Below are 107,245 nucleotides of genomic sequence, written 5' to 3'. Positions count from 1 at the left end.
ACCAAGACCGACATGGTCGGCGAGTCCAAGGGTCAGTGGTATCTGCGGCAGATGCTGGGCAGCGCCAACTTCGAGAATGGTCCGGTGCTGCGGTTCATGAGCGGCAACCTGTGCCATCAGATCGAGCATCACATCTATCCCGATCTGCCGAGCAATCGCCTGCACGAGATCTCGGTGCGGGTGCGTCAGGTCTGCGACAAGTACGACCTGCCCTACACGACGGATTCGTTCCTGCTGCAGTACGGCAAGGCGTGGCGCACGATCGCCAAACTGTCACTGCCGGACCGGTTCCTGCGCGACACGGTCGACGACGCACCGGAGACCCACAGCGAGCGGATGTTCGCCGTACTCGGTCCCGAGTTCGATCCCGGCGCCGGCGGCACCGACCCGCTCACCGGCAAGCGCCGCGGCCTGAAGTCCGCGATGGCGGCGGTGCGTGCACTCGGCGCCAACCGCGCCCGGCAGCGGTAGGCTTCAGCAAAGCCGAACGAAAGTGGGCACCACGATGGCCATCGGATTGCGGGTCGCCGGTGCGTTAGCCATCGGCTGCTGCGCGGCGGCCATCGCGGCCGCCCCCATCGCCGCCGCCGGGCCTGCCGCCACCGACCCCACCGGCAACTACTCAGGCGGACCCGTTCCGAGTATGAACGGCATCCCGTGCGTCGGCGGGAGCCTCGGAGTGTGCATCTCCATGCGGCAGAGCGAGCCCGGCCCCCGGCCGGGATCGTCGTTCGGTCACAGCCCGACGATCGTCCGGTAGCCGCGAGAACAGCCTCGGGGCAGGCCCGAACGCCGATCCGGCCGTGCCGTCAGCCCCGGCGCTGCAGCTGTTCGAACCAGTCGCCGGGCACCCGTCCGCGCGGCCCGGGGACGGTTTCCTCCACCGGTCGCGATTCCGGCGGTGCGAGTGCGGGACCGTCGTAGTAGGCGTTGGACGCGTAGTCCCAGAACCAGTCCTCACCCGGTTCGAACGACCGGATGATCGGATGCCCCGACTCGTGCCAATGCGCTGACGCGTGGCGGGCCGGCGAATCGTCGCAGCACCCGATATGCCCGCAGGTTGCACAGCGGCGAAGGTGCACCCACCACCCGCCTGCCGCGTCGCATTCGACGCATCCGGTACCGCTCGGCGGAATCGTTGGGTCGATGACGGTGCCCATAGCGGCCGAGCATAGCCGCCGGACGCGGTGCATGTCCGCGGCCGGGCCAGCCGGTGATCGTGGACGTGAAGCCGTATTCGCTGTACTGCAACATCTTTCACGATGATGTGGCGCGCGACGGATCGGCGATCCCATCGGCGTCAACTTCGCCCGCCGGCGACGGCGCCGCAGTAGGTTGCAGCTCATGTTGCGTCCTGAAAGTTGGACTGGACTAGCGGGTGGAAGTCCCGTCCCGGTAGGTACCGGAGCGCCGGGTAGCAGGCCCCGGTTCGTCGTGGAGACGCGGCGGGCTGAGCGGGGTGTCAAGAGCCTCTTCGGAGGGAGCAAGTGTGCGGGCCGTAGCGTCAAGCGAACTCTGCAGCCTCGTCACAATCACAATGGGAGAGCCGAGCCGCTCATGTCACGGCGAAGGCCATGTCCGGCGGGCCCTGGTCCGGGGTTAGCTCGTCGGGTCTTCCCGGGGTACGGGTGGCGGCACGTGCACACAGTCTGGTTCGGAACAGGAGAGACCCGTCTGCCTGGCCTTGTCGGGCAAAGACCAGGGGTATAAGCCGATGGCGAAGTCCTTTGGAGGGCAGCGGGAGTCCGATGGGGTCGTAGTACCGCTGATCGGCGTGCAGCATAACGCGCCGGGAGGGAAGGGCCCCGACTTTGATCACGCGGGCAATGTGGGTAAGTGCGAGGGCATGACCGAGGTATCTTGGTCCAACTACCCCGATGGGCCATCGCCCGTCGTAGCCGATGAGGAGCCGTTGGGTTTCTCGCCGGTGAAAGTGCGAGAACTGCAACGCGCGCTATGGGCTGCGGCCAAGCAGTCTGAGGGTCGGCGTTTCCACGCCCTGTATGACCGTATCTACAGGGGTGACGTCCTGTGGGAGGCGTGGGAGCGGGTGCGGCAGAACAGGGGTGCGGCCGGGGTGGATCGTGTCACCTTGGGTGCGGTGGAGGACTACGGCGTGGACCGCATGCTGCGTGAGTTGCGTCGTGATCTCCGCGAGGGCGTGTACCGTCCGGCGCCGGCGCGTCGGGTGGACATCCCGAAACCACGGGGCGGTGTGCGGCCGTTGGGGATTCCGACGGTGCGGGACCGGGTGGCCCAGGCGGCGGCCAAGCTGGTGTTGGAACCCATCTTCGAGGCCGACTTCTTGTCGTGCTCGTATGGGTTCCGGCCGAAGCGGTCAGCCACACAGGCGATGGAGCGGTTGCGTACCGGTTTCATCGAGGGCTACCCGTTTGTGGTGGAGTTCGATATCGCCAATTTTTTCGGCGAGATCGACCACGAGCGGCTACTCACTGCGGTGGGTAGGCGGGTCTCGGATCGGCGGGTGCTCAAGCTGTTGCGATTGTGGCTGCAGGCGGGGGTGTTGGTCGACGGGGTGATCCAGCGGACGGTCGCGGGCACTCCACAGGGCGGGGTGATCTCGCCGTTGTTGGCCAACATCTATCTGCATGTGCTCGACACCGAACTCACCGCACGGAATGTGGGTGAGTTGGTGCGCTACGCCGATGACGGCGTGGTGTTGTGCCGCTCGGCGGCGCAGGCGAGTGCGGCTTTGGCGGCGGTGGGAGAGATTCTGGCGTCGTTGGGGTTGCGACTGCATCCGGATAAGACCAAGGTGGTCGACCTGCGCGATGGACGTGAGGGCCTGGATTTTCTGGGCTGTCATTTCCGGGCGCGCATGTCGGGGCGGCTGTGGGAGCAGAAGCGCATCGTGCGGTACTACCTGCACCGCTGGCCCAGCCATACGGCCATGTCCCGGTTACGCGAGAAGGTTCGTGACCGAACTGGTCGCAACAGGGTCGGAACCGACATCCGCATCGTCATCGCGCAGTTGACTCCGATCCTGCGGGGCTGGGGCAACTACTTTCGTACCGGCAACGCCGCTGAGAAGTTTCGCCAGATCGACAGCTACGTCGTTTGGCGGCTGTTCCGCTTGATGGTCAAGAAGCGGGGCCGCAATCTGCGTGCTGGACAAGCTGATCAGTGGACCGAACAGTGGTTCAACGGGCACGGCCTGCACCGCCTGCGCGGCACCATCCGCTACCCGAAGGCAGCGTAACCATGTCAAGAAGATCATCGGTAAGCCGTGTGCGGGAAAACCGCACGCACGGATTGAAAGGGGGATGGGGAAACGGATCCGCACTGCGGACACCGCGCCCCTGACTACCAATGGCAACCAGCGACAGCCGTGAGATCGACATCGAAGCGACCGCGGCGGAGATTCTCGACGTCATCGCCGACGTCGAGGCGACACCCGAGTGGTCGTCGGCGCAACAGAGCGTCGAGGTGATCGATCGCCACCCGGACGGCAGACCCAACCAGGTCAAGATGAGGATCAAAACGGTCGGCATCACCGACGATCAGGTCGTCAGCTACGCCTGGGGTGAGAACACGGTGAGCTGGTCGCTGGTGTCCGCGGACCAGCTGAAGTCGCAGGATGCCACCTACACCCTGACCCCGCGCGGCGAGACGACCCACGTGAAATTCGAACTGGCCGTGGACCCGCTGGTGCCGTTGCCCGGATTCCTGCTCAAGCGGGCCATCAAGGGTGCGATGGAGACCGCCACCGATGGACTGCGCACGCGGGTGCTCGCCCTCAAGAAGGGCGCCCACTAGTTACTGCTTGACCGAACTGCGTACGGCAGAAGGCTTTCCGGCGTTGGCGGCCGACGCCGACTGCGCCAGTTCGGCCAGCAGCGGCGGGATGTCCATGCGCGGAACCACCGCCTCGATGAGCACCATGCGGTCCTGGGCGGCCTCCGCCGCGGTCAGCGCGTCGTCGAGTTCCCCGTAGCTGGCGACCCGGAACACCAGCGCGTCCGGCACGCCGAGTGCCGAAAGCAGATCGGTCCACCGCCACCCGACGATGTCGTTGTAGTACGCGTTCTCCCCGTGGATCGCCCGTTCCACGGTGTACCCGTCGTTGTTGACCACCACGACCACCGGGGACAGTCCCTCGCGGCCGAAGCTCCCGAGTTCCTGGATGGTCAGCTGAGCCGCGCCGTCCCCGATCAGCAGCACGGTGCGGCGGTCCCGCTCGGCCAGCCCCGCCCCCAGCGCCGCCGGCAACGTGTAACCAATCGAGCCCCACAGCGGCTGGCCGATGAACGTCACACCGGATGCCAGCCGGTGCCCGGCCATGCCGTAGAACGACGTGCCCTGGTCGGCGAGCACCACGTTGCCGGGGGTCAATGCTTCGGAGAGCCTGTCCCACAACGCTTCCTGGGTCAGCGGGGCCTCGCGTGCCGGGGTGGGCGCGGGCTCGGGTGACGGGCCGGCGGGCAGCGGCGGGGAGGTCACGCCGCGCTCGGTGAGGATTGCGGTGACCGCCTCGAGCGCGGCGACCATATCCAGCGGCGCGTAGACCTGTCCGGCGATCACGCTCTGGACCGGGCCGATGTCGATGGCGCGGGCCGGGTCGATGCGCTGGCTGAAGAAGCCGCTGACCATGTCGGTGAACAGCACACCGGCGGTCACCAGCACCGGTGCGTCCTCGATGGCCCCGCGCACCGACTCGGCGCTGGCCGCACCGGCGTAGATCCCCAGGAAGTTGGGCGAACTCTCGTCGACGAGGCTCTTCCCCCACATCAGCGTGGCGTGCGGCACGGTGTCGGCGGCCAGCAGTGCGTTGAGCGCGTCGACGCATCCCAGCCGGTGCACCAGGAAGTCGGCGAGCACGGTCAGCCGGTGGTCGCCGATGAGCTCGGCGGCGGCCTCGGTGAACAGCGCCAGCGCGCGGGGACTGGTGCCGCCGGTGTAGCGGGGCAGCGGGGCGCTCGGCGGCTCGACGGGGAAGCGGGCCACGTCCGTGGCGATCAGCAGGTAGCCGGGACGTTTTTGCTCGCGGACCTCGGAAAGCACCCGGTCGATCTCGCGTGTCGCCGTTGCGGGAGCCAGATTCGCCTGGGCGCAGGTGATTTCGCGGCTGATCCGAAGGAAGTGCTCGAAGTCGCCGTCGCCGAGCGTGTGGTGCACGATGCGGCGGGCGCCCTGCGCGTCCTTGGACGGCGCACCGACGATGTGGACGACGGGGACGTGCTCGGCGTAGCTGCCCGCCACCGCGTTGGCTGCCGACAGCTCACCCACCCCGAAGGTGGTGACCAGTGCCGCCATGCCCCGCAGCCTGCCGTAGGCGTCGGCGGCGTAGCCCGCGTTGAGTTCGTTGGCGCCGCCCACCCAGCGCACGCGGGGGTGCGCGAGGATGTGGTCGAGGAACTCCAGCTGATAGTCCCCCGGCACGCCGAAGACCTCGGTCACGCCGAGTTCGGCGAGCCGATCGAGCAGGTAGTCACCGACGGTGTAGCCGTTCTGCGCTGCGGACGTCTCACTGTTCACCCGTCCGACCGTACGCGTATCGCCCCGTGGTCGCCGTCAATCCCGGCGCAGAACCGCCAGCCGCCGGACTGCCTCGGCCATAGTGTCGTCACGTTTGCAGAAAGCAAAGCGCACCAGGTGATTCCATGCCCCTGCATGGCGGCCGTCGGGATCGCAGAACGCCGAGAGCGGGATGGCCGCGACACCCGCGCGCTCGGGCAGTTCGGCGCAGAAGGCGGTGCTGTCGTAATAGCCCAACGGCCGGGGATCGGCGCATAGGAAGTACGTGCCGGAGCTGTCGTGGACGTCGAAACCGATGTCGGCCAGGGCCGCGGCGAGCCTGTCCCGCTTCGCCTGCAGCGAATCCCGCAGTGCAGCCACCCAGGCGTCCTCGGTGTCGAGCGCACGGGCGACCGCCGGCTGGAAGGGCGCCCCGCCGACGTAGCTGAGGTACTGCTTGGCTGCGCGCACCCCCGCGATGAGATCGGCTGGCCCGCAAGCCCATCCGATCTTCCAGCCGGTGCAGTTGAACATCTTGGCGGCGCTGGAGATGGTGACCGTCCGCTCGGCCATCCCGGGATAGCCGGCCAGCGGCAGGTGTTTGGCGCCCGCCGGTGTCGAGAACACCAGATGTTCGTAGACCTCGTCGGTGATCACCAGCAGGTCGGCGTCGGCGGCGATCTCGGCGATGGCGGCCAGCTCGGCGTCGCGCAGCACCATGCCGGTCGGGTTGTGCGGGGAGTTCACGATCAGCGCCCTGGTCCGCGGCGTCACGGCGGTTCTGAGGGCGTCGAGGTCGAGGGCGAAGCCGCGCCCGTCGGGCACCAGCGGCGCGGTCACCCGCTCGCAACCCGACATGGCGACCACGGGGGAGTACGAGTCGTAGAACGGCTCGATCAGCACCACCTCCGAGCCGGGCTCGACGAGGCCGAGCACCGCGGCGGCGATCGCCTCCGTCGCCCCGACGGTGATCAGCACCTCGGTGTCGGGGTTGTAGTCGATACCGAAGTGACGTTTGCGCTGGGCCGCCACGGCCTCGCGCAGCGGGGCGATTCCCAGCCCTGGCGGGTATTGGTTGACGCCATCGGCGATGGCGTTCTCGGCGACTCTCAGCATGGCGGGCGGCCCGTCCTCGTCGGGGAAGCCCTGCCCGAGGTTGACCGCGCCGAGCTGCGCCGCCCGTGCGGACATCGCAGCGAACACCGTGACCGCGTACGGGCGCAGCCTCTCGACCGTCATGCGTGTCGACTCTAATCAGCCGTTGCGGCAGCGGATCCGCCCACCTGCGCGATGGGGTGGCACCGGTCCGATTGCGAACGATTGCAGGTAGCCTGGACGCCGTGGCGCGCCGAGTGACCATCGACGATGTGGCCCGCCTTGCCGAGGTGCACAAGGCGACGGTGTCGCGCGCGCTGAACGCCAGAACCCGCGATCAGGTCAACGCCGAGACGCTCAAACGGGTCACGCGGGCCGCCCGCCAGCTCGGCTACGTCCCCAACGCGATGGCGCGGGGCCTTCGCACCAGCAAGTCGATGACCATCGGGGTGATCATCCCCGATCTGATGAACCCGATCTTCCCGCCGATGGTGCGTGGCATCGAGGACGTTCTGCAGCCACAGGGGTACACGGTGCTGATCGCCAATACCGACCCGCATGACGATGTCGAGGTGTCGGTGTTCGAGTCGCTGTTAGCGCGCAGGGTCGACGGCTTCATCCTGGCCACCGGCCGGCTCGACGATCAGACGGTGATCGGGGAGGCGGCCGAGACCGGGGTGCCTGTCGTCCTGGTCAACCGCGGCTCCGGCGACGGCGGGTTTCCATTGGTCTCCGGCGACAACATCGGCGGAATCGAACTGGCGATCCGGCACCTCATCGAGCTCGGCCACCGCCACATCCTCCACGTCGCCGGCCCGTCGAACTTTTCCACCACCCGGTCGAGGGCTGAGGCGTTCGAGTCCGCGGCCACCCGCGCGGGCGTGCGACATGACACCGTCTACGCCGAATCACTGTCCACCGAAGCGGGTTACGGCGCGGCCGATGCGCTACTGGCCCGTCGCGGCGAGCTGCCCACCGCCGTGATCGCGGGCAACGACCTGGTGGCGCTCGGGCTGATCCGCCGGTTGCGTGTGGAGGGCCTGCGCTGCCCCGAGGACGTGTCGGTCGTCGGATTCAACGATATGCCGTTCGCCCAGGACTTCTGGCCCCCGCTCACCACCGTGCACATGCCGCTGCGGGAAATCGGTGCGGAGGCGGCCCGATTGTTGCTCCGCGGCATCGATGCCGGCGAGCAGGATGCGGTGACGCTGACCTTGCCGGTATCGCTGGTGGTGCGCGAATCCACCTGTCCCGCAAAGGCTTAGGGGATCTTCGGCACCCGGATCCGGCCGAAGCGGGCCGCGAATATGCTCCAAGCCAGCTGGAATCCGGCGTAAGGCCATCACGTCGATGGTCAGCGAGGTGTCGACGGCCCCGATCGGAGGCCTGGAGAACTCGCAACCGATTGCGAAGATTCTTAAAGCGAGATGAGGGACAGGCAATTTGTGAGCCGGGTGTCTCATCCGAGCAGCCACTCGCTTTTCCCGTATTTCCTTGTCAGCGCAGCAAGGGCGCTTCGTCCGGCGGGTACGACCGTTGACACGTTGGCTCAGCATGTGGCACGATTCACTGCAATCGATTGCAAGAGATCTACACAACGTGTGGATCCGGTGAGCAATCGGTCTGACAGGGAGGTTGGACATGCGGAAGATCACTGCCCTTCGCGCGATCGCGGCGGTTGCCGCGGTCGCGCTCGCCGCGACCGGCTGTTCGGCTGACCAGCCGACCAGCGGCGACACCATCACCATCGGTGCATCGCTGCCGCTCACCGGTGAATTCAGCCAGGGTGGGCTGGACACCCAGCACGGGTACGAGACGTGGGTCGAGATGACCAACGAGGCGGGCGGCCTGCTGGGCAAGCAGGTGAACATCATCGTCAAAGACGACGCGACCACCCAGGAGACGGCGGTCAGCAACTACAACAACCTGATCGCCAAGGACGGGGTCGACCTGCTGCTCGGCAGCCAGTCGTCGCTGCTGAACATCCCCGCCTCCGCGGTGGCGGAGAAGAACCGGATGCTGTTCGTGTGCCCGTCCTGCGCGTCGCCGGACATGTACAACCGCGGCTTCGACTACATCTTCTTCGCCCAGCAGGCGGTGGCCACCGACCAGGCCAAGGTGTTCGCAGAGTGGATCGCGAACCTGCCACCCGAACAGCGGCCCGCGACCGCTGCCTATCCCACCCTGGATGACCCGTTTGCCGGGCCGGTCGTCGAGGGTGCCGAGAAGATCCTGTCGGATGCCGGCATCCGCACCGTCTACAGGGACCAGTACCCGGCCACCACCAAGAACTTCGATTCCATCGTCAACGCCATGAAGGATGCCGGTGCCGAAATCGTCGTCCAGGGAGCCCAATTCGAGGACGGCGTCAACATGATCCGGTCGATGAACCGCGCCGGCTACAAGCCGTCGATCCTGTACCAGAGCAGCTCGCCGACCTACGGGCAGCAGTACCTCGACGCGGTGGGCGCGCAGAATGCCGAGGGCGTGTTCTTCTCGTCGAGCTACAGCCCGCTTGCCGACACCATGGACAACGCCGCCTTCGTCAAGCGCTTCGAGGAGAAGTTCGGGCAGAGCCCGCCCGAGGATGCCGCCGACGGTTTCGCCGCCGCTCAGGTCCTCGCTGCGGCGGCCAACGCGCTCGGATCCATCGACGATCAGGCCAAGCTCGCGGATTGGTTGCGCGAGAACAGCGTTGAGACCGTGCTCGGCCCGCTGAGCTGGAACGAGGACGGCAGCCCCAAGGGCGAATTCCTCGTCGGCCAGTGGCAGGCCGGCGTCTCCCAGGTTGTCCTTCCCACCGATGTAGCCACGTCCAAGACCATCCTGCGCTGGCAGGGCGGCGACATCTAGCCTCCGAAGAACAGGGAGCCACCCCCATGACGTCATTGATCCAAACGCTCATCCTGGGCCTGCTCGTCGGGGCGATGTATGCCCTGATGGCCTCCGGTCTGACCCTGATCTTCGGGGTCATGCGGGTGATCAACCTCGCCCACGGCGCCTTCGCCATCCTGGCCGCGTTCCTGACCTACACCCTCTGGCAGAACCTCGGCCTCGACCCGATCCTGTCCATCCCGATCGTGATGGCCGTGATGTTCGCCTTCGGCTGGCTGGTGTACGTGCTGGTGATCCGGCACGTCCGCAGTTCGCACATCACCATGACGGTGCTCGCCACGTTCGGCATCGCCCTGCTGCTGGAAGGCAGCATGGGCTTCATCTGGGGGAACACGTCCACCGCCGTGCGGGTTTCCTACACCGACGCGTCAATCTCCTTCGGCGCCTTCTATGTTCCGATGGCGATGGCGCTGGCGGCGGTGATCGCGGTTGCGGTGCTCGGCGGGCTCTACCTGATTCTCAACCACACCTGGACGGGCCGGGCCATCCGCGCGGCGTCGTCCAACGAGAACGGCGCCCTGCTGGTCGGGGTGAGCGTGTCCACGGTGGCCGCACTCACCTTTGCCATCGGCGTGTCGACCCTGGGTGCGGGTGGGGCGATGCTGTCGACGATCTACCCGTTCCTGCCCGGCACCCACTACCAGTGGATCGCCCGGCTGCTGGCCATCGTCGTGCTCGGCGGCCTGGGCAGCCTGCCCGGAGCCATCCTCGGCGCGCTGGTCATCGGTATCGGGGAGATGGCAGCCACCGCCTACCTGGGCGCGGCCTGGCCCGTCGCCGTGCCGTTCCTCGTCATCATCGCCGTTTTGATCACCAGGCCGCAGGGCATCCTCGGCACCCGCCTCAGAGAGGACGCCGTCGCATGACCGACGTGAAAACCCGGCTGCTCGACCCGCAGCTGCAGAAGTGGGTGTCCCGCGCTCTGGTGGCCGCGGCCGCCGCGGTGATCATCCTGTTCCCGTTGTCGCCCAGCATGTCCGCGCAGAACACGGTCATCCTGGCGCTGGTGCTCGCCATCGGTGCCAGCGGGCTGAATATCATCACCGGTTACACGGGGTATCTGTCGCTGAGTCAGGGTGCCTTCATCGGGATCGGCGCCTACGTGGGTGCGATCCTGGCGATCCGGTTCCCCGACGTCCCGCCGCTGCTCTGGGCGCCGCTGGCCGGCGTCGTCGCCGCGGTGATCGCCATGCTGCTCGGACTGGTGACCTACCGTTCGCGCGGACCGGCGTTCGTCATCATCACCATCGCCTTCCTGTTCCTGGTCCAGTTCCTGGCCATCGAATGGGTGCCCGTCACCAACGGCACGTCCGGTCTGACGCTGCCGCTGCCGGATTGGCCCGAGGCGTGGGGCAACTGGCCGTTCCACCTGGCGCTGGTGACGCTGCTCGGGCTCTCGCTGCTGATGAGTTGGTGGATTCGCCGTACGAAGTTCGGCATGGGGCTGATCGCCATCCGTGAGGACGAGGGCAAGGCGGGCACGATCGGTGTCAACGCCCCGTTCTACAAACTGCTCGCCTTCGGCGCCAGTGCCCTGTTCGTCGGGATGGCGGGCTCGGTGTACGGCTACTACCTGTCCTTCGTCGACCCCATCGGGATGTTCTCCATCATCACCAGCGCGCTGATCGTGCTGTCGGTGATCCTCGGCGGCCGCGGCACGCTGTTCGGCCCGGTGCTTGGCGCCTTCATCATCCAGCCGGTCAACAACCTGGCCAACGACACCTTCGGCGGCGGCAATGCCCGGCTGGTGATCTTCGGCGGGCTGCTCGTGCTCCTGGTGATCGTGCTGCCCAAGGGCATCCTCCCGACGGTGGCCGGTTTCCTCGAGAAGGCCAGAACCAAAGGCACGGTGGGACTTTCGGGTGCCAGGCTCAATCCGCTCGATCGCCCGCTCGTCCACGTCGAGTCCAGCCGTCCCGAACTGAGCGGACGCACGCTGCTCGAGGTGCGCGGGCTGCACAAGAGCTTCGGCGGCAACCACGCCGTCAACGACTGCAGCTTCACCGTTCCCGAGGGCTCCATCACCGCGCTGATCGGGCCCAACGGGTCGGGCAAAACGACGGTGTTCAACCTGATCTCGGGTGTGATGACCCCCGACCGCGGCGAGATCCTGCTCGGCGGCGAACGGATCGAACAGACGTCACCCTGGGTACGAGCGCACGAAGGCCTGGGCCGTACCTTCCAGATCACCCGGCTGTTCCGCGAGATGACCGTGCTGGAGAACGTCGTCGCTCCATTGCGCGACTTCAACATTCGCCAGCTCGGGCTGGGTGCGGTCAGCGGTTCGGAAGCGGCACGGGCCGGGGAACTGCTCGACTTCGTCGGCATGGCGGCCTACCGCGACGCGAAAGCCGGTGCGCTGTCCTACGGTCAGCAGAAACTGGTCGAACTCGCCCAGGTGCTCATGCTCGACCCGAAGCTGATCCTGCTCGACGAACCCGCGGGCGGCATCAACCCGACGCTGATCGAGCGGATGGGTGACCTGATCCGCGCGCTCAACGCACAGGGCAAGACCTTCCTGCTGGTCGAACACAACATGCCGTTCGTGGTGGGTCTGTGCGACCCGATCCGGGTGCTGGCCCGCGGCGCGGTGATCGCGCAGGGCAGCCCGGAACAGATCCAGAAGGACCCGGTTGTGCTCGACGCATACCTCGGCGACGACTACCTGCTGGAAGCGCCGTCCCGGACGCAGACTGTCACAGAAAACACTGTCGTCGAAAGGAATCCGGCATGATCAAGCTCCAAGGCGTGGTGGCCGGCTACGGCGGGGGCAACGTCCTGCAGGGCGTCGATCTCGAGGTCGCCGCGGGTGATCTCGGCTGCATCGTCGGCCCCAACGGCGCCGGCAAGTCGACCGTCCTGCGCGCCGTCAGCGGTCTGCTCAAACCCAGCGCGGGCCGGATCACCCTCGACGGTGTCGACATCACGGGGTTGCCGCCCGACGGGGTGCTGTCCGCCGGGGTCACCCAGGTGCCGCAGAGTAACGGGCTGTTCCCGACACTGACCGTCAAGGAGAACATCCTGATGGGCGCCTATGTGATCCGCAGGCAGCGGGCACTGGTCAAAGACCGCTACGACGAAGTGCTGTCGATGTTCCCGTTGGTGGCCGACAAGACCGGGGTGCGGTGCGGCAACCTGTCGGGCGGGCAGCGGCGGATGGTCGAGTTCGCCCGCTCGCTGATGCTCAATCCCAAACTCGTCCTGCTCGACGAACCCTCCCTCGGCCTGGATCCCAAGTCGCTCACCGTGATCGACGAAGCCGTCGCAGTCATGCGGGCCAACGGCAAGGCCATCCTGATGGTCGAACAGAACGTGCGGTTCGGGCTGCGGATGGCCACCAGCGGCATCGTGATGGAAAGCGGCCGGGTGCTCCTCACCGGCCCCGCCCAGTCGGTGCTGGCCAACCCGGAGATCGCCGACCTCTACTTCGGCGGAGCGGTCCACGCTCCCGCCTCCACCTCAGCCGCACACCCCACGGCCTGACCCAGAAAAGGAATCACGTCAATGACACCTCTGCCTTCCCCTCAGAACCTCAAGATCGGGTGGATCGGCGCGGGCCGAATGGGTGCCCAACTGGTCCTGCGGCTGCTCGACGCCGGCTATGACGTTGCCGTGTACAACCGGACCGCGTCGAAGGTCGGCCATCTGGGCGATCGCGGCGCGCACATTGTCAGCAAGCCGGTCGACCTCGCCGACCGTGATCTGGTGTTCTCGATGGTGTCGTCGTCGAAGGACCTCGAGCAGGTGATGCTCGGTGAGGGCGGATTGCTCACCGGGGATACGTCACCCCGGGTGATCGCCGACGTGTCAACGGTTTCCGCGGAGGTCAGCGCACTGATCCGCAGTGCCGCCAACTCGCGGGGGGCCGATTTCCTGGCCACCCCCGTGAGCGGCAACCCGAAGGTGATCGCGGCGGGCAAGCTCACCGTGGCGGTCTCCGGGCCGCGTGCGGTGTTCGACGCGATCGAATCCGTGCTCGGTGTCTTCGGCCGCAGCGTCACCTACGTCGGCGAGGGTGAGGTGGCGCGACTGGTGAAGATCGCCCACAACCTGATGCTCGGCGTTGTGACCCAGTGCCTCGCGGAGATCACGGTGCTGGTCGAGAAGGGCGGCGTCACCCGCGCCGACTTCCTGGCCTTCCTCAACGATTCGGTGATGGGATCGGTGTTCACCCAGTACAAGTCGCCTGCGTTCGTCAACCTTGACTTCGCGCCGACATTTACGATGCAGCTGCTGCAGAAGGACTTCGACCTCGGGCTGGAAGCGGCCTACGGGCTCAAGTCGCCGATGCCGATCTGCTCGGCCACCCGCCAGATCGTCGCGCAGGCCGCGGGTGCGGGCCGGGGCGACGACGAGGACTTCGCGACGTTGCTGCTGGAGGTCGCCCGCGGGGCGGGCATCACCCTGGAGCCGGAGAACGTCGCGGTGGACGACGGACTCACCCCGGTGCGGTCATGACGGCCCTCGTGCCTCCGAATTCGAGAAGCGCGGTTGCGCCCCCTGTCGCTCGGCGGCCGCTGGGCGCGCCGGGCCACATGGGCGTGGACTACGAACAGCGCGTCGACTTCGACCGGTTGCGGGACTACCGGATCGGGCGGGCCAAGGAGGCGCTGAAGGCCAGCGGTTGCGGGGCCTTCCTGCTGTTCGACTTCTACAACATCCGGTACACCACGCAGACGTGGATTGGCGGGGCGTTGGGCGACAAGATGATTCGCTATTGTCTACTCACCCGAGACGCCGAGCCGATCCTGTGGGATTTCGGATCGGCGGTGCGCCACCACAAGCTGTACTCGCCGTGGCTGCCCGAGGAGAATTGGCGCCCGGGGTTCCTCGGGTTCCGCGGCGCGGTCGCGCCGGACGCCGGGCTGATGCGTGCCGCGGTCACCGAGATCAAGGGCATCCTGGCCGACGCCGGGGTGGCCGGTGAACCCGTCGGGCTGGATATCGTCGAGCCGCCGTTCCTGTTCGAGATGCAGCGTCAGGGACTGCGGGTCGCCGACGCCCAGCAGAGCATGCTCGACGCGCGGGTGATCAAGTCCGCCGACGAGATCATGCTGCTCAATCAGGCCGCGGCCATGGTGGACGGTGTGTACCAGGACATCGTGGATGTGCTCAAACCCGGTGTGCGGGAAAACGAGATCGTCGCGCTGGCCAACAAGCGGCTCTACGAGCTGGGGTCGGATCAGGTCGAGGCCGTCAACGCGATCTCCGGTGAGCGGTGCAACCCGCATCCGCACAACTTCACCGACCGCATCATCCGGCCGGGGGATCAGGCGTTCTTCGACATCATCCACTCCTACAACGGCTACCGGACCTGCTACTACCGCACGTTCGGGGTGGGCAGTGCCACCGAGAGCCAGCGTGACGCCTACAAGCGGGCCCGCGAGTGGATGGACACCTCGATCGCTGCCATCCGCCCCGGGGTGGGTTCCGACCAGATCGCCCGATTGCTGCCCAAGGCAACCGATTTCGGGTTCGAGAACGAGATGGCCGCCTTCGGGCTGCAGTTCGCCCACGGCCTGGGTCTCGGTTTGCACGAGCGGCCCATCATCTCCCGGCTGAACTCGCTGGAGAACCCGATCGAGCTGCAGGCGGGCATGGTGTTCGCGATGGAGACCTACGCCCCGGCATCCGACGGGTTTTCGGCCGCCCGCATCGAAGAGGAGGTCGTCGTCACCGACGACGGCCCGGTGATCCTGACGAAGTTCCCCGCGCAGGAGCTCTTCGTCGCCAACGAGTACTGAGCCGCCGCCAGCCCCGGTGTGCCGACTACCCCGCGAGTGAGAAGCCAGGGTCGTCAATCTCGCCGATTGACGACCCTGGCTTCTCACTCGCGGGAAATGCGGTGGTGGCGCGTGAACACGGATACGAAGCCCTGCTGGCGAGCACCGACAACGACGCGGATCGCGAGGCGACGTTCATCGCCACCTTGCAGACCAGGCACTGCGACGGCTTCGTCGTGGCCAGCGCATCGCGTGACGACCGCGCCGTGCGCGCCTCTGGTCGCGCGGACGGCCTGCGTGGTGGCCGTGGTCAGCAGTGATTCGTCGATACGTTCTGCGGTAAGTCATCTGCGCACGGGGGTACTGGTGGTGCTGGTCAACAGGCTTGTCGACGGCCTGCGCACGCCGGCCGTGGTCAGCGATGATTCGGTCGGGATACGTTCTGCGGTAAGTCATCTCGTCTCGCTGGGGCACCGGCTCATCGGCCATGTCGCCGGCCCGCCCGAGATCTCGGTCAGCGCGTCACGGCTGGCCGCATTGCTCGGTGCAATGGATTTGGCCGACGCCGACCCGCGGCCCACGCCCGTCGTCGTGCACGCCGACGGCTACACCGTGGAGGCGGGACGCGCGGCGCTGGTCGAACTGCTGCGCCGCCACGCCGTCACCGCGGTTCTGGCGGTAAACGACCTCGTGGCGGTCGGCTGCTATCAGGCGCTGACGCAGGCGGGACTGCGGTGCCCCCAGGATGTCTCTGTCGTCGGTTTCAACGACATGCCGCTGACCGCCCATCTCCATCCGCCGCTGTCGACGGTGGCGATGCCGCAATCCCAAATGGGCCGCGCCGCAGCCGAACTCATTCTGAAATGCCTCGCCGAACCCGACAGTGAGCACGCTGTCGTCGCACTGCCGACCCGATTCATCGAGCGCAGATCGGCGGCCGCGGTGCGCTGACTCCGGCGAGGCTTCGTTTTGGGGGCGGGCGGGTGGTTTCAGCAGCCCAGGCGGGCCGGGTGGGTTTCAGCAGCCCACGCGGGAGAAGAAGGCGAGCGAGATGAGGCCGATGGCCACGGCCAGCGGCGTCTGACCGCTCGTCGCCGCCACGACGACTGCGGTGACCGCGGTGAGGGCGATGAGGACGAGCAGAAAGGCCATGAACCACCGGGCGGCGCCCCAGTGCGGGGACGTCGAGTGCGGGCGTGTGCCAGCCATGGCGTGGCCCTTCTGTGTCGTGCATCACACAGTATCAGCGATGTGGGTGCACGGCACATGGAAATTGGTCCTGGTGGCGCCGGGGTCACGCCTTCCATACGGTTTTGAGGTTGCAGAACTCCCGGATGCCCGCCGCCGCCAGCTCACGGCCGTAGCCGGAGTCCTTGACACCGCCGAAGGGAAGTTCCGGGTAGGAGATGGTCATCCCGTTGAGGAAGACCGCACCGGCGTCGAGGTGGCCGATGAACCAATCCTGCTCGGCCGCATCGGTGCTCCATACCGCAGAGCTGAGCCCGAAGGTGGTCTGGTTGGCCACCCGGACCGCCTCTTCGCGGTCGGTGACCCGGTACACGGACGCCACCGGCCCGAACGTCTCCTCCATCACCACGCGCATGTCGTCGGTGAGCCCGGCAAGCACGGTGGGGGAGTAGAACCAGCCCGGTCCGTCGGGTGCCGAACCGCCGGTGAGCACCTGCGCGCCCTTGGCGACGGCGTCGTCGACGAGCTCGGCGACGTCGTCGCGTCCGGACTCGGTGGCCAGCGGACCGACGTCGGTCGCCTCGTCCATCGGATCACCGACCTTCAGTGCCCGCATCTTGGCGACGAACGCCTCGACGAATGCATCGTAGATGTCGGTGTGGACGATGAATCGCTTTCCGGCGATGCAGGATTGGCCGTTGTTGGAGATTCTGGCCTTCACCGCCACGGTCGCCGCGGCGTCCAGGTCGGCGCTCGGCATCACGATGAACGGATCCGACCCGCCGAGCTCGAGCACCGCCTTCTTGATCTCCTGTCCCGCGGTCGAGGCCACCGAACGCCCCGCCGGCTCTGAACCGGTGAGCGTGACCGCCTTGACCCTCGGGTCCTCGATGACCGCGGCGACGTCGGCCGAACCGATCAGCAGGGTGCGGAAGGATCCCGGTGGGAAACCGCCCTTCTCGAAGAGATCGTCGAGGTACAAGGCGGACTGCGGGACGTTCGAGGCATGCTTGAGAAGGCCGGTGTTCCCCGCCATCAGCGCGGGCGCGGCGAACCGGATGACCTGCCAGAGAGGGTAATTCCACGGCATCACCGCCAGCACCACACCCAGCGGCTGCCACACCGTCCCCGCCCGTGACGCACCTACCACCGACGGATCGGCCAGTGATTCGGGTGCAAGGAACGCCTCCGCCTGCTCGGCATAGAAGCGCATGTTCTTGGCGCACTTGAGTACTTCGGCGCGGGACTGCCCGATCGGCTTGCCCATTTCCAGGGTGATCATCCGCGCCGCACGCTCGACATCGGCTTCGAGCAGGTCGGCGGCGGCGTTCATCCACTCGGCGCGCTGCGCATAGGTGGTGTCGCGCAATGCCTCCACCGCCTCGGCGGCCTCGGAGATGCGGCGCTGTACCTCTGCGCTGTCGTGGGGCTGGAACGTCTCGATGGTCTCTCCGGTGGCCGGGTTGACGGTTGCGATTGCCATGTGTGGGATCCCTGCAGTTGATGGTGTAGGCGCGATTGGATCCGATCTAGGGTCCAAATCGTATAGATGACCTGCGTGATGCGAGATTATCGCAATGATTGGATTCAATCAATGCGTCTGGCGGCGTGTGCTATTCGAACACCTCGGGATGCCGCGCGAGTTGTCGCCGGGTGCGGCGGATGTGGCCCAACAGCACCCGCTCGGCCTCGTCGGCATCGCCCTCGCGGATCGCGGTGACGAGCATGTGGTGCTCGTCGTGGACGATGCGGTTGCTGTCGGTGTCGAGAAGCCTGGTGTAGGCACGGCGGTAGTGCTGCGTCGTATTCCAGAGCCGCTCGACGGTGGGGGCCAGGAATGTGGTTGTCGCCCCGGCGTAGCTGCCCAGGTGGAACCGCCGGTCCAGCGTGAGGAAGCGTTCGACGTCGCCGCAGCGGCGCATCTGCTCGACCAGCTCCGAGAGGTCGTCGATCTGCTCGGGTGTCAGGTTCGGCATGCTGTAGCGAAGCAGCAGCGGTTCGATGCGCTCGCGCACTTGATAGAGCTCGACACACTCGTCGAGGCTGAGCCGCGAGATCCACGCACCGGTGTTGGCGACCGTCGTGATCAGGCCTTCGGACTCCAGGATTCGCAGCGCCTCACGAACGGGCACACGGCTGGCGCCGTAGTGGGCGGCGAGTTCCTCCTGGCGCAACCGCGTCCCGGGGGGGTGGTCACCCTGCAGGATCGCGTCCCGCAACTGCTCGGCCACGCGGGCGCCCGTGACGCCATCGCGCACCTGGGGTTGCGGCATGCTGCCCTCCGATCGGTTTCGCGTTCAGTCTGCCGGGTGATTGGGGTTCCACAGCAGCACCGGAGCGTCCGATTCGTAGGCCTTTCCCTTGGGGAAGCTCACCAGCTCGAACTGCATGCCCCACGGGCTGAGAAAATACACCCACCGCTGGCCCTCACTGGCATTGCGGCTGGCAGTGGGTGCGCCCAAGACCCGGATTCCTTGGGTGCCAAGGTATTCGACCGCCGCATCGAGATCCTCGACGTACAAGGCGATGTGATGGCCGCCGATATCGCTGTTGCGCGGTATCGGCGCCTGCCCGTCGGCGGGCGTGTACTCGAAGACTTCGAAGTTCGCCCCGGTGGCGCAGCGGTAGAAGCGAAGTTCGCGCATCACCGTGCGGGGGTGGACATTGAGGTGTTCGCGCATCCAGTCGCCGTCGTGCCGGTAGGGCCCCAGCGTGTAGACGTGCGCACAGCCGAGGATGCGCACGAAGAAGTCGTGGGCCTCCTCGAGATCGGGCACGGTGAATCCGAAGTGGTCGGTCCCGACCAGGCCCGGTAGTGGCATCAAGTCTCCTCACTAATGGATCCAATATTGATCGACCATACGCCAACATCCGCGGATTTTGCACGAATATCCCGCAGAGGCTAGCCAAAGTGGATCCAATACCGCTATGTTGGCAGCCAGTCAGCGGTACCGGGCAGCCCACTCGGGGCGCCACCGATCGATGGAGATGAGGAACATGCCGCGCGAAAACACCCTGGAAACGGGCTCGGCTTGGGTCGAGCTGTCGACTACCGAGGACGACTGGAAGGAAGCCGACCCCGTGCTGTTGGGCACGATGCTGGCCGAACTGCACCTGGTCCGCGCCTTCGAGGAGACGGTGCTCGAGCTGGCGGGCGAGGGCCTGGTGCACGGGCCCGCCCATTCCAGCATCGGGCAGGAGGGGGGCGCGGTCGGATCCATTGTCGGACTGCGCTCCACCGATGCCGTCAACGGATCCCACCGAGGGCACCACCAGTTCCTGGCCAAAGCCCTGACCCACGTCTCCGGCGGCGTCATCGACCCGGCCGCGGTGGTCACCCCCAAGATCCAGCGAGTGCTTCAGCGCACCCTGGCCGAGATCCTCGGTCTGGCCCAGGGCTACTGCCGGGGCCGCGGCGGGTCGATGCACCTGCAGTGGTTCGAGGCTGGCGCCCTTGGCACCAATGCGATCGTCGGGGGCGGCGTCCCGATGGGTGCCGGCAATGCGTGGGCCCAGAAGCACAGCGGCACATCGGACCTGACGATCAGCTATTTCGGGGACGGCGCCAGCCAGATCGGGTCGGTGCTCGAGACCATGAACCTCGCCGCCGCCTGGAAACTGCCCTTCTGCTTCTTCATCGAGAACAACCTCTACGCCGTGTCCACTCGCGTCGACGAGGTCACCGCGGACCCGCGGCTCTCGGTGCGGGGTCAAGGCTTTGGCATTCCCGGCTGGCGTGTCGACGGAATGGACCCGCTGGCCGTGTATCTCGCCACGAGCCGGGCGGCCGAGCGGATGCGCCGTGGCGAGGGGCCCGCCGTCATCGAGGTCGAGGTGTACCGGTTCTTCCATCAGAACGGTCCGTATCCGGGCAGCGCGTTCGGTTACCGCGACAAGGCTGAAGAGGCACGGTGGCGCGCCCGCGACCCGCTGGAACGGGTCGCCCGCGAGATGATCGCGCTCGGTCTCATCGATGACGACGGCGTGGCGTCGGTGCGGGACCAGGCGCAGACGGCGATGGCCGAGGCGGCGTCCCAGCTGGTGGAGGCCAATCCGCAAGCGCAGGGCAAGCGCCGCATCCGCGCCGAGTTGTGGCCCGATCCGAGCTTTGTCAACGTTGGGGTGCGCGGTGACGGCAGCGAGCTCGGCCTGCTGACGGCGTTCGAGCCCGCACAGTACCAAGGATCTTGGCGTGCAACGAAATTCGTCGATGCGGTGGCGGAGGTGATGGAACGCCGAATGGCAACCGATGAACGCATCGTGGTGTTCGGCGAGGATGTGCACCGGCTCAACGGCGGAACCAACGGCGCTACCAAGGGATTGGGCAAGTACGGCGACAACCGATTGATCGGCACCCCGATCAGCGAGAACGCGTTCACCGGGATCGGCGGCGGCCTCGCGCTCGACGGCAGATTCCGTCCGGTGGTCGAGTTCATGTATCCCGACTTCATGTGGGTGGCTGCCGACCAGGTCTTCAACCAGATCGGCAAGGCGCGGCACATGTTCGGCGGGGAAAACCCGGTCCCGTTCGTGTTGCGGACCAAGGTCGCGATGGGATCCGGATACGGTTCGCAGCATTTGATGGATCCCGCCGGAATCTTCGCCACCAGTCCCGGCTGGCGGATCGTGGCGCCCTCGACCGCTGCGGACTACGTGGGTCTGATGAACGCCGCCCTGGCGCTGCAGGATCCGGTGCTGGTCATCGAACACGTCGACCTCTACGGCAAGGCCGACCGGGTGCCCGAGGGCGATCTCGACTACGTGATTCCGCCCGGGCGGGCCGCGGTGCGGCGGGCCGGATCCGACGTCACGGTGATCAGTTACCTATCCATGGTGGACCGCTGCCTGGAAGCGATCGAGCGCACCGACGTCGACGCCGAACTGATCGACCTGCGCTGGCTGGATCGGGCGTCGATCGACTGGGACACCATTGAAGCCAGCGTGCGCAAGACCAATGCCGTGCTCATCGTCGAGCAGGGTGCACGCGGTACCTCGTACGGAGGCTGGCTGGCCGACGAGATACAGAGACGGCTCTTCGACTGGCTGGACCAGCCGATCGAACGGGTATCCGGTGAAGAAGCGTCGCCGAGCATCTCGAAGGTGTTGGAGCGGGCCGCGATCGCGGGCACCGACGAAATTGTGGCGGGTCTGGAGAAGATTCGCGTGGGGATGGGACAGCACGGGGCGAGCGCAGCGACGGGACAGCACGGGGCGAGCGCAGCGACGGGACAGCACGGGGCGAGCGAAGCGACGGGAGACGTGCGCTGATGGCGACCGTGGTACGGATGCCAGAAGTCCTGGCCAACGCCACCGAGGCGACCATCCAGAACTGGCTCGTCGCCGTCGGGCAGGAGATCGCGGTCGGTGATCCGCTTGCCGAAATCGAGACCGAGAAGGCGGTCGTCGAATACGCCGCCGAAGTGGACGGAGTCCTCGCGCGCCTGATTGCGGAACCGGGAGCGGCGATCGCCGTGGGCGATCCGATCGCACTGGTACTGGCGCCCGGCGAGACCGACGCCGACATCGATACGGGAGACACGGCAGCGGCCGCTCAGCCGGCGCCGGCCGCTGCGCCGAACACGGCACCGGCGGCGGTCAGCACCAACGGCAGGCGATTGTTCGCCACACCATTGGTGCGAAAGATCGCCCAGGAGAAGGGTATTGACCTGCAGACCGTGAACGGCACGGGACCTGGCGGCCGGATCGTGCGTCGGGACCTGGAGAGGTTACCTGCGCGGGAGCAGGCCTCCGCGGTTCATCGGGAGCCCGCACCGACGGAGCCGTTGACCGCACCGCCGGACTCCGGGTTCGCCGATATTCCGCTGACGGGAATGCGCAAGGCCATCGCCCGCCGCCTCACCGAGAGCAAGTCGACGGTTCCGCACTTCTATCTCGCCGCCGACTGCCGTGTCGATGCCCTGCTCGAGCTGCGCCGAAGCGTGAATGCGGCGGCAGCCGCGAAGGTTTCGGTCAACGACTTCGTGATCAAGGCTGTGGCCGGCGCGCTGCGCGAGGTACCGGAGGCCAACGCGGTGTGGAACGGCGATTCGGTCCGGCGGTTCGACCACGCCGACATCGCGATTGCCGTCGCCGTCGACGGTGGCCTCCTCACACCGGTGCTGCACTGCGTGGACACCGTTGCGCTGTCGGCGTTGTCGGCAACTGTCGGCGACCTCGCCGAGCGGGCGCGCGCCGGGCGCATCCAGCAGACCGAACTCGAGGGCGGCAGCTTCACGGTGTCCAACCTCGGAATGTACGGGGTCGGCGAGTTCTCGGCCATTCTCAATCCCCCGCATTCGGGGATCCTCGCCGTCGGCGCCGCCTCCCAACGGCCGGTCGTGATCGAGGGCGAGCTGGCGGTGGCTACCGTCATGACGGTCACCCTGTCCGCCGACCACCGGGTCATCGACGGTGCGGTGGCCGCACGGTGGATGGCGGCGTTCGTGCGGCGCATCGAGAACCCGTTGACTATCCTGATCTGACCGTGTGCGCCGGACCGGGCGCCGCGGCTTCTGGTCCGGCGCGCTGAGGGGCGCGGAATGAAACTCGCACCGGGAATCGTTACCGCCGTCGTGACCTTCAGACTCGATGAGAACTCCGCACTGCTCAGGCCGGTGCAGGCCGGGCGGACCACCGCAGCCAACCGGATCTTCATGGCACCGTTGACCCGCTCACGGGCCCAGGCCGACGGCACCCCGTCCGACCTGGCGGCACGGTACTACGCGCAACGCGCCGCGGCGGGCATCATCATCACCGAGGCCACCGCCGTATCGCGGGCGGCCAACGGCGCCTATCTCAACACCCCGGGCGTCTACACCGACCGCCACCAACGGAAGTGGGCAGAGATCGTTGGGGCCGTGCACGCCGCGGGCGGCCGGATGTTCATGCAGCTGTGGCACGTCGGGCGGATGGCTCATCCGGAGATCAGCGGCATGCAATCCGTCGCGCCGTCGGCCGTGGGCGCCGAGATGGTGACGCATACCCCGTCGGGCAAGAAGCCGCTGCCGGTGCCCCGCGCCCTGGAATCCGGGGAGATCCCCGAGATCGTCGAGTCGTTCCGCGCCGCGGCGCGGCGTGCGGTCGATGCGGGCATGGACGGTGTCGAGATCCACGCCGCCAACGGCTACCTGCTGCATCAGTTCCAGTCCGATGTGGTCAATCAGCGTGTCGACGCCTACGGCGGATCCCCGGACAATCGCGCCCGACTCACCGCCGAGATCGTCGAGGCGGTGGCCGCCGAGGTGGGAGCCGACCGCGTCGGGCTTCGCATCTCACCGGGAAACACCGCCGGGGACATGCGCGAACTGGACCCGGTCGGCGTGTACGAGGCGCTGCTCGGCCGGATCGCGCCCCTGGGAATCGCCTACCTGCACGTCCTGATCGACCCGGCCCAACCGACCTTCGGCGCGATCCGGGCGTTGTGGGACGGCACGCTGGTGCTCAACACCGGTCGTGAGGCGGACACGCAGTTCTGCCAGCTCGAGACCTACGCGGAATGGGGCGTGGCCGACGCCATCGCGGTCGGCAGGGCGTTCCTGGCCAACCCCGATCTGATCGACCGACTGAGGTCGGGTGCCGAGTTGAACGAGCCGGATGTGGCCACGTTCTACGCGCCGGGCCCGGTCGGATACATCGACTACCCGACGTTGGCCGAGCTGGACGACCTGAAATCGGCCTAACCGGCCCAGTCTGACGCCGAGTGCGGCCATTCGGCCGTGCTCGGCGTCGTCGTGTGTCTAGGGTGCAGGCAAGTGCGTGGGAAACGCCGTCCAGCACCCCTCCCAACCAACGGGTTGGGAGATTCTGCTACGCTCGCGTGACAGAGGACTCCGCTCGCGCGCGTGCGCGGTCGTGAGAACCCGGATCCGCCCGGCCCCATGAGAAGCAGAGAGACACAGACATGTCCGAAGAAGCTTTCATCTATGAAGCCATCCGCACCCCCCGCGGAAAGCAGAAGAACGGTTCGCTCAACGAGGTCAAGCCGCTGAACCTGGTAGTGGGCCTGATCGACGAGATCCGATCCCGCCACCCCGACCTGGACGAGACCCTGATCAGCGACGTCATCCTCGGCGTCGTGTCGCCCGTCGGCGAGCAGGGCGGCGACATCGCCCGCACCGCGGTCCTGGCTGCCGGACTGCCTGAGACCACCGGCGGCGTGCAGCTCAACCGGTTCTGCGCCTCCGGCCTTGAGGCCGTCAACACCGCCGCGCAGAAGGTGCGCTCCGGCTGGGACGATCTCGTCCTCGCCGGTGGCGTCGAATCCATGAGCCGCGTCCCGATGGGCTCCGACGGCGGCGCCTGGGCGATGGACCCGGAAACCAACTACCGCATCGGATTCGTCCCTCAGGGCATCGGCGCCGACCTGATCGCGACCCTGGAGGGCTTCTCCCGCGACGACGTCGACGCCTACGCGCTGCGCAGCCAGGCGCGCGCGGCGGCGGCGTGGTCGGGCGGCTACTTCGCCAAGTCGGTCGTCCCGGTGAAGGATCAGAACGGCCTGATCATCCTCGACCACGACGAGCACATGCGGCCCGACACCACCGCCGAGGGCCTGGGCAAGCTCAAGCCCGCGTTCGAAGGGCTCGGCGCGATGGGCGGCTTCGACGATGTGGCACTGCAGAAGTACCACTGGGTCGAGAAGATCAACCACATCCACACCGGGGGGAACAGCTCGGGCATCGTCGACGGTGCGGCCCTGGTGCTCGTCGGCAGCGAAAGCGCCGGTAAGTCGCAGGGTCTGACCCCACGCGCACGCATTGTGGCCACCGCCACCAGCGGCGCCGATCCGGTCATCATGCTCACCGGCCCCACCCCGGCCACCCGCAAGGTGCTCGACCGGGCCGGGCTGACCGTCGACGACATCGACCTGTTCGAACTCAATGAGGCTTTCGCCTCGGTGGTGCTGAAATTCCAGAAGGATCTGGGCATCCCGGAGGAGAAGCTCAACGTCAACGGCGGCGCCATCGCGATGGGCCACCCGCTGGGCGCCACCGGCGCCATGATCACTGGAACCATGGTCGACGAGCTCGAAAGGCGCGGCGCGCGGCGGGCATTGATCACGCTGTGCATCGGCGGCGGTATGGGTGTCGCGACCATCATTGAACGAGTTTGAGTGCGGGTCTGAGGGAGAAAGTCATGGCAGAGAACACCATTGCGTGGGACAAGGATGCCGACGGCATCGTCACCCTGACGCTGGACGACCCGACCGGTTCGGCCAACGTGATGAACGAGCATTACATCGAGTCCATGGGCAAGGCCGTGGATCGTCTTGTCGCCGAGAAGGATTCGATCACCGGTGTGGTGATCGCCAGCGGGAAGAAGACGTTCTTCGCCGGCGGCGACCTCAAGGGCATGATCCAGCTCAGCCCGGAGAACGCTGGGGAGGCCTTCGATCTGGTCGAGCGCGTCAAGTCCGACCTGCGCAGGCTGGAAACCCTGGGCAAACCCGTCGTCGCCGCCATCAACGGCGCCGCGCTGGGCGGCGGGCTGGAGATCACCCTGGCGACGCATCACCGCATCGCCGCCGACGTCAAGGGCAGCCAGCTCGGCCTGCCCGAGGTCACCCTGGGCCTGCTGCCCGGCGGTGGCGGCGTGACCCGCACCGTGCGGATGTTCGGCATCCAGAAGGCGTTCATGGAGATCCTGTCGCAGGGCACGAGGTTCAAGCCCGCCAGGGCCAAGGATGTGGGCCTGGTCGATGAGCTGGTGTCCTCCGTCGACGAACTGATCCCGGCCGCCAAGGCTTGGATAAAGGCGAACCCCGAGGCGCACACCCAGCCGTGGGATGTCAAGGGTTACAAGATCCCCGGTGGCACCCCGTCCTCGCCCGCGCTGGCCGCCATCCTGCCGTCGTTCCCGGCCCTGCTGCGCAAACAGCTCAAAGGGGCGCCGATGCCGGCGCCGCGGGCCATCCTCGACGCGGCCGTCGAGGGCACCCAGGTCGACTTCGACACCGCCAGCCGCATCGAGAGCCGCTACTTCACCCAGCTGGTGACCGGCCAGGTCGCCAAGAACATGATCCAGGCGTTCTTCTTCGACCTGCAGCACATCAACGGCGGCGGTTCACGTCCCGAAGGCATCGGCAAGACCCCGATCACCAAGATCGGTGTGCTCGGCGCGGGCATGATGGGCGCCGGCATCGCCTACGTGTCGGCCAAGGCCGGCTTCGACGTGGTGCTCAAGGACGTCACCGCGGAGGCCGCGGAAAGGGGCAAGGGGTACGCGGAGAAGCTGGAAGCCAAGGCACTCGAGCGCGGCCGCACCACCGAGGAGAAGAGCAAGGAACTGCTGGCGCGCATCACGCCGACCGCCGACCCTGCCGACTTCAAGGGCGTCGACTTCGTCATCGAGGCGGTGTTCGAGAACCAGGAACTCAAGCACAAGGTGTTCGGCGAGATCGAGGACATCGTCGAACCGACCGCGCTGCTGGGCTCCAACACCTCCACGCTGCCGATCACCGGGCTGGCCACCGGGGTCAAGCGCCAGGAGGACTTCATCGGGATCCATTTCTTCTCGCCGGTGGACAAGATGCCGCTGGTCGAGATCATCAAGGGGGAGAAGACCTCCGACGAGGCGCTGGCCCGGGTGTTCGACTACACGCTGGCCATCGGCAAGACGCCGATCGTCGTCAACGACAGCCGCGGCTTCTACACCAGCCGGGTCATCGGCACATTCGTCAACGAGGCGCTGGCGATGCTCGGTGAGGGTGTCGAACCGGCGTCCATCGAGCAGGCGGGGTCGCAGGCCGGTTACCCGGCGGCGCCGCTGCAGCTCTCCGACGAGCTCAACCTCGAGCTGATGCACAAGATCGCCACCGCCACCCGTAAAGCGGTGGAGGATGCCGGCGGCACCTATGAGCCGCATCCCGCCGAAGCGGTCATCGAGAAGATGATCGAACTGGGCCGGCCGTCGCGGCTGAAGGGCGCCGGTTTCTATGAGTACGCCGACGGTAAGCGGACCGGCCTGTGGCCCGGCTTGCGCGAGACGTTCAACTCCGGCACGTCCACCCCGCCGCTGCAGGACATGATCGACCGGATGCTGTTCGCCGAGGCGCTGGAAACCCAGAAGTGTCTCGACGAGGGTGTACTGACGTCGACCGCCGACGCCAACATCGGTTCCATCTTCGGCATCGGCTTCCCGGCATGGACCGGCGGCACCGCGCAGTTCATCGTCGGCTACCAGGGCGCGACCGGCACCGGCAAGGACGCCTTCGTCGGCCGCGCGCGTGAGCTGGCGGCCAAGTACGGTGCCCGGTTCACCCCGCCGGAGTCACTGACCAGCTGACGGCGGACCACAGCGCCCCGGGGACAACGGCGTCTCCGGGGCCTGTTCGCGTTCGCGGTCAGGCCGCGTCGCTCACAGTGCGCCGAGGTCCGCGGAGAGCCAGTGCTGTGGACGCAGGTGAACGGTGACGCTGGGGCCGTGCTCGCGCCTGGCCATGTCCAGATACGGTTCGACCTTGTCGGGCGGCAGGTAGCGGCGGGTCATCTCGACGAGCTCCTCGTCGGTGGACGGCTCGATGCGGGTCACCGCTCCGTCGACCGCGACGTAACGCACCGTGGGCTGGAGCCGTTCCACCATCAGCGTGAAGTGGCCCGCGGCCTCGATGAGCCGGTGCTTGCGTGAGCCATCACCGGTGAGCACCCACGGATCGCCGCCCGGGGTGTACTGAAACCAGATCGGCACGGTCAGCGGGCCGCGCCCGTCGCCTGCGGCTACCGACAGCGCGGCGATCCGCGGCTCGGCCAGAAACTGTTCGCGTTCTTCCTTACTAAGGGCCATGGTGGCCAGGCTAGTCACCGTCGAGCGCCGGCCGGGCCGGGCTAGAGTCGGATCCATGCGCTTTGGACTGTTCATTCCGCAGGGCTGGCGACTCGATCTGGTGGGCATCCCCCCTGCCGAACACTGGCCGGTGATGCGCGGTCTGGCCGGCTACGCCGACGGCAGCGCCTGGGACTCGCTGTGGGTCTACGACCACTTCCACACGGTGCCGGTACCGACCGATGAGGCCACGCACGAGGCGTGGAGTCTGATGTCGGCGTACGCTGCCGTGACCTCGCGCATCAAACTCGGTCAGATGTGCACCGCGATGAGCTACCGCAGCCCTGCCTACCTGGCCAAGGTCGCCGCCACCGCCGACATCATCTCCGGTGGCCGGATCCAGATGGGCATCGGCGGTGGTTGGTACGAACACGAATGGCGTGCCTACGGCTACGGATTCCCTTCGGCCGGCGTGCGGCTGGGCCGGCTCGACGAGGGCGTGCAGATCATGCGCACCGCGTGGCGTGACGGCGTCGTCACTTTCGACGGCACTCACTATCGGGTCGACGGCGCGATCGTCGAGCCAAAGCCGTTGCAGGAAGGCGGAATTCCCCTCTGGATCGCCGGCGGCGGAGAGAAGGTGACGCTGCGCATCGCGGCGCAGTACGCGCAGTACACCAACTTCGCCGCCGATCCCGAGGTGTTCAAACACAAATCGCAGGTGCTCGCCGGGCATTGCCGCGAGGCCGGCACCGACTACCAGGCGATCGTGCGGTCCGCCAACTTCAACGCGGTGGTCGGTGAATCGGACGCCGATGTCAGGGACCGGCTCGAGCGCGTGCGCGACAGGCTGAGCACCCGCCTGGACGGCGACACCGTCGACGCGGCGATCGCCACCATAGCCGCACCCGAATCCGCAACGGGGACACCAGAACAACTCGTGGAGAAGCTGCAGCGCATGCGTGACCTCGGTTGCGAGTACGCGATCCTGTACTTCCCCGAGGCCGCCTACGACCGGTCCGGCATCGAGCTGTTCGAACGGGAGGTCATTCCCGCGCTTGCGTGATAGGGCGCCGACGGCAAATTGGCGCACGGAGTGGTCCGGCACCGCTGCTAACCTCATTCGCGAGGAAAGGTGAGGCAGCATGGGGCTGTTCGAGACCGTCGGCAACGTCACCGAGCTCGTCACCGACGCGACGAGCAAGGTCGTCGGTGTCGCAGGGGCAATCGAGTTCGTCGCCAAGCGGGCCGGCCTGGAGACGATCACCAGGTTCGCAAGGACCTTCGGGAAGTACGGCGGGCCGCTGGTCATCGCACCCACGCCGATCCTCAAGGGCGGGCAGAAGCTCATCGAGGGGATGCTGTGGACCACTGGGTCCGGCGATCCCGATGCGGGAGGGGGCTTCGCCAACGGATCACGGGCCTTCAAGCGCGAACTGGGGACCCTGGCCAGTGCGTACCCCGACGCCCGCTGGGACGGCGGACCTGCTCCGCGGGCGTATGAACGGCGTGTCCGCGACCAGGAGAATCGGGTCGCGACACTCTCCGAGGCCGACAGCCGGATCGCGACGATCGTGGGCCGCGAGGCGGGGGAGATCATCGAAACCCGCCGCATCCTCGACAATCTGCACAATTGGCTGGCCGAGTACGGCGGATACACACAGACCCTCGGCGTGATCCCCGTCGTCGGGAAGTACATCCAGATGGAAGCCGAAATGCTCGCTGTCGGAATGGCATTGAGTGACGCATCAAGGAAGTTGTGGGATATGCACAACTGTGCGAACGTCAACGCGGCAGCTGTCATCGAGGTCGTGGAGTCGTACACTACGGTGACTTCATCTGCGGTACAGCAGGATTCGATCGGTGATTTCGACCCGCGGCGATAGCGCCGGAGATCGAGGAGGGCACCTATGACCGATTCGGAAGACCGCAAGATCACCGCCGACGCGATCCGTGGCCTCGGGGCGCTGCAGGACGATGCCGCGCGCGGCATCGGCGCGGCGGTGCTCGCGGTCCAGGGGGTGGGCGACAACGTGTCCGACTCCCACGGTCCCATCTGCGCGGTGGCCAGCCGCGCCGTCATGGCGGCGGAGTCGGAGCGCAGCAAGGCGGGTAAAGGGACCGCGGGCGTGTGCGCCGAACTCGCGGGGAAGCTGCGGCACGCCGCGGACAAGTACAACGCGACTGATGAGGCCGGAAAGCGGCGAATCGACACGCAGGTGCCGCCGCGCTGAGCCGCGGGGCGCCGAACGACTGCGGGGCACGGAACGACGGGGTGGCGGGGGAGATGATGGGCGACGGGACGCGGGGCTGCTGGGACGGACCCACATCGGGCGTGGAGGCGCTGGACGAGTACGTGCCCGCAGCGGCGCGCGACGGCAGCGGCGCGCACTTCGCGCTACCCGAATCCGATGGGAACCCTGAGCCGGTGTACACCGTCGGCAACCCGTCGGAGACGGTGACCGTGACGGCCCATCTGAGCGGTCGCATCGAGCGGATCGAACTCGCCGCCGAGACCGTGCACATGCCCGAGCCGGAGCTGGCCGAGGAGATACGGGTCATCGCGGATCTGGCCAGGCAGAAAGCCCGTTCGGAGTTGCACGCGTTCATTGTCGAGGGCGTGCGGGTGCTGGGCTATGACCCGGCGATCATGCGCGACAGCCTGATCCGCGAACTGGATATGCCCACCCCGGAGCAGGCGGCTGCGGCGGCCGCTGCGGTGTTCGCCACCCGGTACGGCGCCGATCATGACTGATGGTCGCGATCCCGACGAACGCAAGGAGCAGATGAGCGGCATGCCGGCGGGGCGGCGGCGCATGCCCGCCTGGGTCTGGGTCGCGGTGGCGGCCCTGCTGATATCGCTTGTGCTGGCCCTGGCGGTCGTCGTGAAGGTCGCCGATCGCGTTCCTCCCATGCCGGACGAGGACAGCGGCGCGATACCGGCGACCGTCGCGCCACGATCGCAGTTGCTCCCCGAGCTCGAGTTTCCCGCAGGCACAACCCGTTTCGACCATCCACCATACGGTCCCAACGAGTTCTGGACCGTGCCGCTGCCCTACGCCGAAACCGCCGTGCTCCTGCGGCGCTCGCTACCCGTCGACAAGGCCTACGACGGCCTGCCGTGGTGCACCGAGTTCAGCTGGGGCCACGAACTGACCATCTTCAGCTGGGGTGACTCATCGGACTATCTGTCGGTTCAGGTCAGCCCCGGCGCGCTGGACCCCGAGGTCAGCACACTGGTCAGCATCGGCCGCGAGCCCTACCCAACCGGCTGCCGCCGTTGAACCTGCACACGCGAGCCCGCCGCCGGGAGAACAATGGCAGTCATGAACAAGATCTCGCTCACCGCGCTTGCCCGCGAGCACCTACAGGCGGCACGCGCATCCAACAGCGGACGCAGCGCGCACACCGTCTACGGCGGCCATGAGCATTCGCTGCGCCAGACGCTCATCGCGCTGACCGCCGGAAGTGGGCTCGATGAACACGAAAGCCCCGGCGAGGCCACTCTGCATGTCCTGCAGGGCAGGGTGCGGCTCACAGACTCCAGCACCGGCTGGGACGGCTCGCCGGGCGATCACCTCGTCATTCCGCCCACCCGCCACGCCCTGCACGCCGACGAGGACTCGGTCGTCCTGCTGACCGTCGTCAAAGTCCCCGGACCGCACGCCTAGATCGCCGGGCCGAGGAGATCGTCGGCGTCCTTGATGACGTAGCCGTAGCCCTGTTCGGCGAGGAAACGCTGGCGGTGTGCGGCGTACTCGGCGTCTAGGCTGTCCCGTGACACCACCGAATAGAACACCGCGCCACCGCCGTCGGCCTTGGGCCGCAGCAGCCGGCCGAGCCGCTGCGCCTCCTCCTGACGTGACCCGAATGTCCCCGAAACCTGCACGGCGACAGACGCTTCCGGTAGGTCGATGGAGAAGTTGGCAACCTTCGACACCACCAGTGTGGAGATCTCGCCGCGGCGGAACGAGTCGAACAGTGCCTCCCGCTCGGCGTTCTTGGTCGAGCCCTGGATCACCGGCGCGTCGAGTTCCTGGCCCAGTTCTTCGAGCTGGTCGAGGTAGGCGCCGATGACCAGGGTCTGCTCGCCGGGATGGCGGTCAAGGATCGACTTCACCACGGCGATCTTCGAATGCACCGTCGAGCACAGCTTGTACCGTTCGTCGGGTTCGGAGGTTGCGTAGATCATCCGTTCGTTGTCGGTCATCGTCACGCGGACCTCGATGCACTCTGCCGGTGCGATCCAGCCCTGCGCCTCGATGTCCTTCCACGGCGCGTCGTAGCGTTTCGGCCCGATCAGGCTGAACACATCGCCTTCGCGGCCGTCCTCGCGGATCAGCGTCGCGGTCAGACCCAGCCGCCTGCGCGATTGCAGGTCGGCGGTCATCCGGAAGACGGGTGCGGGCAGCAGGTGCACCTCGTCGTAGATGATCAGACCCCAGTCCCGGCTGTCGAAGAGCTCCAGGTTACGGTACTCACCCTTGGTTCGGCGGGTGATCACCTGGTACGTGGCGATGGTGACCGGCCTGATCTCCTTGCGCTCCCCGGAGTACTCGCCGATCTCGTCCTCGGTCAGCGAAGTCCTGGCCACCAACTCCCGTTTCCACTGCCTGCCCGCCACCGTGTTGGTCACCAGGATCAGCGTCGTCGCGCCGGCCTTGGCCATCGCCGCCGCCCCGACCAGCGTCTTGCCCGCGCCGCACGGCAGCACCACCACCCCGGACCCGCCCGACCAGAACGAGTCGGCGGCCATCTCCTGGTAGTCGCGCAGGTGCCAGCCGTCCTGCTTCAGGCTGATCGGGTGCGCTTCGCCGTCGACATAGCCGGCGAGATCCTCGGCCGGCCAGCCGATCTTCAGCAGCATCTGTTTGACCCGGCCGCGCTCGCTCGCGTGCACGATCACGGTGTCGTCGTCGAGACGCGACCCCAGCATCGGTGCGATCTTCTTGTTGCGCAGCACCTCCTCGAGCACCGCGCGGTCGAAACTGACCAGGGTCAGCCCGTGCGCCGGGTTCTTGACCAGCTGCAGGCGCCCGTAGCGGCCCATGGTGTCGACGATGTCGACCAGCAGCGGCTGCGGCACGGCGTAGCGGGAGAAACTGACCAACGCGTCGACCACCTGTTCGGCGTCATGGCCCGCCGCGCGGGCGTTCCACAGCGCCAGTGGGGTGATGCGGTAGGTGTGCACGTGTTCGGGTGCGCGCTCCAGCTCGGCGAACGGCGCGATGGCCGCCCGGGCCGCGCCAGCCAGCTCGTGGTCCACTTCGAGCAGCACGGTCTTGTCGGACTGGACGATCAAAGGGCCGTCCGTCATGGGCGATCCCCCTCCGGTTCTGGCTTGTGGGTCATGCGCATCCCGTCCATTATTCGGGATCGGCCGACACCACCGAGGTGACGCGGTGGATGGCGAACTCACGCACCCGTCCGGAAGCCGGATCGTAGGCGGTCAGCTGGCCGCCGCGGACGTTGATCGGGGCCACCACACGCTGCGTGGCTATCCCCGCCGGGTCGACGTATCCGATCACCACCGATGTCTGGCTGATCGCCGCATCCTGAAGCTGCGTGATCGCCACCGCCGGATCCAGACGTACCGTGCCCGACGGCGCGCGGGCCACCTTCCTCAGCACCGCGACGATGGCGCCGAGCGTCTGGGCCGTCGGGCTGGGAGCCGTCCGGAATACGCGGCGGCGCGCTGGGACGGGCACTCGGGCGCCGCGGGCCCGGATGTCGACGATCGCGCCCGATGCGTCCTCGGCCGCCGGGGCGAAACCCGCCGTCCGCAGTGCGGCGAGGACGTCGGCGATCGGGGCCAGCGATATCGCGACGGTCGGGGCGAGCAGCCGCAGCTCGAGGTGCCCGGCCGCCTGCGCGGCCACGGCCTCCGCCAGTAGCGCCGCGTCCTCGCACCGTACGAACGAGGCGGCCATGCCCACCCGCAACTGACCGTGTCTGCGTGCCACGTCATCGATCAGATAGGTCAGACTCTGCGGCACGGATGTCCGGGAATGCCGCGCGAACAGCGCGTGGAGCTGACCGGCGGTTCGTCCGGTGTCCAGCGCCCTGCGGATGGACGCCTCGCTGATGCGGTAGACCATCGCCGCGCCGGCGGACTCGACGGTGGCGACGGCCGCGAGTTGCTCGGCGAGATCCCGCTGCAACGGCCCTGGGACGATCACTGTGAGGTCGGCCTGCACGAGGAAGTGGTCGATCGGATCGGGCAGTGCCTTGCTCATGGCGGCCACCACATCCTCGGCCGTGCTGCCCGCGAGGAGCCGGCGCCCTGGGGCGCTGATAGCGCCCCGGCCCACCATGCCGACCGCGTGGGCCTCCTCCAGCAGGACGCCCACCGGCTCCGGCTGCAGGCGCATCGCCCACCGCGGACGGCGCCAGATCATCGCCCTCGACGCCGCGGCGGCGTCGGTGCCCGAACCCGCGGGCAGATCGGCCAGCACCGTCAGCAGCATCCGGCGATCCAGCGGCGCGGCCGTCGAGTACAGCGCGTCGGACAGCGCCGCATAGGGTTTCCCGTCGGGCCCGCGGTTTCCGATCAACCCGGGCCTGCCCGGCAGGTCCAGCCACGTCGAGGCGAGCAGGTGCCACCGGGCGGCCGTCGGCGATTCGACGAAGCGGTCGGCGGCCACTGTAGGTGCCCAGAACGGACCTGTCCCGTCGCCGGGATCGGGATCGGGCATCCCCGCCGCGATCAGGCCCGCGGCCGCAGCGACCTCGAGTATCAGACCGAGCCTGCGTTCTTCGATGCCGGTGGCCTTGGTCAGCCGCTTCACCTCACGCACCCCGAGGCCGCCGCTGCGTAGTTCGGGCACCGGCGACGCCGACAGCGTCTCGAGAAGCACCTCGACTTCGCGGAGCATGTCGATGGCCGCCCCCGCCGCCACCGCGTCGACGTCGGCGACGGTGGTCGAGGTCACCGCGGCGTCGGGAGCGTTCAGCTCGATCGGACCGGGAGCCTCACCCCGCAGCACCTGCCCGACGAGGCGGGGAAGGATCACGGTGTCGTCGTCGACCTGACGCAACAGACCCGCGGAGAGCAGCCGCGGAACGGGCCGGTCGGACGGTGTGCCCGGGGCGGCGTCGCGGGTGCGACCGACCGGCGACCCCTCGAGCAGCCTCCGCAGCAGGTCCAGCTGGGCCTCGTCGAGGGCGTCGAGCATGGCGCCGATCTCCTCGCCCGACCGCTCGGACACCTCCGCGACGGCCTGTCCCGGGTACCACGGCAATCCAGCGGCGGCCTCGGCCGCCACCCGTAACGCGGAATCCCCCCACACCAGCGCCCGCTCGCGCAGGTCGTCGACCGCGGCGGTGACAGCGCCCTGGGTGGCGCGTTCGCCGATCAGTTCGACGAGCTTGGTCTGGGGAACCGCGGTGGTGTCGGCGTGCAGCACCAGCAATGCGTCTAGCACCGCCAGCCGCAGAAAGTCGAGCTCATCGGTGGCCGCCTTGACCGACTGGCGCGACGTCGCGCGCGCCGCCAGCGCCGCGATGGTTCCTGGCGGCGGTTGGGTGAGATCCGGCCGCAGCTCCAGCAGCCGGATGAGGCGCTCGTCGGGAAGCTCGGCCAGCCAGCTGCCGAGAGGCACACCCAGGTTCGCTCGTTCCCGGGCGGGCCCCCTGCCCTCGGGATGTTCGGTCATCGCTGACCAGCGTAAAGCAGTCGGCCGGGGGAATCGTGCGGTCGATTCGCCGCTGGACCCCGCCGGTGTCGCCAGCGAGCGCGGCGGCTGCCAGAATGTGGGCGTGGCTGACAACAAGAACAACTACGTCGACCCCGGCTGGCCCGCTCTGGTGGGTGACGATGATCATGCGGTGAGCGAGCTGGTGGCGGACCGCACCGGCTCGCTGTCGCCGTTCGGGGAACTGACCTTCCCGCTGCCCGCCGAAGAGCTGCCCTACACGCACCCGGTCACCGTCATCAACAAGTAGCGGTGTCCACCAAGGCGCAACCAGGCAGGCTCTCGCACCTCGACGAGTCGGGCGCGGCGCACATGGTCGACGTCACCGGCAAGGACGTCACCAAGCGGGTCGCCGTCGCGACCGGATCGGTGTACACCCGCGCCGACGTGGTTTCGCTGGTCGCTGCCGGTGGGCTGCCCAAGGGCGATGCGCTGGCCACCGCCCGGATCGCGGGCATCATGGCTGCCAAGCGCACCAGCGAGCTGATTCCGCTGTGTCATCAGCTCGCTCTGACCGGCGTCGACATCGATTTCAGCATCGCCGACGCCTCCATCGGGATCACCGCCACGGTGCGCAGCACCGATCGCACCGGTGTGGAGATGGAGGCGCTGACGGCGGTCAGCGTTGCGGCGCTGACGATCTACGACATGATCAAGGCCGTCGACCCGGCCGCGCGCATCGACGCTATCCGGGTGGTGCGCAAGGAGGGTGGCAAGACGGGGATATGGACCCGGCCGCCCGGACGCGAGGAGGATTTAGATCCCGGACGCGAGGAGGAATTAGATCCCGGACGCGAGGAGGGATGAGCCCCCGGACAGGTCTGGTGATCATCGCGTCCACCCGCGCGGCCGCAGGCGTGTACGTGGATCGATGCGGGCCGATCATCGTCGAATGGCTCCAGCATCAGGGCATCACCGCACCCCCTCCGGTGGTGGTCGCCGATGGCGATCCTGTCAGCGATGTCCTCTGGCAGGGTGTGCAGGACGCACCTGACGTCATCATCACCTCCGGCGGTACGGGCATCTCACCGACGGATATGACACCGCAGGCCACCAGGGCGGTGCTGGACTACGAGGTTCCGGGCCTCGCGGAGGCCATCAGGCGCGCCGGACAGTCCAAGGTGCCGGCGTCGGTGCTCTCGCGAGGCCTCTGCGGCGTCGCGGGCCGCACCCTCATCGTCAACCTGCCCGGGTCGCCGGGCGGGGTCAAGGACGGTCTCAGCGTGCTCGGCGACGTGCTGACGCATGCCCTGGATCAATTGAGCGGTAAGGATCACACGCGATGAGCGCCGAGGTGCTGAGGGTGGAACTCACCGAAACACCCGTCGAACTGGCCGACTACGAAGCGTTGGTGGCCCATGAGGCTGCCGGGGCGGTGGTCGGGTTCGCCGGCGTCGTCAGGGACCACGACGGCGGTCGCACGGTGCTTCGCCTCGAGTACTCGGCGCACCCGACCGCGCAGCGGACACTGGAGGAGGTGGCCGCCGAGGTCGCGCGCGACGCCGACGGGGTGCGCGCGATAGCCGTCAGCCACCGCGTCGGCACCCTGCAGATAGGCGACGCCGCCCTGGTGGCCGCTGTGGCAGCGGACCATCGCAGGGCGGCGTTCGAAACCTGTGCCCGACTCGTCGACACCGTCAAGGAGCGCCTACCGGTGTGGAAACACCAGTACTTCGCCGACGGTACCGACGAATGGGTCGGATCGGCCTGACCGCTCCGCTCAGGCGGGCGGAACGGGCAGCAGCGGCGCCTCCGCGGGCGGCGGAGCGTCGGCCGGTGCCGGGGGAAGCGGCAGGGCCGGGGGCGGACCGCCCGGGGTGTCCGGGGTGGTCAGCGGGCGCTGCGTCAGGGCGAGCAGGGCGTCCTTACCGCTGATGTCCTGCGTCTGGATCGCGTGCCAGATCTCCTTGAGATACGTGACATTGGGGCTCTCGCCGGGAACCTGGGCCGGGTCGACCGTGGTGCCGGGCGGAAGTGCGTCCGGGCTGGCCAGGTGCGGGATGCCGTCCGGCGGAGCGACGGGCAGCCCATCCGTGATGACCTGATTGGCGGCGTCGAGCGGCGCCGGCGGGAGCACGGCAGGCGCCAGCGGATCGGGCGCGGCGACGGCCACCGGGGCGGCAGGGTCGACGGGCGGCGAGACCGCTTCGGGCGCGGGAGGTGCGGGCGGCGGCGGGGGAACGGGCAGGAGCACCGGCTGCGGGCAGCGGCGCGCCACCAAGGACCACTCGGCCGGCTGCACGACGGGGCCCGCGGCGTCCCAGCTGTCGGCGGCCGGGGCGGCAGGGGCTGATCCGCCGGGGGCGGCAGCGGGCGTCCATGGCATGGCCGGGGTGCGGCCTCCGGAAGCGGTGCCGGGGGCGGCGGAAGCAGGGGCTGATTCGCCGGGGCGGCAGCGGGGCGTCCAGCGGCGCGGGAGCGGGGCGGCGCGGGCTCGGAAGCGGTGCCGGGGGCGGCGGAAGCGGAGCGGGGCGGCCAGCGCGTCGAACGGGGCGGGCGGTGGCGGCGGGGGCAGGGGGGCCGGCGGCGGAGGCAGCTCGCCGTTCACGGCGGGCGCATCCAGCGGCTGCGGCTCGACGACGTTGCGTGGGGTCGATCCCGACAGGCCGCGGCCGCATACCGGCCAGGCGCCCTTGCCCTGGGTCGCCAGAACACGCTCGGCGACGGCGATCTGCTCTTCCTTCGTCGCCATGAACGCGGAGGGGGCATACTCCCCGCCGCCGTGTGAGCTCCAGGTGCTCGGCGCGAACTGCAGTCCGCCGTGATAGCCGTTGCCGGTGTTGATGGCCCAGTTGCCGCCGGATTCACACGAAGCGACCTGGTCCCATTCGGCATCGGTCGCGGCGCTTGCATGGCCGGCGAGGCCGATGCTTCCACCGCCGATGACGGCTCCGGTGAAGGCGATCTTCGCGACGTTCACGGACGACTGGGTGGGCTTGCGATGGCGTCCACTCATGAGTGAGCTAAATCCTCTCTGTGGCGCCCGCGAGGTCAGCTGTCGGGTTCGGGTAGGAGAGGTCACCCGGCCAACGTCTCCGCTGGCTTCACCCCAAGGGGCCGTGGCCCCGGGTCCTTCGGCGGACCGGTGGGTCCCCCGCCTCCATCCTGGTTGGTTCGTTGTGACCTTGATCCGACGGATGGAGCTCGGCGCTGCCGATCAAGGCGGGCCAACCGATTAGGGTCGATTGGCCTGGGACAGAACGGTAACGGGTCGTCGTGGTCCCGTCACTTTTGACGCGAGCCGCGATTCGCCCCGCGGCAAATCTTAATAAATTTCTAAAGACCCAGGATTGTGCGAAGATCCTGCAGGTTAACGACGGTCGCCACCGTCTCGTAGCCAGCTTGTGACCGTTTCGTTATGTGATGTAAATCACGTTATCCGCCCGCAAATGGGGGAAGAACATCGACCACGAGCGGCGTATCCAGCCGCATCCCGCGATCGCGCACCGCGACGCCGTCGCACAGATATGAGCACCGGGCCAAGACACGCGCCAGTTCGGGATTTCGTTCACCGAGACGGGTGACGAGTTCGTCGATCGTCGACCCCGCGGGCACGCTCACGGTTTCGACGTCGGCGCCCGCGGCCGCCCGGGCCGCCGCGAAGTAGCGGACCGTCAGCGCGACGGGGGACCCGCCGATCCGGGCCCCGGTTGCATGCGCCGAGACCGACACGTCAGCCACCGATCGCGCTCATCGGACGGTCCGGTTGCACGAAATCCGGGTCGTTGATGCCGTGGCCCGCGGCCTTGGACCACATCGCGGCCCGCCACGCCGCCTCGAGCGCGTCGTCGTCCGCCCCGCTGCGCATCAGCCGCCGCAGGTCGGTCTCGTCGCGTGCGAACAGGCAGTTGCGGATCTGTCCGTCGGCCGTCAGCCGCGTGCGGTCACATGCGGCGCAGAACGCGCGCGACACGGAGGCGATGATCCCGACGGAGCCGAGCACCCCCGACGGGCCGTGCACCTGCCAGAGCTGCGCCGGTGCGGAGCCGCGCGGGGCGGGGTCGGGCCGCAGGTCGAAATGACGACACAGGGTGTCGAACACGGCGTCGGCGCCGATGGCCTCGTCACGCCGCCAACGGTGACCGGCGTCGAGCGGCATCTGCTCGATGATCCGCAGCTGATATCCGTGCTCCAGGCAGAACTGCAACAGTGACACCGCGTCGTCGAGCCCGGTCACCGGGTCGAGCACGGCATTCACCTTGACCGGGGCCAGGCCCGCAGAGTGCGCGGCCGCCAGCCCCGCCAGCACATCGGTCAGCCGGTCACGTCGGGTGATGCGGGCGAAGTGCGCGGCGTCGACGGTGTCCAGGGACACGTTCACGCGGTCGAGGCCGGCCGCCTTCAGTGCGGTCGCGCGGCGGGCAAGCCCGACTCCATTGGTGGTCAACGCGATCTCCGGCCGCGGCTGCAGGGCCGCGGCAGCGGCGATCACATCTTCGAGGTGCCGCACCACCAGCGGTTCACCGCCGGTGAAGCGGATGCTCGTGATGCCCAGCCTGCCGACGGCGATGCCCATCAGACGGGCGAGCTCCTCAGGGCTCAGCAGCTGGCCAGCGGGCAGCCAGTCGAGTCCTTCGGCGGGCATGCAGTAGGTACAGCGCAGGTTGCATCGGTCGGTCAGCGAAACCCGCAGATCGGTCGCGACCCTGCCGAAGGTGTCCACCAGGGGGCCGTCGGTGGGGACATCGGCCGGGGTCTCCGATCGCCTCAGCGTCGGCACACCCAGTGCGGTGACGGTCATCTCGGCTCCTCGAGCACGCGCTCGTATGTCATGTGGCGGCCCGCGCCGGGCTTCTCGCCTCATCGACGGGGACGATCTCTTTGCCCAGCGGCATCAACGAGACCGGGATCATCTTCAGATCGGCCAGCGCCAGGGGGATGCCGATGATCGTGATCGCCATCGCCACTGCGCTCACCAAGTGGCCGATGGCAAGCCAGATGCCGAACAGCACGATCCAGATGACGTTGCCGATCAGGGCGCCGGGGCGCGGCCCGGGCTTGGCGACGATCGTGCGGCCGAACGGCCACAGCGCATAAGCGGCGATCCGGAACGCGGCAAAGCCGAACGGGATGGTGACAATGAGGATGAAGCAGATCGCCGAGGCCAGCAGGTAACCGAGAGCCAGCCACAGACCGCCGAAGATCAGCCAGATGATGTTCAGGATCAGGCGCATCTCTCCTCCAATGGTGTATCCAGTCTACCGAGTCCGCCGTGCCCCAAACCCGCTGGCCGGTAACACCGGTATTCGCCGCCACGACGGCCGAGTAGGATTCAGCGCAACGCGTCCTGCGGCGAGCGGGACGCTTTCTCTATGTTTCTTATGTTCCATACAGTTCCATACGTTGAGTGCGAGACGAGCAGGTGAGGACGAGTGCCGACCGGCAGGGTTAAGTGGTACGACGCCGAGAAGGGCTTCGGGTTTCTGTCCCAGGAGGACGGCGAGGACGTCTACGTCCGTTCTTCGGCATTGCCGCAGGGTGTCGAGGGCCTGAAGGCGGGTCAGCGGGTCGAGTTCGGAGTCGCGGCCGGCCGCCGCGGCCCACAGGCGTTGAGCCTCAAGCTCATCGACCCGCCGCCGAGCCTGAGCAAGACCCGCAGGGAGTCGGCGCCACCGCCCGAGCATCGACACACCCCTGACGAGCTGCACGGCATGGTCGAGGACATGATCACCTTGCTCGAAGGGGCGGTGCAGCCGGAGCTGCGCAAGGGCCGCTACCCCGACCGCAAGGTAGCCCGGCGGGTGTCCGAGGTGGTCCGGGCCGTCGCACGCGAACTCGACGCGTGACCCCGCCGTCGGGTGTGAAGTCAGGGCGAGATCGCGCCGATTTCGTCGCGCTGACTTCACATTCGGCGAAAAGGGGCATGCTGATGGCGTGGGTGCCTATGTCGCCAGCGGTGGCGAGTTCAACCGCGATACCAACTACATCAACACCCGGATCACCCAGGACGGTCGTGACGGGTATCCGGTGGAGCCGGGGCGCTACCGGCTGATCGTCGCGCGGGCCTGTCCGTGGGCCAACCGGGCGATCATCGTGCGCCGGCTGCTCGGCCTCGAGGATGCGCTGTCGATCGGATTCTGTGGTCCCACCCACGACGAACGCAGCTGGACCTTCGACCTCGACCCCGGTGGTGTCGACCCGGTGCTGAAGATCCCCCGGCTGCAGGACGCGTACTTCGCCCGGATCCCCGACTACCCCAAGGGCATCACCGTGCCCGCCATCGTCGAGGTCGCGACCGGTCAGGTGGTGACCAACGATTTCGCTCAGCTGACGCTGGACTTCTCCACCGAGTGGACGGACTACCACCGCGACGGCGCCCCTCAGCTATACCCGGAACCCCTGCGCGCCGAGATCGATCAGGTGGCCAAACGGATCTACACCGAGATCAACAACGGCGTGTACCGGTGCGGCTTCGCTGGTTCACAGGGTGCCTACGACGCCGCGTACGACCGGTTGTTCACCGCGCTGGACTGGGTCAGCGATCGGCTGTCCACCCAGCGCTACCTGGTGGGTGACACCATCACCGAGGCAGACGTCCGGCTGTTCACCACGCTCGCCCGGTTCGATCCCGTCTACCACGGGCATTTCAAGTGCAACCGGGCCAAGCTCGCCGAGATGCCGGTGTTATGGGCCTACGCCCGCGACCTGTTCCAGACGCCGGGATTCGGCGACACCACGGACTTCGTCCAGATCAAGCAGCACTATTACATCGTGCACGCCGACATCAACCCGACGCGCATCGTGCCCGCGGGCCCCGAGCTGTCCGGCTGGCTCACCCCGCACGGCCGGGAGGCGTTGGGCGGCAGGCCATTCGGTGACGGCACCGCCCCGGGGCCGACCCGTGACGGAGAGCGGGTGCCGGCTGGCCACGGTGCCGGTTAGGGCCGGCTTGGGCCGTCATGGCCAGACCGGTCGCACCGACCACTCCGCGTGCGGTATCGGGAACTCGTTGCCCGTCTCATCGCGGGCCAGGGTCGGAAGCTGCACGACGATGTTGGTCAGCTTGCCGCGCAGCGGGTCCACGGTCGGGATGGTCAGGGCGAGCCTGCTATCCGGCCGGAACTCCTCGACCAGGGATGGCAAACCATCCTCGTATTGGCGCTGCAGCACCCACGGTGCGCGCGCGATCGCGGGCGGGATCGACAGCTGGATGGGGTGGCGCGCGTCCACCTTCAGCTCGCCGACGGTCTGGGGGACGCGGCAGTCGTTGAGGTCGAGCACCTCGCAGTAGAAGTAGGGGCCGACCCGAACGAGGTTGCCCGACGAATACGCGCTGATCTCCGGCAGCTTCGGCTCGTGGCCGCGGGTCAGCAGCCAGATCGCCACTCCCGACGCCGACACCGCCAGCAGTACGACGGCGGCCAGCGCCGCCACGACACGCTTCACTCCTGCACCGCCCTGGCGGGATCGGTTTGGTCGCCGGTTTGGACGCCCTCGCGCTCGGCGACCACGGGACGGTTTCCGCCGAAGCCGGGGATGAGGGAGTCCCCGTGGTGGCTGACCGCCGTCTGGGCCAGGCCGAGAATCAGCATCGCGCTGATCGCAGTGAATCCCACCCACAGGTCGGTGTAGATCAGCACGCCGGTCGCGCCGCCGGCCACCCAGGCCAGCTGAAGCAGCGACTCCGATCGCCCGAACGCGGACGCGCGCGACGCCTCCGGCAGGTCGTCCTGCAGCGACGCGTCCAGTGATGCCTTGGCAATCGCGCTCGCCCCCGAGGTGACCAGTGTCGCGAACGCCGCCACCAGCAGATTCCCGGTGACGGCCGTGGCCACGGCGACGCCGGTGACGGCGACCGCGGCGCGCACCACGAGTTGCGCGGGGTGCCCGAGCTTCAGACGCGCGGCCGTGAAGTTTCCGGCGAAGTTGCCGATCGCCGCCGCCAGCCCGATCAGACCCAGGATGCGCAGCTGCTCCCAACCCGACGCGTCATGCGACTTGGCCACGAATGCCGGATAGAGGAAGAGGAAACCCACCATCACCTTTACCGTGCAGTTGCCCCACAGCGCGGTGATGATGTTGCGGCCCATGGGCTGTTTGGCGGCCCGCTTCGGCGCACGGCGGGTCATCCCGTCCCGCGCACGCGAGGAGCGAAACGACGCCCGCGCACGCGAGGAGCGAAACGACGCCGGCGCACGCGAGGAGCGAAACGACGCCGGCGCGCCCGGCCCGCCGTGGTAGCTCAGGGTTGTGGGCACCTCACCCTCGGTGACCTCGACCCACTTCGGGATGTGCATCGACAGCGCAGCACCGGCGATCGTAAACGCGACGATCACGTACAGCGCCCCCGGCAGTTGCAGCATGTTGAACAGGTATTCCGAGCCCGCGGCGATGGCACCTCCGACCATGGTCCCGCCGAGCAAGCCGAACGTCGTCAGCCGCGAGTTCACCCGCACCAGGTCGATCGTCGGGGGCAGCACACGCGGGGTGACCGCGCTGCGCAGCACGCTGAAGGACTTGGACAACACCATCATTCCCAGCGCGCACGGGTAGAGAATCCAGGACGGAAAGCTGCCCGTTGCGCCGTCGTAGTTGGCGATCAGCACCACGACGAGCACGGTGCGCAGCAGAAACGACATCGCCAGCGCGAGGCGACGGCCGTGTTGCAGGCGGTCCAGCGCCGGGCCGATCAACGGTGCGATGACCGCGAACGGTGCGATCGTGATCAGCAGGTAGAGCGCCACCCGGCTCTTGCTTTCACCGGTGGCCGCCGCGAAGAACAACGTGTTGGCCAGCGCGACCGCCATGGCGGCGTCGACGGCGAAGTTCGCGACGACGGGCCAGGTCAGTGCCGTCAGCCCCGACTTGTCCGCCCCGTCGGCGGTGGCCGCACGGTGCACGAGACCGTACATCCGCGATCCCATTTCGCGGCTGCGGTATGCGGCGGCCCTGGTGACCGTGATCTTCTCGGCCGATGGCCCACCGGTGCCGGGGGCCCGATTCGACCCGTGGCTGCGGGTGGGTTCGTCGTCTCCGAGTGGTGGCAGCCAGCGGTTGGAACTCGCCATGCCGGAGCGTCGCGGGCGGCGGTAGCTCTCCCCGTCGCTGGGGTAGTTGGCCATGCCCGGATGCTCGTCGGCGGGATTCGCCGGTGGGCGCGGCGGGTAATAGCGGTCGTCGCGGCGTCCGGTCGGGTCGCTGCGCGGCCCGGGCCTGCCCCCCCGTTCGCCTCGATCCTGCCCGCCGCCGGTCACTCAACGATTGTCCCTTATCGCGCCGACTGCGCTCGGCAGGGCAACCTCGCCGTTGCGGGTGTGCGGCGCGTCGGGCCGTGTCGACCATCCGGTGTGGCCTCCGCCGGGTGGCCTCAGGCAATATTGGTAGCGATGGACAGCGTGACCGAATCTGCCGACAGGGAACCGGACCTCGGCGTCGCCGACACGGAACCAGATGTGGGCACCGCCGACACGGGACCGGATGTCGGCGTCGCCGACGTCGTTGCGGACGCCGGCGATGCTGTCGACGACGCCCCGGCCGGTCCCAACGACTCCCCGGTCGACGAAACGCCGGTCGACGAAACGCCGCAGGATGAGGTTCCCGCCTGGACCGCCGACATCGAGGCGCTGCTGACGGGCGGGTCCGAGCAGGCGCGCGCGGCGCTGGTCGAATTCGGCGGCGAAGCCGCAGTGGGGGAGTACCTGGGCGCCTCGCTCGAGGATCAGACGTCTGCGACGCACCGGTTCCTGGCCAATCTCCCGGGCTACCGGGGTTGGCAATGGGCCGTCGTGGTGGCCGCGTATCCCGGCGCCGACCACGTCACGATCAGCGAGGTGGTGCTCGTGCCGGGGCCGACGGCTCTGCTCGCCCCGCAGTGGGTGCCCTGGCAGGACCGCGTCCGCCCCGGTGACCTGGGACCCGGCGACCTTCTGGCGCCGCCCACCGATGATCCGCGGCTGGTCCCCGGTTTCGTCGCCACCGGTGATCCGCAGATCGACGACACCGCGCTGGAGCTGGGGTTGGGTCGTCGGCAGGTGCTCAGCCAGTGGGGCCGCATGGACGCCGCGCAGCGCTGGCACGACGGCGAGTACGGCCCGGGATCGGCGATGGCGCGGTCGACGCGCCGGATATGCCGCGACTGCGGGTTCTATGTTTCGCTCGGCGGGGCGCTTGGCCTGATGTTCGGCGTGTGTGCGAACGAAATGGCCGCCGACGGTCATGTCGTCGACGCCGAGTACGGCTGCGGTGCGCATTCCGACACCCCGCGTCCCGCGGGTTCCGGTTCACCGCTGTACGAGCCGTATGACGACGGCGTGCTGGACCTGACCGAGCAGACCTAGCGGCAGCGCGGGTCAGGTCAGCCCGCGCTGGGCTCCCCGGGCGCCGCGGCGCACCGCGCGCCGCTGCGACAAGAAAATCGACGTGCCAAGAACTCCGACCGCCACACCCGCAACCGCAACCGGGCGCACCTGGTGCAGCGCCGGCACGGCGAACGCCAGGATGACCGCGATCAGCCAGCCGGCGGCCACCACTGTGATCACCGGCCACGGCTCGAGCAGGATCGCGGGCAGTGCCGGCGGTTGCGGGGTCTCGGCGGCCGGGTGGGGTTCGGCGGGCATCGATGATCAACCTAACCCACGGTGCGCGGCGACCGCCGGTGTGCGAGCGCTGGCTACCATTCGCTTACCATTCGCGGTGTGACCGAGCCCGACGCCGCGTGAACGCCGCCCCGGTCATCGATGTCGACGACCCGGGCGATCCCCGCCTCGACGACTTCCGCGATCTCAACAGCGTGGACCGCCGACCCGATCTGCCCAGCGGCAAGGGCCTGGTGATCGCGGAGGGCGTGTTGGTGGTTCAGCGCATGCTGGCGTCGCGGTTTCGGCCGCGGGCGCTGCTCGGCACCGACCGGCGCCGCAACGAGCTCGCCGGGGATCTGGACGGTACCGACGCACCGTATTACCGGGTGGCCGCCGACGTGATGGCGGACGTCGTCGGGTTCCACCTCAACCGCGGCGTGCTGGCATCGGCATCCCGCCCGCCCGAACCGTCGGTGACGCAGGTGATCGACGGTGCCACGACCATCGCGGTGCTCGAAGGGGTCAATGACCACGAGAACCTGGGATCGATCTTCCGCAACGCCGCCGGTCTCGGCGTCGACGGCGTGGTGTTCGGTGCGGGCTGCGCCGATCCCTTGTACCGCCGTGCCGTTCGGGTCTCGATGGGGCATGCGCTGCTGGTGCCCTATGCGCGGGCGACGGCCTGGCCGGCCGATCTTGATCTATTGTGCGACAACGGTTTTCGATTGCTAGCGATGACCCCCGACCCGGCGGCGCGCCCCCTGCCCGCTGCCATGACCGACCTCGGCGCGCAGAAGGTGGCGATCATGGTCGGCGCCGAGGGGCCCGGCCTCACCGACCGGGCCATGCGGGCCAGCGACGTGCGGGTGCGCATCCCGATGTCGCGGGGGACCGACTCGCTCAACGTCGCGACCGCCGCCGCACTGGCCTTCTACGAACGGGCTAGATTGGCCCGGTGAGCGAGGATTCCACGCCGTGGGGGACGGGCTTGTCCGTCGCCGCGTTCGTGGCCGCGGTGACGGCCGCCGCGATCGTCGTACTCAGCCTCGGCCTTACCCGGGTCCATCCGCTGGTGGCGCTCGGATTGAACATGGTGGCGGTGGGCGGCCTGGCACCCACGGTGTGGGGATGGCGCAAACTCCCGGTATGGCGATGGTTCGTGCTTGGCGCGACCGTGGGCGTGGCCGCGGGCTGGCTGGCGATGCTGGCCTACGCGCTGCAGGCGCTCTGACGGCCGCCGCGGTCGGCCGTGCGTGTCAGCGCTGGCCGCTGGAGCGCACTCCGAGCAGGACGTCTTCCCACGCGGGGACCTGCGGCTTGCCCTTGCGGGCGCGTTGCGGTGTCTGCGATTCCGGCGACGCCGCGGCTACGGGTTCGGGTGCGGGCTCCGGAGCGGGCGCGGGTGCGGGGGCCGCAACGGGAATCGGCGCGGGAACGGGAGTCGGCGCGGGTGCCGGTGCAGGGGCCGCTACGCGCGTGGGCGCCGGGGTGGGGTCCCCGAAATCCAGCTGAGCGACGGGGGCCAGCGGCCGCAGCGGGCGTGAGAAGTTCGGATCGATCAGTTCGCTTGCCGAATCGTCGACCGCGGTCACGGTGCCGCCGTGGGCGCCCGGCTTGAAGCGGAAGTGCGCAACGTTGTCGGACCGCCCGGCCTTCCATGCCATCTGCACCGTCCATCGGCCGTCCTCGTTGCGCCAGGCGTCCCAGCTGGTGGCGTCGGGATCCAGACCGCGGGCCACCAGCGCGGTGATCACCGTCTCCAGAAGCGTCAGCACCGACGGCCCATCGGCCAGCACGGGGTGTGCGGCGGTGGCCAGCTCCGCCGCGCGCACACGTTCCAGCAGGACAGGGTTGGCGAATCGCTGCACCCGTGCGATGTCGACTCCGGCCGCCGCGGCGACCTGCTCGACCGAGGCGCCGGCGCGGATCTTGGCTTGAATCTCCTTGGGACGCAGCACAGTTGTGACCTCGACATCGATTTGGGTTTGGTTCGACATGACCTTGTCGCCGCGCACAGCTGCCCGCAACCGGTCGTCGACGCGCAGCACGAACTTCTCGTCAGACTCGCTCTCGCAGATGATGCGTTTGCCGTCGACGTCGAGTCCGACCACCTTCAGTTCGCGCATGCCGACCTCCTCCGGCTTCGGCCCCGGCGTCAAGCCGCGGGCCTGCCTAAGCAGGTCACCCTACTGTGTTATCTCGTCGTTACCGCGCTGACACGCGGGTGCATGTCGGCCCGCTGTCAGAGCCGTTCGACGACCCAGTCGACACACTGCGTCAGCGCGCTCACGTCATCGGGATCGATGGCGGCGAACATCGCGATGCGCAGCTGATTGCGGCCGAGCTTGCGGTACGGCTCTGTGTCGACGATGCCGTTTGCGCGCAGGATCTTGGCGACGGCTGCGGCGTCGACGTCATCGGAGAAGTCGATGGTTCCGACCACCTGCGAGCGCAGCGCCGGGTCGGCGACGAAGGGCGTCGCGAACTTCGACTCCTCGGCCCACGAGTACAGCCGTTGCGACGAGTCGGCGGTGCGCTTGACCGCCCAGTCCAGTCCGCCGTTGGCCAGCATCCAGTCGAGTTGCTCGGCAAGCAGGATCAGCGTTCCGATCGCCGGGGTGTTGTAGGTCTGGTTCTTGACGCTGTTGTCGACGGCAATCGGCAGCGAAAGAAAGTCGGGGACCCACCGGCCGGATGCCGCGATCGACTCGATGCGGGCCAGCGCGGCGGGTGAGACGACGGCCAGCCACAGTCCGCCGTCGCCGGCGAAGTTCTTCTGCGGCGCGAAGTAGTAGGCGTCGACGTCGGTGACGTCGACGGGCAGCCCACCTGCGGCCGAGGTGGCATCGATGACGATCAGGGCGTTCCCCGATCCCGCCGGCCGCTGCACCGGTACCGCGACGCCCGTGGATGTCTCGTTGTGCGCCCACGCGATGACGTCGACGGAGGGGTCGGCCTGCGGCTCGGGTGCGCTGCCCGCGTCGGCCTTGATCACGATCGGATCCCCGACGAACGGGTTGTTGGCGACCGCCGTGGCGAATTTCGAGCTGAACTCGCCGTAGGTCAAGTGCAGCGACCGCTCGTCGATCAGGCCGAACGCGGCGGCGTCCCAGAACGCGGTCGAGCCACCGTTGCCGAGGATGACGTCGTAGCCGTCGGGAACGGAGAAGAGCTGCTTGACCCCATCGCGGACGCGGCCGACCAGGTTCTTGACCGGTGCCTGACGGTGCGACGTTCCGAACAGCTCACCGGCCGCTGCCAGGGCCTGCAGCTGCTCGGGCCGCACCTTCGACGGTCCGCAGCCGAAACGTCCGTCGCGCGGCTTGAGGTCTTCGGGGATGGTGAGTTCGGCCATGACTGCAAGCCTAGGAGCCGGGCCGGGGCGTCCGTTAACCGGTGGTCAGGATGCGGGCGCCCGCCGAGGTGACGGCGACGGTGTGCTCGCTGTGGGCGGCGCGGGCGCCGGTGGCCGTCCGCAGTGTCCAGCCATCCGGATCATGCCGGTAGTCGTGGGTGCCGTCGGCGATCAGCATGGGTTCGATGGCGATGACCAGTCCGGGACGTAACCGCATGCCCTTGCCCCGCCTGCCCTCGTTGGGCACGTGCGGCGCTTCGTGCATGGTGCGACCGATGCCGTGGCCGCCGTGGTCGGCGAGCAGGCCGAATCCGGCGCGGTGGGCGACCGAAGCGATGGCGTGTCCGATGTCGCCCAGCGTGTTACCCGGCCGCGCCGCGGCGATACCCGACGCCAGCGCGGCGTCGGTCGCTTCGATCAGCGCGGTGTCTTGACTGCGTGGCGTGCCGACGACGAAGCTGCGGGCCGCGTCGCCACACCAGCCCCGCAGCGTCGCCCCGAAGTCGATGGAGACCAGGTCCCCGTCGGCGAGCTCTCGATCGCCGGGGATGCCGTGCACGACCGCGTCGTTGACGCTGACGCACAGCACGGCGGGAAACGGGGTCGGCGCCCACGCCGGGTGGTAGTGCAGGAACGGCGAACTCGCTCCCTGCCGCGCCAACACATCGGCCGCCACCGCGTCGAGTTCGGCTGTCTTCATGCCCGGTCGCGCGTGTTCGGCCACGGCGCTCAGCGCCTCGGCGACCACCGCTCCCGCGGCAGCCATCGACTCGATCTCCGACGCGGACTTCAACTGCACCAACCGAACTCGCCCTCCGACCGGGCGCCGAGGCCCGCCACATCCACTGTCCGGTCACGCTACCCGAGCCGAGGCCGGTGGCGCAGCAGCATCCCGGCGCGGCGTCAGCAAACTCGAGATAGGGGTATGGACAGGTATGCGATACCTGCGGTACTGTGTACAACAAGCCTGCGAATGTAAACCTACGGGATCGCTTGGAGGTCCGGAGAATGGCTCGAACACGCATGGTCCGGCGCTGGCGTCGCAATATGGACGTGCTCGACGACGCCGAATACGTAGACACACTCGCCACCCTGTCCGAGGGGTCGGTACGGCGGAATTTCAACCCGTACACCGATATCGACTGGGACTCAGCGGAGTTTGCTGTTGTGGACGATGACGAGCGCTGGATCCTGCCGGGGTCGGATCCACTCGGTCGTCATCCGTGGTATCGGGCGCAACCGGTGGCGCGGCAGATCGAGATCGGGCGGTGGCGGCAGGCCAACGTCGCGAAGGTCGGCCTACAGTTCGAGATCATCCTGATCCGCGGTCTGACCAATTACGCCTTCTGGGTGCCCAACGGATCCCCCGAGTATCGGTACTGCCTGCACGAATCGGTCGAAGAATGCAACCACACCATGATGTTTCAGGAGATGGTCAACCGCATCGGCGCCGATGTGCCCGGCATGCCGCGCGTGTTGCGCTGGCTCTCGCCCTTCGTTCCGCTGGTGGCGGGCCCGCTGCCCATCCCGTTCTTCTTCGGCGTGTTGGCCGGCGAGGAGCCCATCGACCACACCCAGAAGAGCGTGCTGCGCGAAGGTAAGTCGTTGCATCCGATCATGGAGCGGGTGATGGCCATCCACGTTGCCGAGGAAGCCCGCCACATCTCGTTTGCCCATGAGTACCTGCGCAAGCGGCTGCCGCATCTGCCGGCGCGCAAGCGCCTCTGGCTGTCCTTGTTTGTGCCGCTGGTGATGCGGTTGCTGTGTCAGGCCATCATCGTGCCACCGCGCAGCTTCTGGAATGAGTTCGACATCCCGAGGTCGGTCAAGCGGGAGCTGTTCTTCCGCGCGCCGGAGTCCCGGCAAATGCTGAGCGATATGTTCGCCGACGTCCGGATGCTCTGCGACGAGACCGGACTGATGAACCGGGGCGCCAAGATGATGTGGCGGATCTGCAGGATCGACGGTCGACCCAGCCGATACCGCAGCGAACCCCAGCGTCAGCACATCGTCAGCGCGGCATAGGCGCGCGTCGGGATCGCACATGCCCCATGTGATCACCCAGTCGTGCTGTAGCGACGGGTCCTGCGTCTACGCCTGTCCGGTCAACTGCATCCATCCGTCACCCGACGAGCCGGGGTTCGCGACCGCGGAGATGCTGTACATCGATCCGGAGGCGTGCGTCGACTGCGGTGCGTGCGTCAGCGCATGTCCGGTCGGTGCCATCGCACCCGACACCCGGCTGACCCCCCAACAGCGGCCCTTCGCCGCGCTCAATGCGGCGTTCTACCCGGATCGGCCCGAGGGGCAGAAGCTGCCGCCGACCTCCAAGCTGGCGCCGGTCATCTCCGCACCCGTCGTGTATCCCCGCGGCGGCGGACCGCTGACGGTGGCGATCGTCGGCTCCGGCCCGGCGGCGATGTACGCCGCCGACGAACTGCTCACGCAGAGCGGCGTTCGGGTCAACGTGTTCGAGCGGCTGCCGGTGCCGTACGGGTTGGTCCGGGCCGGGGTGGCGCCCGATCATCCGAGTACCAAACGCGTGACGAAGCTGTTCGACACCGTGTCGCGGACCCGCGGATTCACCTTCTACCTCAACGTGGAGGTCGGGTCGGACCTCAGCCACGCCGACCTGCTTGCCCACCACCACGCGGTGCTGTACGCGGTCGGTGCACCCGACGACCGCAGGCTGGACATCGACGGCATGGGACTCCCCGGCACCGCCACGGCCACCGAGATCGTCGCCTGGATCAACAGTCATCCCGAATTCAGCGACCTCCGAGTCGATTTGGGCCACGAGCGGGTGGTGATCATCGGCAACGGCAACGTCGCGCTGGATGTGGCGCGGGTGCTGGCCACCGATCCGGGCACACTGGCACGCACCGACATCTCCGATCACGCGCTGGCGGCGCTGCGTCAATCGCGCGTGCGGGAGGTGGTGGTCGCGGCCCGCCGCGGGCCGGCGCAGTCGGCGTTCACCCTGCCCGAGCTGATCGGGCTGGCCTCGACGTGTGACGTCGTCATCGATTCCGCCGACAGGGATCTCGTCGAGCGCGATCTGGGCCAGGCGACCGGTCCGCTGACCCGCGACAAGCTACGGCTGCTGAGCACGCTTCCCGGAGCCGGGCACCCCGACCCGGTGGCGCGACCGCGCATCCGCCTCGCCTATCAGCTCACGCCCAGCCGGGTGATCGGCGACCCGCGTGCGGACGGCATCGAATTCACCGCGACAGGGACCGGCGAGGTCTGTCGCCTCGCCGCCGGCTTGGTGTTGACGTCAATCGGATACCGCGGCAAGCCAATTCGCGACCTACCGTTCGACGATGCGGCCGCGGTGGTGCCCAACGACGGAGGTCGCGTCATCGACCCTGGGTCCGGCGCTGCGGTGCGGGGCACCTATGTCGCCGGGTGGATCAAGCGCGGACCGACCGGCTTCATCGGTACCAACAAGTCCTGCGCCGCACAGACCGTGCAACGGCTCGTCGCCGATTACAACGACGGTCGGCTGACCGACCCTGGCGGAACCGCCGGCGCACTGGACCGGCTGGTGCGCCGACGGAAGCCAGACATGGTGGACGCCGAAGGGTGGCGGCGTATCGACCGGGCCGAAGTCGCCCGAGGGGCCGTCGACGGCCGTCCGCGCGTCAAATTCACGGCCGTCGACGACATGCTGGCCGAGGCGGCGCACACCCCGTCGGCGTCGGATCGGCTACGGCGCGTGCTGGTCGGGCGCCGCTAGCTGGTGGTCGCCGCCGAATCGCTACACCACTCCTGCCGGTTGATCACCTGGTCGATCTCCTCCTGCGAGACCTCGCGGACCGGCTGTCCCAAGGACCACAGGTGTCCGAACGGATCGCGCACCACACCGTAGCGGTCCCCCCAGAACTGATCCTCGAGGGCCGCGACGACGGTCGCCCCCGCGTCGACGGCCTTCTGGAACTTCGCGTCGACGTCGCTGACCTGCAGATGGATGGTGACGGGTGTGCCGCCCAGCGCCGTCGGGGTCATGGATTTTCCGTCGGTCATCTCGGGGAAGTCGTCGTTGAGCATCACCATCGACCCGTTGATGCTCAGTGCGGCGTGGAAGAGCCTGCCGTCGGGTCCTGGCACACGGCCGAGTTCGGCGGCGTCGAATGCCTTGACATAGAAGTCGATGGCCGCCGTGGCGTCGCCGACGGTCAGATGCGGTGCTACGAAAGGCTGCACTTCGGGTGCCATATGAGCTCCTTGCGTGTTGGAGTGGGTGAGTTGCCCGGCGGGCACGCAGGTACAGACCGCGCGTCCGCGCCAACTTCATCGGACGTCACCGATGCAACCACGGGCCACCGACAGATCCGGATTAGACGACTGCTTTAGACGATTGCTTTAGACGACGGAGAAGCCCTCGGGCAGGGCGGTGCGCCCGGTCAGGGCAAGCAGCACTCTTTCGCCGTCGCCCAGCGTCACGGCGATCCCGGCGGCCAGCGTGGCCGCGTCGCGCAGAACGCCGACCGGCAGGCCGAACGCCACGCCGCAGGATCTGGCGATGTCCAGGCTGTGCACCGCGAGTTCGAACGTACGGGTCGGCAGGTAGGAGCTGAGCCGGATGCCCCGGCCGCCGATCACTTCGATCAGGGGGTCTTCGTGTCCGGCGAGATCCTCGATGACCCGCTCGAGGAGGCCGTCGACGGCCGCCGCGGGGTCGTCACCGAGGTCGCGTCCGGCCTGTCTGCCCCGCTCGACGATCGCGGCCCCGCCGAGGGTCGACGCGAGCGTGCGGGCGTAGGCGTAATAGTCCTGCGGGCTCGCGATGTCCTCCCGCGCTGCGGGGTGCTGCAGGTAGGTGATCACCGTGGTCAGCGACCGCGAGGCGTGTCCGACCAGGGATCGCAAATCCCAGTCGCCGAGGCCGGGACCGTCCCATGCCGAATCGGGAAGCGCGTCCACCAGCCCCACGAACGCTGTGGCCGCGGAGACGAAGGTGTCGGCCGCGCCTGCGGTCACGGCTTGACGATCTGATCCCAACCCTCGACGGCCTCCGGACTGCGCGGGTCGGGACCGACGTACACCGCCGCGGGCCGGACCAGTTTGCCGAGCTTCTTCTGCTCCAGAATATGTGCGCACCACCCGGCCGTGCGGGCGCATGTGAACATCGCGGGCATCATCGACCCGGGTACGCGGGCGAAATCGAGGATGACCGCGGCCCAGAACTCGACGTTGGTTTCGATTGCACGGTCGGGGCGGCGCTCCCGCAACTCGGTCAGCGCGGCCTGCTCCAGGGCCGCCGCCACCTCGTAGCGCGGGGCCTCGAGTCGCTTGGCGGTGGCCCGCAGCACCCGAGCCCTGGGATCCTCGGCCCGGTACACCCGATGCCCGAAGCCCATCAGCTTCTCTTTGCGGTCGAGGATGCCTTTGATGACCTTGGTCGGGTCGCCGGACTTCTCCGCTTCGTCGATCATCGGGATCACGCGCGCGGGCGCGCCGCCGTGCAGCGGACCGCTCATCGCGCCGATGGCACCCGACAGCGACGCCGCGACGTCGGCGCCCGTAGACGCGATCACCCGCGCCGTGAAGGTCGACGCATTCATGCCGTGTTCAGCGGCTGACACCCAGTAGGCGTCAATCGCCTCGATGTGTTTCGGATCCGGTTCACCCTGCCAGCGGGTCATGAAACGCGCTGTGACCGTGGGACATTCGTCGATCTTGCGCTGTGGAACCGCGGGCTGGTAGATGCCGCGGGCGGACTGGGCGACATAGGAGAGCGCCATCACCGACGCCCGGGCCAACTGGTCGCGCGCGGTGTCGTCCTCGATGTCCAGCAGCGGCTGATAGCCCCAGATCGGCGCGAGCATGGCAAGGCCGGCCTGGACGTCGACGCGGACGTCTCCGCTGTGGATCGGCAGCGGGAAGGGCTCGGCGGGCGGCAGTCCGCGGCCGAAGCGTCCGTCGACCAACAGGCCCCACACATCGCCGAACGTGACCTGCTGATTGACCAGGTCCTCGATGTCCACTCCGCGATACCGCAGCTGCCCGCCATCCTTGTCGGGCTCGGCGATCTCGGTCGAGAACGCCACGACGCCCGCAAGTCCAGGGGCGAAATCCTTCGGTACCTCAGTCATGGGCCGATTCTTACATTCCTCTCAGCAGACTTCGCTACCGATAAGTAACAAGTCGGCCATCTCACACTCCGCGCCTCCGCGGCCAGGTGGGGGCGCGTGCGGGTGACGCGCGTACCGTTGGCTCGGTGGCGGAGGACCCGGCAGAGGATTCGCGAGAGGACTTAGTCGAGGACGTCGAGGACGTCGAGGACGTCGACGACGACGTGCGGTTGGCGGCGATGCGGGTCGAGTACGGCCCCGAGAAGGACGGCAGTCCGGACCTGGACGCCGACTGGCTGGGCGACGATCCCGCGACCGGCTGGCTCAGCCTGCTGCGCGCGTGGCTCGCCGACGCGGAGCGGGCGGGGGTCGCCGAGCCGAATGCGATGGTCCTCGGCACGGTCGACCAGCGGGGATGGCCGGTGACCAGGACCGTGTTGTGCAAGAGCATGGACTCGACGGGCATCACCTTCTTCACCAACTACGACTCCGCCAAAGGGGACCAGCTCGCCACCACCCCCCACGCATCGGCGACGTTCCCGTGGTTCCTGCTCGGCAGGCAGGTGCACATCCGGGGGCCGGTGACCAAGGTGTCCGCCGAGGACACCGCGGCGTACTGGGCCATGCGGCCCCGCGGATCCCAGCTGGGCGCCTGGGCGTCGGCGCAGTCGAGGCCGATCGCGTCTCGGGCCGCGCTGCTGGACCAGCTGGCCGACGTTACGGAGCGCTTCGCCCAGTTGGATGCGGTGCCGGTTCCACCCAACTGGGGCGGATACCTGATCGGGGCGGACGTCGTCGAGTTCTGGCAGGGCCGCGAAAGCCGGGTCCACAACCGGATCCGGGTGACGCCCAGATCGGCGTCCGGCCCCGTGGTCGAGCGCCTCCAACCCTGAGCGTGTCGGACGGTACCGCCCGCGGCAGGCGGGCGAGCTTCTTCGCCGACACCACGCCACTTCGCACACCGGACTTCCGGCGGCTGTGGCTGGCCGGCATCGTCACCGTCATCGGTGCCAACCTCACGGTGTTCGCCGTTCCGGTACAGCTGTACGCGCTCACCCAGAACTCGGTCTACGTCGGCCTGTCCGGAATGTTCGCGCTGGTCCCGCTGGTGATCTTCGGGCTGTGGGGCGGTGCCTGGGCCGATGCGATGGATCGGCGGCTGCTGCTGATCGTCGCGTCCTGCGGGTTGGCGCTGGCGTCGGTGCTGCTGTGGGTGCAGGCCGCGCTGGCGCTGAACAACGTGTGGGTGGTGCTGTGTCTGTTGTCGGTCCAGCAGGCGTTCTTCGCGATCAACCAACCCACCCGGTCGGCGGCGATACCGCGCATGCTGCCCGGCGATCAGCTGCCCGCCGCCAACGCGCTGAACATGACGGTCATGCAGTTCGGCGCGATCGTCGGCCCGCTGCTGGCCGGGTTGCTGCTGAACTGGGTCGATCTGCCGACGCTCTACCTCATCGACGCCATCACCTGCCTGGCGGCGGTCTGGGCGACGTTCCGGTTGACGCCCATGCCGTCGACGAGCACCGAGGAAGGCTCGTCGCGGTGGGGGTTCGCCGCGGTGCTCGACGGGCTGCGCTATCTGGCAGGCAACCAGGTGGTGCTGATGTCCTTCGTGGTCGACCTGATCGCGATGATCCTCGGGATGCCGCGTGCGCTGTTCCCGCAGATGGCGCACGAGAGCTTCGGCGGTCCCGTGGCGGGGGGCACCACGATGGCGCTGCTGGCCGCGGCGATGTCGGTCGGGGCCGTCGCGGGAGGTGTGTTCTCCGGCTGGTTGCCCAGGGTCAGCCGCCAGGGGCTGGCGGTGGTGATCGCGATCATCGTGTGGGGTGTGGCGATGGCCGGGTTCGGCGTGGCTGCGGGCATGGCCCACGGCAGCGCGGGTCTGCTGTTGTGGATAGCGCTGGCGTGCTTGGCGATCGGCGGTGCGGCCGACATGGTGTCCGCGGCGTTCCGGTCGACGATCCTGCAGCAGGCCGCCTCCGACGAGTTGAGAGGCAGGCTGCAGGGCGTGTTCATCGTGGTCGTCGCGGGCGGGCCGCGGGTGGCCGACACCCTGCACGGCGCCGCGGCTGCGGCGGTCGGCACCACTGTTGCCGCCGCTGGGGGCGGTCTGCTCGTGGTGGTCGGTGTCGTCCTCGCAGCGGTGGCGGTCCCGGCCTTCGTGCGTTATCGCGTGTCTGAAGGAGACAAAGTGTGATGCCCGGCACATGGCACGTTCAGTCAGGTTGCGATCCGCAGTCCGCCGGGTTCGGGCTACGATCGGTGCCGTGGTCAACGCCGACAGGGGATCAGCCGTCGGCCTGCGTGAGCGAAAGAAGCAGCGAACCCGCGCCACGCTGATCGACGCGGCCGTCGAACTGTGCAATCGCCAGGGATACGAACGCACCACCGTCGACCAGATCGCCGCCGTCGCCGACGTCTCGCCCCGCACCTTCAGCCGATACTTCGCCACCAAGGACGCCGTGGTACTGGCGTTCATCGATGAAGTCGAGGAACTGATCGCCCTCGAGCTGGCCAGCCAGCCCCCGGATATCAGCCACGTGGAGGCGCTGTACCGGTCCAACGTCGCCGTGTGCCTGCGCGCCAAATCCGCCCCGGAGGACGGGCTGACCGCCGAGCGGCTGCTGGCGTCGACGCGCATCCTGGCGTCATCGCCCGCACTGATGCTTGCGGCCTCGGACTATCCCACCGGCGCCATCAACTCCGCCCTCGCCGCTCGAATGGGCGTCAGCGGTGACGATCTGCGGCTGAGGCTCGTCGGGGCGGTGTGGTCCTCGATCGTGATGACCGCACTGGCCGGCTTCGGCGCGACGACCGATTGGGAAGCCGTCACGATCGACGAGATCGTGGCGCGGGTCGAAGCCATGTACCGCGAGTTCGTCGTGGTTTCGGGCAACGCGGCTCAGCCAGTCTGACCTGATTCCGCCCCAGCCGGGCGCTGTGAACCCGATGGGACTACCTTTTGTAGGCAGAGTTGATTCCCACCAGCGACGAAGGGATTCCCTGTGGCCGAAAGCTCGACCAGCGACGACAAAGCCAGCCTCACCTACCCTGGGGGCGAGGTTGATCTGAGCATTGTGAGGGCGTCGGAGGGATCCGACGGAATCGCCTTGGGCTCGTTGCTGGCCAAGACCGGGTACACCACCTTCGACGAGGGCTTCGTCAACACCGCATCGACCAAGAGCGCCATCACCTACATCGACGGCGACGCCGGGATCCTGCGCTATCGCGGCTATCCCATCGAGCAGCTGGCCGAGAAGTCGTCGTTCCTCGAGGTCAGCTACCTGTTGATCTACGGTGAGCTGCCCACCGAGGAGCAGTTGGCGAAGTTCACCACCCAGATCCAGCGGCACACCCTGCTGCACGAGGACCTGAAACGGTTCTTCGACGGGTTCCCGCGCAACGCCCACCCGATGCCGGTGCTATCCAGTGCGGCCAACGCCCTTTCGGCCTATTACCAGGATTCGCTCGACCCGTTCGACGACAACCAGGTGGAGTTGTCCACCATCCGCCTGCTGGCCAAACTGCCCACCATCGCGGCCTATGCCTACAAGAAGTCCGTCGGTCAGCCCTTCCTCTATCCCGACAACTCGCTGACGCTCGTCGAGAACTTCCTGCGCATGACGTTTGGTTTCCCGGCCGAACCCTACGAGGTGGATCCCGAGCTCGTGCGCGCCCTCGACATGCTGTTCATCCTGCATGCCGACCATGAACAGAACTGTTCGACGTCGACGGTCCGGCTGGTCGGCTCGTCGCAGGCCAACCTGTTCACCTCGATTTCGGGCGGCATCAACGCGCTGTGGGGTCCGCTGCACGGCGGGGCGAACCAGGCGGTGCTGGAGATGCTGGACAAGATCCGTGCCAGCGGCGGCGACGTGAAGGAGTTCGTCCGCAAGGTCAAGGACCGCGAGGACGGCGTGAAGCTGATGGGCTTCGGCCATCGCGTGTACAAGAACTACGATCCTCGCGCCAGGATCGTCAAGGAGCAGGCCGACAAGATCCTCGGCAAGATCGGCGGCGACGACGAGCTGCTGGCCATCGCCAAGGCGCTCGAGGAGATCGCGCTGACGGACAGCTTCTTCGTGGAGCGGAAGCTGTACCCCAACGTCGACTACTACACCGGCGTGATCTACCGCGCGATGGGCTTCCCGACTCGCATGTTCACCGTGCTGTTCGCCCTCGGCCGGCTGCCCGGCTGGATCGCGCACTGGCGTGAGATGCACGACGACGGCAGCGGGCGGATCGGGCGGCCACGCCAGATCTACACCGGATACACCGAACGCGACTACATCGACGTCGACGGACGGTGATCGCAGGGAGTCAGCGGATCTGATAGGGCTCTTGCGCAAAGACAGTTGTAGTTTCACAATAGTTGTGTGAATGAAACTGTCGGCGCGCTGAGCGCGCGGCGCAAGGCCATCATCTTGATGTCCTGCTGCCTCAGCCTGCTGATCGCGTCGATGGACGCCACAATCGTCAACGTCGCGATCCCCAGCATTCGAACCGAACTCGCCGCCTCACCGACCCAGCTGCAATGGGTCGTCGACGTGTACACCCTTGTGCTGGCCTCGCTGCTGCTGTTGAGCGGGGCCTCCGGCGACCGGTTCGGGCGCAGGCGGGTCTTCCAGGCCGGGCTTGTCGTATTCGCGGTCGGATCGCTGATCTGCAGCGTGGCCCCGACCATCGAGGCCCTCATCGGGGCGCGCTTCCTGCAGGCGATCGGGGGCTCGATGCTCAACCCCGTCGCGATGTCGATCGTCACGCAGGTCTTCACCGGCCGGGTCGAGCGGGCCCGCGCGATCGGCATCTGGGGCAGCGTCGTCGGCATCGCGATGGTGTTGGGTCCGATAGCAGGCGGATTGCTCATCGAACTCGTCGGGTGGCGCGCGGTGTTCTGGATCAACCTGCCGATCTGCGCGCTGGCGATCCTGCTGACGGCGATCTTCGTCCCGGAGTCCAAGTCGGCGACGATGCGCGATGTCGACCCGATCGGCCAGGCGCTGGCCGTCGCGTTCCTGTTCGGCGTCGTATTCGTGCTCATCGAAGGCCCCGGGATGGGCTGGACGGACATCCGTACCGTCGGCATCATCGTCGCCATCGTGCTGGCGTTCGCGGCATTCCTGCGCTATGAGGCGCGCCGCCGGGACCCGTTCATCGACCTGCGCTTCTTCCGCAGCCTCCCGTTCGCGTCGGCAACGGTGATCGCGATCTGCGCATTCGCCGCCTATGGCGCGTTCCTGTTCATGATGTCGGTGTACCTGCAGGGCGAACGGCACTTGTCGGCCGTTCAGACCGGGCTGGTGTTCATGCCCATCGCCGTTGGGGCGCTGATCTTCTCGCCGCTGTCGGGTCGTCTGGTCGGCCGGTTCGGTGGCCGCCCGTCCCTGGTGTCGGCGGGCATCCTGCTGACCGCGGCCGCCGTGCTGCTCACCCGCCTGACCGACACCACACCGGTCTGGCAACTGCTGATCGTCTTCGGCGTGTTCGGCATCGGATTCAGCCTGGTCAATGCCCCGATCACGACGGCGGCCGTCAGCGGCATGCCAACCGACCGGGCCGGTGCCGCGTCGGCGGTCGCCTCGACGAGCAGGCAGGTGGGCGTGAGCATCGGTGTGGCGCTGTGCGGTTCGCTCGGCGGCGCCGCGCTGTTGACGGCGGGCGCCGATTTCGCCGTTGCCTCCCGGCCGTTGTGGCTGGTCTGCGCCGGTCTGGGGCTGGTGGTCTTTACGCTGGGCATCGTGTCGACGTCATCGCGCGCGCTGCGGTCTGCCGACCGGCTCGCCCCGCTGGTAGCGGGTTCCCGCAGGCTGGAGGCCGCCCATGCCCGATGACGAGCTGGCCGCCGACGTCTGGCAGGTGATGGCCGCATTGGTCATCGACAACCGCGACGGCTGGAAGCGTGCGGTCGTCGAGCGGACGGGGATGCCGTTCAGCCGGGTTCGCATCCTGATGCGGCTCGCCCGCCATCCGATGACGGTGAAGCAGATCGCGCATGCGGCGACCATCGATGCACCGGCGGCGACGGTGGCCGTCAATGACCTGGAGGACCGCGGGCTGGTCGTGCGGTGCGTCGACCCGGCGAACCGGCGCTGCAAAACGGTGTCACTGACCGACGCGGGCCACGAGATGGTGAGCGCGATCCGCGCGGTGCGCGACCCTGCCCCCGAACCCCTGGCGTCGCTGCCCACCGACGAACTGCGCAGCCTGCAGGCGATCCTGGCCAAGGTGGCGGCGTACCAGCCATGACCAGCGCCGCCTTCCGGATCGTCGTGGGCGCGGCCGCCATCGGTTTCTCGGCGTTGTATGTGCTCTCCGACGTCATGGAACTGATGGTGGGCGGGTTGTTCACTTCGCAGCTGTTCGTCACCTACGTCGCCGAGGTCGCCATCCCCTTTTTCGTGCTCGGCCTGAGCGCCGTCCAACAACCTCGCGGCGGCTGGCTCAGCACGGTCGGTGCGCTGCTGTACGGGATTGCGTTCGTGGGGTTTTCGGCGACGGTGCTCTACCCGCTGGTGACCGGGATCAGGGATGCCGACACGGTCTTCGACGATTTCGGTGCGATCTACGGTGTACATGCGGGGCTGGCACTGGTCGGCGGCGTCGCGTTCGGGATCTCGGTGATCCGCGCCGGGGTCTTTCCCCGGTGGACGGGCTTCGCCCTGACTGCGGGACTGCTGCTGACCGCCGTCCTGGTGCTGCTCGGGCTTTCCGAGAGCACGCAGACCACGGGCACCGCCGTGCGCAGCCTGGCCTTCGCCGGAATGGGCGCAGCGTGTCTGAGGCTGCGCACCCCGGATCGCGACATCACCGTATGAGCCGGTGCGCTCACATCTCCAGCGCGGCCATCGCCGCGTTGTGGCCGCCGATTCCCGAGACCGCACCGCCCCGATGAGAACCCGACCCGCACAACAGGATTCGATCGTGTTCGGTGGCCACGCCCCAGCGTCTGGCAGGGGTGTCGAGCGGTTCACCGTCCTCCGCGAAGGGCCATGACAGCGCTCCGTGGAAGATGTTGCCCGCGGTCATGCCCAGCGTGTGTTCCAGGTCCGCCGTGGTCTTCACCTCGATGCACAGCCGACCCTCTGCGTCCTCCATGAGCACGTCCTGAATCGGTTCGGCGAGAACGGAATTCAACGAATTGAGCGCCGCCGACCCCAGCCGGTCGCGCATCCGTTCCGGGTCCGCCGCGGCGAGCCGGTGCGGCGTGTGCAGGCCGAATACGGTCAGCGTCTGGGCGCCTGCCGCGCGCAGGTCCTCGGACAGGATGCTTGGGTCGGTCAGCGAATGGCAGTAGATCTCGCACGGCAGCGGGTCGGGCACCGTGCCGCTGGACGCCCTTTCGTAGGCGGCGTCGAGCTGGCTGAAGGTCTCGTTGATGTGGAACGTGCCGCCGAATGCCTGTTCGGGCAGCACCGTGTCGTCCCGTAGGCGCGGCAACCGCCGCAACATGAGATTGACCTTCACCTGGGCGCCGGGCGCCGACGGCGGTTTCGGCTCGCCGAGCAACTGGGCCAGCACCGTCGGCGTCACGCCGGCCAGCACGAGATCGCCGACCACGGTGTGCTCCCGGCCGCCGAGCCGATAGCGGACCGCGCCGTCGGGCTCGATCGAGGTCACCTCGGCGTTGGTGGCCAGGTGCGCGCCGTGGCCCTCCGCTGCGGCCGCCAGCGCACCGCTGACCGCCCCCATCCCGCCGACGGGTACGTCCCAATCGCCGGTGCCGCCGCCGATCAGGTGGTAGAGGAAACAGATGTTCTGGCTCAGCGATTCGTCGTCGGCGCGGGCGAACGTGCCGATCAGCGCGTCGGTGACCATCACCCCACGCACGAGGTCGTTCTCGACCGCATCGACGATCGCCTCGCCGATCGGATGGCAGATGATCGCGTCCCATGCTGCTGCCGCGTCTGGATCGCCGTCGCCCAGCACCAGCTTGCGCGCCTCATCCCGGGTGGGCAGGGGTCCGGTCAGCGTGGGCCACAGCCGCTGGGTGAGGATCCGGCAGCGGCGATAGAACTCGTCGAACTGCTCCACGTCACCGTCGGCGCCGATCGCGGCGAACGTCCGCTGCGGCCCGATCAGCAGGCCGGTGGCGCCCGCGTCGGCGGGGTTGGGCGTGTACGACGAGTAGCGGCGGCGGGCCAGCCGAATCCGCACGCCCAGATCCTCGACGATCCGGCGGGGCAGCAGGCTGACCAGGTAGGAGTAGCGGGACAGCCGGGCGTCGACACCGTCGAAGGCGTGTGCCGAGACGGCCGCGCCGCCGACATGGTCGAGGCGTTCCAAGACCAGCACCTGGCGCCCGGCGCGGGCGAGGTAACCGGCCGCCACCAGGGCGTTGTGGCCGCCACCGGCGATGACGACGTCATATCGTGGCTCGATCATCACGTCACCTCACCCGAGATAGCCTTCGACCTGTTCGGCCGGTCGCACTCTGGCTTCCGCGGGGTCCTTGCCGGTCTCCCGCAGTGCGCGGCGCTGCCGCAGCAGATCCCAGCAGCGGTCCAGTTGGACCTCCAGCGAACGCAGCCGCTGATGTTCTTCGGACTCGTCGATGTCGTGATGCTGAAGTTTGGCTCGCAACTCCTGCTCCTCGGCGACGAGCTGGTGCACTTCGGCGAGGATGTCTCCGTCTTTGGCCACGGGTCCAGTGTGCCCGACTACCGTGGGTGCGGTGACTGAGAATGCGGGGACAAAACCCGAGATCGAGTTTCCCGACGGCCCGGCGCCGGGCGAGCTGGTCGTCAAGGACGTCGTGGTCGGCGACGGAGCCGAAGCGGTGCCCGGTGCGACGGTCGAGGTGCACTACGTCGGCGTCGAATACGACACCGGCGAGGAGTTCGACAGCTCGTGGAACCGCGGTCAATCCATCGAGTTCCCGCTGCGGGGTCTGATCCAGGGCTGGCAGGACGGTATTCCGGGTATGCGGGTCGGCGGCCGACGCCAGCTCACGATCCCGCCCGCGCAGGCGTACGGACCCGCCGGCGGTGGGCATCGCCTGTCGGGTAAGACGCTGATCTTCGTCATCGACCTACTCGGCACTCGGTGATGCTTCGCGAGACATAAACGTCTGCGACGCCGCGCGGCGTGTCGTCGCAGACGTTTCAGTGTCGCGGTAGCCACGGCCGGCGAGAGCCTGTCGAACCCGCTCGACGATGTCGTGTTCCCGGTCCTCCTGATGCCCCGGAGATGACCCGGACCACTATCCAGCCCATGGCGGCGAGCCGGCTCAGCACCCGCATGTCCTTGACGTACTGTCGGCGGTCGGTGCGATGCTGGTCGCCGTCGTACTCCACGGCGACCATGTACTCCTTCCAACCCATGTCGAGCATTCGCACCACGCGACCTGAGGTCGTCACCGCGGGCAGCTGGGTCGTCGGCCTTGGCAATCCGCCGTCGATGAGCAATAGTCGCAGCCAGGTCTCCCTCGGGGAGGCGGCGCCGCCGTCAACGAGCGGCAACACCGCACGCAACGCCTTGAGCCCACGCGCGCCGCGGTAGCGTCGCGCCAGCAGCTGCACGTCGTCGGCGCGAAATGGCGTGGCGTGCATCAAGGCATCCAGCCTGGCCACCGCCTCGGCGCGGTCCAAATGCCTGCCGAGGTCGAAGGCCGTTCTCGCCGGAGTGGTCACCGGTAGCTTCCAGGCCCAGCCAGCTTCGTCGCGAGCGAAGCGCTCGTTTCTGGTGACGATGCCCGCCGGCGGATGCTGATTGCGCCAGAGGAGCTCCACGGCTGTGTCCTCGGCGATCCACTGGGCACCGTGCGCCGCAGCGGCAGCCAGGCCCGCGAGCGTCGCCCGTTTCTCCGACCACAACCACGCCCCCAACGCCCGTGTCTTCAGCGACGGCTCGCACGGGTGGGACACGTAGACGTCGGGATAGATGGGCCGGCACGACGTCCTCAGCTGATAGGCGGTGAGCCGGCCCGCGCGCACGGCCGCGCTGCCGATGAACGGGGTCTCCATGCGTGCACGCTGGCATCAGCCACCGACACTGCGGCGAGACATAAACGTCTGCGACGCCGCGCGGCGTGTCGTCGCAGACGTTTCAGTGTCGCCGACCGAGCGGGGAGCGGGGCACGGGGCGGGGAGCGAGTGCGAGCGTGAGGGAGATTCAGTGCGGGCCGGGGAGCCGCAGCAGCAGGCGCGCCCCACCCAACGGGCTCGCCTCGAGCGACGCGGTGCCGCCGTGGAGATCGGCCTGCTGCGCAACCAGCGCCAGGCCCAGCCCCGAACCCGAGCGCGACGCCGTCGAGCCTCGGGTGAAGCGGTCGAACACCACCCTGCGCTCCTCCTCGGGCACGCCGACGCCGTCGTCGTCGACCGCGATCTCCACCCCCGCGCGCGAACTGACCGCCGACAGCTGCACCCGCCGCGCGCCGCCGTGCTTGACGGCGTTGGCGATCGCGTTGTCCACGGCCAGCCGCAGCCCGGCGGGCAACCCGACGATGATCACCGTCGGAGCAGGCACCAGCGAGACGTCCAGGTCGGGATACACCCGCATGGCGTCGTGGGCGGCCCGGTCGAGCAACTCCGTGATGTCCACCGGCATATGGTCATCGGACGTCGACAGTTCTCCCTGCGCCAGCCGTTCGAGCGCCCCCAGCGTGGCTTCGATGCGCGACTGCGTGCGGATGACGTCGTTGACGACCTCCTTGCGCTGTTCGTCGGGCAGATCCAGGGTGGACAGCACCTCGAGGTTGGTGCGCATGGCGGTCAGCGGTGTGCGCAGTTCATGCGCGGAAACCGAGGCGAAGTCGCGCGCCGACGCCAGCGCGGCCTTGGTGCGGTCCTGCTCCTTCCAGATGCGCTGCAGCATGCCGTTGACGGCCTCGGCGATCTCGACGGCCTCGGTCGCGCCGCGCACTTCGACGTCGGGCACCTCGTCGCCCGCGTCGATCTGGCGGGTCTGTTGGGCGAGCCGCTTCAGCGGGCGCACGGCGAACGCGGCCAGCAACCAGCCGAGCACGGTCGCCGCGCCGATTGCGAACACGCAGATCACCAGCACCCGGCGGTGCAGATTGTTGGTGTCGGCGATGGTGGCGTCGTAGGTGGCCCCGACGGCGACCTGCATCGGACCCAGCGGGTTCTCGATGTCCACCGTGCGCACCCGGTACCGCACCCCGTCGACGTAGGTGTCGGCGTATCCGGGCGGCAGCTCCGGCAGCACCACCTCCGAGTTCGAGGTGGCGTCTCCACCGCGACGCACCGTGATGACCGCGTCCTGGTCATTCGGTGACTTGGGGATCTCGTCGAGCCCGCGGGGCAGGAACGGGATCGCGAAGCCGGCCGCCTCGTCGAGCCGGCGGTCGAGGCGTTCCTTGCGGTCGTTGGTGATGCCGATCCACACGATGGTGCCGACGATGACGACGACGATCGCGGCGCCGATCGCGGTGGCCAGCGCGACGCGGGTGCGTAGCGACGGGGTGCGGCGGAAGATGCGTGACAGCGCTGCCATCGCCGGACCTACTGGGTCCGCAGGACGAATCCCACGCCTCGTACGGTGTGCAGCAGGCGCGGGGCGCCGCCGGCCTCCAGCTTGCGGCGCAGGTATCCGATGAACACGTCGACCACGTTGGTGTCCGCGGCGAAGTCGTAGCCCCACACCAGCTCGAGCAGCTGCGCCCGCGACAGCACCGCCGTCTTATGTTCGGCCAGCACCGCCAGCAGGTCGAATTCGCGTTTGGTCAGGTCGACGTCGGCGCCGTTGACGCGGGCGCGGCGGCCGGGGATGTCGACCTCCAGCGGCCCGACCTGAATGGTCTCCGACGAGAACGTCGCCGACGATCCGCGCCTGCGCAGCAGGGCCTTCACCCGCGCCACCAACTCGGCCAGCACGAACGGCTTCACCAGGTAGTCGTCGGCGCCGGCCTCCAGGCCCGCCACCCGGTCGTCCACCGAGCTGCGCGCGGACAGCACGCACACCGGGACGTCGTTGTCCATCGCGCGCAGCGCGGTCACCACGCTCACGCCGTCGAGCACCGGCATATTGATGTCGAGCACGATCGCGTCCGGCCGCGTCTCGGTGGCGCTGCGCAGGGCCTCGGCGCCGTCGACGGCCGTGGACACGTTGAACCCGGACAGCCGCAGTCCGCGTTCCAGCGACGCGAGCACGTCGGGGTCGTCGTCCACCACGAGCACCCGCGGCGAGGCAACACCACTGTCCATGCACGCAATCTTGCCTGATATCCGCCCCCAACTGCGGGAAGCTGTTGACCGCAACAATTGTTGAGGTTTTACCGTGAAGCCTATGAGCATCGAATCGGTGGCCAGTTACACGCTGTACCGGCAGATGCATGCCCACGGCGGTGAGCTGCGATCGCTGGCCGACCGGGCGTTGCTGCGGCGCATCTGGCGCTTTTCCTCACGGCATCACCGCAGGCTGGTGGCGTTTGTCGGGGTCAGCGTGGTCAGTGCGGTGCTTGCCGTGGCGACGCCGGTGCTGGCCGGCCGGGTGGTCGACGAGATCGTCGGCGGCGGTGCGCCCGGCGTGGTGGTGCTGATCGCGGCGGTCATCGCCGCGGTGGCGATCGGCGAGGCGGCCGTGTCGCTCGTGACCCGCTGGCTGTCGTCGACGATCGGCGAGGGGCTGATCCTGGATCTGCGCACGGCGGTGTTCGACCATGTGCAGCGCATGCCGGTGGCGTTCTTCACCCGCACCCGCACCGGCGCGCTGGTGAGCCGGCTGGGCAACGATGTGATCGGTGCCCAGCGCGCGTTCTCCGACACGCTGTCCGGTGTCGTGTCCAACCTGGTGACGCTGACACTGACGCTGGCGGTGATGATCGGGATTTCCTGGCAGATCACCCTGCTGTCACTGCTGCTGGTGCCACTGTTCGTGGTGCCCGCGCGCCGGATCGGCGCCACGATGGCGCGGCTGTCCCGGGAGGCCGCCAAACACAACGCGACGATGAACAGCCAGATGACCGAGCGCTTCTCGGCGCCCGGAGCGACGCTGGTCAAACTGTTCGGCAGCCCGGCGAGGGAGTCGCATGAGTTCGAGGTCCGGGCGGGCCGGGTCCGCGACATCGGGGTTCGCTCGGCGATGCTGCAGTCGACGTTCATGAACTCGCTGACGCTGATGTCGGCGCTGGCGCTGGCCCTCGTGTACGGGCTGGGTGGCGTGCTGGCAATCGGGGGGCACCTGCAGGCCGGGGCGATCGTGTCGTTGGCGCTGTTGCTGACCCGGCTGTACGCCCCGTTGACGGCGCTGGCCAACGCGCGGGTGGAGGTCGCCAGCGCGCTGGTCAGCTTCGAACGGGTCTTCGAGGTGCTCGACCTGGTGCCGCTGATCCGGGAGAGCTCCGACGCGGTCGCTGTTCCCGACGGCGCCGTGTCAGTGGCCTTCGATAACGTCCGGTTCACGTATCCGTCCGCGGAGAAGGTGTCGCTGGCGTCGCTGGAGGAGGTGGCCGTGCTGTCCGACCGTGACGACGGAACCGAGGTCCTGCACGGCGTGACGTTCGACGTGGCGCCGGGTCAGATGGTGGCGCTGGTCGGGTCGTCGGGTGCCGGAAAGTCGACGATCGCGTCGCTGCTGGCGCGGCTCTACGACGTCGACTCGGGTGCGGTGCGCCTCAACGGAGTCGACGCGCGTGACGCCACGTTCGACTCGCTGAAGGAGACCGTGGGCATGGTCACCCAGGACGGTCACCTGTTCCACGAGTCCATCGGCGCCAACCTGCGGCTGGCCGCGCCGGCGGCGACCGACGACGAACTGTGGGATGCGCTGCGCCGCGCACGCCTTGCCGACGTCGTCGCCGCCATGCCCGACGGCCTGGACACTGTCGTCGGCGAGCGCGGTTACCGGCTCTCCGGCGGGCAGCGCCAGCGGCTGACCATCGCACGGCTGTTGCTGGGCAGATCGCGGGTGGTGGTGCTCGACGAGGCCACGGCCTCGCTGGATTCGGCGTCGGAGGCCGCGGTCCAGCAGGCGCTGAACGAGGCGCTGGCCGGGCGCACGTCGATCGTCATCGCCCATCGGCTCTCCACGGTCCGGGCCGCCGACGTCATCCTCGTCGTCGAGGACGGCCGCATCGTCGAACGCGGCCGTCACGAGCAGTTGCTGTCGCAGCGGCTGGTACGCCGAGCTGTACCGGACCCAGTTCGGGGAGCAGGCGGACGGCGCCGCCGCCTGACACGGGGCGGGCTGGGTGGGTGGGAGATGTCAGCGGGCTGGGTGGGTGGGAGATGTCAGCGTGGGGTGAAGGTCACCGCGTCGGAAGCGTGAGCGCGAGTTCCTTGGCGGCCAGCGCCAGTGTCGGCACGAGCGCCACCAGATTCGCCCGGGTTTTGCGGAACGACGGCGCCGCGACGGAGATGGCGGCAGTAGCCGTGCCGTCGGCGGCCAGCACCGGAACGCCGACTGCGCGAATGCCCGCCTCGTGTTCCTCGTCGGCGATGGCGTAACCGTCGGCGCGCACGCGGGTGATCTCCTCGGCGAAGGCTTGGCGGTCGGTGATCGTGTGCGGTCCCCGAGGCGTCAATTCCAGTGTCGCGACGAGGTCGTCACGCACGTCGGGGGGTGCGAAGGCAATCAGCACCTTGCCCATCGCGGTGCAGTGCAGCGGTCCCCGGCTGCCCGGCTCGCCGATGACGTTGATCTGACTTGGGCCGTGGATGTGATGCAGGTAGAGCTGGTGGCCGCGGTCCAGAACGGACATCAGCGCGGATTCCTGCGTCTCATTGGCCACCCGGCGCAGGACGGGTAATGCCGTCCCGTCGTACCCGCGCGCGGAGGATGCCCGCTGCGCCAGGGAGAACACCGTCAGACCGATGCGGTGACGTTTGGTCTGCTCGTCGGAATCGACGTAGCCCTCGCGCGCGAGGGTGGCCACCAGGCGGTGGACGGTTGAGAGCGGGTAGCCCGTCTGCCTGGCTATCTCGCTGAGGGTCAGGCCGGAGGCCCCACCGTCGCCGATGGTCTGCAACACCCGCAGCGCCTTGCCGACCATGTCGGTCCGGGCGGCTGTTTGGCCCGTCTCTGGGGGAGGCATCTCGCCACCATAGGCGATTTCTTCTACATAGTGGAAGGTATATCCGCTATTCGGCAGAAACTCTTGACCGCACTCACACCCATCTGCCATTGTGTTCTACATCATGCAAGGAGCTTCCACAATATGGAAGCAAAGAGATGAGAGGACTCCGCGGTGGCCCATTCACCCGATTCACCCGACGCCTCCGCCCCCGGCGGTCCCATCGGCGTCATCGGCAGGAAGCGCTGGGTGCGTCTGCTGCCCATCGTGTTCATCACGTACTCGCTGGCCTACCTCGACCGATCCAACTTCTCCGTCGGCGTCGCAGGCGGCATGAAGGAAGATCTGGCCATCTCCAGCGGCGTCGCCGCACTGATCGGGGCGGCATTCTTCCTCGGCTATTTCCTGTTTCAGATTCCCGGCGCGATCTACGCCGAACGGCGCAGTGTCAAGAACCTGATCTTCTGGTCGCTGATCCTGTGGGGGGCGCTGGCCACCGTGCAGGGGCTGCTGCACAGCTCTGCGCTGCTGATCGCCGTGCGATTCCTCATCGGCGTCGTGGAGGCGGCCGTCCTGCCCGCGATGGTGATCTTCCTGTCGCACTGGTTCACCAAGGCCGAGCGCGGACGGGCGAACACCTACCTGATCCTCGGCAACCCGGTGACCGTGTTGTGGCTGACCGCCGTGTCCGGCTACCTCATCGAGGCGACGTCCTGGCGGGGGATGTTCATCATCGAGGGGCTGCCCGCGATCCTCTGGGCATTCGTGTTCCGCAAACTCGTGCAGGACCGGCCCGCCGAGGCCGGCTGGCTCGGCGACACGGAGAAGACGACGCTGCTGCACGCCCTGGAGCACGAGCAGCGCGGATTCGAGAAGAAGTCCGGCAGCTACCTGCAGGCCCTGCGTTCGCGCAACGTGGTGGTGCTGTCGGTCCAGTACTTCCTGTGGAGCCTGGGCATCTACGGCTTCGTGTTCTGGCTGCCGTCGATCGTCAAGGACGCCACCGGCCAGGGCATCGGCGCCACCGGGCTGATCGCGGCGATCCCCTACGCGTTCGCGGTCGTGGCGATGATCGTCAACGGCCGGGTTTCCGACAAGTCCGGGCAGCGGTCACGGTGCGTATGGCCGTGGTTGCTGGTCGGAGGGCTCGCGTTCTACGGCTCCTACGTCATGCACGACACCTTCTGGGCCGCGTTCGCGCTGCTCGTCGTGGCAGGTGCGTGCATGTATGCGCCCTACGGACCCTACTTCGCACACATCCCCGAACTGCTGCCCCGTGACCAGGCCGCGCCGTCGATCGCCCTGATCAACTCGCTCGGCGCGGTCGGTGGATTCGCCGGCAGCTACCTGATCGGCTGGCTCAACGGCACCACCGGATCCACCGACGCGTCGTTCCTGCTGATGGCGGCCTGCTTACTCGTCGCCGCCGGACTGATGTTCCTGGTGAAGGCGCCCGGATCCGGCCCCGCCGGCCACTCGGCACCGTCCTGCCCGTCCACCGCACGCGCCCCGAAGACCCTGGCATGAGCGCCCCGTTCATCGCCCGCGTCGCACACGCAGGCGGCGTGCACCACGCCACCGTCGAACCGGAGGGATTCGCCCTCGTGGAAGATCCGTTCGCCGCCCGGTTGCGGCACACGGGGCAGGTGCTGCCCGCCGACACGGTCCGGCTGTTGGCTCCGGTCAGCCCCCAGACCGTCGTCGGGATGGCACACAACACCGGGTCCGCCGACCGCGAGCTGCCGCCGCAGGCGTTCCTCAAGCCGGCGGGCGGGGTCACCGGCCCAGGTGCCGACATCCCGCTGCCCGCAGGCATCGGGCGGGTCGACGCCGAAGCGGAGGTGGCGGTGGTGATCGGACGAACCGCCTCACGACTGAGTGCCGCCAATGCCGCCGGGCACATCTTTGGTGTCACGGTCGGCAACGACGTCACCGCGCGCAATCTGCAGCGCAGCGATCCGCTCTGGTTCGCCGCCAAGGGGTTCGACGGCTGGACCCCGCTGGGCCCGTGGATCGCCACCGGGTCGGACCTCGACGATCTGGAGGTCACGCTCACCGTCGACGGCGTCGTCCTGCCGTCCGCTTCCACGACCGACCTGGCGCGCTCGATCGTGGAGTGCCTCGTCTACGTCACCGGCATCGTCACGCTGCACCCGGGCGACGTGCTCCTCACGGGAGCGCCCGGCGCGACGGCGCCCATCTGCCCGGGTGCGCACGTCACCGCGGCGGTGTCGGGCGTTGGCGAACTGCGCAACGTAGTCACCGCATCTGGAGCTCAGCGGGAGGTGGCGTGATGACCGCACTGGACGCCGTCACGTTCGGCGAGGTGATGGGGATGTTCGTCGCCACCTCGCCCGGCCCGCTGCATCGGATTCGCGGATACCAACTGGCCCAGGCCGGCGCGGAAGCAAACGTCGCCACCGGCCTGGCTCGGCTGGGCCACCGGGTCGGCTGGATCGGCCGGGTCGGGGCCGACCCGATCGGGCGCTTCGCCGTCGACGAACTCGCCGCGGAGGGCGTCGACGTGTCAGAGGTCAGCGTCGACGACGGCGCGCCGACAGGATTCCAGCTCAAGAGCATGGCGCTGGGCGGCGACCCAGAGGTCGTCTACTTCCGCAAGAACTCGGCGGGCAGCAGACTGGCGCCGTCGCAGGCGGCGGACGCCTACCTCGCCCGCGCCCGCCACCTCCATCTCACCGGCATCCCGCTGGCGCTGTCCCCGACCGCGCGCACCTTCGCGTTCCGCGCGGTGGAGGTCGCGCGGGCGGCGGGGGCCACCGTCTCCTTCGACCCCAACCTGCGCCCGGCGCTGTGGCGATCGCAGGCGGAGATGATCACGGTGATCGGCGAGATGGCCCGGCTGTGTGACTGGGTCATGCCGGGGCTCGCCGAAGGCGCGCTGCTGACCGGCGCGGCCAGCGAGGCCGGCGTCGCCGAGGCCTACCTGAGCCAAGGTGTGCACCGCGTCGTCGTCAAGGACGGCTGCCGGGGTGCAGCGCTGTACACCGTGGACGGCGTGTGGCGGCGGCCGGTGTTCCCGGTCACCGTCGTGGACACCGTCGGCGCGGGCGACGGCTTCGCCGCCGGACTGATCAGCGCCCACCTCGACGGGCTGGGCGCCGAAGCCGCCCTGGACCGGGCCAGCGCCGTGGGTGCACTGGCCACCACTTCGCCCGGCGATAAGGACGGGCTGCCGAACCGCACCACACTCAACGCCTTCATCGCGGCGACCGCGCCGATGCGCGGCGCCCCGGTGTGAAGCCGAAAGGACCGATTCAGATGGAATTGCAGATCGCGCTCGACCGGATGCCGGTATCGGCGGCGCTGGCCGTCGTCGAAGCCGTGGCACCACGGGTGGACTGGATAGAGGTGGGCACCTCGATGATTAAACGCGACGGGGCCGCGTTCATCCGCGCCGTCGTCGACGCCGCCGGCGGCACACCGGTGCTCGCCGACCTGAAGATCGCCGACGACGCCCGCTGGGAGCTGACGATGGCCTATGACGCGGGGGCGCACTCGGCGACCGTCCTGGGTTTGGCGCCGGACGCGACCATCGACACCGCCGTCGCGGTCTCCCGGCAATGGGGCCGCGAACTTGTCGTCGACCTCATGGGTCTCGACGCCGCGGCGCGGGCCGCGCTGGCCGCCCGGGTGCCCGACGAGGTGGTGCTTGCCGCGCACGTCAGCAAAGACGCCCAGGGCGCTGGATCCGATCCGCTCGATCAGTTGGGTCCATGGGCCGACGGCCGCCGGGTCGCGGTGGCCGGGGGTCTCGGCGCCGCCGACTTGGCCGCACTCGCCGGCCGGGACGTTCGGGTGATCGTGGGCTCGGCCGTCACGGCCAGCCGCGATCCACTCGCCGCCGTCGACGAGCTGCTCGCCGCCGCACGCGTGGAGGAACTGCGATGACCGCCGTCGAGCAGGCATCGGGCACTGCGACCCTCGTACCCACGATCCTGGGTGAGATCCAGGGAGTCCTGGCGGCGTTCGACTACAGCTCGCTCGACCGGTTCGCCGACCGGCTCAATGGCGCGGCGCATGTCGTGGTCACCGGTGAGGGCCGCTCCGGCTTCATGGCAAGGGCGTTGGCGATGCGGCTCATGCACATCGGCCTCAATGTGCACGTCGTCGGCGAGACCACGACACCGGCGCTCCGCGGCGGCGACCTGCTGGTCGCGGTGTCCGGCTCGGGCACCACCGCCGGCACGGTACGCGTCGCCGAGCAGGCACGCAGCGTCGGCGCGGGCGTCGTCGCGGTCACCACCGATCCAGCGTCGGCGCTCATCCAACACGCCGATACGGCCGTCGTGGTGCCCGCCGCCACCAAGTATCGCCGCGCGGGCGAGGCGGCCACGATCCAGCCGCTTTCGAGCCTGTTCGATCAGGTGTGTCACGTCGTGTTCGACGCCGCCTGCCTGCGGTTGGCGTTGCTGCGCGAGGTCGACAACGCCGCCGCCCGTGCGGCGCACGCGAACACGGAGTGATCCCGCCCGGCGAATAGATTCGCCCCGCGCGGCGCTATATCCACTGATAGCGCCGACGCCCGTGTCGGCACGGTTAACCGTTTGCGCTCAGTGGGAAGATCAACTAAGTGGACAAGGCCGAGGATCGCGCACTGCGCTCTGCACCTGCCATCGCGCCGCCGCCGCGCCGCCGGCGGGCCGGCTCCGATCTGTGGCGGCTGCTCCCGTATCTCATGCCCTATCGGGCGCGGTGGATCGCGATGGTGGCCGTCGCGATCCTCAGCCTGGGCGCCACCGTCGCGATTCCACTGATGACGAAAGCGGTCATCGACGGCCCGGTGCGGCACCAGGACCCGCGCGGGCTGTGGACACTCGGCGCGGCCGCGACGGCGGTCGGCATGTCAGAGGCGACGCTCTGGTTCATCCGCCGCTGGCTGGTCGCCCGCGCGACGATGGGCGTCGAGGCCGACATCCGCAAGGACCTCTACGCCAGGCTGCAAATCCTGCCCATGTCGTTTCACGGTCGCTGGCAATCCGGGCAGCTGTTGTCGCGGGTGATGAACGACCTGAGCACGATCAGGCGGTTCATGTCCTTCGGGCTGGTGTTCCTGATCCTCAACGCTCTGCAGATCACCGTCGTCACGGCCATCCTGCTCGCGATGTACTGGCCGCTCGGCGTCGTGGTGCTGGTGTCGATCGTCCCGATCACCATGACGGTGCTGCACTTCCAGCACGAGTACACCCGGTTGTCCCGCTTGGCGCAGGACCAGTCCGGCCACGTCGCCACCCACGTCGAGGAATCCGCGCTGGGTATCCGGGTGGTCAAGTCGTTCGGCCGCGAGGACTACGTCTACGACCGATTCGACCGACAGCTCACCGACCTGTATCGGACACAGGTCAGCAGGGTCTCCGTGTCGGCGAAGTTCTGGACCGTGCTCGAGGTCATCCCGAACCTGACGCTGATCATCGTGCTGGGCTTCGGCGCCTACGCCGCCGGCCACGGCTACGTCACCATGGGCACGCTGGTCGCGTTCATCACGATGATGTTGTCGCTGGTCTGGCCCGTTGCGTCGCTCGGTTTCCTGCTGTCGATGACCCAAGAGTCGTTCACGGCGGCCGACCGGATCGCCGAGATCTTCGACGCGCCGCGGGAGATCACCGATGGGCCGCTGCGGGTGCCGCCGCGGGGCGGGCGGCTGGAACTCGTCGACGTCGGCTTCCGGTTTGCCGATGGTCCCGACGATCGTTCATGGGCGCTGCGGCACGTGAACCTGACGGTCGAACCGGGAGAGACCGTCGCGCTGGTGGGGTCCACGGGCTCCGGGAAGTCGGTGCTGGCGGCCCTGCTGTCCCGGCTCTACGACGTCACCGAGGGGCAGATCCTCATCGACGGTCGCGACATCCGCGATCTGACCCTGCCCGCGCTGCGCACAGCGGTCGCGACGGCGTTCGAGGATCCGACGCTGTTCTCGATGTCGGTCGCGGAGAACCTGCGGCTGGGCCGCCCGCACGCCACCGATGAGCAGCTGGCGCAGGCGCTCGACATCGCGGCCGCGGACTTCGTCTGCGACCTTCCGTTCGGCCTGGCCACCCGCATCGGCGAGCAGGGGATGAGCCTGTCCGGCGGCCAGCGGCAACGGCTGTCGCTGGCCAGGGCGATCCTGGCCGCGCCAAGGATCCTGGTGCTCGACGACACGCTGTCGGCGCTGGACGTGCACACCGAGGCCGTCGTGGAGGAGGCGCTTCGCAACGTTCTGCGTGAGGTCACCGGCATCGTCGTCGCGCACCGGGCGTCGACGGTCCTGCTGGCGGACAGGGTCGCGTTGCTGGACGTGGTCGACGGGGCGGGCACCATCACCCACATCGGCACCCATGCCGAACTGCTGGCGACGGTGCCGCGCTACCGGTATCTGTTGGCGGCCGATGACGAGCTCGACGACCACGCCGAGCGCAGTTGCGCCTGGGAGGACGACGACGACCTGCAGCGGCTCGAACGGGTCCACGAGGAGCTGGAGGCCGTCGACCGGGCGGGCGCCCGGCGCGCGGGCCGCTTCGCGGGATCGGAGGCCGATCGCACATGACGGCCCAGAACACCGAATGGCGGGGCCGCCTCAGCGACGGCCAGGACGACGACCTGCCCATCGACGAGAACGTGCCCCGCCGCCGCGACGCCCGCGCCCTGCTCGGCTCGCTGCTGTGGCCCTACCGCGTGGCCGTTGGCGTGCTTGCCGTCGTCGTGGTCGTGGAAAACGTTGCGCGCCTTTCGGTTCCGCTTCTGGTTCAACGCGGCATCGACCACGGCATCCCGCCTATCATCGACGGCGGGGCGGCGCGCGAACTCCTGCTCATCGTGGGTGCGCTGTGCGGCGTGGTCGTCGTGCAGGCCAGCAGCCGGATGTTCTTCCTGCGCCGGTCGGGCCGGATCGGCCAGAAGGTGCTGCGGGAGCTGCGCCGGCGGCTGTTCCGCCACTTTCAGCGGCTCGACGTCGCCTTCCACGACCGCTACACCTCCGGTCGGGTGGTGAGCCGCTCCACCAACGACGTCGAGGCGATCCAGGACATGCTGGAGACCGGGTTCGACGGCCTGATCACGGCGGTGTTGACGCTGGTCGGGACGGCGATCCTGCTGATCGCGCTCGACGTGCGGCTGGGGCTGATGTGTCTGGCCGCGTTCCCCTTTCTGATCGCGCTGGTGTGGTGGTTCCGCACCGAATCCGCCCGCACCTACCGTCAGGTGCGCGAGAGCGCCGCCCTGGTCATCGTGCAATTCGTCGAGACCATGACCGGCATCAAGGCCGTCCAGGCCTACCGTCGCGAGCCCCGCAATCAGGAGATCTTCGAAGACGTCGCCGACCAGTACCGCGAGATCAACGAGAAGACCTTCAAGCTGCTGGCCATCTTCATGCCCGGCGTCAAGCTGGTCGGCAACATCACCACCGGCGGGGTGCTGCTCTACGGCGGCTACTTGGTGCTCGACGGCCAGATGACCATCGGCACGCTGACGGCGTTCCTGCTCTACCTGCGGATGTTCTTCGAGCCGATGCAGGAGATCTCGCAGTTCTTCAACACTTTCCAGTCTGCGTCGTCGGCGCTGGAGAAGCTGGCGGGTGTCCTGGCGCAACGGCCGGCCATCGCCGAACCCGAACACCCTGTGACGCTGCGTCGGGTCCGCGGTGACGTCGCGTTTCACGATGTGCAGTTCGCCTATGTGCCGGACCGGGTGGTGCTGCCGGGGCTGACACTGCGGGTGCCCGCGGGCCAGACCGTCGCTCTGGTCGGCACCACCGGCGCGGGCAAGACGACGATCGCCAAGCTCATCGCCCGGTTCTACGACCCCACCTCGGGGTCGGTGACGCTCGACGGCGTCGATCTGCGTGATCTGGCACAACGCGAGCTGCGCAGTCACGTCGTGATGGTGACGCAGGAGAACTTCATGTTCGAGGGCACCGTCGCCGACAACATCCGCTTCGGGAGGCCCGGCGCATCCGACGAACAGATCCGTGCGGCCGCCGAAGCCGTCGGCGCCGACAGGTTCATCGCCGCGCTGCCCGACGGGTACGACACCGACGTCGCCAAGCGCGGCGGCCGGCTCTCGGCCGGGCAGCGCCAGCTGATCGCCTTCGCCCGCGCCTTCCTGGCCGCCCCAGCGGTGCTGATTCTCGACGAGGCGACCTCGTCGCTGGACATCCCCAGCGAACGCATGGTGCAGCGCGCGTTGGAGACCGTGCTGGAAGATCGCACAGCGCTGGTGATCGCACACCGGCTGTCCACCGTCCAGATCGCGGACCGGGTGCTGGTGCTCGAACACGGCCACATCGTCGAGGACGGCGCTCCCGGCGATCTCATCGACCGCGGCGACGGGCACTACGCCGAGCTGCACCGCGCCTGGGTCGAATCGCTGGCCTGACGCGGGGTGTTCACGGGATGAGGCGCGACCGGCGTGCTCTGGACACCGATTCGTGGCGGGTGCGGGCGCCCAGCTTGGCCGCCGCACTGCGCAGGTAGCTCTTGACCGTCTCGGGTTTGAGCGACAGCCGCCGGGCCGCTTCGGCATTGGTGCACCCCAGCGCGACCTGCGACAGCACGTCGAGCTCGCGTTCGGTCAGCGGCGAGCTGACGGTCGGTGAGTCGCCGGACAGCGCGCGGCCGAGCCTGGCCGCCAGGTCGCGCAGCTGCGTGCGGGCCGCGGGCGCTGCGGTCGAATCGGCTGCCAGCCGGCGCAGCTCGGCGTGCACCTCCCGGACCTGTTCGGCCCCGGCCACCGCGTCGCCGAAGTTCGCCAATTGCGCCTCCCGCAGACGCATCCTGCGGTCGACCTCGTCGCGGATCCGCAGCTCGGTTGCCAGTCGGCGCGCCGATGCCACCATCGCGTCGGCGGTGCGATCACCGATCGGTGCCGCCGCTCGGTAGGCGCCGTAGAGCACGGCACGGGCTCTGCCGTCGACGACCACGGGGACCGCGAGGATCGACGTGATGCCCTCGGAGAGCACCGGGCCGTCATAGTCATGCGTGATCGACGACGACCTGCGGTAATCGGCCACCGAGAGCGGACGCCGGGCCACTATGGTGGCGCCGCCGAGGCCGGCATTGGGCCGCACCGCCAGCCCGCGCATGGCCGACGTACGGGTGCCGACGAACTCGGTGAGCAGCAGGGCGTCGTCGCGCACCTCGCCGCCGAACGTCACCGGCAGGCTGGTTTCGACCGCGATGTGACGTAGTTCGGCCCGCACCGCGTCGGCATCCCGCGGCCGCATCAGCGAGGAACGCCCCGGCCTGCGATCGGACACCACGTGCACCCACTTTCGGGGGTAGCGTCGGACTTGCTGTGACGTCGATCATATCGACCATGACGACCAACACCGACATCTATCGCAGTGCCCGCGATCAGTTGACCGCGGTCATCAGCGACTACGAGAAAGCGGTGGACGCGTTCTCGTGGCCCCGGCTGACCGGCGCGTTCAACTGGGCGATCGACTGGTTCGACGTCATCGCCAGGGGTAACGACCGCACCGCGCTGTGGATCGTCGGCGAGGACGGCACCGAACACAAGGTCAGCTTCGCCGAGATGGCGGAGCGCTCCGACCGCGTCGCGACCTGGCTGGCGAGTCTCGGTGTCGGCAAGGGCGACCGGGTCATCCTGATGCTCGGCAATCAGGTTGAGCTGTGGGAGTCGATGCTTGCGATCGCCAAGCTCGGCGCCGTCATCATGCCCACCACCGGCGCGCTGGGGACAGACGACCTGGCCGATCGTATCGGCCGCGGCGGCGCCCAGTTCGTCATCGCCAATTCCGCCGACACCGCCAAGTTCTCCGGCGTCGAGGGCGACTACACCCGCATCGCGATCGGGGATCCCGTCGACGGCTGGCACCGTTACGCCGACGCGGACGAGGTCACGTCGGCGGGCCCGTTCACCACGCGTACCGACGTGGACGACTCGCTGCTGATCTACTTCACGTCGGGCACCACCAGCAAACCCAAACTCGTCGAGCATTCCCAGGTCAGCTACCCGGTGGGGCATCTGTCGACGATGGCGTGGATCGGGCTGCGCCCCGGCGACGTGCATCTGGCGATCAGCTCACCCGGCTGGGCCAAGCACGCGTGGAGTTGCTTCTTCGCGCCGTGGATCGCCGAAGCCACGATCTTCGTCTACAACTATCGCCGGTTCGACGCGCAGGCCCTGCTGGATCAGATCCGCGGTACCGGGGTGAACACCTTCTGTGCGCCGCCGACGGTGTGGCGCATGCTGATCCAGTCCGATCTCGGTGCCAGACCCGAGGGATTGCGGGAGATCTTGGGTGCCGGCGAACCGCTCAATCCCGACGTGATTGCCCGCGTCGAACAGGCGTGGGGGCTGACCATCCGCGACGGATTCGGGCAGACGGAGACGACGCTGCAGGTCGGCAACACACCCGGCCAACCGGTCAAGCCCGGCTCGATGGGCCGCCCGATGCCCGGCGTTCCCGTCGTCCTCGTCGACCCGCTGACCGGCCAGCCGGCCGACGAGGGCGAGATATGCCTGGACCTCGGGGAGGCGCCGGTCAACCTGATGACGGGCTACCTCGGCGATCCCCGGCGCAACGAGATGGTGATGTGGGGCGGCTACTACCACACCGGGGACGTCGCGCGCCGCGACGAGGACGGCTACATCACCTACATCGGACGTACCGACGACGTGTTCAAGTCGTCGGACTACAAGGTGTCGCCGTTCGAGCTGGAAAGCGTGCTCATCGAGCATCCCGCGGTGGTGGAGGCCGCCGTGGTGCCGCAACCCGATGACACCCGGCTGACCGTGCCCAAGGCCTACGTGTCGCTGGCCAGCGGTTGGTCGGCCGACGCCGACACCGCGCGGCAGATCATGCTCCACGCCCGCGACCACCTGCCCCCGTACCTCAAGGTGCGCCGGATCGAGTTCTTCGAGCTGCCCAAGACGATCTCCGGCAAGATCCGCCGGGTCGAGCTGCGACGCCGCGAAGACGCGGCACATCAAGCGGGAGAGGCCATTCCGACGGAGTATCGCTTCGAGGATCTGGTGGACTGAATGAGGGCGTCCTACGACGCGGGACCGACCGACGTCCCGATCCTCGAGGAGACGGTCGGGGCGAACTTCGAACGGATCGTGCGCGCCGATCCGGACGCCGAGGCTCTCGTCGACGTCGGCACCGGCCGGCGTTGGAGCTACGGCGAACTCAACGCCGAGATCGATGTCGTCGCACGGGGTTTGATGGGCCTGGGGATCCAGCGCGGTGATCGTGTCGGGATGTGGGCACCCAACTGCGCCGAGTGGACCATGGTGCAGTTCGCCACGGCCAAGATCGGCGCCATCCTGGTGAACATCAACCCGGCCTACCGGACACACGAATTGGCCTACGTGCTCAACCAGTCCGGCGTGCGGCTGCTCGTCTCGGCCAAGGCGTTCAAGGGCTCCGACTACGTCGGCATGATCGCTGCGGTCCGTCCCGAGGCGACGACCCTCGAACAGGTGGTCTTCCTCGGCGGATCCGACTGGGCCGGACTTCGCGACGGCGCGGTGCCCGACGCCGAATTGCGGCGACGCATGGACACACTGGACAACCGTGACCCCATCAACATCCAGTACACCTCGGGCACAACGGGTTTCCCCAAGGGCGCCACGCTGTCGCACCGCAACATCCTCAACAACGGGTTCTTCGTCACCGAGCTGATCCAATTCGGCGCGGCGGACCGGTTGTGCATCCCGGTGCCGTTCTACCACTGCTTCGGCATGGTGATGGGCAATCTCGGATGTAGCACCCACGGGGCCACCATGGTCATCCCCGCGCCGGGATTCGACCCGGGGTTGACCCTCGCCGCGATCGAAAAGGAGCGCTGCACAGGGGTTTACGGCGTCCCGACGATGTTCATCGCGATGCTCGGCCATCCCGACTTCGCAACCACCGACCTGTCCAGCCTGCGCACGGGCATCATGGCGGGTTCGGTGTGCCCGGTCGAGGTGATGAAGCGGTGCGTGAACGAGATGCACATGTCCGAGGTCGCGATCGCCTACGGCATGACCGAGACGTCCCCGGTGTCGTGCCAGACCCTGTTCGACGACGATCTGGAGCGGCGCACCTCGTCGATCGGCCGGGCCCACCCGCATGTCGAGATCAAGATCATCGACCCCGAGACGGGGGAGGTGGTCGAGCGCGGCCGGACCGGCGAACTGTGCACCCGCGGATACTCGGTGATGCTCGGGTACTGGCGTGACGACGACAAGACCCGCGCCGCCGTCGACCCCCACGGATGGATGCACACCGGGGATCTGGCCGTCATGCGCGAGGACGGTTACTGCAACGTCGTCGGCCGCATGAAGGACATGGTCATCCGCGGCGGGGAGAACATCTACCCGCGCGAGGTCGAAGAGTTTCTCTACACCCACCCCGACGTCGAGGACGCGCAGGTCGTCGGGGTGCCCGACGCGAAGTTCGGGGAGGAACTCTGTGCCTGGGTCCGACTGAAGCCGGGCCGCCCACCGTTGACGGCCGACGCGGTGCGCGCGTTCGCGGCCGACAAGCTGGCGCACTACAAGATCCCGCGCTACGTGTACGTCGTCGAGGAGTTCCCGATGACCGTCACGGGCAAGGTCCGCAAGGTGGACATGCGTGAGCGCAGCGCCGCGCTGCTGAGCCGGGGTGAACTCTGATCGGCTGAATCCGGCTGTGCGGCAAGATATTCGGCAGGTCGCGCGCAGCGCAGTTTCACGTTCCGCTGCGGTGAGGTCGTACTGCTGCCACAGTGGGGTGATGTCGTCCGTTGCGTCCACCTCCGCCATCGTGGGGCGGCGCGCGTGCGCGGTGCTGGCGGCGGGTTCGGCCGCCTTGCACGCGGTGATGCTGACCCACTCCGGCAGCGTGTTGGTGGCCGCGTCGCTGGGCGCGATGGCGTTGGCGTGCCTGTTCTGCGCGCTCGACCTGTGGCGGTGGGGCTCCACGCGGGCGTGGTGCCTGGTCGCGCTGATGAACCTGGCGATGATCGCCGTGCACGCGCCCCTGCCCGCGCACCACCACGACGGGGGCGGGTCCCCGGCCGCACCGTCGACGGTGCTGGCGGTCGCCACCCTGATCGCCGCCGTCGAGGTCGCCGCCGCGGCGGCGGTGCTGTACTGCCGCAGCCGCGCACTGTCCATCGACGGCAGGGGCGGACAACGGCCGACGCACGCATAGCTCGGCGGCGATGCTGATCGCCTGCGTGGCGATGCTGACCGCACTGGCCCTGGCGTGACCCGTCAGGCCTCGATCTCGCCCGCCACCCTGCGCTCGATGCTCGCCCGGGTCACGGCCGGCAGCACGACCAACCCGTCGAGCTCCTTGCGGGCCCTCGCGTAGGCGTTCTGGCGCTCCTGCGGGGTGGCCGCATCGTCGGACGCGAGCCGAAGCAGGTGCTGCGCCCGGGCCAGCCGCTCCTGGGCGTCGGCGGAGAAGTCGCTTCGCCTGCGCCGGATTGCCTCCGCCTCGGCGACATCGAACGCCGACACGTACTCGTGTACCGCGTCGCGGTATTCGAGCTGGGCGTTGCGGTCGTCGAGGATGTCCTCGACGCTGTCGGGGCGCAGCAGCTCGGCGCGGCTCTTGGCGCGGTGAAAGCCCATGGTCAGCGGATCGCGCATATCGGTCATCAGCGGGAAGTCCAGCAGCTTGGCGATGTCCATCTCATAGTCCAGCCAGCGGGCGTCGGTGGCGTCGTGCTGTGCGAGCACCTTGGCAAGCTCACGGCCGCCGCGCGCCCGTCCCGCCGATTTGCCGGCCGAATTCGCCGCGGCGGCCGCCTGAGCCTCCGCGAGCGCCACCTTGGTCTGCTGCTTGATGCGGTAGCGCTCCAAACGACGCTGCGCACGGCGTTCGTTGGCGGCGGCGACCCCCTTCACCGTTCCACCGATCACGCCGGCGAACGGGAAGACCAGCCACCAGAAGTGGCCGGCGAATTCGAGCAATGGCGCCACAACGCCAGGATGCCACCAGCTGGCAACCCAACCCACCGCATGGGCGGCTCGCCGCCGTCACCGCGAGATAGCGCCCAGGGTCGCGAAATCGGTGATTCCACAGCCCTGAGCGCTATTTCGCTGGACTTCAGCGCAGGATCCGCGGTCAGCCCACCCCGATGCGCCGGTAGCGGTCGAGCCGGATGCCGAGGCGACGCTCGCTGGGCACCGAGCGCAGCCGGTGCAGCTCGTTGGCGATGGCCGCCGTCAGCCGCTCGGTAAAGGCCAGCGGCTCGTCGGCGGCGTCGGGGTGTTCGGCCACGATCGCGTCGACGATGCCGTTCCGCAGCAGATCCGCCGACCGCACCCCCTGCGCGGCGGCCAGCTGCGGGGCGTGCTCGACATCGCGGTAGACGATCGCGCTGGCGCCCTCGGGTGGCAGCGGCGCGAGCCAGCCGTGCAGTGCGGCCAGCACCCGGTCGGCGGGCACCATCGCCAGTGCGGGGCCACCGCTGCCCTGGCCCAGCAGCACCGACACCGTCGGCGTATCCAGCGTCACCAGCTCCGCCAGGCACCGCGCTATCTCGCCGGCCAGCCCGCCCTGTTCGGCTTCCGTCGACAGGGCCGGGCCTGCGGTGTCGATGACGAGCACCAGCGGCAGCCGCAGCCCGGCGGCCAGCGCCATCCCGCGGCGGACCTCCCGCAGGGCCGCGGGCCCCACCAGTCCTCCGATCACCCGTTGCTGGCCGAGCACCACGGCCGGCTGCCCGCCGAACCGGGCCAGCGCCAGCAGCGTCGTCCCAGACTCGCCCCGGCCCGTGCCCGACAGTAGGACCGACTCCGTCGCGCCGTGCCGCAACAGGAAGTCCACGCCGGGGCGGTCAGGCCGCCGCGACGCCGCCACCGACTGCCACGCGGGAACGTCGGGCAGCGGTTCGTCGAGCGGCGCGGGCGGCGGGTCGCCGGGCTGACCGAACATCACCGTCAGGGCGCGGTCCAAGGCGGGCCGCAGCGCGTCGAGTGCGACGACGGCGTCGATCACACCGTGTGTGCGCAGGTTCTCGGCGGTCTGCACCCCCGAAGGGAAGGGTTCGCCGTAGAGGTGCTCATACACGCGCGGCCCCAGGAAACCGATCAGCGCCCCCGGTTCGGCAACGGTGACGTGCCCGAGGGAACCCCATGACGCGAACACCCCGCCGGTGGTCGGGTGACGCAGATAGACCAGGTAGGGCAGGTGCGCGCGCTTGTGCAGCTCAACGGCGGCGGCGATCTTGACCATCTGCAGGAATGCCACCGTCCCCTCCTGCATCCGGGTGCCACCCGAACTCGGCGACGCCAGCAGCGGCAGGCGCTCAGCGGTGGCGCGCTCCACCGCGGCGGTGATGCGCTCGGCCGCGGCCACCCCGATCGACCCGGCCAGGAAGTCGAATTCGCAGGCCACCAGCGCGACGCGCCGGCCGTACACGGTGCCCTCGCCGGTCAGCACGGATTCGTCGAGCCCGCTCCTGGCCGCCGCCTCCGCCAGTTCCCTGCGATACGCGTCATCGGCGGCCACCGGCAGCGGCGGCCGGTCCCAACTGCGGAAGGACCCCTCGTCCAGCACCGCGTCGCGAAGCTGCAGGGCACCGGTTCGGCTCACACGACTGAGGCTAGCGTCGCGAAATTGCGTTTCGGCAGCGAACGTGCGGGTAGGGGCCTGCTGAAATGCAGTTTCGTGGTGGCAAGGCGCCGCGCAGGACTTCCGCTCGGAGCTTCATTAGGTTGGGTTCATGATTGGTGTCACCCGTGACGGCGCCGTGACGACGCTGGAGTTGCGGCGTCCCGAGCGGCGCAATGCACTCAACACCGAGCTGGTCGAGGGCCTTCGGGAAGCCGTCGAGTTGGCCAGCTCCGACGATGTCCGTGCCGTGGTGATCACGGGACAGGGGACTGTGTTCTGCGCCGGGGCGGATCTCTCCGGCGATGCGTTCGCGGCCGACTATCCCAGCCGCCTGATCGCGCTGCACAAGGCCATCGACCAGGCGCCGATGCCGGTGGTCGGGGCGATCAACGGGCCGGCCATCGGCGCCGGGCTGCAGCTGGCGATGGTCTGCGATCTGCGGGTGGTGGCCCCCGACGCGTTCTTCCAGTTCCCGGTGGCGAAATATGGTTTGGCGCTGGACAACTGGAGCATCCGCCGATTGTCGTCGCTGGCCGGATACGGCAGGGCGCGGTCGATGATGCTGACCGCGGAGAAGTTGACCGCGCAGGTCGCGCTGCAGACCGGGATGGCCAATCGCATCGGCACGCTGGCCGATGCGCAGGCCTGGGCCGCGGAGATCGCCGGGCTGGCCCCGCTGGCGCTGCAGCACGCCAAGCGGGTGCTCAACGACGACGGCGCCTACGAGGATCAGCGTCCCGAGCACAAGGAGCTGTTCGACCGGGCGTGGGGCAGCCACGACGTCGTCGAGGCGCAGGTGGCCAGGGTGGAGAAGCGATCGCCCAGGTTCCGGGGGGCGTGAGCATGCTGCGCACTGCGCTTCGGTTCGGGCTGGGGACCGCGTCGGCGCTGGGCGGTGGATGGGTGCTGCGGGCACTGAGCGGAACCCCCGCCGCCGTCGGCGCGACACCTGCGGCGATCCGCTCGGTGGCCGGCCGCTCGCCGCACTACCGCGACGGGGTGTTCGTCAACGTCGATCCCGCCTCGCCGATCACCCTCAACCGTGAAGAGCGGCGGATGCTGATCCGCGAGCTGATCGGATTCCGCGGAAACGGTCGGCCGGGCATCCCGATCCCGATCGCACCGCCCGCGCCGCCCGAGGCGCCCGCCGCCGATCTGGCCGTCAGCTGGTATGGGCATGCCACCGCGCTGGTCGAGGTCGACGGCTACCGGGTGCTGACCGACCCCGTGTGGAGTCGGCGCTGCTCACCGTCGCGGGTGGTCGGCCCGCAGCGCCTGCACGAGGTCCCGGTGCCGCTGGACGGGCTGCCCGCCGTCGACGCGGTGCTGGTCAGCCATGATCACTACGACCACCTCGACGTCGACACGATCGTCGGACTGGCCCGCAGCCAGCGCGCGCCCTTCGTGGTCCCGCTCGGTATCGGTGCCCACCTGCGCAGGTGGGGCATCAGCGAGGACCGCATCGTCGAGTTGGACTGGTACGAGAGCAAGCGGATCGGCGAGCTCACTCTGACCTGCACTCCGGCCAGGCATTTCTCCGGGCGGCTGTTCACCCGCAACACCACGCTGTGGGCGTCGTGGGTGATCGCAGGCCCCCGCCACCGTGCGTTCTTCGGCGGCGACACCGGCTACACGAAGAGCTTCACCGAGATCGGGGTGGATCACGGGCCGTTCGACGTCACGCTGATGCCGATCGGCGCCTATCACCGGGCCTGGCCCGACATCCACATGAACCCCGAGGAGGCCGTGCGCGCCCACCGCGACGTCGCCGACGACGGCCTGCTGGTGCCGATCCACTGGGCGACGTTCCGGCTGGCCCCGCATCCGTGGTCGGAGCCGGCGGAGCGGCTGATCGCCGCGGCGGAGACCGCCGGTGTGCGGGTTGTCGTGCCCCGGCCCGGCGAACGGGTCGACCGCGACACGGCGTCGGTGATCCAGCGGTGGTGGCAGCGGTAACCGGCTACCGTTGCTGGCTGTGACGATGCCCCGAGTCCTGGCCGTTTGCGCGGCCGTCCTGCTGGTGGCGACCGGGTGCGCCGCCGGGCAGCGCGACCGGTCGGAGCCGGATTCGCAACCCTCGGCGGCACCGACGGGTTCCGACGTTCCGCCGCCGCTGGTTCCCGCGATGGACCTGCCCGACAACGCGGTCGACGATGCCGTCGCCAGGCTCGACGGCCTCGCCGAGGAGCTGATGACCAAATCGGGCATACCCGGTATGGCCGTCGCGGTGGTACACGGCGGAAAAACCGTCTACGCAAAGGGTTTCGGGGTCAAGGACGCCAGAATCGGTGATACCGAGGAGAATCGGATCGACCCCGGCACGGTGTTCCAGCTGGCGTCGCTGTCCAAATCACTGGCGTCGACGGTGGTGGCCCATCAGGTCGGGGTGGGCGCGGTGGACTGGTCCACGCCGGTCGTGTCGAAGTTGCCGTGGTTCGCGCTGTCCGACACCGCGGTGACGCCGATGGTGACCGTCGGCGACATGCTCTCGCACCGCTCCGGTCTGCCCGATCACGCCGGTGACCGGCTTGAGGATCTGGGCTACGACCGGCGCGCGATCCTGGAGAAGCTGCGGATGGTGCCCCTTGACCCGTTCCGGATCTCCTACGCCTACACCAACTTCGGCTTCACCGCGGGTGCCGAGGCGGTGGCCGTCAGCGCCGGTGTCCCGTGGGAGGACCTGTCCGAGCAGGTGCTCTACCAGCCACTCGGGATGGCCGACACCAGCTCGCGCATCGAGGATTTCACCGCCAGGCCCGATCGCGCGCTGGGCCACATCCACGTCGACGGCAAGTACGAGCCGCTCTACGTCCGTGACCCGCAAGCCCAGTCACCGGCGGGCGGGGTGAGTTCGACGGTCGACGACATGGCCCGCTGGCTCGCGATGGTGCTGGCCGACGGCAGCTACGAGGGCAGGCAGATCGTCGACGCCAAGGCATTGCTGCCCGCGGTGACCCCTCAGGCCGTGTCGAGCCGGGCGACCGAGCCGGCGATGCGATCGGGCTTCTACGGCTTCGGATTCGGGGTCAACACGACGTCAGGCGCCCGGATGGAGCTGAGCCATTCAGGCGCTTTCGAGCTGGGTTCGGGAACCAACTACGTCATCCTGCCCTCCGCCGACGTCGCCATCGTGGCGCTGACCAACGCCACCCCGTCCGGGGTGCCGGAAGCACTGACCGCCGAGTTCGCCGACCTCGTGCAATTTGGCGAGGTGCGGGAGAACTGGTACGAGCTCTACCGCGGCGCCTACGCGGACATGGACGAACCGGAGGGTGAGCTGGTCGGCAAGACGCCACCCGCCGATCCCGCACCGTCCGCACCGCCGGCCGACCTGGCCGGCACCTATGACAATCCCTACTGGGGGCCCGCCCGGATCACCGAACGCGACGGCGCGCTCACCCTCGCGCTCGGCCCGCGCGACACCTACCCGCTGACACACTGGGACGGAAACATCTACACCTTCACGTTCGTCACCGAAAACGCGCCCCCTGGAACGGTTTCGAAGGCATCCTTCGACGGCGACAAGCTGACGCTGGAGTTCTTCGACGACGATGGGATGGGCACATTCCTCAGGAGCGCACGATGACCACCTCAGTGACCACGGGACTCAGCGACGCCGAGGTGGCCCAGCGCGTCGCCGACGGTAAGACCAACGACGTCCCGAGCCGCGCCGCCCGCAGCGTCTCGGATATCGTGCGGGCCAACGTCTTCACCCGCATCAACGCCATCCTCGGTGTGCTGTTCGTCATCGTGTTGTCCACCGGCTCGATCATCAACGGCGCGTTCGGCCTGCTGATCATCGCCAACAGCGCGATCGGCATCATCCAGGAGCTGCGTGCCAAGCACACGCTGGACAAACTGGCCATCGTCGGCCAGGCCAAACCGATGGTGCGCAGGCTCACCCCGTCCGGGCCGGCGTGCAAGCCCTTGGCGCCCAACGAAGTCGTGCTCGACGACGTCATCGAACTCGGGCCGGGCGATCAGATCGTCGTCGACGGCGACATCCTCGAGGAGGCCAGCCTCGAGGTCGACGAATCGCTGCTCACCGGCGAGGCCGACCCGATCGCCAAAGACGCAGGCGACAAGGTGATGTCGGGAAGCTTCGTGGTGGCGGGCAGTGGCGCCTATCGCGCCACCAAGGTCGGCCGGGAGGCCTACGCCCACAAGCTCGCCGAGGAGGCCAGCAAGTTCACGCTGGTGAAATCCGAACTGCGCAGCGGGATCAACAAGATCCTGCGGTTCATCACCTACCTGCTGTGGCCCGCCGGGCTGCTCATCATCTACACCCAGCTGTTCACCACCGACGCCGGCTGGCGAGAATCGGTGCTGCGCATGGTCGGGGCGCTGGTGCCCATGGTGCCCGAGGGCCTGGTGCTGATGACCTCGATCGCGTTCGCCGTCGGGGTGGTCCGGCTGGGGCGGCGCCAGTGTCTGGTCAACGAGTTACCCGCCATCGAGGGCCTGGCCCGTGTCAACGTGGTGTGTGCTGACAAGACCGGAACGCTGACCGAGAACGGTATGCAGGTCTCGGATCTCAAGGACCTCGGCGACGTCGCGGACGTCAGGGACCGCCATGCCGCCGGGCTCGTCGAGGACGTGCTGGCGCAGCTCGCCGCCGACGACGAACGGCCCAACGCCAGCATGCAGGCCATCGCCGAGGTGTACAGCAACCCGCCGGGCTGGACCCCCACGGCGACGGCGCCGTTCAAGTCGGCCACCAAGTGGAGCGGATCGTCGTTCGGTGAGCACGGCAACTGGGTGATCGGTGCTCCCGACGTCCTGCTCGACCCGGCCTCACCCGTCGCGGAGGAAGCCGAGCGGATCGGTTCACACGGCCTTCGGGTGCTGCTGCTCGGCTCCAGCGACCGATCCGTCGAAGCCGCAGATGCGCCGGGAACCGTCACCCCGGCGGCGCTGGTCGTGCTCGAGCAGCGGATCCGCCCCGACGCCAGGGAAACGCTGGACTACTTTGCTTCACAACATGTTTCGATCAAGGTGATCTCCGGGGACAACGCGGTGTCGGTCGGGGCCGTCGCGAGCACGCTGGGGCTCAGCGGCGAGACGATGGATGCCCGCAAGCTGCCGACGGAGCCGGACAAGCTGGCCGACTCCCTGGAGGAGTACACCACCTTCGGCCGTGTCCGCCCCGACCAGAAGCGGGCCATGGTGCACGCCCTGCAGTCTCGCGGTCACACCGTGGCGATGACCGGCGACGGGGTCAACGACGTGCTTGCCCTCAAGGACGCCGACATCGGGGTGGCGATGGGATCGGGCAGCTCGGCATCCCGGGCGGTGGCCCAGATCGTGTTGCTGGACAACAAGTTCGCGACGCTGCCCTACGTCGTCGGTGAGGGTCGCAGGGTGATCGGCAACATCGAACGCGTCTCCAACCTGTTCCTCACCAAGACCGTGTATTCGGTGCTGCTGGCGATGCTCGTCGGCCTGGCGGGCTTGGCGTCCAAGCTGTTCGGCGCCGATCCGCTGTTGTACCCGTTCCAGCCGATCCACGTCACCATCGCGGCGTGGTTCACCATCGGAATCCCGGCCTTCATCCTGTCGCTGGCGCCCAATAACGAGCGGGCCCATCCGGGTTTCGTGCGCCGCGTGATGACTCAGGCGCTGCCATCGGGCCTGGTCGTCGGCGTCGCCACGTTCGTCTCGTACCTGGCGGCCTACCAGGGCCGGTCGGCCACCCCGGTGCAGCAGACCCAGGCGTCGACGGCCGCCCTGATCACCTTGCTGGTGACTGCGGTGTGGGTGCTGGCGGTGGTGGCCCGTCCGTATCAGTGGTGGCGGGTCGCGCTGGTGGTGACGTCCGGCCTGGCGTATGTGGTGATCCTCAGCATGCCCGCCGCGCAGCGGCTGTTCATGCTGGATCCCACCGACACGGCGACCACGTCGTTAGCCCTCGGCGTCGGCCTTGCCGGGGCCGTGGCGATCGAGGTGCTGTGGTGGGTCCAGGGCCGGGTTCTGGGGGAGCGCCGACGCTTGTGGCGGGAGCCGTCGACCGGGCAGAATCACGCTGACTCCGAATAGATAGATAGGCTGGCGCTCATGGGATTTCTCGACAAGGCCAAGGATCTGCTGAGCCAGAACGCCGACAAGGTCGACGCCGCGATCGACAAGGCCGGTGACCTCGTCGACGAGAAGACACAGCACAAGTACGCCGACACGGTGGACAAGGTGCAGGACGCCGCGAAGCAGGCCGTCGACAAGCTCAACCCGCCGCCGCAGTCCTGACGGATGGCCAAACTGTCAGTCTCCGTCGACGTTCCGCTGCCGCCGGAGGCGGCATGGGAGTGTGCCTCCGACCTGTCGCGCTACAAGGAGTGGCTGACGATCCACCGGGTGTGGCGCTCCGCGCTGCCCGACCCGTTGGAGAAGGGCGCCGTCGTCGATTCGATCGTCGAGGTCAAGGGCATGCCCAACCGGATCCACTGGACGATCGTGCACTACAAGCCGCCGCAGTCGATGACGCTTAACGGTGAGGGCAAGGGCGGGGTAAAGGTCAAGCTGATCGGCAAGGTCGCGCCTCTCGGCCCCGACGGGCTCGACGGCCCCGACGGGTCGGGCGGGTCGAAGGTCACCATGGATGTACATCTCGGCGGGCCCGCGCTGTTCGGTCCGATCGGGATGATCGTCGCGGGTGCCTTGCGCAGCGATATCAGGGAGTCGCTGGAGCGGTTCAAGTCCGTCTTCGCCCCGGCGCCCTGACCTCTCTACCGCCGAATGTACGGTTGTTGGCGGGCTCACTCGCGAAACGCGTACAACTTCCGTACTTTCGGCGTAGCGGGCGTTCGGTGAGGTCACACCGAGTCGGCGATCGGTGTGTCACCCGAGATCACCTCGAACGTGCGGCCGACGGTGTCCGGTGTGTCGAGCACCACGGCCAGGACGGCGGCGACGTCGGCACGGGGAATGGCCCCCCGCCCGGTCGACCCGGCGATCGTCACGAGGCCCGTGCCCGCGTCGTCGGTGAGTTGGCCGGGCCGCACGATCGTCCAATCCAGCCCATCGCGGGCGCGGATGTTGTCGTCCGCAGCGCCCTTTGCGCGCAGATACGCCACGAAGACCGGGTCGCCGACGTCATCGGGCGCTTCGGCGTCAGCGCCCATCGACGAGACCATCAGATACCTCCGTACGCCCGCCTGTTCCGCGGCGTCGGCGAGCAGCACCGCCGCATCGTGGTCGACGGTGATCTTGCGCGCCGCGCCGCTGCCCGGACCCGCCCCGGCCGCGAAGACGACCGCGTCGGCCCCGGTCAGATGCTCCGCCACTTGGTCGACCGCCGCATGCTCCAAGTCGAGCAGGATGGCCTCCGCGCCTGCAGCTTCCAGGTCGGCGCCGTACTCGGGTTTCCGGACCAGTCCGGCGACGGAATCGCCCCTGGCAGTCAGCAGGCGTTCCAGGATCAGGGCGATCTTGCCGTGCCCTCCGGCGATCACGATGTGCACGGCCCAACGCTAGCCCCGATGTAGACGCCGATGAGTTTCAGGTGTGGCGGCGGTCGCCGACCCGACCGGGCCCGGGTTCAACCTCTGTTCGCTGACGTACTGAGGCCGGGTCGCGGGGCGGCCTGGCCCTTGCGCAGCGTGGCCAGCAGCTCCCGGTAGGGCCCGACGAGGTATCCGGTGTCGCCGGCGGTGATGCGCGCGTCGCGGCGTGGATGCAGCCGGGTTTCGGTGTTGGGCCGGGTGATGGCGATGACGCGAGTCTGGGTCGACAGGTCGGCCATCCGGATGCCGTCGAGTTCACTACCCGGCTCGACGTCGACACCCCCGACCATGAACGAGCGTTGACCCACCGAGAACGTGCCGAGTACCTGCAGGCCCATCGCAGCACCGATGAACCACGGTGCCGCCAGCTCGACGGTCGAGCGCACGTGGTCGAAGCCAAACCGGTGTGCCACCGCGGCACCCAGCGCGCGGTCGTACACGCGCAGCACGATCGGGGCGTGGCGGGTCCGGGGTCCGAGCATCTCCCGCAACACGATTCCCGTCTCTACGTTGACCATGTCGTTCTCCGTCAGCACGGCCACCGCGCGGGCCCGCTCCACCCTGGCCGACTCGAGTGTGCGGCGCAGCGTCGCATCGCCGAAGATCACCGGCACGTCGAGCTGCGCCGCGGTGGACAGGTACCGGTTGTCCACGTCGCGTTCGATGACCGCGACGTCATGGCCGGCTTCGGTGAGATCGCCGATGACCCGGTTGCCGAAGGATCCCAGTCCGACGACGACGACGTGGTTGCGCAGGTGCTGCACGCGGCGGCGCCCGGCCGAGTATGCGAGCCGACGGGACAGCAGCACGTCGGCGACGAAGGCGACGAGGATCGCGGTGGTGGTGACACCGGCGAACATCAACGCGATGCCCCACAGCCGCAACCAGGTCGGCTGGTCGGCGAAGCTGAAGTCGCCGTAGCCGACGGTGGCGATGGTCTCGGTGCTGAAGTACAGCGCGTCGATCCATCCCATGCCGGGGCGCCGGTAGGCGAACCGCAGCAGCAGCGTCGAGCCGGCGAGCAGGGTGAGCGAGACCGCCAGCGCCCGATAGAACATGGGGTTGATGTCGTCGCGCAACACGCGCACGGTGTCCAGAAAGCGCCGCCAGGCCGGTCTGGTCAGGCGGATGCCTGCCAGCGGATCCGGGACGGCGATGCCCTCGCGCGCCAGCTGGTCCGCCGTGCCGATCATCGCCGTCCAATCGCCTACCTGCACCCGGAAGTCACGACCGGGGCAGGCCACCACCTCGCCGGGCTCCTGCGACTGATCCCCGCGGATCACCGCCACGGGAGCGAGGTCGCCGTGGATCTCGCGCAGCGTCGCGTCGCGCGGTGCGGTGGCCCCGGAGACGATGAACTGGGTTCCCGCGGCCATGATGGTGTGGGTAGTGCGGTCCAGGCAGTCCTCGACCACTGAGGGCGCCGCGAGGTCGGCCACGTCGAGCACCGCCCCCGGGCCGTTGCCGAGCGCGACGGCCTCGCGCAACACGCCGTTGGCGAGCCGTGCGACGACCCGGACAGACGAGCTCAGTTGCCTTGCCAGCAAGGCGACTTCGAGGTTGACGGCGTCATCGTCGGCCGCGCATACGACGGCTCGCGCGGTGGCGATCCCGGCGCCGTGAAGTGCGTGCGGATCGTCGAGAACAACCACGACGGTGCCCGCCCCGCGAAGCTCCTCGCAGATGCGCTGCGCTAGCGCGTCCGAGCCGCAGACGATCGTATGTCCGTCCATTCTGACGAACGTTACTGCGCAAATCTGGTAAGCGACGGGTGAAGATAGGGACATGCCCACGAGTCCAAAGATCTATGTGAAGGCCTGTATCAACGGCGCACGGACGCCCGACCAGCACCCGAACCTGCCGGTGAGCCCCGATCAGCTCGCGGCCGAGGCCGTCGCTGCGCACGAGGCGGGCGCCAAGGCGGTGCACATGCATCCCAAGACCCCCGACGGCGTGGACTCCCTGCAGCCCGATGTCGTCGCCGCGGCGGTGTCGGCGGTGCGGCACGCCGCGCCCGGGCTGCCGCTGGGGGTGACGACCGGCTACTGGGCTCTGCCGGACGCCGAGAAGCGCCTCAAGGCGGTGGACGCCTGGACTGTGCTGCCCGACTTCGCGTCGGTCAACTGGCACGAACCCGGCTCCGAGGAACTCGCCGGCCTGCTGTTGAGCAAGGGGCTCGGCGTGGAGGTCGGCATCTTCCACGCCGAGGCCGCGGCGTCGTGGGCCGGCTCCGAGATCGCCAAGCACTGCATGCGCGTGATGATCGAACTCCAGGGCGACGGCGACGTCGCCACCGCCGACGAGCTGCTCAGCCAGGTGATGGCCGCCGGATCACCGGCACCGGTGCTGCTGCACGGTCTTGACGAAAGCTGTTGGCCGCTGCTCGAACACGCGGGCGTGCGGGGTGTTCAGACCCGCATCGGCCTCGAGGACACCGTATTGCTGCCGGACGGCTCGAGCCCCGCGGGCAACGCGGATCTGGTTGCGGCCGCGGTGGAGTTGCTCAGTCGCTAGGTCCGGCCAGCGCGAAGTCCGCGAAGTCGAACCCGGGTACGACGACGCAGCTGACCAGCGCGGGCTCGTCGTCGCGGGGGCGCGCCCGCTGCCAGTGACCCGGCGCGACCACCAGCTGTGGGTGCTGCCCGTCAGCGAAGTCGCTGCCGAGCAGATACGTTGTGGCGCCGTGCTGTTCGTGTCCGGTCTCGAGCAGCAGCGGGCTGCCGCGATGGTGCAGCCAGAGCTCGGCGCTGCGCACGGTATGCCAGGCCGACTGCTGGCCGGGCATGAGCAGGAACAGAATCGCGGTGCCCGCGCTACGTGCGCCCGTGTAGTCGGGCGGCAGCACCGATTGACCGATCGTCAACTCGCTTCGCCAAGTTTCCCGGTACCAGCCCCCCTCGGGGTGGGGGGACAGGTTCAGCGTGCGCGCCCAGTCGGGGAGGTCGGTCATTGCGGGTACCGCCTTTGTCGAGGTCGGCTCCAGACTAAGGGTGATCATCGGCCGCGCACGATAGGCTCGTCGCATGCTGCGCGTGCGCCCCGGTTGGCTGGTGGCGCTTTTCGCCGCTGTGCTGATGGTCAGTGCCTGGCTCCCGTGGCTCACCACAAGCGCCGACGGCGGTGGCCGGGCCAGCGCGATCGGCGGAACCGTGGGAAACCTGCAGTTGCCCCCACGCTTCGGCGCGGGCCAGCTGATCGTGTTGCTGGCGTCCACGCTGGTCGTGGCGGGCGCGATGGCGGCCCGCGGCCTGTATCCACGGCTTGCTGCGATTGCGGCCGTGGCGATTTCGGTGCTGCTGGTGGTGTTGACGGTGTTCTACTACCGGCTCAATGTGGCGCCGCCCGTCGCGGCGGCCTACGGCCTCTACGTCGGGCTGGGTGTGGCCGCCGCCGCGGTGCTGTGCTCGACCTGGGCGACGGTGGTGGCGTTCACCGCAGCCGGATCAGTGTGACACCCTTCGTGCGGCCGGTCGTACTCACCGGACAGGACTGGGTGCGGCTGGAACCCGTGACCCGAGAGCACGTTCCGGAGATCGCGGCTGCTGCCGTCGGGGATGTCGGGACGCTGTGGTTCACCAGCGCGCCGGCGCCACGGACCGCGGGGGAATGGGTCGACCGCATGTCGGTCCTGCGGGCGAACGACGGCGGTGTGACGTTCGTGGTGCGGAGGCTGGACGGGACGGTGGTGGGTTCCTCGAGCTACCTGAACGTCGACGGGAAGAATCGGCGGCTGGAGATCGGCCACACCTGGTATGCCGAGTCGGTGCGCCGCACGGGCGTCAATACCGAAGCCAAGCTGTTGATGCTCGGCCATGCGTTTGATGAGTTGGGTTGTGTGGCAGTGGAATTCCGCACGCACTTCTTCAATTTCACCAGCCGGACTGCCATCGAACGGCTCGGTGCGAAACTCGACGGGGTGCTGCGTAGCCACCAGCTTCTGCCCGACGGGTCGCGTCGCGACACCGTCGTGTACTCGATCCTCGATATCGAATGGCCCGCCGTTCGGGCCAACCTGCGCTTCAGGCTGGGTCGCGGTCGCTGACCTCGTGGCGCCCGCGTTCCGTCCCGAAACGTGAACGTCGACAGGGGCGACAGGGGCGATAAGGATCGATGAAAGTCGTAGTCCGCGGCGCAGGCATCGCGGGCCTCACCGTGGCCGACCGGCTGGTGCGCGGGGGCGCCGAGGTCGTCGTGCTCGAACGCTCGTCCGGCCCGGACAGGTCGCCGACGGGCCACTGCCGGACATCACGAGGCCCGACCCGCCACGCCGGGCCCAGGGGCGGCCCCGCCGGCTGCTGGTCTGAACCGACGAGACCTGAGCAGGCGCGCCTGGTCGACCACCGCGACTACCTCTGAGCAGCATTACCAGCACCAGGCCAACACAAACACGGTTCGGTGTGCCGATCAGCCGAATGGGGAACTCTGTCTGTATGACGCCTTCGGAGAGCCACGATCTCGCCGTGCGGATGGCCGAGTTGGTGCGTACCGTTGCCGCGCCGCGCAGCCTCGACGACGTCCTGGCCGGCGTCACGAAGGCGGCCGCCGACGTCATCGCGGGAGTGGATACCGCCGGAGTCCTGCTGATCGGCAAGGGCGGAAGGTTCGAGACCCACGCCGGCACCTCGGACCTGCCCCGTCTCCTCGATCGACTGCAGATGGAATTCGGCGAGGGCCCGTGCGTCGACGCCGCGTTGGATGAATTGGTGGTGCGGAGCAACGACTTCCGCGCCGAATCACGCTGGCCGCGGTATTCGGCAGCGGTCGTCGAGCTCGGGGTGCTCAGCGCCATGTCGTTCAAGCTGTACACCGCCGAGCGCACCGCGGGCGCACTCAACCTGTTCGGCTTCCAGGCCGACGTCTGGGACGGCGAGGCCGAAACCGTTGGCGTCGTGCTGGCAGCGCACGCCGCCGCCGCCATCCTCGCCGCGTCCGAAGGGCAGCAGCTGGAGTCGGCGCTGTCCACCCGGGATCGGATCGGTCAGGCCAAGGGCATCATCATGGAGCGCTTCGGCGTCGACGACGTGCAGGCCTTCGAGATGCTGCGCGCGCTGTCGCAGGAGAGCAACACGAGGTTGGTCGACATTGCGCAGCGGGTGATCGATACGCGCGGGGTCTAGCGACCGTGCGGGCCGTGCGGACCGTGACCCCGCGCCCAGGGCGGAGGACCCTTCGGGCCGTCGTACCAGTAGTCAACCCAGCCGGGCGTGTCGATGCACGCGTAGGCGTACCCCCACGGTCCCGCGGCGCAGACATCCGGACCAGCCGAGGCCGGTGCCGCGAGGGTGAACGCCGCGCCCACCGGCAACCCCGCCGCGATGAGGCCGATGGCGGCCTTCTTGAGCAGTTTCGAGGGTTTCACGTCCCACCTCCGGGTTCTTGCGCTTCACACCCCAGCATTTCCCGTCCCGCCAACCACCATAGTCAACCCAGCGGGCGATCGCATTAGCCTGACTGTGAATTAGGTAGGCGCACTGTGGGTTTCACGCGCCGCAGTTTGCTGCACACCGGCGGCTCACAGCTCGCGCAGGCGCACCGCGAATTCCCGGATATCGCTCGCGACCAGCGACGGCTGCGGCAGCCCGGCCAAGGGTATCGGCACGTTGCCGGGACGCGTGATCAGCGCACCGGAATAGCCCACCGCCTGCGCACCGATCGTGTCCCACACGTGGGCAGCCACCATCATGCAGTCCGCGGGTTCCACGTCGAGTTCCCGGCACACGTAGCGGTACACGGCCGGGTCGGGTTTGAATGTGCGGCATGCGTCGACGCTGAACTTCCGCTCGAAGTAGTCGCCGAGTCCGGCGTGCTCGAGCGGGCTGGGACCGTCGGGGTTGGGTGGCGAGTTCGTCAGCGTGACGAGCCGAAAGCCGTCGTCCAGCAAAGCGCCCAGCCCGTCGGCGACGTCAGGGTGGGCGGGCATCGTGAGCATGCCCCGCTCGATGCGGTCGAGTTCGGCGTCGCCGACCTGGCGGCCGTCGATGTCGGCCATCATCCGCAGCATCGCCTGCCCGAGGCTGAAGAAGTCGACGTAGCACGCCGATAGTGCCGTGGTCATGGAATACATGACGAGCTGGCCGAACCACCTGCGCAACGCGTGCGGGTCGCCGAAGATCTCCTCGAACAGCGGCGCCATGGACTCGATGTCGATCAGCGTTTCGTTCACGTCGAAAACCAGCACGCCCGGCGCTCGGGTCATTGTTCCAGGGTTCCCTTCGTGGGCTGACCTGTGGCCCGTGTTCGCCAACGACGACACGTAATCGCAGGTGGCGTCGGACATCGGTCGTCGCCTTCGGCATCGGTCAGTCGGCACCTCACGTTCCCAGCCGATCTCCGGCTGACGGCGACATGCTGACTGTATCCTCCGGTCCGCCCGCGATGCGCCGGATCAACAACGTCGGCGCCAACGCGGTGGGCGTGGTTCCGTTGGTACCGATCAGCGGCGAAGGAAGTTGTGACCTCGTTCCGAACCGCCGACCGACCCCACTTCGCGGACCCGGTCCATGCTGAAGGCGGACAAACCGTCGGTGAGCACTGCGCCTTTTGTGGTCTTCGGCGCGACGGAAGGCCACGTCGGCGACGCGTCCATCGGATCGAACGCGAGGAGACCATGGTGGCAAGGCTGGTTTCGGTGAACGTCGGCATGCCGAGGGACGTGTCGTGGCGCGACAAGACCGTCCGCACCGGCATCTGGAAGGCGCCGGTGGACGGAGCGGTGATGGTGCGGCGGCTCAACATCGACGGGGACGGCCAGGGCGACCTCGCCGGGCACGGTGGCGAGCATCGCGCCGTCATGGTCTACCAGACCGAATCCTATGATTATTGGCGAAAGGTCCTTTGCCGCACCGATTTGCGGGCAGGCCACTTCGGGGAGAACTTCACCGTCGAGGGCCTCAGCGACAGCGAGGTGTGCATCGGCGACCGGTACCGCATCGGTGAGGCCGAGTTCGAGGTGACGCAGCCGCGCGTCACGTGTTTCCGGGTGGGGATGCGTGTCGGCGAGCCCCGGATGTCGTCGCTGTTGGTCGCCCACCACCGTCCCGGGTTCTACTTCCGCGTCATAACCGAGGGCCTGGTGCGCGCCGGCGACGACATCGTCCGGACTCGGCGGGGCGCCAACGCGGTCAGTGTGGCCGACACCGACGCGTTGCTCTACCTGCCGAATCGCGACATGGACCGGATGCGCCGGGTTGTCGACGTCCCCGCGCTGAGTCCGGGGTGGCGGCAGTCGTTCCGCGAACTCCTCGTCGCGGAGGAAAACGTCGCCGTGGCGAGGACTTCCGCGTGGACCGGTTTTCGCGCGCTCACGGTGACCGCACTCGAACGGGAGACCCCCGCGGTGATGTCGATCAGCCTCGGACCCGGCGACGACGGCCCGCTGCCGATCCCGCTGCCCGGTCAGTACCTGACGATCAGGGTGCCCGGCGCAGCCGACCCGCCGCCATTGCGCAGCTACTCACTGTCGGGCGCCCCGACCGCAGGCCACTACCGGATCAGCGTCAAACGCGAGGACGGCGGGCGGGTCAGTCGGTGGCTGCACACCCATCTCGAGGTCGGTTCAGTCATCGAGTCCGCGGCGCCGCGGGGCAGCTTCGTCCTGGTCGACGAGGACCGCCCGGTCGTGCTGGTGTCGGCAGGGATCGGGATAACGCCCGTACTGGCGATGGCCCATGCCCTGGCCGCGGCGAGCAGCCCGCGCGAAATCCGGTGGCTGCACACGACCCGCAGTGAGCAGACCCAGGCCTTCGCCGAGGAGGTCTCGGCGCTGCTCGCGTCGGTGCCCCACGCGCGTCAGCACGTCGTCTACACGGGCACTGCCGGGCGCCCCGATCGCCGGTCCATCGCCGCCCTCGGGCTGCCGACGGATGCCGCCGTATACCTTTGCGGTCCAGCTCATTTCATGGAGGCGATCCGGGCTGATCTGATCGCCGTCGGCATCGACGGCGATTTGATTCACACCGAATCGTTCGGTGGGTTACCCCCTGTCAACCCCGGCGTGGTCGGCGCCCGATCGACGGCGCGGCCGCATCCTCCGGGCGGCCCGGTAGGCGGCGGGCCGCGGATCACGTTTGCGCGCAGCGGGCTCAGCGTCACTTGGTCGCCGGACTACCGCTCCATCCTGGATCTCGCCGACGCCTGCGATGTGCCGACCCGCTATTCGTGCCGCAGCGGCGTTTGCCACACCTGCCAAACCGAGGTCGTCGACGGAACGTTCTCCTACAGTCCACCGCCGCTTGAAGAGCCCCCAGCCGCAGCGGTACTCATCTGCACGGCCGTGCCGTGCACCGATCTCACCCTGGATCTCTGAATGGGATCTCTGAATGTCACACCCCGCGCCGGTAGTCGTGCGCGATGGCCTTCCCGATACGCAAACCGGTGTCGTCGGCGGGCGGTTCCTGCCAGTCGGCGTTCAATTACTGCCACCGGAATTATTGCCCTGACCAGTGCGTTTACTCAGTCAGAGCGGATCGGACGAGCTCAACATCCCCGGTCCGCAGACACCGAAAGAAGGCCCGGAAATGAAGAAGTTCGGAATCGCCGCCGCAGCAGCCAGCGCGTTGACGGCCGCCATCGTGGGTCTGGCCGCGCCCGCAGTCGCCCAGGCGTCGCCGCTCGTGTCGTCGACCACGATCTCGGCCGGTGTGGATCACCGCACCTGGATCGACGTCCTGCAGCCGAGCGTGAACGTCCCGCAGGTGGATTCGACGGTGCACCAGAGCCGCTGACCGTCCGACTCGAACATCAGGGGCGCCCCGCGCGGGCGCCCTTGCTTTTTCTCGTGATTCGTGCCCAAATCGCGAGAAGTCACAAACGGGATCATCGTGTGATGTGCCGAACTCGGAAATGCACTCGACCTGTCACGCCCGTACCCTCGGACGCGTAGGGCTTGTGGCCCCCAGACTCGCATCCTCAACGCCGCGGCGATGCACAGACCAGGACATCGACCTGTGGGGGATGACGTCAAATGAACAAGTATCAGTGTGTTTGCGGTGATCCGCTGTCCGTCCATGTGCCAGTGGCTGCATCGGTTCCGTTGATCTACCGGGAGCCGATCTACGAGATGCCGTCCAATGCGCCCATCGCGGAGCCGATGTTCTCGGCGAACTATGAGCAACAGCAATGCCCCTGTGGCTGCACCATTTTCCAGGCCGACATCGCCTGAGCCTCAGGCCGTCATCGACCATTGCTCATGCGCCGACGTTGGCGTACGCATAGTCCTTCGGCGGGATCAGTGTGGCGACCTGATCGAAGCTGCACCAGTACACGCGGGGCCAGAACCCGGAGTCGGCGATCCACACCGCCCGTGCGCCCGGTGTGCTGTCATACCCCATGGCGGCGACGTAGTGCTTGACCAGGCCGCCGTGATAGCTCGGCGACATCGTGCCCTTCACGCCGCGCGGGTAGTTGTTCGGCGGGGCCCACCAGTTCATGATCACGCCCCACCCGGCGTCGATGCTGCGCACCAGATCGCGCCACAGCTGCTCTCGCTGGTCGGGGGTCGGCGGGTCGCGGCGCAGGGGAACCGACGTGTAGTTGGCTTCGGGTACGCGCCGGTCCAGCACCCGTTCGATCATGCCGACGAAATCAGTGCCGTTCTCGGTGGTGCCGATTTCGCGTGCAAGCGTGTGCTCGTCGATGAAGATTCCCCGAGAGTTGAGCACGATCTGGCATGACGCCGGGCCGCAGTAGTAGCGCGTGTCCTGTCCGGCCACACTCTGGTCAAAGGGGAGCACCTTCTCCACACCGGCGCTGCGGTCGGCTCTGTCGGCAATCGGGTTGGTCGACTGGGGCTCGACCTCTGCCATCGTGTCGAGTGTGCGGTGGTTCACCGTAGCGTCGGATCGCGCGTAGTCGAGCCGGATTTCGCCCTTCTCCTGGAGCCGTTTGAGCAGCACCATCGCGCCACATTGGCGGCTGACCGCCGTCTCCGACCACTGGCCGTCACCGACGTACTTTCCGCTCGTGTACAGGTTGCTGTAGCTCCACAGATATGGCGACTTCACATGCGGGTGATGGAGGCGGTATCCGAACCCGTTGAACTGCTCGAACTGGTAGGCAAGGTGTTCGACCGACCAATCGGTGACCGTCGTGAGCCCGTCGAATTGCAGAGCGTCGGTGGCACTGTCCTCCCAGCTGAAGGGCGGATCGCCCGCGACGGGTCGCCCCGCCGGTACATGCACCGTCCGACGGCTCAGCGGGTCGCCGTTGTGCAGGTGGCAGTTGAAGTCGCCGCCGGCCTCCAGACTGTGGATGACGGCGATCGCATACCAGGGAACGTTGGTGAGCCGTTCGACGGCGCGGTAGCTTTCCTTGTGACGCACGATCCGGTCGACGATGGAATCCACCTCGGAGAGCTTGTTTCGCCGGATCGCCATTTCGGCCCACAGATTGGTGTATTCGTCCTTCAGGTCGCGAAAGTTGATCCCGCGAGCCGCAGTCGTCGAGGCGTTCGCACCGAAGCTGCGATAGTCCAGATCGGCTGGGGTGAAGACGTATTCCTCGGTGAACTCGGAGATGTCAAGGCTTCGGTCGGCGACGATCCCGTCGATCAAGCCGGCCGTTTCCACTTCCTTCGACGCCGTGAGGTTGACCGCCTGGTCCGTCCTTTGCCGTGTGGTGCTTCTCGAAGTTGTCATGGCCGTCCTTCCTCATGGTTGTGCTTGTCAGGGTTGTACATGTGTCAGTTGCGATTTCCCGCTCGCGCGCACACCATGTCCAAGATGGAGGCGGCCCGTTCGGCGTCAGCGCGCCGGCCCGGGAATTCGGCGGCACGGACCACCTGCTTGAGCAACGCAACGGCCTGCCGATCGGCATAGGTGATGGCGAGCCGTTCCAGGAGCGAGAAGCAGAGATCTTCGTCGCCCGACAAGCCATATCCCTCGCCGGTGACATCGTCGCGTGTCCCGAGAGCCGTTGGTGCGACGGTTACTTCGTGCCGAAGCTGGGACTGCTCGCGGAGCTGCCGTCGCGCGGACTTGTGTCCGTTGAATCCGTTGGTGCCCGACATGCGCACATCGGCAGGGAGGACGCCGGTCGCCTGTGGTGCGCGCCCGCATAGGCGGATCAGGTCGAAGAGGGCACCGTCGAATTTGTCTACGCAGCAGGTATCTTGCGTTCCGACCTGTCCATCCGAGGCGAACTGCAGAATGCGTGGTTTGCGCCCACTCACGGGCTTCCAGCCGGCTTGGAAGTCGGTCACTCCCTGGTACTGCTCCTTGAACGGACGCGCTGCCCCCGAGCCGGTGTAGTTGCTCGCCCAGATGTCGTAGTCACCCGTCAGGCTGTCGCCGTAGAGCCACTTCGGCGTGTATCCGACGACATAGCCAGCGTTCCCGCTGTCGGCCAGGCGCTGCTTGACGAGGTGGACTGTCCGCAGGATCTCAGCTGGATTCGCGGTGCGGGGCGCCCTCGGCGATTTCTCGGCGTCGATCTGCCAGATCCAGGGCACTTCCTTCCACCATGGCGTCTTCGCGTCGACGGTCTTCATCCAGAAGTCCACCTGCGACTCGATGTCGTTCGGCCACAGGAAGTGATAGCTACCCAGTACGGGAATTCCGGCGGCCCGTGCCCTCTCCAGGGCCTCCTGGTAGTGCTTGGCTCGCCAGTCGGTGCCTTCGGTGGATTTGTGGACGAAGAATGAGATGCCGTCGCGTTGGGCGGCAACAAGATTCATGGGACCGCGGTCCCAGTCATAGTCCGACGCGTCCCAACCCCAGACCGGTGCGGTATTGGCCACGATGGGCTGCGCGCTGACACTGACCACATCGGCGTGCACCCGCGCAGGCGCCGACTGGCGCGCACGGTGCTCGAGCTCAGTCAGCATCGCTTCCGACGTCGCCCAGTGGACGTGGTCGAAGTGCCCGATCGAGCCCGGTCCGCCGTAGGGCCCGCCGCCGGGATACTTGACCTGGTTCTTGACGTAGAAGCCGTCATCGTCGGCAAAGGGGGTCGAGTGGATGAGCTCGACGGTGAACGCGGCGAAATTGTCGTAGAGCCATTTGGCGAAGTCGCGCATCTTCACCGAGCCGGCGCCGGCCCCGCCCGCCCCGATGTCAAGGGCGGCGGTCGGTGAGTTGTTGTATGACAGGCCGTAGTGATGCGAGCTGCGACCGTGGTTGCCGTCCTTGCCGCTCGTGATGTAGATGTCGTCGGCCTTCGGATAGGACTCCAGGAACTTCGCCATCCTGTTTCCGAGCGGTCCGGTCTCCACGGTGGGCCATCGATGAATCGCCATACTTCCCCCCTGCCAACGGAATTCGATCGCGGGCATCCCTTTGGGAGAGTGGCCACCGTCGTCCACCCACACCGCACGGATAAGCGCTCCGGCGCGTTCTCCCAATTCAGGGAGGGTAGGTCGGCGGGGGCTCGCGGATTTGAGTAGTGGACTACTCCAATCTCGACGGGTTTGCGCTCGGCGGCGCATCCATGGGCGCCCGTCGACCTTGTTGACGGATGAGGATTGCGTTTCGCCTCGGTTCCAGGCCCGACAGCGGTGTGACAGCGGCAAGTCGCCGGGTCAACCCGTGCGGTTTGCGGCTGCAGCGGCACAGTACGACCGTGGCCGGATCTCCAAAGGCCAGCTGACCTCTCTTCTTCGCGTCTCCACGAAATTTCGCCCGATACCGATCTTCGTGTGTTATGAGTTAGCCGGGTCGCATTCTTTGCTGTCGTGCGGCCGCCCCTTGGCCGGCGAGGAGTGCGTGATGGATGCAGCCAGGTACGTCGGTCGGGTGGGGGCGCTCGCGGTCGCACTTGGAGTGGGCGCCGCGGTGGCGACCGCTGGGTCGGCGGTGGCGTGGGCGGAGCCGTCGACGTCGAACAGTTCGGATTCGTCGGAGGGCGCCTCGGGCGCTGATGCCCGCCCAGGGACGTCGGCGACGTCATCCGGCCCGAAGGCCGGGCCAGGGTTGACGCGAAAGGGTTCGGAATCACGCGTGAATCGGGTCGGCACCACGCCCGTTCGCACGACGCCCGTCGGCCCCCGCCGTTCGAATGGGAACTCGGCGGCGGTTTCGTCGTCGGAGGAGTCGCCGCCGTCGGATGCCCCGGCCCCGACAGTGAAGAGGTCCCTTCAGCCACTGCAGACGGGCGGGTCGGGGCCAAAGACGCCGAACCGGCCCGCTCCGGCGGAACCCCCGCTGGGGTGGGTGGTGGTGGGCTTGGCGCGGCGACAGAATGGTGACGGCGTCCTCAATCAGCCGGCAGTGCGCGTCGGTGACGGGGCACCGCCCCGTAACTCGCTGGCCCGATCGGCGGACGCCGCGGCCGTCGCGCCCTTGGCCCTAGGTAGCGGCAACCAAGGCAGCGACAACGCCGGGGATGGCAACCGCGGAAACAACAATGTGGGCAGCGGCAACCGCGGCAACGACAATTCCGGCGACGGCAACACGGGCACGGGCAATCAGGGAAACGGCAACCAGGGAGCCGGAAACATCGGTGACG

At 68.2% G+C, this 107,245-nt stretch carries 106 protein-coding genes, 2 pseudogenes and 1 riboswitch; of the genes and pseudogenes, 69 read left to right on the top strand and 39 right to left on the bottom strand.

Going from position 1 to position 107,245, the window contains the following annotated elements; all coding sequences use genetic code 11:
- Both ADBZ6K_RS18955 and ADBZ6K_RS18950 read left to right on the top strand, forming a co-directional pair.
- On the top strand, positions 1-471 hold a 471-nt coding region (locus ADBZ6K_RS18955), incomplete at its 5' end, for a fatty acid desaturase family protein (protein WP_526349480.1).
- A gap of 34 nt (positions 472-505) precedes the next feature.
- Positions 506-760 carry a hypothetical protein gene (locus ADBZ6K_RS18950; protein ID WP_526349478.1) on the top strand — a complete coding sequence of 85 codons (255 nt, stop codon included), beginning with the start codon at positions 506-508 and terminating at the stop codon, positions 758-760.
- Positions 761-809: 49 nt separating this feature from the next.
- On the opposite strand, the gene ADBZ6K_RS18945 is transcribed toward ADBZ6K_RS18950, so the two are convergent.
- The gene (locus ADBZ6K_RS18945; protein ID WP_526349476.1) at positions 810-1,160 is read right to left on the bottom strand and encodes a UBP-type zinc finger domain-containing protein; all 351 of its coding nucleotides are present in this window, start codon (positions 1,158-1,160) and stop codon (positions 810-812) included.
- 686 nt (positions 1,161-1,846) lie between these two features.
- On the opposite strand from ADBZ6K_RS18945, the gene ltrA reads away from it, so the two are divergent.
- Both ltrA and ADBZ6K_RS18935 read left to right on the top strand, forming a co-directional pair.
- Positions 1,847-3,220 (top strand): group II intron reverse transcriptase/maturase, encoded by a 1,374-nt coding sequence (gene ltrA / locus ADBZ6K_RS18940; protein WP_526349474.1) that lies wholly within the window; start codon positions 1,847-1,849, stop codon positions 3,218-3,220.
- Between the two features lie 110 nt (positions 3,221-3,330).
- On the top strand, positions 3,331-3,777 hold the full coding sequence (locus tag ADBZ6K_RS18935; protein ID WP_526349472.1) for an SRPBCC family protein: 447 nt from the start codon (positions 3,331-3,333) through the stop codon (positions 3,775-3,777).
- Here the strand turns inward: ADBZ6K_RS18935 and ADBZ6K_RS18930 are convergent, their stop codons facing one another.
- Positions 3,778-5,496, bottom strand: a complete 1,719-nt coding sequence (locus ADBZ6K_RS18930) for an alpha-keto acid decarboxylase family protein (RefSeq protein ID WP_526349470.1) — start codon at positions 5,494-5,496, stop codon at positions 3,778-3,780. It abuts the gene before it with no gap.
- Between the two features lie 36 nt (positions 5,497-5,532).
- Positions 5,533-6,714, bottom strand: a complete 1,182-nt coding sequence (locus tag ADBZ6K_RS18925) for a pyridoxal phosphate-dependent aminotransferase (RefSeq protein ID WP_526349468.1) — start codon at positions 6,712-6,714, stop codon at positions 5,533-5,535.
- 101 nt (positions 6,715-6,815) lie between these two features.
- On the opposite strand from ADBZ6K_RS18925, the gene ADBZ6K_RS18920 reads away from it, so the two are divergent.
- From ADBZ6K_RS18920 to ADBZ6K_RS18880, 9 genes are all read left to right on the top strand, one after another.
- Positions 6,816-7,835, top strand: coding sequence for a LacI family DNA-binding transcriptional regulator (locus ADBZ6K_RS18920; RefSeq protein WP_526349466.1), 1,020 nt, complete (start codon positions 6,816-6,818; stop codon positions 7,833-7,835).
- 376 nt (positions 7,836-8,211) lie between these two features.
- On the top strand, positions 8,212-9,423 hold the full coding sequence (locus tag ADBZ6K_RS18915) for an amino acid ABC transporter substrate-binding protein (protein WP_526349464.1): 1,212 nt from the start codon (positions 8,212-8,214) through the stop codon (positions 9,421-9,423).
- 26 nt (positions 9,424-9,449) lie between these two features.
- Complete coding sequence (locus tag ADBZ6K_RS18910) at positions 9,450-10,331, top strand: branched-chain amino acid ABC transporter permease (protein WP_526349462.1); 882 nt, start codon at positions 9,450-9,452, stop codon at positions 10,329-10,331.
- Positions 10,328-12,199 (top strand): branched-chain amino acid ABC transporter ATP-binding protein/permease, encoded by a 1,872-nt coding sequence (locus tag ADBZ6K_RS18905; RefSeq protein ID WP_526349460.1) that lies wholly within the window; start codon positions 10,328-10,330, stop codon positions 12,197-12,199. Before ADBZ6K_RS18910 ends, ADBZ6K_RS18905 begins: the two co-directional genes overlap by 4 nt.
- Positions 12,196-12,948: an ABC transporter ATP-binding protein gene (locus tag ADBZ6K_RS18900; protein ID WP_526349458.1), complete on the top strand. Its 753-nt coding sequence runs from the start codon at positions 12,196-12,198 to the stop codon at positions 12,946-12,948. Before ADBZ6K_RS18905 ends, ADBZ6K_RS18900 begins: the two co-directional genes overlap by 4 nt.
- A 21-nt stretch (positions 12,949-12,969) precedes the next feature.
- The gene (locus ADBZ6K_RS18895; RefSeq protein WP_526349456.1) at positions 12,970-13,923 is read left to right on the top strand and encodes an NAD(P)-dependent oxidoreductase; all 954 of its coding nucleotides are present in this window, start codon (positions 12,970-12,972) and stop codon (positions 13,921-13,923) included.
- Complete coding sequence (locus ADBZ6K_RS18890) at positions 13,920-15,209, top strand: M24 family metallopeptidase (protein ID WP_526349454.1); 1,290 nt, start codon at positions 13,920-13,922, stop codon at positions 15,207-15,209. Before ADBZ6K_RS18895 ends, ADBZ6K_RS18890 begins: the two co-directional genes overlap by 4 nt.
- A 101-nt stretch (positions 15,210-15,310) precedes the next feature.
- Positions 15,311-15,508 (top strand): hypothetical protein, encoded by a 198-nt coding sequence (locus ADBZ6K_RS18885; RefSeq protein ID WP_526349452.1) that lies wholly within the window; start codon positions 15,311-15,313, stop codon positions 15,506-15,508.
- Positions 15,495-16,139, top strand: coding sequence for a substrate-binding domain-containing protein (locus ADBZ6K_RS18880; protein ID WP_526349450.1), 645 nt, complete (start codon positions 15,495-15,497; stop codon positions 16,137-16,139). The genes ADBZ6K_RS18885 and ADBZ6K_RS18880 overlap by 14 nt, the downstream gene beginning before the upstream one ends.
- Before the next feature lie 66 nt (positions 16,140-16,205).
- Here ADBZ6K_RS18880 and ADBZ6K_RS18875 read toward each other — a convergent pair whose 3' ends face one another.
- The 4 genes from ADBZ6K_RS18875 to ADBZ6K_RS18860 all read right to left on the bottom strand — a co-directional run bounded on the left by ADBZ6K_RS18875 (position 16,206) and on the right by ADBZ6K_RS18860 (position 19,198).
- Positions 16,206-16,397, bottom strand: coding sequence for a hypothetical protein (locus tag ADBZ6K_RS18875; protein ID WP_526349448.1), 192 nt, complete (start codon positions 16,395-16,397; stop codon positions 16,206-16,208).
- Positions 16,398-16,482: 85 nt separating this feature from the next.
- A complete protein-coding gene (locus ADBZ6K_RS18870; RefSeq protein WP_526349446.1) occupies positions 16,483-17,859 on the bottom strand; it encodes an NADP-dependent succinic semialdehyde dehydrogenase in 1,377 nt (458 codons plus the stop codon).
- 130 nt (positions 17,860-17,989) lie between these two features.
- Complete coding sequence (locus ADBZ6K_RS18865; RefSeq protein WP_526349444.1) at positions 17,990-18,649, bottom strand: GntR family transcriptional regulator; 660 nt, start codon at positions 18,647-18,649, stop codon at positions 17,990-17,992.
- Positions 18,650-18,673: 24 nt separating this feature from the next.
- Positions 18,674-19,198 carry a VOC family protein gene (locus tag ADBZ6K_RS18860; protein ID WP_526349442.1) on the bottom strand — a complete coding sequence of 175 codons (525 nt, stop codon included), beginning with the start codon at positions 19,196-19,198 and terminating at the stop codon, positions 18,674-18,676.
- A gap of 175 nt (positions 19,199-19,373) precedes the next feature.
- Here ADBZ6K_RS18860 and ADBZ6K_RS18855 point away from each other — a divergent pair, with 175 nt between their 5' ends.
- The 5 genes from ADBZ6K_RS18855 to ADBZ6K_RS18835 all read left to right on the top strand — a co-directional run bounded on the left by ADBZ6K_RS18855 (position 19,374) and on the right by ADBZ6K_RS18835 (position 27,659).
- A complete protein-coding gene (locus tag ADBZ6K_RS18855; protein WP_526349440.1) occupies positions 19,374-21,644 on the top strand; it encodes an alpha-ketoacid dehydrogenase subunit alpha/beta in 2,271 nt (756 codons plus the stop codon).
- A 17-nt stretch (positions 21,645-21,661) separates the two neighbouring features.
- Positions 21,662-22,858, top strand: a complete 1,197-nt coding sequence (locus ADBZ6K_RS18850) for a 2-oxo acid dehydrogenase subunit E2 (protein ID WP_526349438.1) — start codon at positions 21,662-21,664, stop codon at positions 22,856-22,858.
- Positions 22,859-22,915: 57 nt separating this feature from the next.
- Complete coding sequence (locus tag ADBZ6K_RS18845) at positions 22,916-24,055, top strand: alkene reductase (RefSeq protein ID WP_526349436.1); 1,140 nt, start codon at positions 22,916-22,918, stop codon at positions 24,053-24,055.
- Positions 24,056-24,276: 221 nt separating this feature from the next.
- The gene (locus tag ADBZ6K_RS18840) at positions 24,277-25,488 is read left to right on the top strand and encodes an acetyl-CoA C-acetyltransferase (protein ID WP_526349434.1); all 1,212 of its coding nucleotides are present in this window, start codon (positions 24,277-24,279) and stop codon (positions 25,486-25,488) included.
- A 23-nt stretch (positions 25,489-25,511) separates the two neighbouring features.
- A complete protein-coding gene (locus ADBZ6K_RS18835; protein ID WP_526349432.1) occupies positions 25,512-27,659 on the top strand; it encodes a 3-hydroxyacyl-CoA dehydrogenase NAD-binding domain-containing protein in 2,148 nt (715 codons plus the stop codon).
- Between the two features lie 72 nt (positions 27,660-27,731).
- Here the strand turns inward: ADBZ6K_RS18835 and ADBZ6K_RS18830 are convergent, their stop codons facing one another.
- Positions 27,732-28,157 (bottom strand): pyridoxamine 5'-phosphate oxidase family protein, encoded by a 426-nt coding sequence (locus ADBZ6K_RS18830; protein WP_526349430.1) that lies wholly within the window; start codon positions 28,155-28,157, stop codon positions 27,732-27,734.
- 55 nt (positions 28,158-28,212) lie between these two features.
- Between ADBZ6K_RS18830 and ADBZ6K_RS18825 the strand changes: the two genes are divergently transcribed.
- The 6 genes from ADBZ6K_RS18825 to ADBZ6K_RS18800 all read left to right on the top strand — a co-directional run bounded on the left by ADBZ6K_RS18825 (position 28,213) and on the right by ADBZ6K_RS18800 (position 31,807).
- Positions 28,213-29,202 (top strand): LLM class F420-dependent oxidoreductase, encoded by a 990-nt coding sequence (locus ADBZ6K_RS18825; RefSeq protein WP_526349428.1) that lies wholly within the window; start codon positions 28,213-28,215, stop codon positions 29,200-29,202.
- A gap of 79 nt (positions 29,203-29,281) precedes the next feature.
- Positions 29,282-30,022: an EspA/EspE family type VII secretion system effector gene (locus ADBZ6K_RS18820; RefSeq protein ID WP_526349426.1), complete on the top strand. Its 741-nt coding sequence runs from the start codon at positions 29,282-29,284 to the stop codon at positions 30,020-30,022.
- A 24-nt stretch (positions 30,023-30,046) separates the two neighbouring features.
- Positions 30,047-30,370: a type VII secretion target gene (locus ADBZ6K_RS18815; protein ID WP_526349424.1), complete on the top strand. Its 324-nt coding sequence runs from the start codon at positions 30,047-30,049 to the stop codon at positions 30,368-30,370.
- A gap of 41 nt (positions 30,371-30,411) precedes the next feature.
- A complete protein-coding gene (locus ADBZ6K_RS18810; protein ID WP_526349422.1) occupies positions 30,412-30,891 on the top strand; it encodes a YbaB/EbfC family DNA-binding protein in 480 nt (159 codons plus the stop codon).
- Positions 30,884-31,420, top strand: a complete 537-nt coding sequence (locus ADBZ6K_RS18805) for a hypothetical protein (RefSeq protein WP_526349420.1) — start codon at positions 30,884-30,886, stop codon at positions 31,418-31,420. Before ADBZ6K_RS18810 ends, ADBZ6K_RS18805 begins: the two co-directional genes overlap by 8 nt.
- 42 nt (positions 31,421-31,462) lie before the next feature.
- Complete coding sequence (locus tag ADBZ6K_RS18800) at positions 31,463-31,807, top strand: cupin domain-containing protein (RefSeq protein ID WP_526349418.1); 345 nt, start codon at positions 31,463-31,465, stop codon at positions 31,805-31,807.
- Here ADBZ6K_RS18800 and ADBZ6K_RS18795 read toward each other — a convergent pair.
- Entirely contained in the window at positions 31,804-33,453 is a 1,650-nt protein-coding gene (locus ADBZ6K_RS18795; RefSeq protein ID WP_526349416.1) for a DNA repair helicase XPB, read from the bottom strand. The genes ADBZ6K_RS18800 and ADBZ6K_RS18795 overlap by 4 nt on opposite strands.
- A 49-nt stretch (positions 33,454-33,502) precedes the next feature.
- Positions 33,503-35,791 (bottom strand): helicase-associated domain-containing protein, encoded by a 2,289-nt coding sequence (locus ADBZ6K_RS18790; RefSeq protein WP_526349414.1) that lies wholly within the window; start codon positions 35,789-35,791, stop codon positions 33,503-33,505.
- 103 nt (positions 35,792-35,894) lie between these two features.
- On the opposite strand from ADBZ6K_RS18790, the gene ADBZ6K_RS18785 reads away from it, so the two are divergent.
- The 4 genes from ADBZ6K_RS18785 to ADBZ6K_RS18770 all read left to right on the top strand — a co-directional run bounded on the left by ADBZ6K_RS18785 (position 35,895) and on the right by ADBZ6K_RS18770 (position 37,541).
- Positions 35,895-36,080 carry a hypothetical protein gene (locus ADBZ6K_RS18785; protein ID WP_526349412.1) on the top strand — a complete coding sequence of 62 codons (186 nt, stop codon included), beginning with the start codon at positions 35,895-35,897 and terminating at the stop codon, positions 36,078-36,080.
- Positions 36,081-36,142: 62 nt separating this feature from the next.
- Positions 36,143-36,637: a cyclic pyranopterin monophosphate synthase MoaC gene (gene moaC / locus ADBZ6K_RS18780; protein WP_526349498.1), complete on the top strand. Its 495-nt coding sequence runs from the start codon at positions 36,143-36,145 to the stop codon at positions 36,635-36,637.
- Entirely contained in the window at positions 36,634-37,116 is a 483-nt protein-coding gene (locus ADBZ6K_RS18775; protein WP_526349410.1) for a MogA/MoaB family molybdenum cofactor biosynthesis protein, read from the top strand. Before moaC ends, ADBZ6K_RS18775 begins: the two co-directional genes overlap by 4 nt.
- Entirely contained in the window at positions 37,113-37,541 is a 429-nt protein-coding gene (locus tag ADBZ6K_RS18770) for a molybdenum cofactor biosynthesis protein MoaE (RefSeq protein ID WP_526349408.1), read from the top strand. The genes ADBZ6K_RS18775 and ADBZ6K_RS18770 overlap by 4 nt, the downstream gene beginning before the upstream one ends.
- A 9-nt stretch (positions 37,542-37,550) precedes the next feature.
- Here ADBZ6K_RS18770 and ADBZ6K_RS18765 read toward each other — a convergent pair whose 3' ends face one another.
- From ADBZ6K_RS18765 to ADBZ6K_RS18750, 4 genes are all read right to left on the bottom strand, one after another.
- Positions 37,551-38,786, bottom strand: a complete 1,236-nt coding sequence (locus ADBZ6K_RS18765; RefSeq protein WP_526349406.1) for a transglycosylase family protein — start codon at positions 38,784-38,786, stop codon at positions 37,551-37,553.
- A gap of 9 nt (positions 38,787-38,795) precedes the next feature.
- Positions 38,796-38,960: riboswitch (cyclic di-AMP (ydaO/yuaA leader) on the bottom strand.
- A 245-nt stretch (positions 38,961-39,205) separates the two neighbouring features.
- A complete protein-coding gene (locus ADBZ6K_RS18760) occupies positions 39,206-39,469 on the bottom strand; it encodes a MoaD/ThiS family protein (RefSeq protein WP_526349496.1) in 264 nt (87 codons plus the stop codon).
- 34 nt (positions 39,470-39,503) lie between these two features.
- Positions 39,504-40,571, bottom strand: a complete 1,068-nt coding sequence (gene moaA, locus ADBZ6K_RS18755) for a GTP 3',8-cyclase MoaA (protein ID WP_526349404.1) — start codon at positions 40,569-40,571, stop codon at positions 39,504-39,506.
- Between the two features lie 28 nt (positions 40,572-40,599).
- Positions 40,600-41,004, bottom strand: a complete 405-nt coding sequence (locus tag ADBZ6K_RS18750) for a YccF domain-containing protein (protein WP_526349402.1) — start codon at positions 41,002-41,004, stop codon at positions 40,600-40,602.
- A 198-nt stretch (positions 41,005-41,202) separates the two neighbouring features.
- On the opposite strand from ADBZ6K_RS18750, the gene ADBZ6K_RS18745 reads away from it, so the two are divergent.
- Together ADBZ6K_RS18745 and ADBZ6K_RS18740 are read left to right on the top strand one after the other, a co-directional pair.
- A complete protein-coding gene (locus ADBZ6K_RS18745; protein WP_526349400.1) occupies positions 41,203-41,616 on the top strand; it encodes a cold-shock protein in 414 nt (137 codons plus the stop codon).
- Between the two features lie 88 nt (positions 41,617-41,704).
- Entirely contained in the window at positions 41,705-42,712 is a 1,008-nt protein-coding gene (locus ADBZ6K_RS18740; RefSeq protein WP_526349398.1) for a glutathione S-transferase family protein, read from the top strand.
- A gap of 15 nt (positions 42,713-42,727) precedes the next feature.
- Here ADBZ6K_RS18740 and ADBZ6K_RS18735 read toward each other — a convergent pair whose 3' ends face one another.
- Complete coding sequence (locus tag ADBZ6K_RS18735; protein WP_526349396.1) at positions 42,728-43,216, bottom strand: DUF2771 family protein; 489 nt, start codon at positions 43,214-43,216, stop codon at positions 42,728-42,730.
- Complete coding sequence (locus tag ADBZ6K_RS18730; protein WP_526349494.1) at positions 43,213-44,892, bottom strand: MFS transporter; 1,680 nt, start codon at positions 44,890-44,892, stop codon at positions 43,213-43,215. Before ADBZ6K_RS18730 ends, ADBZ6K_RS18735 begins: the two co-directional genes overlap by 4 nt.
- Positions 44,893-45,384: 492 nt before the next feature.
- Between ADBZ6K_RS18730 and ADBZ6K_RS18725 the strand changes: the two genes are divergently transcribed.
- Positions 45,385-46,107 carry a DUF3027 domain-containing protein gene (locus ADBZ6K_RS18725; protein ID WP_526349492.1) on the top strand — a complete coding sequence of 241 codons (723 nt, stop codon included), beginning with the start codon at positions 45,385-45,387 and terminating at the stop codon, positions 46,105-46,107.
- A 12-nt stretch (positions 46,108-46,119) separates the two neighbouring features.
- On the opposite strand, the gene ADBZ6K_RS18720 is transcribed toward ADBZ6K_RS18725, so the two are convergent.
- A complete protein-coding gene (locus ADBZ6K_RS18720) occupies positions 46,120-46,386 on the bottom strand; it encodes a DUF2530 domain-containing protein (RefSeq protein WP_526349394.1) in 267 nt (88 codons plus the stop codon).
- Positions 46,387-46,484: 98 nt separating this feature from the next.
- On the opposite strand from ADBZ6K_RS18720, the gene ADBZ6K_RS18715 reads away from it, so the two are divergent.
- The gene (locus tag ADBZ6K_RS18715) at positions 46,485-47,306 is read left to right on the top strand and encodes a TrmH family RNA methyltransferase (RefSeq protein ID WP_526349391.1); all 822 of its coding nucleotides are present in this window, start codon (positions 46,485-46,487) and stop codon (positions 47,304-47,306) included.
- A complete protein-coding gene (locus tag ADBZ6K_RS18710; protein WP_526349389.1) occupies positions 47,303-47,578 on the top strand; it encodes a DUF2537 domain-containing protein in 276 nt (91 codons plus the stop codon). Before ADBZ6K_RS18715 ends, ADBZ6K_RS18710 begins: the two co-directional genes overlap by 4 nt.
- A gap of 25 nt (positions 47,579-47,603) precedes the next feature.
- On the opposite strand, the gene sepH is transcribed toward ADBZ6K_RS18710, so the two are convergent.
- The 3 genes from sepH to map all read right to left on the bottom strand — a co-directional run bounded on the left by sepH (position 47,604) and on the right by map (position 50,504).
- On the bottom strand, positions 47,604-48,473 hold the full coding sequence (gene sepH, locus ADBZ6K_RS18705; protein WP_526349387.1) for a septation protein SepH: 870 nt from the start codon (positions 48,471-48,473) through the stop codon (positions 47,604-47,606).
- Positions 48,474-48,589: 116 nt separating this feature from the next.
- Positions 48,590-49,702 (bottom strand): phosphoserine transaminase, encoded by a 1,113-nt coding sequence (gene serC, locus ADBZ6K_RS18700; protein WP_526349385.1) that lies wholly within the window; start codon positions 49,700-49,702, stop codon positions 48,590-48,592.
- 34 nt (positions 49,703-49,736) lie between these two features.
- Positions 49,737-50,504 carry a type I methionyl aminopeptidase gene (map, locus tag ADBZ6K_RS18695; RefSeq protein ID WP_526349383.1) on the bottom strand — a complete coding sequence of 256 codons (768 nt, stop codon included), beginning with the start codon at positions 50,502-50,504 and terminating at the stop codon, positions 49,737-49,739.
- A 206-nt stretch (positions 50,505-50,710) separates the two neighbouring features.
- Here map and ADBZ6K_RS18690 point away from each other — a divergent pair, with 206 nt between their 5' ends.
- Both ADBZ6K_RS18690 and ADBZ6K_RS18685 read left to right on the top strand, forming a co-directional pair.
- Positions 50,711-51,727 (top strand): diiron oxygenase, encoded by a 1,017-nt coding sequence (locus tag ADBZ6K_RS18690; RefSeq protein WP_526349381.1) that lies wholly within the window; start codon positions 50,711-50,713, stop codon positions 51,725-51,727.
- A 19-nt stretch (positions 51,728-51,746) separates the two neighbouring features.
- Positions 51,747-53,441, top strand: a complete 1,695-nt coding sequence (locus tag ADBZ6K_RS18685; protein ID WP_526349379.1) for an FAD-dependent oxidoreductase — start codon at positions 51,747-51,749, stop codon at positions 53,439-53,441.
- On the opposite strand, the gene ADBZ6K_RS18680 is transcribed toward ADBZ6K_RS18685, so the two are convergent.
- The 3 genes from ADBZ6K_RS18680 to ADBZ6K_RS18670 form a co-directional block, all read right to left on the bottom strand.
- Complete coding sequence (locus tag ADBZ6K_RS18680) at positions 53,438-53,920, bottom strand: VOC family protein (protein ID WP_526349377.1); 483 nt, start codon at positions 53,918-53,920, stop codon at positions 53,438-53,440. The two genes, ADBZ6K_RS18685 and ADBZ6K_RS18680, sit on opposite strands and share 4 nt — an antisense overlap.
- Before the next feature lie 147 nt (positions 53,921-54,067).
- Positions 54,068-54,685 carry a maleylpyruvate isomerase N-terminal domain-containing protein gene (locus ADBZ6K_RS18675; RefSeq protein ID WP_526349375.1) on the bottom strand — a complete coding sequence of 206 codons (618 nt, stop codon included), beginning with the start codon at positions 54,683-54,685 and terminating at the stop codon, positions 54,068-54,070.
- Positions 54,682-55,800, bottom strand: coding sequence for a citrate synthase (locus tag ADBZ6K_RS18670; protein WP_526349373.1), 1,119 nt, complete (start codon positions 55,798-55,800; stop codon positions 54,682-54,684). The genes ADBZ6K_RS18675 and ADBZ6K_RS18670 overlap by 4 nt, the downstream gene beginning before the upstream one ends.
- Positions 55,801-56,018: 218 nt before the next feature.
- On the opposite strand from ADBZ6K_RS18670, the gene pdxH reads away from it, so the two are divergent.
- The 7 genes from pdxH to ADBZ6K_RS18635 all read left to right on the top strand — a co-directional run bounded on the left by pdxH (position 56,019) and on the right by ADBZ6K_RS18635 (position 62,597).
- Positions 56,019-56,672, top strand: coding sequence for a pyridoxamine 5'-phosphate oxidase (gene pdxH, locus ADBZ6K_RS18665; RefSeq protein ID WP_526349490.1), 654 nt, complete (start codon positions 56,019-56,021; stop codon positions 56,670-56,672).
- Between the two features lie 2 nt (positions 56,673-56,674).
- Complete coding sequence (locus ADBZ6K_RS18660) at positions 56,675-57,979, top strand: MFS transporter (RefSeq protein ID WP_526349371.1); 1,305 nt, start codon at positions 56,675-56,677, stop codon at positions 57,977-57,979.
- Between the two features lie 70 nt (positions 57,980-58,049).
- Entirely contained in the window at positions 58,050-58,697 is a 648-nt protein-coding gene (locus ADBZ6K_RS18655; protein ID WP_526349369.1) for a TetR family transcriptional regulator, read from the top strand.
- A 90-nt stretch (positions 58,698-58,787) separates the two neighbouring features.
- On the top strand, positions 58,788-60,092 hold the full coding sequence (locus ADBZ6K_RS18650; protein WP_526349367.1) for a citrate synthase: 1,305 nt from the start codon (positions 58,788-58,790) through the stop codon (positions 60,090-60,092).
- Positions 60,093-60,158: 66 nt separating this feature from the next.
- On the top strand, positions 60,159-61,613 hold the full coding sequence (locus ADBZ6K_RS18645) for a DHA2 family efflux MFS transporter permease subunit (RefSeq protein ID WP_526349365.1): 1,455 nt from the start codon (positions 60,159-60,161) through the stop codon (positions 61,611-61,613).
- A complete protein-coding gene (locus ADBZ6K_RS18640) occupies positions 61,603-62,028 on the top strand; it encodes a MarR family winged helix-turn-helix transcriptional regulator (protein WP_526349363.1) in 426 nt (141 codons plus the stop codon). The genes ADBZ6K_RS18645 and ADBZ6K_RS18640 overlap by 11 nt, the downstream gene beginning before the upstream one ends.
- On the top strand, positions 62,025-62,597 hold the full coding sequence (locus ADBZ6K_RS18635; RefSeq protein ID WP_526349361.1) for a hypothetical protein: 573 nt from the start codon (positions 62,025-62,027) through the stop codon (positions 62,595-62,597). Before ADBZ6K_RS18640 ends, ADBZ6K_RS18635 begins: the two co-directional genes overlap by 4 nt.
- A gap of 10 nt (positions 62,598-62,607) precedes the next feature.
- On the opposite strand, the gene ADBZ6K_RS18630 is transcribed toward ADBZ6K_RS18635, so the two are convergent.
- Complete coding sequence (locus ADBZ6K_RS18630; protein ID WP_526349359.1) at positions 62,608-64,164, bottom strand: phytoene desaturase family protein; 1,557 nt, start codon at positions 64,162-64,164, stop codon at positions 62,608-62,610.
- A 9-nt stretch (positions 64,165-64,173) separates the two neighbouring features.
- Positions 64,174-64,422, bottom strand: a complete 249-nt coding sequence (locus ADBZ6K_RS18625) for a DUF2630 family protein (RefSeq protein WP_526349357.1) — start codon at positions 64,420-64,422, stop codon at positions 64,174-64,176.
- A 31-nt stretch (positions 64,423-64,453) separates the two neighbouring features.
- Here ADBZ6K_RS18625 and ADBZ6K_RS18620 point away from each other — a divergent pair, with 31 nt between their 5' ends.
- Positions 64,454-64,828, top strand: a complete 375-nt coding sequence (locus ADBZ6K_RS18620) for an FKBP-type peptidyl-prolyl cis-trans isomerase (RefSeq protein ID WP_526349355.1) — start codon at positions 64,454-64,456, stop codon at positions 64,826-64,828.
- A gap of 57 nt (positions 64,829-64,885) precedes the next feature.
- Here ADBZ6K_RS18620 and ADBZ6K_RS18615 read toward each other — a convergent pair.
- The 3 genes and pseudogenes from ADBZ6K_RS18615 to prrA all read right to left on the bottom strand — a co-directional run.
- Positions 64,886-65,744: pseudogene (locus tag ADBZ6K_RS18615) on the bottom strand (type IV toxin-antitoxin system AbiEi family antitoxin); the annotation flags it as partial.
- Between the two features lie 148 nt (positions 65,745-65,892).
- Complete coding sequence (locus ADBZ6K_RS18610; protein ID WP_526349353.1) at positions 65,893-67,236, bottom strand: HAMP domain-containing sensor histidine kinase; 1,344 nt, start codon at positions 67,234-67,236, stop codon at positions 65,893-65,895.
- A gap of 8 nt (positions 67,237-67,244) precedes the next feature.
- The gene (gene prrA / locus ADBZ6K_RS18605; RefSeq protein WP_526349488.1) at positions 67,245-67,955 is read right to left on the bottom strand and encodes a two-component system response regulator PrrA; all 711 of its coding nucleotides are present in this window, start codon (positions 67,953-67,955) and stop codon (positions 67,245-67,247) included.
- Positions 67,956-68,028: 73 nt separating this feature from the next.
- On the opposite strand from prrA, the pseudogene ADBZ6K_RS18600 reads away from it, so the two are divergent.
- A pseudogene (locus tag ADBZ6K_RS18600) lies at positions 68,029-69,916 on the top strand (ABC transporter ATP-binding protein).
- A gap of 72 nt (positions 69,917-69,988) precedes the next feature.
- On the opposite strand, the gene ADBZ6K_RS18595 reads toward ADBZ6K_RS18600, so the two are convergent.
- On the bottom strand, positions 69,989-70,774 hold the full coding sequence (locus tag ADBZ6K_RS18595) for an IclR family transcriptional regulator (RefSeq protein ID WP_526349351.1): 786 nt from the start codon (positions 70,772-70,774) through the stop codon (positions 69,989-69,991).
- A 153-nt stretch (positions 70,775-70,927) separates the two neighbouring features.
- On the opposite strand from ADBZ6K_RS18595, the gene ADBZ6K_RS18590 reads away from it, so the two are divergent.
- The 7 genes from ADBZ6K_RS18590 to ADBZ6K_RS18560 all read left to right on the top strand — a co-directional run bounded on the left by ADBZ6K_RS18590 (position 70,928) and on the right by ADBZ6K_RS18560 (position 79,123).
- Positions 70,928-72,280, top strand: a complete 1,353-nt coding sequence (locus ADBZ6K_RS18590) for an MFS transporter (protein WP_526349349.1) — start codon at positions 70,928-70,930, stop codon at positions 72,278-72,280.
- A complete protein-coding gene (locus tag ADBZ6K_RS18585; protein ID WP_526349347.1) occupies positions 72,277-73,047 on the top strand; it encodes a fumarylacetoacetate hydrolase family protein in 771 nt (256 codons plus the stop codon). The genes ADBZ6K_RS18590 and ADBZ6K_RS18585 overlap by 4 nt, the downstream gene beginning before the upstream one ends.
- Positions 73,047-74,012: a sugar kinase gene (locus tag ADBZ6K_RS18580; RefSeq protein WP_526349345.1), complete on the top strand. Its 966-nt coding sequence runs from the start codon at positions 73,047-73,049 to the stop codon at positions 74,010-74,012. Before ADBZ6K_RS18585 ends, ADBZ6K_RS18580 begins: the two co-directional genes overlap by 1 nt.
- Positions 74,013-74,032: 20 nt before the next feature.
- Positions 74,033-74,662: an orotidine 5'-phosphate decarboxylase / HUMPS family protein gene (locus ADBZ6K_RS18575; protein WP_526349343.1), complete on the top strand. Its 630-nt coding sequence runs from the start codon at positions 74,033-74,035 to the stop codon at positions 74,660-74,662.
- Positions 74,659-75,237: a 6-phospho-3-hexuloisomerase gene (gene hxlB / locus ADBZ6K_RS18570; RefSeq protein ID WP_526349341.1), complete on the top strand. Its 579-nt coding sequence runs from the start codon at positions 74,659-74,661 to the stop codon at positions 75,235-75,237. Before ADBZ6K_RS18575 ends, hxlB begins: the two co-directional genes overlap by 4 nt.
- A gap of 107 nt (positions 75,238-75,344) precedes the next feature.
- Complete coding sequence (locus ADBZ6K_RS18565) at positions 75,345-77,297, top strand: ABC transporter ATP-binding protein (RefSeq protein WP_526349339.1); 1,953 nt, start codon at positions 75,345-75,347, stop codon at positions 77,295-77,297.
- Positions 77,294-79,123 (top strand): ABC transporter ATP-binding protein, encoded by a 1,830-nt coding sequence (locus ADBZ6K_RS18560; RefSeq protein WP_526349337.1) that lies wholly within the window; start codon positions 77,294-77,296, stop codon positions 79,121-79,123. Before ADBZ6K_RS18565 ends, ADBZ6K_RS18560 begins: the two co-directional genes overlap by 4 nt.
- A 10-nt stretch (positions 79,124-79,133) precedes the next feature.
- Here the strand turns inward: ADBZ6K_RS18560 and ADBZ6K_RS18555 are convergent, their stop codons facing one another.
- On the bottom strand, positions 79,134-79,970 hold the full coding sequence (locus ADBZ6K_RS18555) for a helix-turn-helix transcriptional regulator (protein ID WP_526349486.1): 837 nt from the start codon (positions 79,968-79,970) through the stop codon (positions 79,134-79,136).
- A gap of 92 nt (positions 79,971-80,062) precedes the next feature.
- Here ADBZ6K_RS18555 and ADBZ6K_RS18550 point away from each other — a divergent pair, with 92 nt between their 5' ends.
- The 3 genes from ADBZ6K_RS18550 (at position 80,063) to ADBZ6K_RS18540 (ending at position 83,894) form a co-directional block, all read left to right on the top strand.
- A complete protein-coding gene (locus ADBZ6K_RS18550) occupies positions 80,063-81,754 on the top strand; it encodes an AMP-binding protein (RefSeq protein ID WP_526349335.1) in 1,692 nt (563 codons plus the stop codon).
- The gene (locus ADBZ6K_RS18545) at positions 81,755-83,374 is read left to right on the top strand and encodes an AMP-binding protein (protein WP_526349333.1); all 1,620 of its coding nucleotides are present in this window, start codon (positions 81,755-81,757) and stop codon (positions 83,372-83,374) included.
- 100 nt (positions 83,375-83,474) lie between these two features.
- The gene (locus ADBZ6K_RS18540; protein ID WP_526349331.1) at positions 83,475-83,894 is read left to right on the top strand and encodes a hypothetical protein; all 420 of its coding nucleotides are present in this window, start codon (positions 83,475-83,477) and stop codon (positions 83,892-83,894) included.
- Positions 83,895-83,956: 62 nt separating this feature from the next.
- On the opposite strand, the gene ADBZ6K_RS18535 is transcribed toward ADBZ6K_RS18540, so the two are convergent.
- Together ADBZ6K_RS18535 and ADBZ6K_RS18530 are read right to left on the bottom strand one after the other, a co-directional pair.
- On the bottom strand, positions 83,957-84,670 hold the full coding sequence (locus ADBZ6K_RS18535; protein ID WP_526349329.1) for a hypothetical protein: 714 nt from the start codon (positions 84,668-84,670) through the stop codon (positions 83,957-83,959).
- Positions 84,671-84,815: 145 nt separating this feature from the next.
- A complete protein-coding gene (locus tag ADBZ6K_RS18530; RefSeq protein ID WP_526349327.1) occupies positions 84,816-86,288 on the bottom strand; it encodes a carboxyl transferase domain-containing protein in 1,473 nt (490 codons plus the stop codon).
- 130 nt (positions 86,289-86,418) lie between these two features.
- Between ADBZ6K_RS18530 and ADBZ6K_RS18525 the strand changes: the two genes are divergently transcribed.
- The 6 genes from ADBZ6K_RS18525 to ADBZ6K_RS18500 are packed head-to-tail and all read left to right on the top strand — an operon-like array spanning position 86,419 to position 93,023.
- Entirely contained in the window at positions 86,419-87,150 is a 732-nt protein-coding gene (locus ADBZ6K_RS18525; protein WP_526349325.1) for an enoyl-CoA hydratase, read from the top strand.
- A gap of 2 nt (positions 87,151-87,152) precedes the next feature.
- Entirely contained in the window at positions 87,153-88,265 is a 1,113-nt protein-coding gene (locus ADBZ6K_RS18520) for an MBL fold metallo-hydrolase (protein ID WP_526349484.1), read from the top strand.
- Between the two features lie 25 nt (positions 88,266-88,290).
- Positions 88,291-89,895, top strand: coding sequence for a serine hydrolase domain-containing protein (locus ADBZ6K_RS18515; protein WP_526349482.1), 1,605 nt, complete (start codon positions 88,291-88,293; stop codon positions 89,893-89,895).
- On the top strand, positions 89,892-92,345 hold the full coding sequence (locus tag ADBZ6K_RS18510; protein ID WP_526349323.1) for a cation-translocating P-type ATPase: 2,454 nt from the start codon (positions 89,892-89,894) through the stop codon (positions 92,343-92,345). The genes ADBZ6K_RS18515 and ADBZ6K_RS18510 overlap by 4 nt, the downstream gene beginning before the upstream one ends.
- A gap of 18 nt (positions 92,346-92,363) precedes the next feature.
- Entirely contained in the window at positions 92,364-92,549 is a 186-nt protein-coding gene (locus ADBZ6K_RS18505) for an Rv0909 family putative TA system antitoxin (RefSeq protein WP_526349321.1), read from the top strand.
- 3 nt (positions 92,550-92,552) lie between these two features.
- Positions 92,553-93,023 carry a type II toxin-antitoxin system Rv0910 family toxin gene (locus ADBZ6K_RS18500; protein ID WP_526349319.1) on the top strand — a complete coding sequence of 157 codons (471 nt, stop codon included), beginning with the start codon at positions 92,553-92,555 and terminating at the stop codon, positions 93,021-93,023.
- Between the two features lie 92 nt (positions 93,024-93,115).
- Here the strand turns inward: ADBZ6K_RS18500 and ADBZ6K_RS18495 are convergent, their stop codons facing one another.
- Both ADBZ6K_RS18495 and ADBZ6K_RS18490 read right to left on the bottom strand, forming a co-directional pair.
- The gene (locus ADBZ6K_RS18495; RefSeq protein ID WP_526349317.1) at positions 93,116-93,763 is read right to left on the bottom strand and encodes an NAD(P)H-binding protein; all 648 of its coding nucleotides are present in this window, start codon (positions 93,761-93,763) and stop codon (positions 93,116-93,118) included.
- A 77-nt stretch (positions 93,764-93,840) separates the two neighbouring features.
- Positions 93,841-95,538, bottom strand: coding sequence for an NAD-binding protein (locus ADBZ6K_RS18490; RefSeq protein WP_526349315.1), 1,698 nt, complete (start codon positions 95,536-95,538; stop codon positions 93,841-93,843).
- Between the two features lie 52 nt (positions 95,539-95,590).
- Between ADBZ6K_RS18490 and ADBZ6K_RS18485 the strand changes: the two genes are divergently transcribed.
- Positions 95,591-96,319, top strand: a complete 729-nt coding sequence (locus ADBZ6K_RS18485; protein WP_526349313.1) for a 3-keto-5-aminohexanoate cleavage protein — start codon at positions 95,591-95,593, stop codon at positions 96,317-96,319.
- Here the strand turns inward: ADBZ6K_RS18485 and ADBZ6K_RS18480 are convergent.
- Positions 96,309-96,755, bottom strand: coding sequence for a cupin domain-containing protein (locus ADBZ6K_RS18480; protein WP_526349311.1), 447 nt, complete (start codon positions 96,753-96,755; stop codon positions 96,309-96,311). The two genes, ADBZ6K_RS18485 and ADBZ6K_RS18480, sit on opposite strands and share 11 nt — an antisense overlap.
- A 73-nt stretch (positions 96,756-96,828) precedes the next feature.
- On the opposite strand from ADBZ6K_RS18480, the gene ADBZ6K_RS18475 reads away from it, so the two are divergent.
- From ADBZ6K_RS18475 to ADBZ6K_RS18460, 4 genes are all read left to right on the top strand, one after another.
- Positions 96,829-97,257 carry a hypothetical protein gene (locus tag ADBZ6K_RS18475; RefSeq protein WP_526349309.1) on the top strand — a complete coding sequence of 143 codons (429 nt, stop codon included), beginning with the start codon at positions 96,829-96,831 and terminating at the stop codon, positions 97,255-97,257.
- Positions 97,254-97,847, top strand: coding sequence for a GNAT family N-acetyltransferase (locus ADBZ6K_RS18470; RefSeq protein WP_526349307.1), 594 nt, complete (start codon positions 97,254-97,256; stop codon positions 97,845-97,847). Before ADBZ6K_RS18475 ends, ADBZ6K_RS18470 begins: the two co-directional genes overlap by 4 nt.
- Before the next feature lie 68 nt (positions 97,848-97,915).
- Complete coding sequence (locus ADBZ6K_RS18465) at positions 97,916-98,161, top strand: NAD(P)-binding protein (protein WP_526349305.1); 246 nt, start codon at positions 97,916-97,918, stop codon at positions 98,159-98,161.
- A 74-nt stretch (positions 98,162-98,235) separates the two neighbouring features.
- On the top strand, positions 98,236-98,922 hold the full coding sequence (locus ADBZ6K_RS18460) for an ANTAR domain-containing protein (RefSeq protein WP_526349303.1): 687 nt from the start codon (positions 98,236-98,238) through the stop codon (positions 98,920-98,922).
- Here ADBZ6K_RS18460 and ADBZ6K_RS18455 read toward each other — a convergent pair.
- Both ADBZ6K_RS18455 and ADBZ6K_RS18450 read right to left on the bottom strand, forming a co-directional pair.
- Positions 98,919-99,164: a hypothetical protein gene (locus ADBZ6K_RS18455; protein WP_526349301.1), complete on the bottom strand. Its 246-nt coding sequence runs from the start codon at positions 99,162-99,164 to the stop codon at positions 98,919-98,921. The two genes, ADBZ6K_RS18460 and ADBZ6K_RS18455, sit on opposite strands and share 4 nt — an antisense overlap.
- A gap of 153 nt (positions 99,165-99,317) precedes the next feature.
- Positions 99,318-100,001, bottom strand: a complete 684-nt coding sequence (locus ADBZ6K_RS18450) for a haloacid dehalogenase type II (protein WP_526349299.1) — start codon at positions 99,999-100,001, stop codon at positions 99,318-99,320.
- A gap of 414 nt (positions 100,002-100,415) precedes the next feature.
- On the opposite strand from ADBZ6K_RS18450, the gene ADBZ6K_RS18445 reads away from it, so the two are divergent.
- From ADBZ6K_RS18445 to ADBZ6K_RS18435, 3 genes are all read left to right on the top strand, one after another.
- Positions 100,416-102,110 (top strand): MOSC domain-containing protein, encoded by a 1,695-nt coding sequence (locus ADBZ6K_RS18445; RefSeq protein ID WP_526349297.1) that lies wholly within the window; start codon positions 100,416-100,418, stop codon positions 102,108-102,110.
- Positions 102,111-102,321: 211 nt separating this feature from the next.
- Positions 102,322-102,528 (top strand): hypothetical protein, encoded by a 207-nt coding sequence (locus tag ADBZ6K_RS18440; RefSeq protein WP_526349295.1) that lies wholly within the window; start codon positions 102,322-102,324, stop codon positions 102,526-102,528.
- Positions 102,529-102,767: 239 nt separating this feature from the next.
- On the top strand, positions 102,768-102,965 hold the full coding sequence (locus ADBZ6K_RS18435; protein ID WP_526349293.1) for a hypothetical protein: 198 nt from the start codon (positions 102,768-102,770) through the stop codon (positions 102,963-102,965).
- 25 nt (positions 102,966-102,990) lie between these two features.
- Here ADBZ6K_RS18435 and ADBZ6K_RS18430 read toward each other — a convergent pair whose 3' ends face one another.
- Positions 102,991-104,439, bottom strand: coding sequence for a C39 family peptidase (locus ADBZ6K_RS18430; protein ID WP_526349291.1), 1,449 nt, complete (start codon positions 104,437-104,439; stop codon positions 102,991-102,993).
- Positions 104,440-104,483: 44 nt separating this feature from the next.
- Positions 104,484-105,986, bottom strand: a complete 1,503-nt coding sequence (locus ADBZ6K_RS18425) for a GH25 family lysozyme (protein ID WP_526349289.1) — start codon at positions 105,984-105,986, stop codon at positions 104,484-104,486.
- Between the two features lie 964 nt (positions 105,987-106,950).
- On the opposite strand from ADBZ6K_RS18425, the gene ADBZ6K_RS18420 reads away from it, so the two are divergent.
- A partial coding sequence (locus tag ADBZ6K_RS18420) for a pentapeptide repeat-containing protein (RefSeq protein ID WP_526349287.1) occupies positions 106,951-107,245 on the top strand: 295 nt, incomplete at its 3' end.

It is taken from the genome of Mycobacterium sp., from assembly GCF_044223235.1.
GTDB lineage: Bacteria > Actinomycetota > Actinomycetes > Mycobacteriales > Mycobacteriaceae > Mycobacterium.
This window is presented reverse-complemented; position numbering and strand designations above follow the sequence as displayed.

Coding starts and splice junctions, on each gene's coding strand:
- ADBZ6K_RS18750 (WP_526349402.1), bottom strand. CDS start 41,004: ATGCGCCTGATCCTGAACATCATCTGGCTGATCTTCGGCGGTCTGTGG.
- ADBZ6K_RS18465 (WP_526349305.1), top strand. CDS start 97,916: ATGAAAGTCGTAGTCCGCGGCGCAGGCATCGCGGGCCTCACCGTGGCC.
- ADBZ6K_RS18585 (WP_526349347.1), top strand. CDS start 72,277: ATGAGCGCCCCGTTCATCGCCCGCGTCGCACACGCAGGCGGCGTGCAC.
- ADBZ6K_RS18895 (WP_526349456.1), top strand. CDS start 12,970: ATGACACCTCTGCCTTCCCCTCAGAACCTCAAGATCGGGTGGATCGGC.
- ADBZ6K_RS18840 (WP_526349434.1), top strand. CDS start 24,277: ATGTCCGAAGAAGCTTTCATCTATGAAGCCATCCGCACCCCCCGCGGA.
- ADBZ6K_RS18525 (WP_526349325.1), top strand. CDS start 86,419: ATGATTGGTGTCACCCGTGACGGCGCCGTGACGACGCTGGAGTTGCGG.
- ADBZ6K_RS18775 (WP_526349410.1), top strand. CDS start 36,634: ATGAGCCCCCGGACAGGTCTGGTGATCATCGCGTCCACCCGCGCGGCC.
- ADBZ6K_RS18435 (WP_526349293.1), top strand. CDS start 102,768: ATGAACAAGTATCAGTGTGTTTGCGGTGATCCGCTGTCCGTCCATGTG.
- ADBZ6K_RS18805 (WP_526349420.1), top strand. CDS start 30,884: ATGACTGATGGTCGCGATCCCGACGAACGCAAGGAGCAGATGAGCGGC.
- ADBZ6K_RS18630 (WP_526349359.1), bottom strand. CDS start 64,164: ATGATCGAGCCACGATATGACGTCGTCATCGCCGGTGGCGGCCACAAC.
- ADBZ6K_RS18680 (WP_526349377.1), bottom strand. CDS start 53,920: ATGGCACCCGAAGTGCAGCCTTTCGTAGCACCGCATCTGACCGTCGGC.
- ADBZ6K_RS18875 (WP_526349448.1), bottom strand. CDS start 16,397: ATGGCTGGCACACGCCCGCACTCGACGTCCCCGCACTGGGGCGCCGCC.
- ADBZ6K_RS18520 (WP_526349484.1), top strand. CDS start 87,153: ATGCTGCGCACTGCGCTTCGGTTCGGGCTGGGGACCGCGTCGGCGCTG.
- ADBZ6K_RS18870 (WP_526349446.1), bottom strand. CDS start 17,859: ATGGCAATCGCAACCGTCAACCCGGCCACCGGAGAGACCATCGAGACG.
- ADBZ6K_RS18900 (WP_526349458.1), top strand. CDS start 12,196: ATGATCAAGCTCCAAGGCGTGGTGGCCGGCTACGGCGGGGGCAACGTC.
- ADBZ6K_RS18690 (WP_526349381.1), top strand. CDS start 50,711: ATGGCTCGAACACGCATGGTCCGGCGCTGGCGTCGCAATATGGACGTG.
- ADBZ6K_RS18480 (WP_526349311.1), bottom strand. CDS start 96,755: ATGACCGACCTCCCCGACTGGGCGCGCACGCTGAACCTGTCCCCCCAC.
- ADBZ6K_RS18515 (WP_526349482.1), top strand. CDS start 88,291: ATGCCCCGAGTCCTGGCCGTTTGCGCGGCCGTCCTGCTGGTGGCGACC.
- ADBZ6K_RS18475 (WP_526349309.1), top strand. CDS start 96,829: ATGCTGCGCGTGCGCCCCGGTTGGCTGGTGGCGCTTTTCGCCGCTGTG.
- serC (WP_526349385.1), bottom strand. CDS start 49,702: ATGGCCGAACTCACCATCCCCGAAGACCTCAAGCCGCGCGACGGACGT.
- ADBZ6K_RS18855 (WP_526349440.1), top strand. CDS start 19,374: ATGCCGCGCGAAAACACCCTGGAAACGGGCTCGGCTTGGGTCGAGCTG.
- ADBZ6K_RS18500 (WP_526349319.1), top strand. CDS start 92,553: ATGGCCAAACTGTCAGTCTCCGTCGACGTTCCGCTGCCGCCGGAGGCG.
- ADBZ6K_RS18635 (WP_526349361.1), top strand. CDS start 62,025: ATGACCAGCGCCGCCTTCCGGATCGTCGTGGGCGCGGCCGCCATCGGT.
- ADBZ6K_RS18430 (WP_526349291.1), bottom strand. CDS start 104,439: ATGACAACTTCGAGAAGCACCACACGGCAAAGGACGGACCAGGCGGTC.
- ADBZ6K_RS18770 (WP_526349408.1), top strand. CDS start 37,113: ATGAGCGCCGAGGTGCTGAGGGTGGAACTCACCGAAACACCCGTCGAA.
- moaA (WP_526349404.1), bottom strand. CDS start 40,571: ATGACCGTCACCGCACTGGGTGTGCCGACGCTGAGGCGATCGGAGACC.
- ADBZ6K_RS18450 (WP_526349299.1), bottom strand. CDS start 100,001: ATGACCCGAGCGCCGGGCGTGCTGGTTTTCGACGTGAACGAAACGCTG.
- pdxH (WP_526349490.1), top strand. CDS start 56,019: ATGCGGGTCGAGTACGGCCCCGAGAAGGACGGCAGTCCGGACCTGGAC.
- ADBZ6K_RS18560 (WP_526349337.1), top strand. CDS start 77,294: ATGACGGCCCAGAACACCGAATGGCGGGGCCGCCTCAGCGACGGCCAG.
- ADBZ6K_RS18670 (WP_526349373.1), bottom strand. CDS start 55,800: ATGACTGAGGTACCGAAGGATTTCGCCCCTGGACTTGCGGGCGTCGTG.
- ADBZ6K_RS18835 (WP_526349432.1), top strand. CDS start 25,512: ATGGCAGAGAACACCATTGCGTGGGACAAGGATGCCGACGGCATCGTC.
- ADBZ6K_RS18795 (WP_526349416.1), bottom strand. CDS start 33,453: ATGACGGACGGCCCTTTGATCGTCCAGTCCGACAAGACCGTGCTGCTC.
- ADBZ6K_RS18505 (WP_526349321.1), top strand. CDS start 92,364: ATGGGATTTCTCGACAAGGCCAAGGATCTGCTGAGCCAGAACGCCGAC.
- sepH (WP_526349387.1), bottom strand. CDS start 48,473: ATGCGCGAACTGAAGGTGGTCGGACTCGACGTCGACGGCAAACGCATC.
- ADBZ6K_RS18555 (WP_526349486.1), bottom strand. CDS start 79,970: ATGCGGCCGCGGGATGCCGACGCGGTGCGGGCCGAACTACGTCACATC.
- ADBZ6K_RS18685 (WP_526349379.1), top strand. CDS start 51,747: ATGCCCCATGTGATCACCCAGTCGTGCTGTAGCGACGGGTCCTGCGTC.
- ADBZ6K_RS18440 (WP_526349295.1), top strand. CDS start 102,322: ATGAAGAAGTTCGGAATCGCCGCCGCAGCAGCCAGCGCGTTGACGGCC.
- ADBZ6K_RS18790 (WP_526349414.1), bottom strand. CDS start 35,791: ATGACCGAACATCCCGAGGGCAGGGGGCCCGCCCGGGAACGAGCGAAC.
- ADBZ6K_RS18540 (WP_526349331.1), top strand. CDS start 83,475: ATGTCGTCCGTTGCGTCCACCTCCGCCATCGTGGGGCGGCGCGCGTGC.
- ADBZ6K_RS18425 (WP_526349289.1), bottom strand. CDS start 105,986: ATGGCGAAGTTCCTGGAGTCCTATCCGAAGGCCGACGACATCTACATC.
- ADBZ6K_RS18595 (WP_526349351.1), bottom strand. CDS start 70,774: ATGCCTCCCCCAGAGACGGGCCAAACAGCCGCCCGGACCGACATGGTC.
- ADBZ6K_RS18510 (WP_526349323.1), top strand. CDS start 89,892: ATGACCACCTCAGTGACCACGGGACTCAGCGACGCCGAGGTGGCCCAG.
- ADBZ6K_RS18575 (WP_526349343.1), top strand. CDS start 74,033: ATGGAATTGCAGATCGCGCTCGACCGGATGCCGGTATCGGCGGCGCTG.
- ADBZ6K_RS18865 (WP_526349444.1), bottom strand. CDS start 18,649: ATGCCGCAACCCCAGGTGCGCGATGGCGTCACGGGCGCCCGCGTGGCC.
- ADBZ6K_RS18905 (WP_526349460.1), top strand. CDS start 10,328: ATGACCGACGTGAAAACCCGGCTGCTCGACCCGCAGCTGCAGAAGTGG.
- ADBZ6K_RS18945 (WP_526349476.1), bottom strand. CDS start 1,160: ATGGGCACCGTCATCGACCCAACGATTCCGCCGAGCGGTACCGGATGC.
- ADBZ6K_RS18460 (WP_526349303.1), top strand. CDS start 98,236: ATGACGCCTTCGGAGAGCCACGATCTCGCCGTGCGGATGGCCGAGTTG.
- hxlB (WP_526349341.1), top strand. CDS start 74,659: ATGACCGCCGTCGAGCAGGCATCGGGCACTGCGACCCTCGTACCCACG.
- ADBZ6K_RS18580 (WP_526349345.1), top strand. CDS start 73,047: ATGACCGCACTGGACGCCGTCACGTTCGGCGAGGTGATGGGGATGTTC.
- ADBZ6K_RS18545 (WP_526349333.1), top strand. CDS start 81,755: ATGAGGGCGTCCTACGACGCGGGACCGACCGACGTCCCGATCCTCGAG.
- ADBZ6K_RS18925 (WP_526349468.1), bottom strand. CDS start 6,714: ATGACGGTCGAGAGGCTGCGCCCGTACGCGGTCACGGTGTTCGCTGCG.
- ADBZ6K_RS18935 (WP_526349472.1), top strand. CDS start 3,331: ATGGCAACCAGCGACAGCCGTGAGATCGACATCGAAGCGACCGCGGCG.
- ADBZ6K_RS18890 (WP_526349454.1), top strand. CDS start 13,920: ATGACGGCCCTCGTGCCTCCGAATTCGAGAAGCGCGGTTGCGCCCCCT.
- ADBZ6K_RS18640 (WP_526349363.1), top strand. CDS start 61,603: ATGCCCGATGACGAGCTGGCCGCCGACGTCTGGCAGGTGATGGCCGCA.
- ADBZ6K_RS18825 (WP_526349428.1), top strand. CDS start 28,213: ATGCGCTTTGGACTGTTCATTCCGCAGGGCTGGCGACTCGATCTGGTG.
- ADBZ6K_RS18765 (WP_526349406.1), bottom strand. CDS start 38,786: ATGAGTGGACGCCATCGCAAGCCCACCCAGTCGTCCGTGAACGTCGCG.
- ADBZ6K_RS18820 (WP_526349426.1), top strand. CDS start 29,282: ATGGGGCTGTTCGAGACCGTCGGCAACGTCACCGAGCTCGTCACCGAC.
- ADBZ6K_RS18730 (WP_526349494.1), bottom strand. CDS start 44,892: ATGGCCAACTACCCCAGCGACGGGGAGAGCTACCGCCGCCCGCGACGC.
- ADBZ6K_RS18910 (WP_526349462.1), top strand. CDS start 9,450: ATGACGTCATTGATCCAAACGCTCATCCTGGGCCTGCTCGTCGGGGCG.
- ADBZ6K_RS18860 (WP_526349442.1), bottom strand. CDS start 19,198: ATGCCACTACCGGGCCTGGTCGGGACCGACCACTTCGGATTCACCGTG.
- ltrA (WP_526349474.1), top strand. CDS start 1,847: ATGACCGAGGTATCTTGGTCCAACTACCCCGATGGGCCATCGCCCGTC.
- ADBZ6K_RS18815 (WP_526349424.1), top strand. CDS start 30,047: ATGACCGATTCGGAAGACCGCAAGATCACCGCCGACGCGATCCGTGGC.
- ADBZ6K_RS18950 (WP_526349478.1), top strand. CDS start 506: ATGGCCATCGGATTGCGGGTCGCCGGTGCGTTAGCCATCGGCTGCTGC.
- ADBZ6K_RS18550 (WP_526349335.1), top strand. CDS start 80,063: ATGACGACCAACACCGACATCTATCGCAGTGCCCGCGATCAGTTGACC.
- ADBZ6K_RS18915 (WP_526349464.1), top strand. CDS start 8,212: ATGCGGAAGATCACTGCCCTTCGCGCGATCGCGGCGGTTGCCGCGGTC.
- ADBZ6K_RS18720 (WP_526349394.1), bottom strand. CDS start 46,386: ATGCCCGCCGAACCCCACCCGGCCGCCGAGACCCCGCAACCGCCGGCA.
- ADBZ6K_RS18610 (WP_526349353.1), bottom strand. CDS start 67,236: ATGGCAGCGCTGTCACGCATCTTCCGCCGCACCCCGTCGCTACGCACC.
- ADBZ6K_RS18800 (WP_526349418.1), top strand. CDS start 31,463: ATGAACAAGATCTCGCTCACCGCGCTTGCCCGCGAGCACCTACAGGCG.
- ADBZ6K_RS18830 (WP_526349430.1), bottom strand. CDS start 28,157: ATGGCCCTTAGTAAGGAAGAACGCGAACAGTTTCTGGCCGAGCCGCGG.
- moaC (WP_526349498.1), top strand. CDS start 36,143: ATGGTCGACGTCACCGGCAAGGACGTCACCAAGCGGGTCGCCGTCGCG.
- ADBZ6K_RS18490 (WP_526349315.1), bottom strand. CDS start 95,538: ATGGACGGACATACGATCGTCTGCGGCTCGGACGCGCTAGCGCAGCGC.
- ADBZ6K_RS18485 (WP_526349313.1), top strand. CDS start 95,591: ATGCCCACGAGTCCAAAGATCTATGTGAAGGCCTGTATCAACGGCGCA.
- ADBZ6K_RS18845 (WP_526349436.1), top strand. CDS start 22,916: ATGAAACTCGCACCGGGAATCGTTACCGCCGTCGTGACCTTCAGACTC.
- ADBZ6K_RS18850 (WP_526349438.1), top strand. CDS start 21,662: ATGCCAGAAGTCCTGGCCAACGCCACCGAGGCGACCATCCAGAACTGG.